Source organism: Arthrobacter ipis (genome assembly GCF_014694315.1).
In the GTDB taxonomy this organism is placed as follows: domain Bacteria; phylum Actinomycetota; class Actinomycetes; order Actinomycetales; family Micrococcaceae; genus Arthrobacter; species Arthrobacter ipis.
This window is the reverse complement of the sequence record NZ_JAAOXD010000003.1, coordinates 111,060-207,497: the sequence shown is the minus strand read 5'-3', so window position 1 is coordinate 207,497 and position 96,438 is coordinate 111,060. Positions and strand designations below refer to the sequence as shown.

Annotated in this window: 83 protein-coding genes, 1 tRNA gene and 1 pseudogene; 49 read left to right on the top strand and 36 right to left on the bottom strand. The window is 67.1% G+C overall.

The genetic code is table 11. The annotated features are described in order from the left end of the window. From G9E11_RS08000 to G9E11_RS07990, 3 genes and pseudogenes are all read right to left on the bottom strand, one after another. A pseudogene (locus G9E11_RS08000) lies at nt 1-569 on the bottom strand (glycosyl transferase family 1); the annotation flags it as partial. Further along, entirely contained in the window at nt 535-948 is a 414-nt protein-coding gene (locus G9E11_RS07995; RefSeq protein WP_190604578.1) for a 6-pyruvoyl trahydropterin synthase family protein, read from the bottom strand. The gene G9E11_RS07995 and the pseudogene G9E11_RS08000, both read right to left, overlap by 35 nt. Nucleotides 949-951: 3 nt before the next feature. Further along, nucleotides 952-2,004: a zinc-dependent alcohol dehydrogenase gene (locus G9E11_RS07990; RefSeq protein WP_190604576.1), complete on the bottom strand. Its 1,053-nt coding sequence runs from the start codon at nt 2,002-2,004 to the stop codon at nt 952-954. Between the two features lie 137 nt (nt 2,005-2,141). On the opposite strand from G9E11_RS07990, the gene G9E11_RS07985 reads away from it, so the two are divergent. Further along, nucleotides 2,142-2,231: transfer RNA gene (locus tag G9E11_RS07985), tRNA-Ser, on the top strand. Nucleotides 2,232-2,606: 375 nt separating this feature from the next. On the opposite strand, the gene G9E11_RS07980 is transcribed toward G9E11_RS07985, so the two are convergent. Further along, nucleotides 2,607-2,960 carry a hypothetical protein gene (locus G9E11_RS07980; RefSeq protein ID WP_190604574.1) on the bottom strand — a complete coding sequence of 118 codons (354 nt, stop codon included), beginning with the start codon at nt 2,958-2,960 and terminating at the stop codon, nt 2,607-2,609. Between the two features lie 114 nt (nt 2,961-3,074). On the opposite strand from G9E11_RS07980, the gene G9E11_RS07975 reads away from it, so the two are divergent. Then, nucleotides 3,075-3,656: an SRPBCC family protein gene (locus tag G9E11_RS07975; RefSeq protein ID WP_190604573.1), complete on the top strand. Its 582-nt coding sequence runs from the start codon at nt 3,075-3,077 to the stop codon at nt 3,654-3,656. On the opposite strand, the gene G9E11_RS07970 is transcribed toward G9E11_RS07975, so the two are convergent. Genes G9E11_RS07970 through G9E11_RS07960 form a run of 3 tightly spaced genes read right to left on the bottom strand, consistent with a single transcriptional unit; the run spans nt 3,653 to nt 10,399 of the window. Next, a complete protein-coding gene (locus G9E11_RS07970) occupies nt 3,653-6,790 on the bottom strand; it encodes an efflux RND transporter permease subunit (protein ID WP_190604571.1) in 3,138 nt (1,045 codons plus the stop codon). The two genes, G9E11_RS07975 and G9E11_RS07970, sit on opposite strands and share 4 nt — an antisense overlap. 1 nt (nt 6,791) lies before the next feature. After that, the gene (locus tag G9E11_RS07965) at nt 6,792-7,244 is read right to left on the bottom strand and encodes an efflux RND transporter periplasmic adaptor subunit (RefSeq protein ID WP_190604569.1); all 453 of its coding nucleotides are present in this window, start codon (nt 7,242-7,244) and stop codon (nt 6,792-6,794) included. Continuing rightward, complete coding sequence (locus G9E11_RS07960) at nt 7,241-10,399, bottom strand: efflux RND transporter permease subunit (RefSeq protein WP_190604567.1); 3,159 nt, start codon at nt 10,397-10,399, stop codon at nt 7,241-7,243. The genes G9E11_RS07965 and G9E11_RS07960 overlap by 4 nt, the downstream gene beginning before the upstream one ends. Nucleotides 10,400-10,883: 484 nt before the next feature. Between G9E11_RS07960 and G9E11_RS07955 the strand changes: the two genes are divergently transcribed. The 4 genes from G9E11_RS07955 (at nt 10,884) to G9E11_RS07940 (ending at nt 19,278) form a co-directional block, all read left to right on the top strand. Next, a complete protein-coding gene (locus G9E11_RS07955) occupies nt 10,884-11,567 on the top strand; it encodes a DUF4232 domain-containing protein (RefSeq protein WP_190604565.1) in 684 nt (227 codons plus the stop codon). Nucleotides 11,568-11,726: 159 nt separating this feature from the next. Next, entirely contained in the window at nt 11,727-13,217 is a 1,491-nt protein-coding gene (locus G9E11_RS07950; protein WP_190604563.1) for an FAD-dependent oxidoreductase, read from the top strand. A gap of 51 nt (nt 13,218-13,268) precedes the next feature. Further along, on the top strand, nt 13,269-18,383 hold the full coding sequence (locus G9E11_RS07945; protein WP_190604562.1) for an Lhr family helicase: 5,115 nt from the start codon (nt 13,269-13,271) through the stop codon (nt 18,381-18,383). Then, nucleotides 18,376-19,278 (top strand): Fpg/Nei family DNA glycosylase, encoded by a 903-nt coding sequence (locus tag G9E11_RS07940; RefSeq protein ID WP_190604560.1) that lies wholly within the window; start codon nt 18,376-18,378, stop codon nt 19,276-19,278. The genes G9E11_RS07945 and G9E11_RS07940 overlap by 8 nt, the downstream gene beginning before the upstream one ends. 26 nt (nt 19,279-19,304) lie before the next feature. Here G9E11_RS07940 and yczE read toward each other — a convergent pair whose 3' ends face one another. Further along, nucleotides 19,305-20,012, bottom strand: a complete 708-nt coding sequence (yczE, locus tag G9E11_RS07935; RefSeq protein WP_190604558.1) for a membrane protein YczE — start codon at nt 20,010-20,012, stop codon at nt 19,305-19,307. Between the two features lie 60 nt (nt 20,013-20,072). Between yczE and yczR the strand changes: the two genes are divergently transcribed. Further along, nucleotides 20,073-21,554: a MocR-like transcription factor YczR gene (gene yczR, locus G9E11_RS07930; RefSeq protein ID WP_190604556.1), complete on the top strand. Its 1,482-nt coding sequence runs from the start codon at nt 20,073-20,075 to the stop codon at nt 21,552-21,554. 118 nt (nt 21,555-21,672) lie between these two features. On the opposite strand, the gene G9E11_RS07925 is transcribed toward yczR, so the two are convergent. Both G9E11_RS07925 and G9E11_RS07920 read right to left on the bottom strand, forming a co-directional pair. Further along, nucleotides 21,673-22,365, bottom strand: a complete 693-nt coding sequence (locus tag G9E11_RS07925; RefSeq protein WP_190604555.1) for an SRPBCC family protein — start codon at nt 22,363-22,365, stop codon at nt 21,673-21,675. Beyond that, nucleotides 22,358-22,987, bottom strand: a complete 630-nt coding sequence (locus G9E11_RS07920) for a winged helix-turn-helix domain-containing protein (RefSeq protein WP_190604553.1) — start codon at nt 22,985-22,987, stop codon at nt 22,358-22,360. The genes G9E11_RS07925 and G9E11_RS07920 overlap by 8 nt, the downstream gene beginning before the upstream one ends. Before the next feature lie 170 nt (nt 22,988-23,157). On the opposite strand from G9E11_RS07920, the gene G9E11_RS07915 reads away from it, so the two are divergent. Next, a complete protein-coding gene (locus G9E11_RS07915; RefSeq protein ID WP_190605887.1) occupies nt 23,158-24,105 on the top strand; it encodes an RluA family pseudouridine synthase in 948 nt (315 codons plus the stop codon). A 34-nt stretch (nt 24,106-24,139) separates the two neighbouring features. Here G9E11_RS07915 and G9E11_RS07910 read toward each other — a convergent pair whose 3' ends face one another. Continuing rightward, nucleotides 24,140-24,679 carry an O-acetyl-ADP-ribose deacetylase gene (locus tag G9E11_RS07910; RefSeq protein ID WP_190604551.1) on the bottom strand — a complete coding sequence of 180 codons (540 nt, stop codon included), beginning with the start codon at nt 24,677-24,679 and terminating at the stop codon, nt 24,140-24,142. 132 nt (nt 24,680-24,811) lie between these two features. Here G9E11_RS07910 and G9E11_RS07905 point away from each other — a divergent pair, with 132 nt between their 5' ends. Continuing rightward, the gene (locus G9E11_RS07905; protein WP_190604549.1) at nt 24,812-25,441 is read left to right on the top strand and encodes a DedA family protein; all 630 of its coding nucleotides are present in this window, start codon (nt 24,812-24,814) and stop codon (nt 25,439-25,441) included. 35 nt (nt 25,442-25,476) lie between these two features. Here G9E11_RS07905 and G9E11_RS07900 read toward each other — a convergent pair whose 3' ends face one another. Beyond that, entirely contained in the window at nt 25,477-25,782 is a 306-nt protein-coding gene (locus tag G9E11_RS07900) for a hypothetical protein (protein ID WP_190604547.1), read from the bottom strand. 188 nt (nt 25,783-25,970) lie between these two features. On the opposite strand from G9E11_RS07900, the gene G9E11_RS07895 reads away from it, so the two are divergent. From G9E11_RS07895 to G9E11_RS07845, 12 genes are read left to right on the top strand one after another with little or no spacing between them, the layout of a single operon-like run. Continuing rightward, a complete protein-coding gene (locus G9E11_RS07895) occupies nt 25,971-26,300 on the top strand; it encodes a hydrogenase maturation nickel metallochaperone HypA/HybF (protein ID WP_190604545.1) in 330 nt (109 codons plus the stop codon). Nucleotides 26,301-26,303: 3 nt separating this feature from the next. After that, nucleotides 26,304-27,191, top strand: a complete 888-nt coding sequence (gene hypB, locus G9E11_RS07890; RefSeq protein WP_190604543.1) for a hydrogenase nickel incorporation protein HypB — start codon at nt 26,304-26,306, stop codon at nt 27,189-27,191. 30 nt (nt 27,192-27,221) lie between these two features. After that, entirely contained in the window at nt 27,222-28,280 is a 1,059-nt protein-coding gene (locus G9E11_RS07885) for an NADH-quinone oxidoreductase subunit B family protein (RefSeq protein ID WP_190604541.1), read from the top strand. 28 nt (nt 28,281-28,308) lie between these two features. Then, nucleotides 28,309-30,102, top strand: coding sequence for a nickel-dependent hydrogenase large subunit (locus G9E11_RS07880; RefSeq protein WP_190604539.1), 1,794 nt, complete (start codon nt 28,309-28,311; stop codon nt 30,100-30,102). A gap of 3 nt (nt 30,103-30,105) precedes the next feature. Next, nucleotides 30,106-31,317: a NifU family protein gene (locus G9E11_RS20850; protein WP_246468817.1), complete on the top strand. Its 1,212-nt coding sequence runs from the start codon at nt 30,106-30,108 to the stop codon at nt 31,315-31,317. A gap of 1 nt (nt 31,318) precedes the next feature. Further along, nucleotides 31,319-32,074: a DUF5947 family protein gene (locus G9E11_RS07870; protein ID WP_203219246.1), complete on the top strand. Its 756-nt coding sequence runs from the start codon at nt 31,319-31,321 to the stop codon at nt 32,072-32,074. Continuing rightward, nucleotides 32,071-32,724 (top strand): DUF6084 family protein, encoded by a 654-nt coding sequence (locus tag G9E11_RS07865; RefSeq protein WP_190604537.1) that lies wholly within the window; start codon nt 32,071-32,073, stop codon nt 32,722-32,724. The genes G9E11_RS07870 and G9E11_RS07865 overlap by 4 nt, the downstream gene beginning before the upstream one ends. Continuing rightward, nucleotides 32,721-34,118, top strand: a complete 1,398-nt coding sequence (locus G9E11_RS07860) for a phage tail assembly protein (protein ID WP_190604535.1) — start codon at nt 32,721-32,723, stop codon at nt 34,116-34,118. Before G9E11_RS07865 ends, G9E11_RS07860 begins: the two co-directional genes overlap by 4 nt. A gap of 14 nt (nt 34,119-34,132) precedes the next feature. Continuing rightward, nucleotides 34,133-34,237: a DUF6893 family small protein gene (locus G9E11_RS21625; protein ID WP_414635178.1), complete on the top strand. Its 105-nt coding sequence runs from the start codon at nt 34,133-34,135 to the stop codon at nt 34,235-34,237. Beyond that, complete coding sequence (locus tag G9E11_RS07855) at nt 34,234-34,812, top strand: hydrogenase maturation protease (protein ID WP_311764320.1); 579 nt, start codon at nt 34,234-34,236, stop codon at nt 34,810-34,812. Before G9E11_RS21625 ends, G9E11_RS07855 begins: the two co-directional genes overlap by 4 nt. A gap of 19 nt (nt 34,813-34,831) precedes the next feature. Continuing rightward, the gene (locus G9E11_RS07850; RefSeq protein WP_190604533.1) at nt 34,832-35,137 is read left to right on the top strand and encodes a HypC/HybG/HupF family hydrogenase formation chaperone; all 306 of its coding nucleotides are present in this window, start codon (nt 34,832-34,834) and stop codon (nt 35,135-35,137) included. Beyond that, nucleotides 35,115-35,507, top strand: coding sequence for a hypothetical protein (locus tag G9E11_RS07845; protein WP_190604531.1), 393 nt, complete (start codon nt 35,115-35,117; stop codon nt 35,505-35,507). Before G9E11_RS07850 ends, G9E11_RS07845 begins: the two co-directional genes overlap by 23 nt. Before the next feature lie 52 nt (nt 35,508-35,559). Here the strand turns inward: G9E11_RS07845 and G9E11_RS07840 are convergent, their stop codons facing one another. After that, complete coding sequence (locus G9E11_RS07840) at nt 35,560-36,333, bottom strand: DUF6390 family protein (RefSeq protein ID WP_190604529.1); 774 nt, start codon at nt 36,331-36,333, stop codon at nt 35,560-35,562. A 192-nt stretch (nt 36,334-36,525) separates the two neighbouring features. On the opposite strand from G9E11_RS07840, the gene G9E11_RS07835 reads away from it, so the two are divergent. The 3 genes from G9E11_RS07835 to G9E11_RS07825 all read left to right on the top strand — a co-directional run bounded on the left by G9E11_RS07835 (nt 36,526) and on the right by G9E11_RS07825 (nt 39,578). Then, a complete protein-coding gene (locus G9E11_RS07835) occupies nt 36,526-37,659 on the top strand; it encodes an ABC transporter substrate-binding protein (RefSeq protein ID WP_190604527.1) in 1,134 nt (377 codons plus the stop codon). Between the two features lie 91 nt (nt 37,660-37,750). After that, nucleotides 37,751-38,827, top strand: coding sequence for a FecCD family ABC transporter permease (locus G9E11_RS07830; protein ID WP_311764319.1), 1,077 nt, complete (start codon nt 37,751-37,753; stop codon nt 38,825-38,827). Beyond that, nucleotides 38,820-39,578, top strand: coding sequence for an ABC transporter ATP-binding protein (locus tag G9E11_RS07825; RefSeq protein ID WP_190604526.1), 759 nt, complete (start codon nt 38,820-38,822; stop codon nt 39,576-39,578). The genes G9E11_RS07830 and G9E11_RS07825 overlap by 8 nt, the downstream gene beginning before the upstream one ends. A gap of 232 nt (nt 39,579-39,810) precedes the next feature. Here the strand turns inward: G9E11_RS07825 and ppc are convergent, their stop codons facing one another. Together ppc and G9E11_RS07815 are read right to left on the bottom strand one after the other, a co-directional pair. Next, nucleotides 39,811-42,621, bottom strand: coding sequence for a phosphoenolpyruvate carboxylase (gene ppc / locus G9E11_RS07820; RefSeq protein ID WP_190604524.1), 2,811 nt, complete (start codon nt 42,619-42,621; stop codon nt 39,811-39,813). A 114-nt stretch (nt 42,622-42,735) separates the two neighbouring features. Then, entirely contained in the window at nt 42,736-43,068 is a 333-nt protein-coding gene (locus G9E11_RS07815; protein WP_190604522.1) for a hypothetical protein, read from the bottom strand. A gap of 76 nt (nt 43,069-43,144) precedes the next feature. Here G9E11_RS07815 and G9E11_RS07810 point away from each other — a divergent pair, with 76 nt between their 5' ends. Then, on the top strand, nt 43,145-43,963 hold the full coding sequence (locus G9E11_RS07810) for a DUF1684 domain-containing protein (RefSeq protein ID WP_190604521.1): 819 nt from the start codon (nt 43,145-43,147) through the stop codon (nt 43,961-43,963). 113 nt (nt 43,964-44,076) lie between these two features. On the opposite strand, the gene G9E11_RS07805 is transcribed toward G9E11_RS07810, so the two are convergent. Both G9E11_RS07805 and G9E11_RS07800 read right to left on the bottom strand, forming a co-directional pair. Then, nucleotides 44,077-45,327: an acyl-CoA dehydrogenase family protein gene (locus G9E11_RS07805; protein ID WP_190605878.1), complete on the bottom strand. Its 1,251-nt coding sequence runs from the start codon at nt 45,325-45,327 to the stop codon at nt 44,077-44,079. A gap of 11 nt (nt 45,328-45,338) precedes the next feature. Beyond that, a complete protein-coding gene (locus tag G9E11_RS07800; RefSeq protein WP_190604519.1) occupies nt 45,339-46,169 on the bottom strand; it encodes an SDR family NAD(P)-dependent oxidoreductase in 831 nt (276 codons plus the stop codon). A gap of 197 nt (nt 46,170-46,366) precedes the next feature. Here G9E11_RS07800 and G9E11_RS07795 point away from each other — a divergent pair, with 197 nt between their 5' ends. From G9E11_RS07795 to G9E11_RS07780, 4 genes are all read left to right on the top strand, one after another. Then, entirely contained in the window at nt 46,367-47,641 is a 1,275-nt protein-coding gene (locus G9E11_RS07795) for a glycoside hydrolase family 76 protein (protein ID WP_190604517.1), read from the top strand. Nucleotides 47,642-47,803: 162 nt separating this feature from the next. Then, complete coding sequence (locus tag G9E11_RS07790; RefSeq protein ID WP_190604515.1) at nt 47,804-48,850, top strand: iron ABC transporter substrate-binding protein; 1,047 nt, start codon at nt 47,804-47,806, stop codon at nt 48,848-48,850. Nucleotides 48,851-48,854: 4 nt separating this feature from the next. Further along, nucleotides 48,855-50,447, top strand: coding sequence for an ABC transporter permease (locus G9E11_RS07785; RefSeq protein ID WP_190604513.1), 1,593 nt, complete (start codon nt 48,855-48,857; stop codon nt 50,445-50,447). Continuing rightward, nucleotides 50,444-51,607 (top strand): ABC transporter ATP-binding protein, encoded by a 1,164-nt coding sequence (locus G9E11_RS07780; RefSeq protein ID WP_190604511.1) that lies wholly within the window; start codon nt 50,444-50,446, stop codon nt 51,605-51,607. The genes G9E11_RS07785 and G9E11_RS07780 overlap by 4 nt, the downstream gene beginning before the upstream one ends. Before the next feature lie 89 nt (nt 51,608-51,696). Here G9E11_RS07780 and G9E11_RS07775 read toward each other — a convergent pair whose 3' ends face one another. Together G9E11_RS07775 and G9E11_RS07770 are read right to left on the bottom strand one after the other, a co-directional pair. Further along, on the bottom strand, nt 51,697-53,361 hold the full coding sequence (locus G9E11_RS07775) for a glycoside hydrolase family 32 protein (protein ID WP_190604509.1): 1,665 nt from the start codon (nt 53,359-53,361) through the stop codon (nt 51,697-51,699). Nucleotides 53,362-53,466: 105 nt separating this feature from the next. Then, the gene (locus tag G9E11_RS07770; protein WP_190604507.1) at nt 53,467-54,075 is read right to left on the bottom strand and encodes a YdeI/OmpD-associated family protein; all 609 of its coding nucleotides are present in this window, start codon (nt 54,073-54,075) and stop codon (nt 53,467-53,469) included. A 142-nt stretch (nt 54,076-54,217) separates the two neighbouring features. Here G9E11_RS07770 and G9E11_RS07765 point away from each other — a divergent pair, with 142 nt between their 5' ends. The 6 genes from G9E11_RS07765 to G9E11_RS07740 all read left to right on the top strand — a co-directional run bounded on the left by G9E11_RS07765 (nt 54,218) and on the right by G9E11_RS07740 (nt 60,108). Then, nucleotides 54,218-54,946 (top strand): VOC family protein, encoded by a 729-nt coding sequence (locus G9E11_RS07765; RefSeq protein WP_190604505.1) that lies wholly within the window; start codon nt 54,218-54,220, stop codon nt 54,944-54,946. Nucleotides 54,947-55,081: 135 nt separating this feature from the next. Beyond that, nucleotides 55,082-55,621: an NUDIX hydrolase family protein gene (locus G9E11_RS07760; protein ID WP_111902459.1), complete on the top strand. Its 540-nt coding sequence runs from the start codon at nt 55,082-55,084 to the stop codon at nt 55,619-55,621. An 85-nt stretch (nt 55,622-55,706) separates the two neighbouring features. Next, nucleotides 55,707-56,825, top strand: coding sequence for a DUF6707 family protein (locus G9E11_RS07755; protein WP_190604503.1), 1,119 nt, complete (start codon nt 55,707-55,709; stop codon nt 56,823-56,825). A 92-nt stretch (nt 56,826-56,917) separates the two neighbouring features. Then, nucleotides 56,918-57,643, top strand: coding sequence for an SRPBCC family protein (locus G9E11_RS07750; protein ID WP_190604501.1), 726 nt, complete (start codon nt 56,918-56,920; stop codon nt 57,641-57,643). Between the two features lie 33 nt (nt 57,644-57,676). Beyond that, the gene (tgt, locus tag G9E11_RS07745) at nt 57,677-58,990 is read left to right on the top strand and encodes a tRNA guanosine(34) transglycosylase Tgt (protein WP_190604499.1); all 1,314 of its coding nucleotides are present in this window, start codon (nt 57,677-57,679) and stop codon (nt 58,988-58,990) included. Nucleotides 58,991-59,133: 143 nt separating this feature from the next. Further along, nucleotides 59,134-60,108, top strand: coding sequence for a type IV toxin-antitoxin system AbiEi family antitoxin domain-containing protein (locus tag G9E11_RS07740; RefSeq protein ID WP_190604497.1), 975 nt, complete (start codon nt 59,134-59,136; stop codon nt 60,106-60,108). Nucleotides 60,109-60,162: 54 nt separating this feature from the next. Here G9E11_RS07740 and G9E11_RS07735 read toward each other — a convergent pair whose 3' ends face one another. Both G9E11_RS07735 and G9E11_RS07730 read right to left on the bottom strand, forming a co-directional pair. Beyond that, nucleotides 60,163-60,855, bottom strand: coding sequence for a queuosine precursor transporter (locus G9E11_RS07735; protein WP_190604495.1), 693 nt, complete (start codon nt 60,853-60,855; stop codon nt 60,163-60,165). Between the two features lie 665 nt (nt 60,856-61,520). Beyond that, entirely contained in the window at nt 61,521-62,912 is a 1,392-nt protein-coding gene (locus G9E11_RS07730) for an MFS transporter (protein WP_190604493.1), read from the bottom strand. A gap of 143 nt (nt 62,913-63,055) precedes the next feature. Between G9E11_RS07730 and G9E11_RS07725 the strand changes: the two genes are divergently transcribed. Further along, nucleotides 63,056-63,949, top strand: coding sequence for a hydroxymethylpyrimidine/phosphomethylpyrimidine kinase (locus G9E11_RS07725; protein WP_246468816.1), 894 nt, complete (start codon nt 63,056-63,058; stop codon nt 63,947-63,949). A gap of 17 nt (nt 63,950-63,966) precedes the next feature. On the opposite strand, the gene G9E11_RS07720 is transcribed toward G9E11_RS07725, so the two are convergent. Together G9E11_RS07720 and G9E11_RS07715 are read right to left on the bottom strand one after the other, a co-directional pair. Further along, nucleotides 63,967-65,226, bottom strand: a complete 1,260-nt coding sequence (locus tag G9E11_RS07720; protein ID WP_246468815.1) for a serpin family protein — start codon at nt 65,224-65,226, stop codon at nt 63,967-63,969. Between the two features lie 323 nt (nt 65,227-65,549). After that, nucleotides 65,550-67,298, bottom strand: a complete 1,749-nt coding sequence (locus G9E11_RS07715; RefSeq protein WP_190604489.1) for a pyruvate dehydrogenase — start codon at nt 67,296-67,298, stop codon at nt 65,550-65,552. Between the two features lie 409 nt (nt 67,299-67,707). Between G9E11_RS07715 and G9E11_RS07710 the strand changes: the two genes are divergently transcribed. Beyond that, nucleotides 67,708-68,031: a hypothetical protein gene (locus G9E11_RS07710; protein ID WP_190604487.1), complete on the top strand. Its 324-nt coding sequence runs from the start codon at nt 67,708-67,710 to the stop codon at nt 68,029-68,031. Between the two features lie 70 nt (nt 68,032-68,101). Here the strand turns inward: G9E11_RS07710 and G9E11_RS07705 are convergent, their stop codons facing one another. Beyond that, nucleotides 68,102-69,616 (bottom strand): helix-turn-helix transcriptional regulator, encoded by a 1,515-nt coding sequence (locus G9E11_RS07705; RefSeq protein WP_190604485.1) that lies wholly within the window; start codon nt 69,614-69,616, stop codon nt 68,102-68,104. A 166-nt stretch (nt 69,617-69,782) separates the two neighbouring features. On the opposite strand from G9E11_RS07705, the gene aceA reads away from it, so the two are divergent. Both aceA and aceB read left to right on the top strand, forming a co-directional pair. Continuing rightward, complete coding sequence (gene aceA / locus G9E11_RS07700; protein ID WP_190604483.1) at nt 69,783-71,099, top strand: isocitrate lyase; 1,317 nt, start codon at nt 69,783-69,785, stop codon at nt 71,097-71,099. A 261-nt stretch (nt 71,100-71,360) separates the two neighbouring features. After that, a complete protein-coding gene (aceB, locus tag G9E11_RS07695) occupies nt 71,361-73,031 on the top strand; it encodes a malate synthase A (RefSeq protein WP_190604481.1) in 1,671 nt (556 codons plus the stop codon). A gap of 210 nt (nt 73,032-73,241) precedes the next feature. Here aceB and G9E11_RS07690 read toward each other — a convergent pair whose 3' ends face one another. The 4 genes from G9E11_RS07690 to G9E11_RS07675 form a co-directional block, all read right to left on the bottom strand. Beyond that, nucleotides 73,242-74,435, bottom strand: a complete 1,194-nt coding sequence (locus tag G9E11_RS07690; protein ID WP_190604479.1) for an MFS transporter — start codon at nt 74,433-74,435, stop codon at nt 73,242-73,244. A gap of 125 nt (nt 74,436-74,560) precedes the next feature. Beyond that, nucleotides 74,561-75,310, bottom strand: a complete 750-nt coding sequence (locus G9E11_RS07685) for a ThuA domain-containing protein (protein ID WP_190604477.1) — start codon at nt 75,308-75,310, stop codon at nt 74,561-74,563. Nucleotide 75,311: 1 nt separating this feature from the next. Then, a complete protein-coding gene (locus G9E11_RS07680) occupies nt 75,312-76,406 on the bottom strand; it encodes a Gfo/Idh/MocA family protein (RefSeq protein WP_190604475.1) in 1,095 nt (364 codons plus the stop codon). A gap of 66 nt (nt 76,407-76,472) precedes the next feature. Next, on the bottom strand, nt 76,473-77,684 hold the full coding sequence (locus G9E11_RS07675; protein ID WP_190604473.1) for an ROK family transcriptional regulator: 1,212 nt from the start codon (nt 77,682-77,684) through the stop codon (nt 76,473-76,475). A gap of 309 nt (nt 77,685-77,993) precedes the next feature. Between G9E11_RS07675 and G9E11_RS07670 the strand changes: the two genes are divergently transcribed. From G9E11_RS07670 to G9E11_RS07645, 6 genes are all read left to right on the top strand, one after another. Then, nucleotides 77,994-78,746 carry a sugar phosphate isomerase/epimerase family protein gene (locus G9E11_RS07670; RefSeq protein WP_190604471.1) on the top strand — a complete coding sequence of 251 codons (753 nt, stop codon included), beginning with the start codon at nt 77,994-77,996 and terminating at the stop codon, nt 78,744-78,746. After that, nucleotides 78,743-79,870, top strand: a complete 1,128-nt coding sequence (locus G9E11_RS07665) for a Gfo/Idh/MocA family protein (protein ID WP_190604469.1) — start codon at nt 78,743-78,745, stop codon at nt 79,868-79,870. Before G9E11_RS07670 ends, G9E11_RS07665 begins: the two co-directional genes overlap by 4 nt. Nucleotides 79,871-79,878: 8 nt before the next feature. Next, complete coding sequence (locus G9E11_RS07660; protein WP_190604467.1) at nt 79,879-81,093, top strand: Gfo/Idh/MocA family protein; 1,215 nt, start codon at nt 79,879-79,881, stop codon at nt 81,091-81,093. 1 nt (nt 81,094) lies between these two features. Beyond that, nucleotides 81,095-82,096 carry a sugar phosphate isomerase/epimerase family protein gene (locus G9E11_RS07655; RefSeq protein ID WP_190604465.1) on the top strand — a complete coding sequence of 334 codons (1,002 nt, stop codon included), beginning with the start codon at nt 81,095-81,097 and terminating at the stop codon, nt 82,094-82,096. Between the two features lie 128 nt (nt 82,097-82,224). Continuing rightward, on the top strand, nt 82,225-83,145 hold the full coding sequence (locus G9E11_RS07650; RefSeq protein ID WP_190604463.1) for a TolB family protein: 921 nt from the start codon (nt 82,225-82,227) through the stop codon (nt 83,143-83,145). 1 nt (nt 83,146) lies between these two features. Next, the gene (locus G9E11_RS07645; protein ID WP_190604461.1) at nt 83,147-84,184 is read left to right on the top strand and encodes a Gfo/Idh/MocA family protein; all 1,038 of its coding nucleotides are present in this window, start codon (nt 83,147-83,149) and stop codon (nt 84,182-84,184) included. A 69-nt stretch (nt 84,185-84,253) separates the two neighbouring features. Here the strand turns inward: G9E11_RS07645 and G9E11_RS07640 are convergent, their stop codons facing one another. Further along, nucleotides 84,254-85,297, bottom strand: a complete 1,044-nt coding sequence (locus G9E11_RS07640) for a glycosyltransferase family 4 protein (RefSeq protein ID WP_190604459.1) — start codon at nt 85,295-85,297, stop codon at nt 84,254-84,256. Between the two features lie 189 nt (nt 85,298-85,486). Between G9E11_RS07640 and G9E11_RS07635 the strand changes: the two genes are divergently transcribed. Both G9E11_RS07635 and G9E11_RS07630 read left to right on the top strand, forming a co-directional pair. After that, entirely contained in the window at nt 85,487-86,218 is a 732-nt protein-coding gene (locus G9E11_RS07635) for a DsbA family oxidoreductase (protein ID WP_190605873.1), read from the top strand. Nucleotides 86,219-86,265: 47 nt separating this feature from the next. After that, a complete protein-coding gene (locus G9E11_RS07630; protein ID WP_190604457.1) occupies nt 86,266-86,931 on the top strand; it encodes a TetR/AcrR family transcriptional regulator in 666 nt (221 codons plus the stop codon). A 33-nt stretch (nt 86,932-86,964) separates the two neighbouring features. Here G9E11_RS07630 and G9E11_RS07625 read toward each other — a convergent pair whose 3' ends face one another. Together G9E11_RS07625 and G9E11_RS07620 are read right to left on the bottom strand one after the other, a co-directional pair. Next, nucleotides 86,965-87,639, bottom strand: a complete 675-nt coding sequence (locus tag G9E11_RS07625) for a LytR C-terminal domain-containing protein (protein WP_190604455.1) — start codon at nt 87,637-87,639, stop codon at nt 86,965-86,967. After that, a complete protein-coding gene (locus G9E11_RS07620; protein ID WP_043417724.1) occupies nt 87,632-87,931 on the bottom strand; it encodes a type II toxin-antitoxin system VapB family antitoxin in 300 nt (99 codons plus the stop codon). The genes G9E11_RS07625 and G9E11_RS07620 overlap by 8 nt, the downstream gene beginning before the upstream one ends. A 148-nt stretch (nt 87,932-88,079) precedes the next feature. Between G9E11_RS07620 and G9E11_RS07615 the strand changes: the two genes are divergently transcribed. Together G9E11_RS07615 and G9E11_RS07610 are read left to right on the top strand one after the other, a co-directional pair. Next, entirely contained in the window at nt 88,080-89,009 is a 930-nt protein-coding gene (locus G9E11_RS07615) for a Cof-type HAD-IIB family hydrolase (protein WP_190604453.1), read from the top strand. 146 nt (nt 89,010-89,155) lie between these two features. Continuing rightward, nucleotides 89,156-90,727 carry a stealth conserved region 3 domain-containing protein gene (locus G9E11_RS07610; protein WP_311764357.1) on the top strand — a complete coding sequence of 524 codons (1,572 nt, stop codon included), beginning with the start codon at nt 89,156-89,158 and terminating at the stop codon, nt 90,725-90,727. 97 nt (nt 90,728-90,824) lie between these two features. Here the strand turns inward: G9E11_RS07610 and G9E11_RS07605 are convergent, their stop codons facing one another. The 5 genes from G9E11_RS07605 to G9E11_RS21035 all read right to left on the bottom strand — a co-directional run bounded on the left by G9E11_RS07605 (nt 90,825) and on the right by G9E11_RS21035 (nt 96,432). Then, nucleotides 90,825-91,736, bottom strand: a complete 912-nt coding sequence (locus tag G9E11_RS07605) for a phosphodiesterase (protein WP_190604451.1) — start codon at nt 91,734-91,736, stop codon at nt 90,825-90,827. 668 nt (nt 91,737-92,404) lie between these two features. Then, nucleotides 92,405-94,084, bottom strand: coding sequence for a M23 family metallopeptidase (locus G9E11_RS21470; protein ID WP_311764318.1), 1,680 nt, complete (start codon nt 94,082-94,084; stop codon nt 92,405-92,407). Nucleotides 94,085-94,338: 254 nt separating this feature from the next. Beyond that, on the bottom strand, nt 94,339-95,316 hold the full coding sequence (locus G9E11_RS07595; RefSeq protein ID WP_190604449.1) for an MIP/aquaporin family protein: 978 nt from the start codon (nt 95,314-95,316) through the stop codon (nt 94,339-94,341). A gap of 99 nt (nt 95,317-95,415) precedes the next feature. Then, nucleotides 95,416-95,826 carry a hypothetical protein gene (locus G9E11_RS07590; RefSeq protein WP_190604446.1) on the bottom strand — a complete coding sequence of 137 codons (411 nt, stop codon included), beginning with the start codon at nt 95,824-95,826 and terminating at the stop codon, nt 95,416-95,418. A gap of 162 nt (nt 95,827-95,988) precedes the next feature. Beyond that, a complete protein-coding gene (locus G9E11_RS21035; RefSeq protein ID WP_311764317.1) occupies nt 95,989-96,432 on the bottom strand; it encodes an FAD-dependent monooxygenase in 444 nt (147 codons plus the stop codon). Nucleotides 96,433-96,438: the final 6 nt, after the last annotated feature.

Here is a 96,438-nt window from a genome sequence, read left to right as displayed (position 1 = left end):
TCGGATCCGGCCGCCACCGGGCCGCGTTCGGTTCCGGGCAGCGCCGCGCGGACGCCGGCCAGGCCGTGCCGCCGGCTGATCTCGGCCGCGGCGGAGCCGCTGGTGCAGATCACGCCGGCGGCCGAGATCAGCGCCCGGGCTTCCAAATCCGGGTGTTCGTCCAGTGGCATGTGAAGCAGGACCCATGGCGCGTGGCCGGCCGCGGCGGCAGCCTCCATCGCTTCGGGGGCGCCGGAAGCCACCAGGCCGTCAACGATCGTGATGGTGTTGCCGGGCACCCCCGCCGGCCTCCCCGTCTGGGTGCCTGCAGTGGTTACCCAACTGAGCAAGCCGGCCAGCCGCCGTCGTTCTTCCTTGCTGCCTACCGGCCAGTTGCCGACGACCGGCTGGATGGTTACCTCGGTTCCCAGTTGCTCGAGGCCCTGCGCCAGCGCTGCGTTGTAGACGTTGCCACCGGAGTTGTGGCGGATGTTAGCGGGAACCAGGAGCCGGATGACTGGCGGCGCGGCCGGTAGTGGGGGCAGCATGGCGGCGTCAGCGGCGGCCGGGCTCGGGGGCCTGGAAGTCAAGGGCATAGCTTGCCCAGGCGTCGGGGTTTTCCCGGAGGGTGACGTCCAGGCCGGCGAGCTCCCGTCCGTCCTCATCCTCCCGCAAGCGCTCTGCGACGGCGTCGGCGATGTACTGCGCCAGTGCCTCCGTAGTGCTCAGTTTGCCGGCGAAGTCCGGGTGCTCGTCCAGGTTCCGGTAGTTGAGCCCGGCCAGCACCTCCTCGATCATGCCGCCGGCTGCGCCGATGTCCAGGACGATGGCGTCGTCGTTGAGGGCACGACGGCGGAACGTCACCTCCGCGACGAAGGTCGCCCCGTGCAGGCCCTGGGCGGGCCCGAAGGCCTCGCGGGGAAGGCTGTGGGCGATCATGAAGTGGCGGCGTACGGTCAGGCTGAACACTGGTTACCTCGCGGTTTCGGTGGGTTCGGTTTTATGGACGGGGTTTTCGGAGCCGGTGGCTTCAGTGGGCGGGTATTCAATGACGTGGCACAGCGCTTCGAGCCGGCCCTCGGCCAGGTCCTGGACCACGCCGGGCAGCCCGGTGAAGTCCGAGGCGCCGGTAAGGAAGGCGTCGAACACCGGGTCCTCCAGCAGGGAGACAGCGAGCCCAAGCCTGTCGGCGTTGGTCCGGCGGTGCCGGCGGGCGCGCGCCACGGCGCCCACCTGGCTGGCCCGGATGGACAGCCTGCGGGCGTGGAAGTCCTCACCGAGCGGGAGCGTGATTTTCCGGTCGGCGTACCAGGACATTTCGATGATGTCGCCCTCGTTCCCCACCAGCTTCAGGCTGCGTTCCAGCCCGCCTTCGGACGCGGAGCAGTGGAACACGATGTCGCAATCCGCAAGGGCATCGTCCGGAAGGGCGAAGTCGACGCCGACGGCGTCGGCGAGGTCCTTGCGGGAGGGGTCGAGGTCCACGAGCTGGAGCCGTGCGAGGGGAAACGTGCGCAGCAGCGCGGCCACCATGCCGCCCACCAGCCCGGCTCCGATCACGGCGACGCGGTCGCCCAGCCTTGGCCCCGCCTCCCAAAGGGCGTTCACGGCCGTTTCCACGGTGCCGGTGAGGACCGCGCGGCGGGGAGGAACGGCGTCGGGAACCCGGGTGAGCGAGGACACCGGGACCACGTAGCGGTCCTGGTGCGGGTGGAGGCAGAACACGGTTTGCCCCAGCCAGTCAGCGGGTCCCTGCTCCACCACGCCCACGGACAGGTAGCCGAACTTCACCGGCGACGGGAAGGAGCCCTCCTGGTGCGGGGCGCGCATTTCCTCGGCGACGCAGGGCGGAACGGCGGCCTGGTGGACCACGAGTTCGGTGCCCTTGCTGATGCCGGAGTACAGCGAGCGCACCAGTGCCTCCTCCGGGCCGGGGACAGGTAGCTCCTCGGTGCGGAGTTCACCCTGGCCGGGGCCGACGGTCCAATATGCGGTTGCTTCAGTCTGCTGCTGGGAAGTAGTCATCTTGCTTATGAATCTAGTGCCCGGCCCCGATTTCCGGGAAGATGTGGCCCGGCGTGGCCACTCCTATGGCCTACACCGCTGCGCAAAAGCATGCCGTTTTGGGGATGCGGGCCTTGCTCCGGTACCCTATTGAGGTTGGTGACGTGTCCGAGCGGCCGAAGGTGCAACACTCGAAATGTTGTTTGGTGTAAAAGCCAACGTGGGTTCAAATCCCACCGTCACCGCCACGTAGCGAGGCCCCTGCTTCCCTCTAATTACAAGGGAGGCGGGGGCCTTTTGCTTTATGCGGACGGGGCTAACCCCAGACGGGCTCGTGGCCAAGCTGCACGTCGCCCGGGGGCGGCGGCCCGCTCATTCCCCGGTTCGCAGAGCGGGCCGCCTACCGAAGCCGTAGATCCAGGAGACCCGTTACGGCGACGGTAGCGGGATAGTACCGCCGTGGGCTTGGAAAAAAGTGGCGCCGATTTGAAACCTAAGCAAGCTGTCCATTAGTTTTGACGGGAACGTTCCGTGTTCCCCCATACACGGAGCGGTTGCCTAGAAGAACCCCGCCGCACTCCTGTGCGGCGGGGTTCTTCGCTGTATGGGCCACTACCGGCCTGTTACTCCGTTCCGGACTTCTGTTCCCGGTCGAGGAGGTTCTTCCTGATCTCGTCCAGCTTCTCCTTGATAACCCGCTCTGCGTCCGAGATGGTCTTCCCGGCGCTGCTCAGCGGATCCAACTGCACGTACACCTCGTGCGCCACCGGCAGGTCGTACTCATCCTTCAGGTGGGTGCCGCCGCCGACCCCGTCCAGGGTCAGATACACCTGGGCGTCGGTCCGGGCGATCCCGGCGATTCTGCCGAACACCACGGTGAAATCGTTCGGCTGAAAGCTCACCGTCTGGCCAACGTGGCTGCGGTCAAGCTCCCCCGCCGTCACAGCCTTCTCGTACTGGCTTCCGCTGTAGTTCATCGCTACTCCTCAATTTCGGGGTGGTGACTTACGCCTGCAGTCTATGGCGGACGGGCGGCACGCGCTTGAATGGTTGCAGATCTTTTCGCGCGCAGGAGCTGGCAGGAGGCATTCGTGAACGCCAAAGGCACCAGAAGCACGGACTACGCGTTCGTCACGGAGTGGCGGGTGGCCGGGACGGCCGAGGAGGTGGCAGCGGTTCTGGGCGACGCCGCCGGACTGGCCCGGTGGTGGCCGTCCGTGTACCTCAGCGTGGACCCCATCCATCCGGGAAGCGAGAACGGCGTGGGGCGGATGGCCAGGCTGCACACCAAAGGCTGGCTCCCCTACACTCTCCGGTGGACCCTGACCGTCACGGAACCGATCACCAGCAAGGGCTTCGCGATCCACGCAACGGGTGACCTGGACGGGACCGGACGCTGGACATTCGAGCAGGACGGCCCGGAGGTCCTGATCACTTACGACTGGCGGGTCAGCGCCACGAAGCCGCTGCTGAGGCGGCTCAGCTGGCTGCTGAAACCCGGCTTCTCCGCCAACCACCGCTGGGCAATGGCCCGCGGGCAGGAAAGCCTCGCGCTGGAACTGCGGCGCCGGCGGGCGGGAACCGGTTCGCGCTCCGTCCCCGCACCACCGCCGCCCACGTTCCCGCGGGTGGCGGGGCGTGGGCGGCGGATGGACCAGCGGGTTCGTGGCTAGGCGTTAGCCAGGACGGGCTCCGGCGGTGCCTGGTGCCGCTCGGCCTTCGGCTTGGCGAACCTCAGGTACAGCGACGGGACCACGAACAGGTTGAGCAGCGTGGACGTCACCAGCCCGCCGAGGATCACCAGGGCCATGGGATGTTCAATCTCATGGCCGGGGATGTTCCCCAGGACCACCAGCGGCACCAAGGCAAGCCCCGTGGCCAAAGTGGTCATCAGGATCGGCGAGAGGCGTTCCCCGGCGCCCCGCAGCACCAGTTCCGGACCGAACTTTTCACCCTCGTACTTCTCCAGGTGCTGGCAGTGGTTGATGAGCAGGATGCCGTTTCTGGCCGCGATGCCCATAACCGTCAGGAAGCCCACAATGGACCCGAGCGACAGCACCCCTCCGCCCATGAAGGCGGCGAACACGCCACCCACCAGGGCGATCGGCAGGGTGAGGATCACCAGCGTCGCCAGCCGCCAGCTTCCGAAGGCCACCTGCAGGAGCAGGTAGATCACGGCCAGGGCCCCGATGGCGAGTGAGAGCAGGGTGTTGGTCGCCGCCTGGCGCTCCTGGAACTCACCCAGGATCTGCGTACGGAAGCCCGGGGGCAGTTCCAGTTTCTTGAGCCCTTCCTCCATGGCCGCAACCACGGTGCCCAGCGTGCCTTCCTTCACGTTGGCCTGGATGTCGATGCGCCGGGAGTGGGCATCGCGCTGGATGACGTTCGGGGTCGGCTTGACCTGGACGCTTGCCACATCGGACAGCAGGATCTTCTGCCCGTTCGGCGTATCAATGGGGAGGTTCCTGATGCTGCTGATATCGGACCGGACCTCTGGCGGGCTCCAGACCTGGACGTCGTACGCCTTGCCGCCGCGGTAAACGTCGCCCACTTCCTCGCCGGCCACCATCGTCGCCGCCGCCCGGCGGACGTCGCCCGGCTTCAGCCCGTAGCTTTGGGCCTTGGCCAGATCCACCTCGATATTGATCTGCGGAATGTCCTTCTGCAGGGCCGTCTGGACGTCAATGGCTCCTTCGGTGGCGTCAAAGATCGAATGGATCTCCGCGGCCTTCGAGCGCAGGAGCGCCAGATCGTCCCCGTAAAGCCGGACGACGACGGCGTTGCTGGCACCCGTTAGAACCTCACGGATTCTCTCCTTCAGGTAGGTCTGGACATCGCGCACGATCCCGGGATAGCCGTCCACCACTTCGTGGATTGACTTCAACGTCGTGTCATAGTCAACCGCGGGGTCGATGCTGATCCAGTTCTCACCGAAGTACACACCCACGACTTCGTCCGCGTTGAAGGCCTGCCCGATGTGCGAGCCGCAGTTCCGGACACCCTTGATGGTCAGCAGTTCCTCGCAGGCCTTCTGGCTGACGCGGTACTCCTCCGACACCGACGTGCCCGGCTGGGTCAGCCAGTGCATCAGGAAGTCGCGCTCCTTGAAGTCCGGCAGCAGCGACTGCCCGAGCAGCGGTGCCGTGATGGCACCGATGGCCGCCATGGCTCCGAAGGTCGCGTACCCCGCCACGGGCCGCCTCACCATCCGGCTGAGGACCGCGCGGTAACCCCGTTTGAGTATCCTCACCAGGGGCGGTTCCTGTTCCTTCAGCGGAACTTTCCGCATGAAGATCAAGGCCAGCGCAGGGGTAACGGTCAGCGCCACGAGCATCGACGCCAGCACCGCCAGGGTGTAGGAGATGGCCAGCGGCCTGAAGAAGGCCCCGGTCAGTCCCTGCAGGAAGAAGATCGGCACCGCAGCGGCGATGATGATCAGCGTGGCGTAGATGATCGGCCCGCGGACCTCCAGCGAGGCTTCGAGGACCACCGAGGCGGTGGATCTTGTGCCGCCCTCCGCCCGGTGCTGCCGGAGTCTTCGGATGATGTTCTCGATGTCGATGATCGCATCATCCACCACCACCCCGACGGCAATCACCAGCCCCGCGAGGACCATGGTGTTCACCGATGCTCCTGTGAGGTAGAGGACGGACGCCGCCGTCACCAGTGACAGCGGGATGGCGATCAGGCTGATCAGCGCCGTGCGCCACTGGAAGAGGAACGCACCCAGCACCAGCACCACGAGGATGCAGCCCAGCATCAGCGCGCGGCTGAGGTTGTCCAGGGACTCCTCGATGAACGTTGCCGGCCGGAAGATCTCCGTATCAACTGTGATTCCGCTAAGTCCCGGCTCCATCTGCTGCAGTGCAGCTTCAACGCCCCTCGTGACTTCCAGGGTGTTGCCCCAGGGAAGTTTCTCGACGATGAGCATCAGGCCTTCGCCTTGGTTGATCACGGCGTCGCCTATGAGCGGCTGGTGGTCTTCCACGACGTTGGCCACATCACCCAGGCGGAGCGGCTTCCCGTTCTTCTCCTCGATGGTGATCTCGGCGAGGTCCTTCGGAGTGGTGATGGGCAGCACGTGCTGGATGCCGAGCCGCTGGTTGGGCGTCTCAATGTGGCCGCCGGTACCGATGACGGAACCCGGCGAATACTGCAGCAGGCCGGCGTCAAGGGCGTTGGCGGTGACCTCCATGACCTGGTTCAGGCTGACATCGTTGGCCTTCAGCTTCTCCGGAACGGCCTGCACCTGCAACATCTGCAGCCGCTCGCCCCAGATGGCTATGTTGGCCACGCCCGGGACCCGCAGCAGGTGGGCCCGGATCTTCCAGTACGTGATCATGGACATTTCCATGAGCGACCGCTGGTCCGAAGTCAGCCCGATCTTCATGACGCGGCTGGTGGACGACAGCGGCTGCAGGATCACCGGCGGTGCCGCCCAGGTGGGCAGCGACGGAATGACGGTGGCGATCCGTTCCGAGACCAGCTGGCGGGCCTTGAGCAGGTCCGCGCCCGGGGCGAAAATCAGCACGATGGAGGAAAGCTGCTCCACGGACTTGGAGCGGATCTCATCCAGACTCTCGACGCCGTTGAGGGCGTCTTCGAGGGGAACGGAAACCAACTGCTCCACCTCGGCAGCGGTAAGGCCGATGCAGATAGTCTGAATCTCCACCTTCGGCGGCGCAAATTCGGGAAAGACGTCCACAGAGGCCGTGCTGAGCTGGACGCCGCCGAACGCCATCATCGCCACTGCGATGGCCACCACCAAGGCGCGGAATTTCAGGCTGAACCCGACAATCCGGCGCATGTCAGTGACCCTTTGTGCCGAATTCGGCGCCGAACAGTTCCGCGGCACCAACGGTGACAACATCGGTTCCTACAGGCGGACCGGACTGGAGCTGCACCTTGTTGTCGGCAATCTTCTCCACCGTCACCGCGGCCCGGATGTAGGTCCGCGGCTCGGGATTGGTGTAGACCCAGGTCTTTCCGTTGGCGTCATAGACCAGCGCGCCGTAGGGCACCTGCAGCGGACTGCCTTCGCCCTTGGTCACCTTGACCGTGGTCACGCCCAGCCTTTCCACTGCCTTGTCTGTCAGCGTCAGTTTGTTCAGGTCCGGGCCGGCCTTCTCCATGGTGGACGCTGCCTGCCCGGCGGGCGCCGCGGTGGTTTTCACTGTGGCACATCCGGAGAGGCCAATGGATGCTGCGCAAACCAGCACCAGAACAGAACGCCAGCCGCCAAAATCACTATTGCTTTTCATGACAATTCCGACCTCTCTGCCAGAACCGGTCCGTTGTTAATCACCAATGAGCTCCCCCAGTCCGTGTTGGTGCGTGGACCAACGCGGAGGAAAAGGATCGGCAGAATAAAGAGGGTCAGCAGCGCGGTGGTAATAAGCCCGCCCCACACAACCAGCGCCAGCGGAAGGAGCATGCCTCCGCCGACCGGCCCGCCGAGCAGCACCAGCGGCACCAGCGCCAGTCCAGTGATCACGGTGGTCAGAACAGTTGGCAGAAGCCGCTCTCCGGCCGCCTGCCGCATGAGATGTGCCGGCGAATCCGACGGGGCCAGGGACTGCAGGGACTGGTAGGTTCCCATCAGCAGGACCACGTCCCTGATCGCCAGGGCGAGCACCGCCGCGAGGGCCACCAGCACGTACACGGAGCCGAAACCGCCGGCCAGGCCGGCGGCGAGGATTCCGCCGGACAGGGCAACCGGAAGCAGCAGGAAGACGAGCCCTGCGAGCCGCCAGTTGCCGAGGACCGTCAGCAGCAGGACCAGGATCCCGGCTGCCGCCGCCAGGGCAAGCCACCAGATGAGCGCGCCGGCCGCCTGCTTTTCGGCGTACTGCGGCGGGATCTCAGCGTGGTACTCCACGGGGAACTGCATTCCCTTGATGGCGGCCTGGACGTCGCTGGTGACGTCACCGAGGCTGCGGCCCTGGATACTGGCCACGACGTCGATGCGCCTGGAGGTGTCGTCATGGTGGATCACGGTCTGATTCGGGCGGAGCGTGACCTTGGCCACGTCACCCAGCCGGACCTGTCCGCCTTCTGGCTTGTCGACCATCATGTCGGTAACGCTTGTCAGGCTGTTCCGGGTGTTTTCTGTACCTTTGACGATCACCTGGAACACCTTTTGCTGCTCGAACAGGTACCCCACCTCGATGCCCTGCAGGACGGTGGCAGCCGCCCGACGAACATCACCAGGCTTGACCCCCTGCTTCTGCGCCTTGGTGAGGTCAACCTCGATTTCCGCAACAGGCTGGTCTACCGTGACGTCCACCTGCGGATCAACCACACCGTCCGTACGCGACAGAATCCCGTGGATCTCGTTTGCCTTCTGCCGGAGGATGTCCAGGTCCACACCAAACACGCGCACCCGGAACTGGCGGTTGTCGATTTCGCTGGCAGCAGCAACCTGCTGCTCCGGGTAGGTGGTCACATTTGCCGTCAGGCCCGGGTAGCCTTCAACAATCTCGGTCACGTCGGAGCGCACGCTGCTGATGTCGGCGCCGTCGTCCATGGTCACCCAGAGCTCGCCGGCATTGACGTCAGAGGAGGAATCCGAGGTGATGGCACGTCCAACGTGGCCGCCCACGGAGGAGACGCCAGGGATTCCGCTCAGCTCTTCGCTGGCGTTGGTCATCACCCTGTTCATCACGTCGGCCCCTGTACTCGCCGCCGCCTCCCATTCGACGAGGAGGGTGCGGTCGGGAACTGCGGCCACAACAGGAAGTTCCTTCGTAGCGGCCGGAACGATGGCCAGTGCGGCGATGGCCAGTGCAGCCGCCGCAAGTGCGAACACTGTGGGCACCGCTCCGGTGAAGGCCCGGGCCGTGCGCTCGTAGCCGAGCCGGGCTTTGCGGATCACCGAAAGGCTGCGCCGTGGCCGCCTGTGACCCCGCAGCAGCAGGCTCGCCAATGCCGGCGTCACGGTCAGGGCAACGAGCATGGCCACAGCTGTGGCCAACAGGTAGGACAGCACCAGGGGTTTCAGGAACGCCCCCTCCACACCCGGGACAAACAGCGCCGGCGCGAGGGCAAGCAGCGCGGTAAGTCCGGCGAACAGGACAGGCACGCGGGAGCGCTGCAGCCCGCGGGCAAGCAGGGCTTCGCGCGACACCCGGTCATCGGCCGATTCCCGCCGGAAACTGTGCAGGTCGGTGATGACATCGCCGATGACCACCAGGAGCGCAAGGACCAGGCCCGCGAAGGCCATGACGTTCAGGACCGCACCCTGGAACTGAAGCACCAGCGCAGCAGCCATGGCCGCCACGGAAATGGCGACGAAGGCCAGCAGGGCGTACCGCCAGGACCGGAATGCGACGCCGATCAGCGCCGTGACCACCAGTAGGCTGACCAGCAGGGCAAGACCCAGGCTGCCAACAGCGGACTCAACAAATGAGGCAGGCCGGAACACGGTGGAGTCGACGGTGATGCCGGAAAGGCCTGGACGCAGCCCGTCCAGCACCGCCTCAACGCCCTGCGTCACGTCCGCAACACTCGTGTCCGGGAACTTCTCGATGACCAGCAGCAGGCCCGGCGTCTTGCCGGTGACAGCGTCGCCGATCAGGGGCTGGTGGTCTTCGCTCAGGGTGGTCACGTCGGACAGTGTCAGCGTCTTGTCCGATGCGCCTTCAACGCTGACCTTGCCGAGGTCTGCCGGCGTCCGGATCGGAAGCACGTGCTGGATGCCGATGCGCTGGTTGGCGGACTCGAGGAAGCCGCCTGTACCCGGGGTTGATGCTTCCAAGAAGCTCAACGGGGATACCCACACCGCATTGCCGGCGGTCTCAACCACCTGGCTAAGGGTGACATTTTTCGCGCTGAGCTGCTTCGGGTCCACCTGCACCTGAAGCTGCTGTTCGCGCTGGCCGTAGATGGAGACGTTTGCCACGCCCGGGACACCCATGAGCGCCGGTTTGACATCCCAGCGGGCCAGCACGGACATGTCGATTGGCGACACGTCCTGTGAGGACATCTGCACCATCATGACGCGGCTCGTCGAGGAGAGCGGCTGCATCAGCACCGGCGGAGATGACACGTTGGGCAGCGCGAAGGCCTGCGTCAGCCGCTCTGCAACGAGCTGCCGGGCACGGAGGATATCGGTGCCCGGCTCAAAAACCATCTCAATCGAAGAGAGGCCCGGGACTGACTTCGAACGAATTTCGTCGAGCCAGGCAACCCCGTTCAGCAGGTCGGCCTCCATAGGCGAGGTAATGAGCTGTTCGACCTCCACGGCGGACAGGCCCAGTGCCTCGGTTTGGATCTCCACATGTGGCGGAGAGAATTCTGGAAGGTTATCCACTGGCATTGACGGCAGGGTTGTCAATCCGAACCCCAGAATGCCGGCAGCAGCGGCTAAAACAATTAATCGAAACTTAAGACTCCAGCGGACAAGCCAACCGGTCATAACCTCAGCCCCCATCGTTATTGGCTTAGGCGGCGTTGCCGGAAACCAATGACTGATGCGCCTCTTCAGGAACGTCCGTAGCGGCGGCGTTGCCACGGACGAGTGCCGAGCTGTCTCCCCGCAACCCTGCGCAACCCCCGTTACCGGGAGACACTTCCAGCCACGGGAGTGATGGACCGCGGCCAGACTACGAGCGGTGTTTCCTTGCCGGAATTCCTTGCGGGGTTGGTGGATTCCTACAAGGTTAAGACAAGCGAGACCAAGATCATTTTGGCACACCGAAAACTGCAGATCAACGCAACTTCGGCTTCAGAATAGGTAATTTTGCGCTACGGAGCTGGTTTATCGTTGCATCAGCATCGGTGGGGACCCACCTGGACCGAATGTCCGGAGACCGCCCCCAGATGTCACAATCCGGGCATCAAATTAGACTCCCTGCCGCGCCTTCGTTGACTCCGGCAGGAACGCCCGCAATGTTAGAGCCATGAGGCCTCAGCGAATCAAAAACGGACTGATATGCACGACGGCGGCCGCCACCCTGGCGCTCCTGCTCACCGCTTGCGGACCAAGCCAGCCCACCACCCAGGGGACAACCGAACCGGCCACCGGCTCAACCACCCCGAGCACGCAGGCAGCCCCCGAAACTTCCGCGCCGCCGTCTTCCTCTTCTTCGACCTCCCAATCCCAGCCTGCTTCGCCAACCACAACTTCTTCGACTCCAGAGGCACCGCAGTCCACCGCCGCCGGCGCCCAGCTGTGCAAGTCCTCAGGACTGAAAGCCACCACGGATGCCACGGGCGGCGGTGCCGCCGGCAGCGTCTACATGGAGCTGATCCTCACCAACAGCGGCAACGCCTCCTGCCACCTGAAAGGGTTCGCTGGCGTGTCCCTGACCACCGGACCGAACGGGCAGCCGATCGGGGCCCCGGCCCAACGCGACACCTCCGCCCCTGTCCAGGACGTCCTGCTGGCCCCCGGAAAGTCAGGCACCGCGGTGCTGCGCTACACGCAGGCGGGGAACTACCCGGACTGCATCAAGACCGCTGCCGCCGGATTCAGGATCTACCCGCCGGAGGACACGGCATCGCTGTTCGTGGCCCGGCCCTCGGATGCCTGCAGCAACGCCTCCATCGAGCTCCTGAGCATCGGCGCATTCCAGGCCCGCTAGAGCAAAGTTTGCCCCAAGCAACCTGTCCTGTTCCAAGCCTGTTCCGGCCCCAACTTCGTAAGTACACTTACGATTACGTCGGGGTCCCCGCTGCTAGCGCCGGGCCTGCTGCGGGAACGCCCCGCGGCAAAGACGCAGGCCAAAGGCAGGTTGAGACACGTGACGTCACTCTGGTTGGACCGCACCGACACTTTCACCGGCGACCCGTTCACCCCCGGCGAGTCCTATGACACCGTGGTGGTGGGCGCCGGCCTGACCGGCCTCACCACGGCCCTGTTGCTGGCCCGCTCGGGACAGAACGTGCTTGTCCTGGAAGCGCGCGGCCTGGGCGCCGTGGCCACCGGCAACACCACTGCCAAGGTCACCCTGCTGCAGGGCACCGTGCTGTCGTCCCTCCGGCAGCAGTACCCCCAGAAGATGGTGGACGCCTACGTGTCCGGCAACCGCGAAGGGCAGGCATGGCTGCTGCGGTACCTGGAGCAGCGCGGCGTGCCGTTCCAGGTGCGCGACGCCTACACGTACGCCGCCACCCAGCAGGGCACGGAAGCAGTGCGGGCGGAGCTCACGGCGGCCCTCGCCGCCGATCTGGAGGTGGACTACGTCCGGGATGCGGGGTTGCCGTTCCCTATCCGGGGAGCCGTGCTTCTTCGCGGGCAGGCCCAGATCAACCCCATGGACGTGCTCACCGCGCTGGCAGAAGACGTCCGGAGCCACGGCGGCAGGATCGTCACAGGGGTGCGGGTCCGGAACGTCACCGGCGCGGCGCCGTCCACCCTCCATACTGACCGCGGATCCGTCCAGGCCGACTCGGTGGTGCTGGCCACGGGCAGCCCCATCCTGAACCGCGGCCTGTATTTCACCAAGCTCAAGCCGAACCGCTCCTATGCCGCAGCCCTGGAGCTCGCAGGAAACGCGACGCCACCGGAGGGCATGTACATTTCCGTGGAACAGCCTGTGCGCTCCATCAGGGACTACCCGGCGGACGGCAAGAATCTTCTGCTGGTAGGCGGCAACGGGCACCCCGTCGGAAAGGCCCGCTCAGAGAAGGAACATCTGGAGAACGTCCTGTCGTGGGCACAGCAGCACTTCCCCGGCGCCACCGTCACCCACACGTGGTCCGCGCAGGATTACCAGGCCACCAACCTCATGCCGTTCTTCGGCAAACTCCCCCGCGGCCGCGGGCGCATCTTCTTCGGCACCGGCTACAACAAGTGGGGCATGACCAACGCGGTGGCCGCGTCCCTGGGCATCGCCGCGGACATCCTCGGAGGCCAACTGCCGTGGGCCAACACCATCCACCGCAGGGTGACATCTCCTCCGGGCGCGGCCTCGGCCGTGACCCTCAACGCGGGAGTGGCCGCCACACTGGCCAAGGACTGGGGCAGACTGCAAAAGCTTCCTCCGTCGGACGGCACCGTGCCTGAAGAGGGCACCGGCACCGTGGCGATGCGCGAACGGAAGCCCGTGGCCACCTCCACCGTCAACGGAACGACGTGCAGCCTGTCCGCGGTCTGCACGCACCTGGGCGGAATCCTGCACTGGAACGACAACGAAAAGTCCTGGGACTGCCCGCTGCACGGCTCCCGGTTCAGCAGCGACGGCCAGGTCTTAGAGGGGCCGGCCACCCGCGACCTTCCTCCGGCCGGGTAGGGCAGACCTGATGCTTCTATTGGTGTCGGTGCCGTGAGGCATGATGGAGGCATGCAGTCGCAGGAGCCCGCCGGCACAGCCACCGGCACGTCCGCCGGGGACTCGATGGGCCAGTTCAGCCGGCCCACCAGGGAGTGGTTCCTCGGCGCGTTTTCCGAGCCCACCCCCGCCCAGCAGGGGGCTTGGAACGCGATTTCGTCCGGTTCGCACGCCCTTGTTGTTGCGCCCACCGGCTCAGGTAAAACCCTGGCCGCATTCCTCTGGGCCCTGGACCGGCTTCTGGTGTCCGGGTCGGCTGCACCCGCTGCCGTGCCCGACGCTGCCGTGCCCGACGCTGCCGTGCCTGATGCTGCCGTGCTGCCCGGCCTTGAAGAACCGCCAGCCGGCGCCAAGACCAGGCAGCCCCGGGCACGGAAGCCCAAGCGGAAAACCCGCGTACTGTACATCTCCCCGCTTAAGGCGCTTGGCGTCGACGTCGAACGCAACCTCCGCGCCCCGCTAATCGGCATCACGCAGACGGCCAAGCGGCTGAACCTGCCGGCTCCCCTGATCACCGTCGGCGTCCGGTCCGGCGACACCCCCGCCTCCGACCGCCGCGCCCTGCTCAGCAACCCGCCGGACATCCTGATCACCACCCCCGAGTCCCTCTTCCTGATGCTCACGTCCAGGGCCCGGGAAACACTCAGCGAGGTGGATACCGTCATCGTGGACGAAGTCCACGCCGTGGCCGGCACCAAGCGCGGGGCGCACCTGGCCGTGTCGCTGGAGCGGCTGGACGCCCTGCTGCCCGCGCCGGCGCAGCGGATCGGGCTCTCCGCCACGGTCGAGCCGCGGGAACTGGTGGCGCACTTCCTGGCCGGTTCCGCCCCGGTGGAGATCGTGGCCCCGCCCTCGCGGAAGAACTGGGACCTCACGGTGTCCGTCCCAGTGGAGGACATGTCCGATCTGCAGGGCGCCGCCGGAGCCTTCGATTCCGGGCCGGCCTCCGGCCTGCAGCCGCAGGCCTCGATCTGGCCCCATGTGGAGGAAAAGATCGTGGACCTGGTGCTGGCCAACCAGTCCACCATCGTCTTCGCCAACTCGCGCCGGCTGGCGGAACGCCTGACCGCGCGGCTCAACGAAATCCATGCGGAACGCCAGCTCCTGACAGTGGGCGGAGGCTGGGATGACCCGGCCCCACCCGCGCCCGGAGGTGTCCCGGCGTCGACCGCCACGCCTGCCCACATGATGGCGCAGGCAGGAAGTACCGCAGGGGCAGAGCCGCTGCTGGCCCGCGCCCACCACGGCTCAGTGTCCAAGGACCAGCGTGCCCTGATCGAGGACGACCTCAAATCCGGCCGGCTGCGCTGCGTCGTGGCCACGTCCTCACTGGAGCTCGGCATCGACATGGGTGCCGTGGACCTCGTGGTTCAGGTCGAGTCGCCGCCTTCGGTGGCCAGCGGGCTGCAGCGCGTGGGCCGCGCCGGGCACCAGGTGGGCGAAATCTCCCAGGGCTACCTGTTTCCCAAGCACCGAGCCGACCTCGTGCACACCGCCATCACCGTCGAACGCATGCTGGACGGCAAGATCGAGCGGCTGAGCGTGCCGGCCAATCCCCTGGATATCCTGGCCCAGCAGACCGTCGCGGCCACCGCCCTGGGCAGCATCGACGTGGAAGAGTGGTTCTCCACCGTCCGCCGCTCAGCCCCGTTCGCAACCCTCCCCCGGTCCGCATTCGAGGCCACGCTGGACCTGCTGGCCGGGCGCTACCCCTCGGATGAATTCGCCGAGCTCCGGCCCCGGATCGTCTGGGACCGCAACGCCGGGACCATCGAGGGCAGGCCGGGAGCCCAGCGGCTGGCCGTCACGTCCGGCGGCACCATCCCGGACCGTGGGCTGTTCGGCGTCTACATCATCGGCACGGAGACGGAGGGATCGGCATCCCCCGCTGGGGCGGGCGACGCCAAGGGTTCGGGCACGGCCCCGGCCAAGGGAGGCCGGCGGGTCGGCGAGCTTGACGAGGAAATGGTCTACGAATCCCGCGTGGGTGACATCTTTGCGCTGGGCGCCACCAGCTGGAAGATCGAGGACATCACGCACGACCGCGTGCTCGTCTCGCCGGCCTTCGGCCAGCCCGGCAAGCTGCCCTTCTGGAAGGGCGACTCGCTGGGACGCCCGGTGGACCTGGGCCGCGCCCTTGGCGCGTTCGTCCGCGAACTGTCAGCGTCCGACGTCGGCCCCGCCACCGAACGCTGCAAGGCCAGCGGCCTTGACGACTTCGCCGCGAACAACCTTCTGCAGTACCTGTCCGAACAAAAGCTGGCCACGGAGGTGGTCCCGAGCGACACGACGCTCGTAGTGGAACGCTTCCACGACGAACTCGGCGACTGGCGGGTCATTCTGCACAGCCCGTTCGGCATGCCCGTCCATGCGCCCTGGGCCCTTGCGGTGGGCCAGCGGCTGCATCAGCGGTACGGGCTGGACGGTTCCGCCATGGCCGCCGACGACGGCATCGTGCTCCGGGTGCCCATGATGGAGGACGAGCCTCCCGGCGCCGAACTGTTCCTGTTCGACCCCGAAGAGCTGGAGCAGATTGTCACCGCCGAGGTGGGCGGCAGTGCCCTGTTCGCCTCCCGCTTCCGCGAGTGTGCCGCGCGTGCCCTGCTGCTACCCCGGCAGACGCCCGGGAAGCGGCAGCCGCTGTGGCAGCAGCGCCAGCGGTCCGCCCAGCTGCTGGACGTCGCCCGGAAATACCCGTCGTTCCCGATCGTGCTGGAGACCGTCCGCGAATGCCTCCAGGATGTGTATGACCTGCCCGCCCTGAAGGACATCGCCGCCTCGGTGGAGCGGCGGGAACTCCGGATCGTCCAGACCACCACCCAGCAGCCGTCCCCGTTCGCCAAGTCCCTGCTTTTCGGCTACGTGGCGCAGTTCCTCTACGAAGGCGATTCCCCGCTCGCCGAACGCCGGGCGGCCGCGCTGGCGCTCGACTCCACGCTGCTCAACGAACTCCTGGGGCGCGTGGAACTGCGGGAACTCCTGGACGCCAGGGTCATCGACCAGACCGAACGCGAGCTGCAGCGTCTTGCCCTCGACCGCAAAGTCCGCGGCATGGAGGGCGTGGCCGATCTGCTCCGCCTGCTCGGCCCCCTGGACCCCGGGGAAGTCGCGGCCCGGCTCACCCCGCCGGATGCGCCTGCCGAAACCGAAGCCCCGCCGGTAGAGCCCGCCGAAACCGACGTCTCGCTGGTTGAGCCTGTCGAAACCAAGCCCGCCGAAGCCACAGTTGCCGAAGCCGCCGCCCACCTCGCCGCCCTCCAACGTGCCAACCGGGCCATCAAGGTGACCCTCGCCGGCGTCGAACGCTTCGCCGCGGTGGAAGACGCGGCCAGGCTTCGCGACGCCATCGGTGTCCCGCTGCCCATGGGCGTACCGCTTGCCTTCATCGAGCCGGTGGCGGACCCCCTTGGCGATCTGGTCTCGCGCTATGCCCGCACCCATGGTCCGTTCACCGCCACCGAAGCCGCTGCCAGGCTGGGACTCGGTGCCGCCGTCGTCGGAACTGCCCTGAAACGGCTGGCGGCCGACGGCCGCGTGGTGGAAGGCGAGTTCCGGCCGCACGCCGACGCCCCTGCCGGCGAACGCCCGGCAGCCGCCGCTTCTGATTCCGATGCCGGTCTTGACCCCGTCGCGGAAGCGGCGGCGGCGTCGGCCGTTGCCTCAGCGGCCGTGTCCCTGGCCGGCAGCGAATGGTGCGACGCCGAAGTGCTCCGCAAGCTCCGCCGCCGTTCACTCGCCGCGCTCCGGGCCGAGGTGGAGCCGGTGGACATCACCGCCTACGGCCGGTTCCTGCCCGCCTGGCAACATGTCCGCACGCCAGGCGCGGGACGGGGACAGCCGGCGCTGCGCGGACTCGACGGCATCATCACCGCGGTGGACCAGCTCTCCGGCGTGCCCATCCCCGCCTCCGCCTGGGAACCGCTGGTGCTCGCCAGCCGGGTGTCCAACTACCAGCCCGCCATGCTGGACGAACTCATGGCCGCCGGGGAGGTCCTCTGGTCAGGTGCGGGCTCGCTTCCAGGCAACGACGGCTGGATCAGCCTGCACCTCGCGGATTCGGTGGAACTGACACTGAACCCTGCCCCCGAGTTTGAACCGGGCGACGCCCAGCGGCGGCTGCTGGACCACCTGCAGACCAACGGAGGCGGCTACTTTTTCCGGCAGCTGACGGACATTGCCGGCGGCATGGACGCGGTGCTGGGCGACCAGGACGTCGTGTCCGCAATCTGGGATCTCGCCTGGGCCGGCAGGGTTACCGGGGACACGTTCGCCCCGGTCCGGTCGCTGATCGCCGGCGGACACACCGCCCACCGGCAGGTTGCGCGCGCACCGCGGGCCAGGGCGCCGCGCCTCAGCCGGCTCGGACGGTCACACGGGACCGGGCTGCTCGGCTCCCCGGGACTGTCCGGCGGACGCTACGGCTCGGCCGGCGGCGCGGTCCCCACCCCGCCGCTCGCGGCCGGGCGCTGGTCCGCGCTTCCCACACCCGAGCTCGACCCCACTATCCACGCCCGCGCCACGGCAGAGCTGCTGCTGGACAGGTACGGCGTGGTCACCCGTGGATCCGTCATGGCCGAGAACATCCTGGGCGGATTCGGGCTCATGTACAAGGTCCTGGCCCGGCTGGAGGAGGCCGGACGGTGCAGGCGGGGATACTTCATCGAACATCTGGGTGCTGCCCAGTTCGCCGTGCCCGCTACCGTAGACCGGCTGCGTTCATACACCGAGGACGCCCAGCTGGCCAAGCCGGAACCCGTGGCACTTGCCCTGGCGGCAACAGATCCGGCCAACCCCTACGGCGCGGCCCTGTCGTGGCCTGCGGGCAACGTCGAGGCCGGCAGCGGGCACCGCCCGGGGCGGAAGGCGGGTGCACTCGTGGTTCTGGTCGACGGCGCGCTGGTGCTGTACGTCGAACGCGGCGGCAAGACGCTTCTGGTGTTCACGGAGGACGAATCCGTCCTCGCCGCCGCTGCCGGCGCCCTCGTGGACGTGGTGAAACGCGGTGCCGTGGACAAGCTCGTCATGGAAAAGGTCAACGGTCACGGCATCCTCGACACCCCTGCGGCATCGGCGCTGACGGCCGCCGGGGCCTACTCAACACCGAAGGGACTGAGGATCCGTGCCTGAAGGCGACTCGGTCTGGCGCGCCGCCAGCCAGCTGCACGCTGCCCTCGCCGGCCAGAAGCTTCTCGCGTCCGACTTCCGCGTGCCCCGCTTCGCCACCCTGAACCTGGCCGGCTGGACCATGGAGGAGGTGGTTCCCCGCGGCAAGCACCTCCTGATGCGGCTGGTGGGACCGGCCGAGGAGCGGCTCACCATCCACTCGCACCTGAAGATGGAGGGCAGCTGGCAGGTCTACCCGCCCGGGGGCAGGTGGCGGAAGCCCGGATTCACCGCCCGGTGCGTGCTCCGCACGGCCGTTGCCGACGCCGTCGGATTTTCCCTCGGCCTCCTTGAGGTGATCAAGACCGGCGAGGAAGACAAGGCCGTGGGTTTCCTCGGCCCGGACCTGCTGGGCCCGGACTGGGACCCGGTCGAGGCCGAGCGCCGCGTGGCGGCCAGGCCCGACGTGCCGGTGGGGGTGGCACTGCTGGACCAGAGCAACCTCGCCGGCATCGGGAACATCTACCGCTGCGAGGTGTGCTTCCTGGCCGGCGTCCACCCGGCGTCACCGGCGGCCGCCGTGAAGGACTGGCCCGCGATGTTTGCCGACGCCAAGCAGTTGCTCGAGGCGAACCTCGGACCGGGCCGCCGAACCACCTTGCTCAACGCCCGCGGAACTCCGGTGGGCCGTGCCGCCGGCCGGCCGGGCTACTGGGTGTACCGGCGCGAGCACCAGCCGTGCCTGCGCTGCCGGACGCCCATCCAGCACGCCGTGCTGGGGAAGACCGTGCCGGGCAGAAGTGGTGCGGGAACGGGTGCGGGCGGCGGTCCCGGCAGCGCGTCCACAACCGTCACGGAAGAACGTGACATCTACTTCTGCCCGAAGTGCCAGCCGTTATTGGGTGCGCCCGAGGCATAGCGGCCCGTTCCGGGAGAAATTGCGCGTCAGGAGGCGGCCACCGGCGCCTCGGACTGGTCCTCGCGGTCGTCGGACGCGGCGCGGTCCCCGGCGGCAGCACCAGCACCGGCAGCCTGGTCAGGCCTTCCACCGGAGGCCGGAATCCCTGCCGGTTCCCGGGCAGGAACCAGGAAGTACGGCAGCAGGAGCTGGACCAGCGGGCCGATCGCCAGGGCGTAAACCACAGTTCCCACTCCGACCGAGCCGCCGAGGAGCCAGCCCGCGGCGAGCACCACCACCTCGATCAGCGTCCGGGACCAACGCACGGACCAGCCGGTGCGTTTGGCCAGGCCCGTCATGAGCCCGTCCCGGGCGCCGGGGCCGAAGCGGGCGCCGATGTAGCACGCGGAGGCGATGCCGTTGAGCACCACCGCACCGCCCAGCAGCGCGATCTGGCCGCCGAGGTGGGAGAACGCGGGGATCAGGGCGAGCCCGATGTCCGCAAAGACCCCCACGAGGACGGCATTGCAGAGCGTGCCGAAGCCCGGCCGCTGCCGCAGCGGGATCCACAGCAGCAGCACCAGGAAGCTGACAATGATGACCACCGCGCCGATGCTCAGGCCCGTCTTGCCGGCAACGCCCTGATGGAACACGTCCCAGGGGTCCAGCCCGAGCCCGGCCCGGATAAACATGGCCAGCGAAATGCCGTACATGGCGAGGCCAGTGAAGAGCTGTACAAGTCTGCGGATCATCATTGAACAATCCTGAGGCACAACTGGCCTTGTTTTCCATGGCCAGTTTGAAATACTGGCCTCATGACCGGATCTCTCACACCCACAGGCCTCGCCCGTCTCCTGGGCCAGTGGCACCGCGGACACGGACCCGCGTACCGGGAACTGGCCGACGTCGTGCGTCTTTTGGTCCTGGACGGCCGCATCCCGCTGGGCACCGCGCTGCCCAGCGAACGGACGCTGTCCGCCACCCTCTCTGTCAGCCGCACCACGGTGACGGCGGCGTACACGAGCCTGCGTGAACAGGGGTTCCTGAGCAGCGGCCAGGGCACGCGGGGCCGCACGTGCCTGCCGCGGACGGCCTACACGGCAGAACAGCAGCGGGACTCCCGCGCGGGCCTGTCGGGGGCGCCGGGCCTGGCTGTTCCGGACGGCGTCATCGACCTCGCGTACGCATCACTCCCGGCCAGCGGCGAAGCGGTCCACCAGGCCTTCGCGGCCGCCCTCACGGAACTGCCTGCCCTGCTGCCCGGCTTCGGCTACGACGCCCTGGGCGTGCCCGCGCTTCGGGAGGCGATTGCCGGCCACTATGCCGACGCCGGCGTGCCCACTACGGCCGGGCAGATCCTGGTGACGTCCGGCGCGCAGCATGCGCTGAACATCGTGCTGCGGACGCTGGTGGGCAAGCAGGACAAGGTCCTCGTGGAGCAGCCGACCTACCCGAACGCGCTCGACGCCATCCGCGCCACGGGCTGCCGCATCGTGCCGGTGCCCCTTCCGCCAACACCCGAGCGGGGCTGGGACATGGACGGGGTCGAGTCTGCCCTGACGCAGCAGCGGCCCCGCATGTTCTACACAGTCCCGGATTTCCACAACCCCACCGGCCGGCTGATGCCGGACGGGCAGCGCCGCTGGCTGGTCCGTGCCGCCGCGGCCTCGGGCACTGTCTTGGTGGTGGACGAGACGCTCCGTGAGCTGAATCTCGACGGCGGCACAACGGCGCCGCTGGCTTCCTTCAGTTCGTCCGTGGTGTCCATAGGATCGCTGAGCAAATCGCATTGGGCGGGCATGCGCACGGGCTGGATCCGCGCATCGGAGAGCCTGATTCAGCGGTTCGCGGCAGTCCGGACCACGATGGATCTTGGCGGCCCGGTGGTGGAGCAGCTTGCGGCGGCCCATCTGGTGCGCAACCTGGCTGGCCCCCTCCCGGGCCGCCTGTCCGCACTCCGGGACAACCGCTCAGCACTGCTGGAGCTACTCAAGGTCCACCTGCCGCGGTGGGAGGCGGAGAGGCCCGACGGCGGCCTGGCCGTCTGGTGCCGGCTGCCCTCGCCCAGCAGCACGGCCCTGACCGTCATCGCCCCGGAACTCGGCATCCGCCTCGCTGCCGGTCCGCGCTTCGGCGTGGGCGGGGTGTTCGAGAACTTCCTTCGCATTCCGTTCACGCTGCCGCCGGAGCAGCTGGAGACGGCAGTCCGCGCGCTGCGTGCCGCTCAGGACAGGCTCGACGCCGCCCCGCAGCTGAGGCGTTCACTCCGGGACTCCCCCGCCGCCGCCATCGCCTGACCTTGCCGCGGCCTTGGCCAGGCCGAAGAGCGGCCAGATGGAGGCCTGCGACTGGCAGGCGGTGTACTCCTCCGCGCTGGACGCGATGATCCGGGGCTGGGCGGCCTGGCCCGGCGAACTACGCGTAGACCTTCCCGAGGAACGCACCCCAGGCCTGGGCAGTGGCCACGGAATCTCCGCTGCCGCTGAAGTCGTGGGCGGTCATGCCCACGGGTGCGCCGAACGCATTGCGGCCGAAGAAGCGGTAGAGGGCGTCCCCGGTCCGGAGGCCCAGGAAGTTCGCGTTGGAGAAGTCCACCTGCCCGGTGAGCTGCCCAACGCCGTCGACCTTCACATCAAAACTGTCGCCCTGCGACGCACCGTCCAGACCGAGCACCTTCTTGAGCTGCGCAAAGCCGTCAGGCGTCTGCGAAGCGGCCGGCGCCTGGACGTCCGTGAAAACCACGGGCTGGCCGTCGAAGTGCTTCAGGTACTGCCCCAGGGTGTGGAGGTAGAACTCCGTGTGCTTGCTGGCGCCGTCGTACTGCTGCTCCCAGTCATCCGCGAAGATGCCGCTGTGGACGTAGTGGAGCCTGGCCCCGCCGCCGTCGACCGGCTCCAATACGTGCTCGAGCTGGTTGAACCAGCCGTCCGGACCCTCCATCCGCGACACCAGGTGGTGCGGATACTCCTCCACGGTTTTCACGTCCGGCCACTGGTCGGTCGGGAACATCCAGCCCGATGTGCCCTTGGTGACGGCTTCCCAGACCCGCTCCGGGGTGCCGGGCAGCTCGGTGTCAAAAACAATCTCGAATTTCCGGTCGTCAGTCATTGTCCTGCTCCTTAGCTGGGATGGTTTTGGTTGAGTCCTGTGTTTCCGGCTTGAGTGCCGGGTGAAGCGCGACGACGAGCCTGTGCTTCCGTCCGCCGGCACCACCGTGGTGGTACTTGTCCACGAGCCGGCTGACCGCCACGGCCAGATCCTCGGCGAAGGCGGCCCGGTCCGCGGCAGTGCGGAAGGTGATTTCGCCGTCGATAGCGAACGTGGCCAGTTTCTGCCGCGCGGCCGCAGCACCGGCGATAAGCTTCCCCATTTCCTGGACCATGCGGCCGGCGAGCGCCAGCAGCCAGAAGGCCGAGAACCGGTCCGTGAAACGGTGCGGGTCCGGCGCCACCGACTGCAGGGCCACCGGGGAGATGAGGTAGGAGGCGGCGGTGGCCCGCAGCACACGCTCGGTGACGTTGCCCTTGCGGCGCTCCTCCACCAGCTCCACGAGGCCGTGACGCTCGAGTGCCTTGAGGTGGTAGTTCACCTTCTGCCGCGGCAGCCCCACCTTCGCGGCGAGCTGCGTGGCCGAGCCGGGCTCCGCCAGCTCCTGGAGGATGCGGGTCCGGATGGGATCCAGCGAAGCCTCCGCCGCCGCCGGATCCTCGATCACTTCGATGTCCAACATGGTTCAACTATCGTCGCCGACAAGTTTATTTGTCAAGAAATTTTTTTTCGTCCGTAGCCCTTTCGACGGTTCCCTGCAGGTTCGACGGCGCGGGTCGTCGTGTGCGCGGGGAACCGTCGAAACGGGGCTGCACTGAGCAGGAACCGCGCACAAAGTAGAATGGACCGGTGATGCAATCCCCCCTTCCCGTGCGCGACGGCGTGAACGCGACCCGCCTGCGCCTCCCAGACGAGGGGCCCTGGGACACCGCAATGGACTACATGATGCACCGCTGGGGGCACATCGACCCCCAGGGCATCGAGGACCGGTTCGACGCCGGCGAGATCGTGGGCGAGGGCGGCATCCCCCTGCACCGCGGCACCAGGCTCGAGGACCACACCTTCATCTGGTACTACCGCACGCTCCCGCCGGAAACCCGGCTGCCTGTGGAGCTGAACATCCTGCACCAGGACGAGCACATCCTGGTGGTGGACAAACCGCATTTCCTGCCCACCACCCCAGGCGGCACGTACATCCAGGAATCGGCGCTGGTCCGGCTTCGCAACCAGCTGGACCTCCCGGACCTGATCCCGATGCACCGCCTGGACCGCATGACCGCAGGCATCCTCCTGCTCTCCACCAACCCCGAGACACGGGGTAAGTACCAGGTGCTCTTCGAGAAACGCCAGGTCCAGAAGGAGTACGAGTGCGTGTCCGCGGCCGAACCGGCTGCCGGGCACCCCGCCGTCGGCTTCCCGGTGGTGGTCCGCAACCGGATGACGAAGTCCCGCAGCTACCTTCTGGCGGAGGTCATCGACGGCGAGCCGAATGCGGAGACCCGCATCGACCTGCTGCGTACATTCGACGGCGCCGGCAGCCACACATCCGCCGGGGCAGGACGCCGTGGCCTCTACCGACTCGAACCGCACTCCGGGAAAACCCACCAGCTCCGCGTGCACATGGCTTCTCTGGGGCTGGGCATCCTGCACGATTCGTTCTACCCCGACCTGCTGGACAAAGCGCCCGACGACTACACCAAGCCGCTCCAGCTGCTGGCACGCGGCATCCGGTTCGTGGACCCGATCACGAAGGAGCCCGTCGAGTACCGCAGCCGCCTTCAACTCAGCGAGGTCCGCTAGCCAGGCCGCAATCCGCTAGGCAGAACCTGATCCGTTAGGCAGCACCTTCAAGGACGTCCCGGAAGACCGCCACGGTTTCCGGGCCGAAGAGCACGAACTCCACCAGGTCCACGCCTTGTTCACGGCCTTCGGCAGAGCGCGCGGCGTACGATCGGACGGCGTCAAACGCCACCTGCGCCACCTGTCGGGCGTCCCAGCCGTAGGCCCCCGCGCCAACCGCGGGAAAGGCCAGCGAGCGGACACCCAGGCCCCCGGCAACCCGCAGGCTCTCGGTAAAACAGGACGCGAGCAGCGCCGGATTGGTCTGCCCGCCGTGGCGGTTGGGCCCGACGGTGTGGATGACCCAGCGCGCCGGCAGCCCGAACCCCGGGGTGGCCACGGCAGCGCCCACCGGCAGACCGTCCTGCAGCGTCGTTGCCCGCAGCTCGCGGCAGGCGGCCAGCAGTTCCGGTCCGGCCGCCCGATGGATCGCCCCGTCCACGCCCCCGCCGCCCAGCAGCGAAGAGTTGGCGGCATTTACCACCGCGTCCACCGGCCGTCCGGTGATGTCACCTTCAACGATCTCTATGCGCATGCAGCCAGTGTGGCATTGTGAACCGGCCACGGCGTAGGGGTCTGCCACACATAGGAGTTCCGCCCGGTGCCGAAGTCCTGCCGTGACTGTCCACCCGGCGCGTTCCCGTTCCGGGTGCGGTACGTTGTGCAAATGGACTTCGGCAATCCGGACACGTGGAGCACGGCGATCTACTTCTGGATCATTCCGGCCGTCCTGGGCGATGCCATTTTTCCGCCCATCCCGTCCGAGATGGTCCTGATCACGGGCGGTGCCCTGTCCGCCGACGGCCGGGCAAACCTGTTCCTGGTCGGTCTCCTGTCCGCCACCGCCTCGTGGCTGGGCGACATGGTGGTGTTCCAGCTGTTCAAACGCCGTCTGAGCCATATCCTGGACCGCTGGGCATGGGGCCGGAAGGTCCACCGCGGCATCCACGAGGCCATCGCCAAGGCCGGGCGGTCCTCCGCTTACGGCACCATCATCGGAGCCCGGTTCATCCCGGGAGGGCGGCTGGCGACGTCGGCCGCCGCAGGCATCGCCGACGTCTCCACCCGGGGCTTCAGCCTGTGCGCCGGCCTGGGAGCGGTGCTGTGGGCGACGTGGCTCGTGGGCCTCGGCTTCTTCACGGGCTCAGCAACGGGGCTGCCCTTTTGGGCGAGTTCGCTAATCGGTGTGGCCGTTGGCCTGGTGATTGGCGCCGTCGTGGGTCTGATCGTCACGCGCCGGCGCGGCGACCGCTCCCCCGTGGACGAGCCGGGCGCTGCCCCCGGTCCGGGCAACTGAGGTCGGGGCAATTATGGGGTCCGGGCGCCTAAGCCTTATACGGGCGCCCAGCGGCCGCGGCTGCGGCGGAGCACCGAAAGCGAGCCTGTCAGCGCGACGCGTTCGACGGCGTCGCGCATCACGGCTGCCGACTCCCGCGCCGTGCTGTTCTCACCGCTGTACTCGGTGGGCTCCACGAGGAACCGCAGGTTCAGTTGCGGCACGCCGCCGGCCAGTTCCAGCTGGTGCGACTCCACATGGTGCCGCGACCCGAGCGACTCGACAGCGGTGTCCATCACGGTCTCGGGACGGTTGCCCGGCTTCAGCCCGGTGATCTTGAGTCTGGTCTGAAAGGACGGCATCCTCCCACCCTAGCGCCGGGCGCGAAGCACACAGCGCAAAGGACACAGCGCGAACGGACAGTTAACGCCCCAAAGCCCGGCCCCGGCAGGGCCGCAACTGTCCGTTCGAACCGGGGAGCGGCGGGCGGAAATTCCGACGGTTGCGTTTTCTCTGGCGCGAGCCTATCTTGGCAAAAAGGGGCGCGATTATGCACGAACTCTCCATCACGCAGAGCCTTGTCGACGCCGTTCTGAACCGCACAGGTGAACGGACGGTGACGGCGGTCAACCTAAGGATCGGTCCCCTTTCCGGCGTACTGGCTGATGCCGTGCGTTTTTGTTTTGACGTGGCGGCGGCCGGCACTCCGCTGGCTGGCGCGCGGCTGCAGATCGACGAACCGCGGGGCCGCGGACGGTGCCGCAGCTGCCAGGACGAATTCAACCTGAGCGATCTCATTCTGCTTTGCCCTTGCGGAAGCGCGGACGTCGAAGTCCTCAGCGGCCGCGAGCTGATGCTGATGTCCGTGGAGGTGGCATAGGGCATGTGTACAACATGCGGTTGCGGCGACGAGGCCGGCACCCGCATTTCAAACCTTGCAGGCGAACTGCAAACACCCCGGCAGGGGCACCCGCACAGTCATACCGATGAGCACGGGCGCACGTACACCCACGAGCACGGGCACGCCGACGGGCACCACCATGCGGCAGCCGGCACAGAAACCATCGTGCTCGAGCAGAACCTGCTGGCCAAGAACGACCTGCTGGCCGCCACGAACCGCGGCTGGCTTGCCGGCCGGGGGGTGCGCGCCTTCAACGTCATGAGTTCTCCGGGTGCCGGCAAGACCACCCTCCTGGTCCGCACGCTGACGGAACTCGGCGGGCGCCTGGACGCAGGTGTCATCGAAGGGGACCAGGAGACGTCGCTCGACGCGGACCGGATCCGCGCCACCGGGCGCCCCGTCATCCAGATCAACACGGGAGCCGGCTGCCATCTCGACGCCGACATGCTGCGGCACGGCCTCGATGCGCTGGCCCCGGAGCCGGGCTCCACAGTCTTCATTGAAAATGTGGGCAACCTCGTCTGCCCCGCTCTTTTTGACCTCGGCGAAACGGCCAAGGTGGTGATCGTCTCGGTAACGGAAGGTGATGACAAACCCCAGAAATACCCGCACATGTTCATGGCAGCCGACCTCGTGATCGTCAACAAGTCGGACCTGCTCCCCTACGTCGACTTCGACGTCGACGCGTGCCTGCGCCGGATCCGGCAGATCAATTCGCGGGCCGAATTCCTCACGTTGTCCGCCACCACCGGCGAAGGCCTCGCCGCCTGGTACGGCTGGCTCGACGGCGCCGCCTCCCAACCAGCGGCGCCCACCTCCAGGACAGCCCGGTCAGTTCCCTTGACCGGCTCCCTGACAGAAGCACACTGAACCCCGCGAGGGGCACTGAAAGAGGCAACGATGCCTACGGAAACTTCCCTCAAGGCCGAAGAAGCCCTCATCCACGTGCTGTGGATCAACGCAGGGCTCAGTTGTGACGGCGACTCGGTCGCCCTGACCGCGGCCACCCAGCCGAGCGTCGAGGAAATCGCCCTCGGGGCGCTGCCTGGCCTGCCGAAGATCGCCATGCACTGGCCACTGATCGACTTTGAATGCGGCCCGCAGGAAGGGGCCGACGATTTCCTGGAGTGGTTCCGCAAGGCGGACCGGGGCGAACTGGAACCGTTCGTGCTGGTGGTCGAGGGATCCATCCCCAACGAGAAACTCCATGACCCCGGCGGCTACTGGTGCGGGTTCGGCAACGACCTGGAGACCGGCCAGCCCATCACCACCAGCGAGTGGCTGGACCGCCTGGCACCCAAGGCCACCGCGATCATCGCCGCCGGAACCTGCGCAACCTATGGCGGCATCCACGCCATGGCGGGTAACCCGACCGGCGCCATGGGCGTACCGGACTACCTCGGCTACGACTGGAAGTCCAAGGCCGGCATCCCCATCGTGTGCGTGCCCGGATGCCCGATCCAGCCCGACAACCTCTCCGAAACCATGACGTACCTGCTCTACCAGGCCACCGGCCAGGCACCGATGATTCCGCTGGATGAGGCACTGCGACCGACGTGGCTGTTCGGCAAGACGGTCCACGAGGGCTGCGACCGGGCCGGCTACTACGAGCAGGGCGACTTCGCCACCGAGTACGGCTCCCCCAAGTGCATCGTTAAGCTCGGCTGCTGGGGTCCCGTGGTGAAGTGCAACGTGCCCAAGCGCGGCTGGATGAACGGCATCGGCGGCTGCCCCAACGTCGGCGGCATCTGCATCGGCTGCACCATGCCCGGCTTCCCGGACAAGTTCATGCCCTTCATGGATGAGCCTCCCGGCGGCAAGCTTTCCACCAGCACCATCCGCCCCTACGGCTCCGCCATCCGGACCCTGCGGGGCATCACGACGCACACCTTGGACCAGGAGCCCAAGTGGCGCCGGCCCGGACCCGAGCTCCTCACCGGGGCCCGGCGCACCTGGTAAACCACACAATTCCAGACAGGCGAAGACAATGACGTCCACAATTCCCATGGGTTCCGGAAGCGGAACGGGTAACAGCAACCTGGTGGAAATGAACTGGGATCCCATCACCAGGATCGTCGGCAGCCTCGGCATCTACACCAAGATCGACTTCGGGAACAACCAGGTCGTGGAATGCAAGAGCACCTCCTCGATCTTCCGCGGCTACTCCCTCTTCATGAAAGGCAAGGACCCGAGGGACGCCCACTTCATCACCAGCCGCATCTGCGGTATCTGCGGCGACAACCACGCCACCTGCTCCTGCTATACGCAAAACATGGCGTACGGCGTCAAGCCCCCGAACCTGGGCGAATGGATCGTCAACCTGGGCGAAGCGGCCGAGTACATGTTCGACCACAACATCTTCCAGGAAAACCTCGTTGGCGTGGACTACTGCGAAAAGATGGTCTCCGAAACCAACCCCGGCGTCCTCGCCAAGGCGGAAAACACCAGGGCCCCCCATGAGGCCGACCACGGCTACCGGACCATCGCCGACATCATGCGCTCGCTGAATCCCTTCACCGGTGAGTTCTACCGGGAGGCCCTGCAGGTCAGCCGGGCCACCCGCGAGATGTTCTGCCTCATGGAGGGCCGCCACGTGCACCCCTCCACGCTCTATCCGGGCGGCGTGGGGACGGTGGCCACAATCCAGCTGATGACGGACTACCTCACACGGCTCATGCGCTACGTCGAGTTCATGAAGAAGGTCGTCCCGATGCACGACGACCTGTTCGACTTCTTCTACGAGGCACTGCCGGGCTACGAGCAGGTGGGGCTGCGGCGGACGCTGCTGGGCTGCTGGGGATCGCTGCAGGACCCGGACTACTGCAACTTCGAGTACAAGGACATGACCGAGTGGGGCCGGAAGATGTTCGTCACGCCGGGCGTGGTGGTGGACGGCAAGCTGGTCACCACCGACCTGGTGCGCATCAACCTGGGCCTGCGGATCATGCTCGGCTCCTCGTACTACGAGGACTGGGAAGACCAGGAAATGTTCGTCACCCACGATCCGCTGGGCAACCCGGTGGACCGCAGGCATCCGTGGAACCAGCACACCAACCCGCGGCCGCAGAAGCGCGACCTCTCCGACAAGTACAGCTGGGTCATGTCGCCGCGCTGGTTCGACGGCCAGGACAACCTCGCCCTGGACACCGGCGGCGGCCCGCTCGCACGGCTCTGGGCCACGGCGCTCGCCGGACTCGTGGACATCGGCTACCTCAAGGCCACCGGCAGGAGCGTCCAGATCAACCTGCCCAAGACCGCTCTGAAGGGACCCGTCACATTCGAGTGGAACATCCCGCAGTGGAGCAACACGCTCGAGCGCAACCGCGCCCGCACCTACTTCCAGGCCTACGCCGCGGCTGCTGCGCTGCACTTCGCGGAAAAGGCCCTCGAAGAAATCCGGGCCGGACGCACCAAGACGTGGGAAACCTTCGAGGTCCCCGACGAAGGCATCGGCTGCGGGTTCACCGAGGCGGTCCGCGGCGTCCTGTCCCACCACATGGTGATCCGCGACGGCAAGATCGCCAACTACCACCCCTACCCGCCCACACCCTGGAATGCCAGCCCCACCGACTCCAACGGCGTTTCTGGCCCCTACGAGGACGCGGTCCAAGGGCAACCGATCTTCGAGGAGAACGACCGGGAGCACTTCAAGGGCATCGACATCATGCGCACCGTCCGCAGCTTCGACCCCTGCCTACCCTGCGGAGTCCACATGTACCTGGGCAACGGGCAGACGCTGGACATGCTCCACTCCCCCACCCAGACCCTGACCGGCGAGTAGGCCATGCTCGGCGGAGACCGGCCGGCGCTGCAGAGCGGCGACCAAATCGGCACACTTCTTGACGCCCTCGGCGCCGGCGGGGCGGTGGCCCGCGGCCGTGCCGAGGACCTGGTCCGGCAGGTGACAGACCTTTACGGTGCGGGACTGCAGCGGATCATGGAGATCCTGCAAGCTCATGGAAAGCTCGACGACGTCACTCTGGAAGCGTTGACCGCTGACAGCCTGGTGGCCGGCCTCCTGGTGATCCACGGGCTGCACCCCCATTCGCTGGAGGCCCGGGTGGCCGCGGCACTGGACAGCGTCCGGCCCTACCTTGGCTCCCACGGCGGCGACGTGGAGCTCGAAGGCATCAGTCCCGACGGCGTGGTGCGGCTCAAGCTGCTCGGCACCTGCCAAGGGTGCCCGTCGTCGTCCGTCACTCTCAAGTACGCCGTCGAGGAGGCCATCCAGAACGCCGCCCCCGAGGTGACGGCCATCGACGTCGTCGAAGCGGAAAAGCAGCCGGGCGCCCCGGCGCTGATTCCGGTGGACTCATTGCTGGTCCGGGTGAACAATCCGGCGGGCGGCACGCCCGCAGAATCCTGGCACGACATGTCCGGCGGCACGTGGGAACCGGTTCCGGAGATCGCCGGGCTCGAACCCGGCGAGGTGGCAGGCTTCCTGGTCGGCGGCTACGCGGTGCTGGCCTGCCGCACCGGGCAGGACATTTACGCCTACCGCGACTACTGCCCGCGCTGCACAGGCTCGATGGCCGGCGCCGTGCTGCAGCGTGCCCTCGCGGCACCGGTTGGCGGAGGCCTGCTCACCTGCCCCACCTGCCGCGGCCACTTTGACGTGCGGCGGGCGGGCACCTGCCTCGAGGACAAGGACCTGCACCTGGAGCCGCTTCCGCTGCTGGTCCGGAACGGAGTGATGTCCGTGGCGGTCCCGACGGTGTCCGCGCAGTCCGGGCCGTTGCCGGTTGCCCCGGCACCGGCAGCCCCGGCAGCCGTGACGCCGGTGCAGGCAATCCCGCTGGTGACACCGGCCGGGCTGGAACCCGTCCCGGCGGCGCCTGGACCGGAACCGGCGGCGGTTGGACCGAAACCGGAGGAGCCAGCCCCGGTCTCTGCGGCAGTGTCCGTGCAGTCGGCACCTGCGGCTGCCGTGCCTACGCCGGCGCCGACGCCTGGCATGGCCCCGGAACTCCAGGCAGCCGGCGGACAGGACCGCTGAGATGAACATGAAGAACGGAGGAGGTACAGGGCGCGGCCCGGGAACCGGCCAGGCCAGCGGCACCTTGCCGGTGGCCTTACTGCGGCGCATTTCCGCGAACCGGCCCGCTCCTGCCGCCGGGGAATGCTGCGAAATGTGCGGCGAACCGATTCCCGATGCACACCAGCACGTGGTGGACTTGGGGAGCCACGCAATGATGTGCACCTGCCGGCCCTGCTACCTCCTCTTCACCGATGCGACTGCCCATATGCGCTACCGCTCGGTGCCGGACCGATACCTCTCCTTCCCCGGCTTCGATCTCGGCCCTGGGCAGTGGGATGAACTGGAAATTCCGGTGGGCCTGGCGTTCTTCTTCCGCAGTTCCAAACTCGGCCGCACGGTGGCTTTCTATCCGGGCCCGGCCGGGGCCACGGAATCCGAACTGCCCCTCGACGCCTGGGACGGCGTGCTGGCCCGCAACCCGGCCCTCGGCCTCGCGGCGCCGGACACCGAGGCGCTGCTGATCCGCGGCCCGGGTCCGGGCAGGGCCGCCGCGGACTGCCACCTCGTTCCGGTGGACGCCTGCTACGAGCTGGTGGGCCGGCTGCGCCGCCTTTGGCGGGGGTTCGACGGCGGCCAGGAGGCACGCGATGAGCTCGCCTCCTTCTTCGACCGGGTCTCCCGGCGCAGCGTACCGGCGCCGGCCAATTCCGCCAGCGAAGCATCAGGCAGTACGGCGTCCGGCATCAATACGTCCGGCACGGGAGGCTTCCGGTGACTGAGCTTTCCTTCGCCGTGCTGGAGATCCGGCCGGAACCCTACGCCGCGGCCCCGCAGCTAACGGCCAGGCTGCAGCTGACGGAAAGCACCGGGGCCGTGGTGCACGCCTTGGCGCTGCGCTGCCAGGTCCGGATCCTGCCGCAGCGCCGCGGCTACACGCCGGAGGAGGAGACGGGCCTGCTGGACCTCTTCGGCGGCCGCGGACGCTGGCCCACCACGCTCAAGTCGTTCGTCTGGATGCAGTGCAGCACCATGGTCCAGGGTTTCACGGGCAGCACCGAGGCGGGCCTCCCGCTGCCCTGCACTTTTGATTTCGACGTGGCCGCCGCCAAATACCTGCATGCCCTGCACGACGGCGAGATACCGTTGGAGCTGCTGTTCTCCGGCACCGTGTTCACAAAAGGGCAGACCGGGTTCACCGTGGAACAGGTGCCGTGGGACCTCGAAGCGACGTACCGGTTGCCAGTCGCCGCCTGGCGCAGCCTGATGGACCAGTACTTCCCCAACGCCGGGTGGATCCGCCTGGACCGTGACGTCCTGGCAGCACTCGCCCGGTACAAGTCCGCCGCGGGGCTCACTTCGTGGGAAGCCGCGGTGGAGAAACTGCTGGCCCAGGCAGCCGCCGATGTGTCCGGGGACCGGCCATGAACACCAGCCTGGCCCTTGCCCGGGCCGTCGCCGACGCCGTCCTCTACGAGGGCTACCTGCTCTACCCCTACCGCGCCTCCGCCCAGAAGAACCAGGTCCGCTGGCAGTTCGGCATCCTAGGTCCGCCGGGCGCCGCCGAGGACGGCAGCGGGGAGGAACCGTCCATGTCCGCCGACTGCCTGCTTGCCCCCGGCGCCGAAGCCGGCCTTGAAATCCACTTCCGCTTCCTGCAGCTGCAGACGCGCACGGCAGAAAAAGCGGACGACGGCGGCGGGTACACTCCCGTGGACAGCCTCACCGTGGGCGGTGCGAGCTGGCTGAGCTGGGACGAGGCCGTCGAACAGGAAATGGCGTTCGGGCCGTTCTCCGTGGCCCAGCTCCGGGCCGGACAGGTCCTGCGTGTGGAGGTCTCGGAGGGACTGGACGTCGAGGAACTCAAGGACGACACGGGGAGGCCGGCCGGCCGGCTGGTGCGCCGCCGTCGTGCTCTCCGCGGTGAATTGCGGCTAAATGCCACCGAAGAGTCCGGCGGGCTGCTGCGGCTCAGCGTGAGCGCGGCCAACACGGCTCATCCACTGCCGGCCGGTCCCCCGCCGGCCGGGAACCGGCAGGACGCCACCGCGGCCTCCTTCATCGGGGCCCACGTGCTACTCGGCGTACGGGACGGGGATTTCGTATCGCTGCTGGACCCGCCGGCGTGGGCAGAGCATGCAGCCGGACCGTGTTCCCAGCACCGCTGTTGGCCTGTGCTGGCCGGCCCCGAAGGCCAGACTGACGTGCTGCTGATCTCGCCCATCATTCTTTACGACCATCCCGCCGTCGCCCCGGAAAGTTCGGTGGCACTGTACGACTCCACCGAGATCGACGAGATCCTCACGCTGCGGGTGCTGACGCTGACCGACGAGGAAAAGGCCGAGGCTCGGGCGACGGACCCGCGGGCCGCCGCCGTCATCGACCGCTGCGAGGCGATGTCACCGGAGGACCTCCAGCAGCTGCACGGCGCCCTGCGGAACCCGCACGCGTTCGCCGCGGATCCCGATGACTACGCCCCGGCTGAATCGTGGAGCACGGCCAGCCAGGACGTTCCATGGTGGAATCCGGAGGCGGAGGCCCGTGTCCGGCCGGACCAGGACGCCGTCGTGATCAACGGCGTCGCGGTGGCGCGCGGCAGCCGGGTGCGTGTGCACCCGAACCGGCGCGCCGACGCCCAGGACCTGTTCTTCGGCGGACAGACCGGGCGGGTCACCAGCGTGCATTTCGACGTCGACGGCAGCACCCACGTCGGGCTCGTCCTGGAGCAGGATCCGGCGGCCGATCTCCATGAAGGCTACGGCCGGTCCTTCTACTACGCGCCGGACGAACTGGAGCCGCTGGAGGGAAAGGAAAACCCGTAATGAAGGCAATAGGAATGGCCACTGTTTCTGTGCTGGCAGCGATGGCCCTCTGGGGCGTCTACGTCGGGATCCGCGCAGTTCCGGACATCCGGCGGTACATGAAAGTGCGGCGGATGTGACCGCCGCCAGCAGGGCCCGGACCGGCGCTGTGTCCGGCGAGCAAAGATCCGCCGCGGCAGGGGACGGCGAGCGCACCGGCGGCGTCCTCGTGGCCGGCGTAGGGAACCTGTTCCTGCACGACGACGGCTTCGGCCCCGAGGTGGCACGGCACCTCGCCGACCATCCGCAGCAGCCGCTGGCCCCCGGCGTCCGCGTGGTGGACTACGGCATCCGCGGCATGCATCTGGCCTACGATCTTCTGGCCGGCGTGGACACTCTGGTCCTCGTGGACACGGTCCCTGCGGACGGGAACTCGGCCCCGGGCAGCATCCGCGTGCTCCGGGTCAGCGCGACTGACCTGGATGGCAGGGCCATGCTCGATCCCCACGGCATGGACCCGGCGGCGGTGCTGGGCCGGCTTAGGTCCATGGGCGGCAGCCTGCCTGCCACATATGTGGTGGGTTGTGTCCCCGCAGACCTGTCCGAAGGCATTGGCCTCTCGGCGGCGGTGGCCGCCGCGGTGCCCAAGGCGGCAGCCGCCGTCGGGTCCCTGCTCGGCTGGCACTCTTCCACCCCAACCGGTTTTCCACTTTGAAATAGGGCGGTGTCCGTATATGTGCCTCGGAATACCCGGCAGGGTCGTTGAACTCCTCGAGGGGTACGGCGGCCAGCTCGCACTCGTCGATGTGGCAGGAGTGCAGCGGAAGATCAACATCGGGCTGCTGGATGAGGGGCCCCTGGAACCCGGCACCTGGGTCCTGATCCACATGGGCTTCGCGCTGGAACGCGTGGACGCCGCGGGCGCGGAACAGGCCATGGACGGACTGGAGCTGATGGGCCGCCCGGCGGACACGGGACCCGGATCCCAGCCGGCACAACCACCACAAGGAGAGCAGCATGTCACCCACGAACCAGCCTGACCCCGCCTCTGACCCCGCCGGCGAGGAAGCGGGAACGGGCGCCGCCCAGGGCACCGAAACGGGCGCCGCAGAGGGCACCGCGCCAGGGACAGCTCGGGCCTTTGGCAGCGAACCGCCGCTGAAGGAACCCGCCCAGCCGGGAGCGGACGAAACCCCTGAAGACGCGGCACCCGCTCCGGCCGACGTCGGCGTCAGCACCACCCGCCGGGGCGAGGACGTCATCAAGGAGGAGGGCACCGAACCGGGACGCGAGCACACGGGAACTGATGAATCTCCGGCCGGGCGCCCCACCGGGGAGTCGTCCGCCCGCGATGCGACGGCCGTCAAGACCCCTGAGCATCCCGACGGTGCGGCGCCGCAGTCACCGTAGGCGGCCGCCGTCGCTGTTCGCAGGGCTGCTGGCCGGGCGCTGCTGCCCGGAGCTAGTGTTCGAGCGCTATGGCTGCGCCGCGGTGTTCGACGCCGCTGTTGGCAATCCGGAGGTGCCGCGCCGTAAAGTGCTTGAGCTGCTGCAGCTGGTGGGTGGAGAGGCGGTCGCACACCCAATCCCAGTGCAGTGAGACGACGTCGCCTACGGCCAGCCCGGCCACGAATCCCGTCCCGTTCACGGCATACTTGGCTGACTCCACCACGGGTTCGCCGACGTCCAGGGCTGTGCCGTCCCATACCAGCGGCCGGGACCGAACGACGGCGTCGTCCCCGGAGATCGCAAGCACCTGCCCCCAGCGGATCCGGCACCTGTCCAACACGTTCAGCGCGGTGGCGTGCCTGCGCTCGTCGCGGAGCAGGCCCAGCCACGGGTAGATTTCGAACACGTGGAAACTGTGGTGCGGGACCCCGCCCGCCAGGACGCCCTCCACCAGATGCGGGAACTGCCGGCCGGTGCGCGCCCGGAACCTGTCCTCCATGGAATTGCCGAGGTTGGTGATGCCGACGGTATCCAGGAGGCTGTTGCCCACCCAGTAGGCCTCCACCACGCGGCCGTCCAGCGGATCGGCGATGCCGTGCGATCCGGCGATCAGTTCGAGGTAGGGCCAGGCGCCGGCAAAGCCCTTTGCAAGTTCGCGGAGCCCCTGGTCCGTGACGCCGGACTGCCCGTAGTGCAGCAGGGCGTCGCTGTCCGGCGGGCCGCAGCTGCCCCGTGAATTGGGCGGATAGGCATAGCGGACGAACAACTGGGCACCATCGATAACCATCCCGTGGCCACCTTCTGCGAGCGTCCTCTGAAAGTAGCACCGGGGCATGGCACGGACAAGGGACCGCGGGGACGGGCCGCGGGCCGGCAGGTCCGGGAAGCGAGACCGGCCCGTCATCGAACGCAGGAGAAAGCGTTGACAGCCCTGCCGCTGAAGCGGATGCTGTGAAGACCCACGCGCAGGGAGTCAACGATGACAGCTGCAGACCTGAACCGCCGCGCCGCCCTACAGGTGTTCGTTGCGGGCGGCTCCGCCGCCCTGCTGGCCGGATGCGGCGCATCCGGCACCGCCCCGCCGTCGTCCCCCGCGGGCAGCGCCAACAGCATCAGCCTCACGGACCAGCGCGGCCGGACCCTGTCCTTTGACCGGCCGGTGGCCCGGGTGGTGACCATCCCGATGCCGTCGGCGTCCCTGCTGGTCGCCGTCGACCGCAGTGCCGACCATCTCGCCGCCATGCACAACGCCTCCTGGGTGGCCATGCGCGACGGCATCATGGGCTCCATGTTTCCCGCCGCGCTGGACCTCCCGCACGACATCGCCACCCAGGACTTCACCGCCAATGTTGAAAGCATCCGGGCCCTCAACCCGGACGTGGTGGTCCAGTGGTCGGACGCGCAGCTCATCGAGCCGCTTGAGAAGGCGGGACTTCAGGTTCTGGGGCTGAAGAACTCCGGCACCCAGGAGGATGTGGACGCCTGGGTCGCCATGTTCGCCGCGATGCTCGGCAAGCCCGAACGTGCCACCGAGCTCAAGACCCGCAGCGACCGGGAGCTTGCCGAGGTCAAGTCCCTGGCGACCGGGCGCGCGTCCAAGGGCCCGAGCATCCTGTACTTCAACCGCTTCACCGGCGGGCTTAAGGTTGCCGGCGCCAACAGCTACAACGACTTCTACATCAGGCTGGTGGGCGGCTCCAACCCGCCAACAGGCAAGGACCCGCTGACCGGTTCCGGGATGGTGGGCGTGGACATCGAGCAGGTCCTGCGCTGGGACCCCGAGGTCATCCTGCTGGGCAACTTCGACGCCGCCTTGCCGCAGGACATCTACTCGGACCCCGTGTGGCAGCACGTGGCCGCGGTCCGCTCGAAGCGCGTGTACAAGGTACCGCTGGGCGGCTACCGCTGGGATCCGCCCGGGCAGGAGTCGGCGCTGATGTGGCACTGGCTGGGCGACATCGCCTTCCCGAGGCAGAGGTCGGCGGTGCGGAGCAAGGCTTCCGAGTACTTCAGGTTCCTGTACAACCACGAACTCACCGACGATGAGCTGGACAAGATTCTCCGGACCGCGGAGAACGGGCAGTCCGCCAACTACCGGCAGTTCAATGCTTGATGAGGCGGGTTCCCCGCGGCTAGGCAGGCGGCGGCCCGGCGGCCTGGGACCGGCGCAGCCGGCACTGCCACGGGCGGGCCCGGGCGGCGCTGTGAAACGGCAGGCAGGGGAACACACGCTTGGGAAACGAGAGACGGGAGAACGACGGCGGGAACCCGCCGTCGTCGTTCCCATTGCCCTCACTGCCTGCTTCCTTGCCGCAGTGGCAGTGCTGGCGCTGGCGGTGGGGCGGTACAGCGTGCCGCTGGACCACGTCGTCCAGATCCTGACCGCGCAGCTCGCCCCGGTCCCGGTTCAAGCCAGCGGCACCGAACAGAACGTGGTCCTGCTGGTGCGGGTGCCCCGGGTCCTGCTCGCGTTGCTGGTGGGCGGCGGCCTGGCGATTGGCGGGGCAGCGCTGCAGGCCATTTTCCGCAACCCCCTGGTCAGCCCCGAGATCATCGGCGTGTCTGCCGGCGCATCCTTCGGCGGAGCCCTTGCGCTGCTGCTCGGACTGGGTCCGCTCCTCCTGGTGGGCGGCTCCTTCATGTGCGGGCTGCTGGCACTCGGGACCCTGTTCCTGATCACCTCGGGCCGCGCTGGGACGCCGATGCTCATGATCGTGCTCGGCGGCGTGGTCACCGGGTCCTTCTTCTCGGCCCTGGTGGCATTGGTGACCTACATTGCGGATCCCAACACCACGCTGCCCGCCATCGTCTTCTGGCTGCTGGGCAGCGTATCCACGGCAACCTTTGCCAAAGTGGCGGTGGCCCTGATCCCTGTCCTTGGCGGGGCCGCCGTCCTCGTGGCCCTGCGCTGGCGGATCAACGTGCTGTCGCTCGGCGACGAGGACGCGGTCGCCCTGGGTGTGCGCCCGCGCCCACTCCGCTGGGTTGTGCTGGTGGCCGTAGCGCTGATCGTGGCCGGCGCGGTGGCGGTCAGCGGCGCCGTGAGCTGGGTGGGCCTGGTGATCCCGCACCTTGCCCGGATGTGGGTCGGACCGGACCACCGTGTCCTCCTGCCCGTCTCCTTCCTGCTGGGCGGCTCCTACATCGTTCTGGTGGATACCATCGCGCGCACCGCCACCGCCGGGGAGATCCCGCTCGGGGTCCTCACGGCCCTGATCGGCGCGCCCGTGTTCTTCCTGCTCCTGCGCCGGAACCGCGAGAAGGTCTGGGACAGTGCTTGAACTCGACGGCGTGGGCTTCGGCTACTCGCCCCGGGACTGGGTGTTCCGCGGCGTCAGCTTCCGGGTGCCGCCGGGGACCGCCACTGCCGTGTTGGGTCCCAACGGCAGCGGCAAGACCACCCTGGTGCGCTGTGCCGCCGGGTTGCTGGACCCGCAAGAGGGAACGGTCCGGCGCAGTGAGAGCGCCGGCTACGTCCCGCAGGCCCACGGCAGTGCCTTCGCCTACCGGGCGCTGGACATGGTCCTGATGGGGCGGGCCCGGCACGTGGGCGTGTTCCGGACACCGGGGGCATCCGACCACGAGGCAGCTCTGGAGGCGATGGAGCGGGTGGGCGCGGCCGGGCTGTGGGACCGGCGTTTCCCCACCCTCAGCGGGGGCGAGCAGCAGCTGATACTGATCGCCCGGGCCATCGCCGCCGGCTCACCCATCCTGGTGCTGGACGAGCCCGCCACCGGCCTGGACCTCAAGAACCAGGCACGTGTCCTGACTCTGCTGCGCGAACTGATGGCCGACGGCATGGCCCTGCTCCTGAGCACCCACCATCCCGACCACGCCCTGCACCTTGCCGACCGCGTGGTCCTGCTGGGCCGCTCGGGTGTGCGGACCGGCCACGCTTCGGAACTCCTGACCGACGCCGAACTCTCAGCCCTGTACGGTGTGCGCGTGAGCACCGTGGCCTATTCCGACGACGGCCACGGTGTCCCCAGCACGACGCCCCGCCGGACCATCGTGGTGCATTACGGCAGCTGACGCGTCCTCAGATCCTGTCGCTTCAATCCAAACGCGTCCTCACATCCCGTCGCCTCACCCCGAACCAGCCCTCACGTCCTGCCGCCTCAGGCCAAACCCTTCCTCAGGGGTGAGGAAGGGTTTGGAAGGAACCGACGAAAGGTGAGGACGCGTCCGGAAAAACGCGACGAAAGGTGAGGACGCGTCCGGAAAAACGCGACGAAAGGTGAGGAAGCGTCCGGGGCAGTGCGGGCTACCCGGTGTTCCGAAGGCCTGCTGCCACGCCGTTGACGGTGATGAGCATGGCCCGCTGCAGGCGCTCGTCAATCTCGCCTGCGGAAATGCTGGCACCTTCTGCCCGCACGCGGCGGAGCAGTTCCACCTGGAGGTAGCTGATCGGGTCGAGGTACTGGTCGCGGATTTCCAGGGACCGCTTGAGCGTGGGCTGGGCGTCCAGCAGTAGGTTCTCGCCGGTGAGGTTCTGGATCTCCGAGACGGTGAGCTCGTACTCTTCGCGGATGGCGCGGAAGAGGTGGTGCAGCTCAGCCGGGACCAGGGTGTCCACGTAGTATCCGGCGATCTCCATGTCCGTCTTGGCGAGGGTCATCTCCACGTTGGACAGCACCGAGCGGAAGAAGTGCCAGCCGTGCATCATCTCCACGAGCTGGGCGGAGTTCCCGGCTTCCCGTGCCGCCTTCAGCCCGGAGCCCACGCCAAACCAGCCCGGCACGATCTGCCGGGACTGGGTCCAGCCGAACACCCACGGTATGGCACGCAGGCCGCCCAGCCCGGCACCGGAATCCGGGCGCTTGGACGGGCGGGAACCGATGTTCAGCGAACCGAGCTGCTCCACCGGCGTCGAGGCCAGGAAGTACGCCGGCAGGTCCGGGTGGTCGATGAGGCTGCGGTACCGGGCGAACGCAGCCTCGGAGATGGTCTCCATGACGTGCCCGAACCGCTCGCGCTGGTCGTCCGAGGTGCGCGGCGTGCGGTGCAGCGCAGACCCCTGCAGCACCGCAGCGAGGGACAGCTCCAGGTTTTCCCGGGCAAGTTCCGGCAGGGAGTACTTGTCCGAGATGACCTCGCCCTGTTCAGTGAACTTGATTTCGCCCTCGAGGACGCCGTTCGGCTGCGCCATGATGGCGTCGTAAGTAGGTCCGCCGCCTCGGCCCACGGAACCGCCGCGGCCGTGGAACAGGCGCACGCGGACGCCGTGCTTGGAGGCGATGTCGCGGAGCTTCCTCTGCGTCTTGTGGATTTCCCACTGGCTGGTCATCACGCCGGATTCCTTGTTGGAGTCCGAGTAGCCGAGCATGACCTCCTGGACATCCCCGCGCAGCCGGACCAGCTCGCGGTAGGACGGGTCGGACAGCAGCTGGTCCACGATCTCCGCCGAGGCACGCAGCTCCTCAACGGTCTCCAGCAGCGGCGCGAAGCCAATCTTGGCGTACGGGGCGTCGCCGAAAATGCTGACGAGGCCGGCCTCGCGCGCCAGGACGGCAGCGGCCAGGACGTCGTCCGCGCCGCGGGTCATGGAGATGATGTAGGTTTCGATGACGTCCGGGCCGTACGTGCGCAGGGCGCGGCGGATCTCCCGGAAGACGTCGTACGTGCCGTCAGCGGCGCCGTCGAGCTTGATCGGGTGGCCGGACAGCGGACGCCGGGACGCGAGCTCGGCGCTCAGGACCTCGAGGCGCTCCTCGCGGGTCAGTTCGGCGTACCGGATTCCGGGACCGCCGAGGCGGTCCATGAGCTGGCCGACGGCGTCGTGGTGGTGGTCGGCGTGTTCGCGGATGTCGAGGGTGGCCAGGTGGAGGCCGAAGGAGGCGATGGCGCGGCGGACACGTGCCAGCGCGCCGTCCGCAGCAAGGGACGCCGAGTGGTTGCGCAGGGACATTTCCAGCAGTTCGAGTTCGGCGATGAGCTCCTCCGTGGAGGTGTAGTCACGCCCCGGCTGGTGCTTGGACCCCGCTGCCACCCGCTTGCCGGTGTTGATGAGCTTGGCCTTGATGCAGGTCAGCTTCAGCCGGTAGGGCTCCTGGGCATTGAGTTCCAGGATGCGGCGGTCCAGGCCGGGCAGCTTCGCGAGGTCGGCGTCGATCGAATCGAGGAGCGCCTGGTCCGCGCCGGCGAGGGCCGTGGAGTTGGACAGGACGGAGATGAGTTCGTCGATCATGGCAATGCTGATCCGGACCGCATGCTGGTTCTGCAGCTGCAGAATCTCGTGCGTGACGGCGGCGGTGACGTTGGGGTTGCCGTCTCGGTCACCGCCGATCCAGGAGCCGAACCGGATCGGGGCGTTCTGGGCCGGCAGTGTGACGCCGTGTTCGCCGAGGAGTTCCGAGAAATCCGTCAGCATCGCCGGCAGCGCGTCCGTCAGGATGCTGTCGAGGTAGTAGATGGCGTTGCGGGCCTCGTCCACCGGTGTCGGCCGGACCTGGCGCAGCTCGTCCGTCTGCCACATCTGGTCGATCATCTCCGACAGCTGCCGGTCCTGCCGGCGCCGGGCGCTGGTGCCCTCCTCGGTGGGCTGGGCCAGCACGTCCGAGAGCTTGCGGATCTTGTCGAGCACGGACCGGCGGGACGCCTCGGTGGGGTGCGCGGTGAAGATGGGGCGCACATCCAGCTCGTTGACCACCTCCTGCAGCACCGCCGGGCCGGCCTGCCCCGCGATGTCCTCGACGGCCTTGGCCAGCCAGCCGTCCTTCTCCTGCCGGGTGCGCAGCCCCCGGACCCGGTGGACCTGTTCGGCGGCGTTGGCGAGGTGGAAGTAGAAGGCGAAGGCGCGGACCAAGTCGGTCGCCTGCTCGAGCGGCAGGGAGGCGAGCAGCTCGCGGACCTGGGCAACGACGTCGTGCGCGCTCCAGGGGCCCGTGGCCTCCGCGCCGCCCCGGGCGGCCTCCTTGGATTCCTTGGTGAGCAGGCGCACCTGCTCCACCAGGTCGAGGAGTTCGGGGCCGTGCTGGCGGACCAGGGATTCGCCCAGCAGCGTGGAGACTCGGCGGACGTCGGCGCGGAGTTCGGCGGCGAGATCTGTTTCTGAATTCATTGCAGTGTCAGCCATGGAAACTATCTTTCGAGTGTTCGACTTGGCTCGTACACTGCGCTGGATACTGTGAGCCCGGTTACTGTTCCTATGGGATGTTACCCGCAGCCGGCCGGAGCCCGGGAATATGTCTCAGATGTTGTCCGGCCCTTGAACCGGAGCGGCCGGTGCCTGTAGAGGGGCCGCATGCAACCGGATCCGGCCCGAATACGGACCGTTCGCCTCCGGTCCGGGACCCGCGCTGGGCGCTTCATGCCGCTTTCGTTTCTGTTCTTCCCGCGCCGCCAGCGCCGCCGAATGGGTCGGTGTGCCGGTGGCCGGATCGAACCCCGCCAGGGCGCTGCCCAGCGTTCCCGCGGCACCCTTCGGATCGACGCCCCGCTTCTGCACAGCCATCCCCGCGAGGGTCAGCGCCGACACGATGGTAACGCAAACAAGCACCGTCAGAACAGCGTCCAAGGCCATACCCCAAGGCTACGCCTGCCGCGGCCCGGGGTTGACCCCTAAGCTGGCGAGGATGGCACACACCGTTGGAGGACACATGAGCACCGCAGCAGACGCCCAATTGGAGCGCTGGCTCCGCTTCCGCAAAGGCCGCAACACAGCACTCGCGGCCGAACACGGCTGGCTAACGCTCACATCGTTCCAGTGGCTGGAAAGCCAGCCGGCCGCCGTCGACCTCGTTCCCGGACTGTGGTCAGCGGACAGCACGACGGCGACGCTCACCGCTTCGGCGTCAGACGGGCTGACGCTCGTGGAGACCGGGAAGCCGGTGGACGGGACGGTCAGTGCGCAGCTCGCCGATGAGGAGTCGCTCATGTGGGTGCAGTTCGGCGGCGCGGACGGCCGGCAGGTCGTGGTGGAACTGGCGATGCGCGCGGACAGGTATGCGATCCGCACCCGGGATTCCGCGTCGCCGGTGTTCACCGAGTTCGACGGCGTGCCCACCTTCGATTACCGGCCCGACCTTGCCGTGGAGGCCAGGTTCGAGGCCTACCCGGAGCCCGTGGACGTGCCCATTTCCACGGCCAATCCGCTGGTGGACGGGGTGCACCGCAGCGTCGGCGAACTGGTGTTCCGGCTGCCCGGCAAGGACCACGAGTACCGGCTCCATGCCGAGGAGGAGAAGCTCGGCGCCCTGACAGTCACGTTCCACGACGAGACCAACGGCGACACGACTGACGAATGGCGCAAGGTCTCCACCGCGCGCCCGCGGCCGGACGGCTCCGTGGTTTTGGACTTCAACCGTGCCATCAACTACCCCAGCGCCTTCACGCCCTACGGCACGTGCCCGATGCCGGTGCGGAACAACAGCCTGGACGCGCGGATCGAAGCCGGGGAGAAGCAGCCCGCCTCCTAGGATTCCTCCTCAGCACCCCGTTCCCACGCGCGAACTGGCAGGTAATGCCCTCAAACCGGAGATCTGGGGTCATTAGCTGCCAGTTCGCGCTCCGCTCTGGGGCCGGAGCACCGTCAGGCGATCGCGGACACTCCGGTGACGGCACGACCCACGATCAGCGTGTTGATCTCGTACGAGCCCTCGTAGGTGTAAATGGCCTCGGCGTCGGCAAAGATCTTGGCCATCCGGTAGTCCGTGACGATGCCGTTGCCGCCCAGAATGGACCGGCCGATCGCCACTGTTTCGCGCATCCTCGCCGACGTGTACGACTTTGCCAGCGCCACCTGAGCCATGCCGGCGCCCCGCTCCTGCAGCTGCGCGGTCTCCTGCAGCTGCGCGATCCGGGCCATCATGCCCATGCTCGCGACGGCGTTGCCCAGCATGGACACCAGCTGCTGCTGGATGAGCTGGAACCTCGCCAGCGGACGGCCGAACTGCTGGCGTTCGACGGCGTACTGCCGGGCGACGTCGAACGCTGCCAGCTGCTGCCCCACGGCCTGCCACGCGACCATGATGCGGGAGCCGCGGAGCAGCTCGTTGGTGTCCTCGAAGCTGCTGATGCCCGCAAAGCGGTCGGCCTCGGCAACCCGCACGTTGTCGAAAACGATGTCGGCGTTCTGCACGGTGCGCAGCGCGATCTTGTTCTCGATCCGGCTGCGGCTCACCCCGGGCAGGCCGGCATCCACGACGAAGCCGCGGACCGCGCCGTCGGCCTCGTCCCGCGCCCACACCAGCATGTAGTCGCAGAACGTCCCGTTGCCGATCCACCGCTTGGCGCCGTTCAGCACCCAGCAGTCCCCGCTGTCGTCGGGCTCTCCAGTACGGCCCGATATCCGGCGCGCCCGCGTCTCCATGCCGCCGGCGACGTCGGAGCCGTGGTCCGGTTCGGTCAGGGCAAACGCGCCCGTGGTTCTCAGGTTCGAGGCGTCGTCGAGGTACCGGCCGCGCTGGTCCTCGGAGCCGAACCGGTAGAGCGATTCGACAAAGAGGTCGTGGTGGACCAGGAAAAACGTGGCGACCGACGTGTCCACGCGCGTCATCTCCGCAATCACCAGCCCGGCGAACAGGTGGCTGTAGCCGCGCTGGGCGGGGGTGCTCAGCTCCAGGGCGGCCAGCTTGGGCAGGATGTGCGCCGGAAATTCGGCCTTGTTCCACCAGTCCCCGGCGAACGGCGCGATCTCCGCGGCCAGGAACTCCCGCAGTTCGCCCAGCTTCCGCTGTTCGGAGGCGCTGAGCAGGGACTCGTAGCCAAAGAAGTCGGCGGTGGGCAGGGTGTCGACGGCGGGCGTCGCCTGCTTGGCCCCGTCAAGCTTGGCGGCGGTCACTTCGGTGCCGTTCACTTCGGGCCCATCCGGATGGCGCCGTCGAGGCGGATCGTTTCGCCGTTGAGCATGGCGTTCTCCACGATGTGCGCGGCGAGGTTGGCATACTCGGCGGGCCGGCCCAGGCGGGATGGGTGCGGCACCTGCCGGCCCAGTGACTCCTGCGCCTCCTGCGGCAGCCCGGCCATCATCGGGGTCTCGAAAATCCCGGGCGCGATGGTCACCACGCGGATGAGGGACCGGGCCAGTTCGCGGGCCAGGGGCAGGGTCATGGCGGCCACGCCACCCTTGGATGCAGCGTAAGCCGGCTGGCCGATCTGCCCGTCGAACGCGGCTACCGAGGCGGTGTTGATGATCACGCCGCGCTCCTCCCCGCCGAGCTCGGAGACAGCCGGCTCCGTGGCGGCCATCGCGGCGGCGGCCAGCCGGACCACGTTGAAGGTGCCCACCAGGTTGATCTGGATGACGCGTTGGAAGGTCTCCAGCGGCAGCACGCCGTCGCGGCCCAGGACCTTGCCCGGCGTGGCGATGCCGGCGCAGTTCACCACGATCCGCAGCGGTCCCAGCCCGACGGCGGCGTCCACAGCGGCCTGCACCTGATCCTCGCTGGTCACATCCGCCGGAACGAAAACCGCTTTGGGGGCTGCCACCTCGCGGCCTGAAGCGGTGCCCGCAGGGTTCCGCGGGCCGGCCGCATTCAGTTCGTCGGCGTACGCGGCGCCGGCCGAGGTGCCGAGGTCGGCAAGAACCACAGAGGCGCCGGCATCGAACAGCCGCCGGGCCGTGGCGGCGCCCAGGCCGGATGCACCGCCCGTGATGAGCGCGACGGAATCCTCGATTTCCATACATCCTCCTTGATGCGGAACAGGTCGATGCGGATCCGGTTCCGGCCGCGAACGTTAGTTAGTGCATGTTAACTGAAATGGGCGCCGGATGCACCCCGCGCCGCCCGGTTTTCGGCCGCCCGGGCCGCGCGGGTCGCCCGGCGGGCGGGTCGCCAGGCTGGCCGGTCGCCAGGTGGGCGGTTCGCTAGGCTGGCGGAATGATCCAGCCAGATGCTGACGCCACCCCGAATGCCGTCCCCGCCCCCGCAGCGGCCTGGGCAGAGCGGGCCGACGAGGCCGCACGGTCGGTAACCCATCTGTTCGGCCAGCGGCTGTTCTTCCTGCCCGGGACGCACATTGCGGCCACCGCCCGCCCCTCCGGCCACATCGAGAACCTGCGCCGCCCGTGGCACTACTGGTGGCAGGCGCATTATCTGGACTGCCTCGTGGACGCGGGCTTTCGCGAACTCGGGAGGGCGGGGCGGCCGCCGGAAAAGTACGACGGCGGCACTCGGCCCAGCGCCGGCCAGCTCGCCTCGCGGCTGGTCACCGGCATCAGGCTGCGGAATTTCCTGACGTTCGTGAACCATTATTACGACGACATGGCCTGGCTGGCACTGTCCACACTCCGCCTGGAGCGGCTGGCCGAGGAGAGCCGACAGCCCAGAACCCGGCGGCAGGAGAGGATCCGCAAGAGCCTGACCCTGCAGTTCGACTCGGCATCCACCGACGACCTGGGCGGCGGCACGTTCTGGAGCACCAAGCGGGACTTTAAGAACACCCCGGCCACGGCACCGGTAGCGCTCTACTATGCACGCACGGGCAACACCGCCAAGGCGCAGGCGCTGATCGACTGGCTGGATGCGCGGCTGTTCGACCCCACCCGGGGGCTCTACCTGGACGGCCTCCGGATCCGCAGCACCGGGGAGACCGTGCTGGAGGAGGCGATCTACACGTACAACCAGGGGCCTGTCCTGGGCGCCCTGCTGGAGCTCGGCGGCACCGCCAACTTGGAGCGCGCATCGACCGTGGTGCGGGCAGTGGCCGCGCACCTCACCCTGCCGGAGGCCGGCGGGACGAAGACCGGCAACAGCACAGAGGCCACCCCCGCGGCCAGCCCGGTCCTCCGCTGCGACAGCACCGGCGACGGCGGGCTGTTCACCGGCATCCTCAGCCGCTACCTGGCGCTGGCCGCGAACGACCAGCGGCTGCCGCAGGACGTCCGCGCCACCGCCGCCGGACTGGTCACCGGCACGGCCGGCGCCCTCTGGGCCGGCCGCCGGCTGATCGTCGCAGGCGAACCGCTGGCCCGGCACGGGCGGGCCGGCGGATCGTTGTTCTCCTTCGAACCCCGGCGGCCGGCGAGCGACACATATCCGCCGGGCGCCGCCGTCGAACTTTCCACCCAGCTTCAGGCCTGGATGGCCTTGGAGGCAGCGGCTGCAGTGGCAGCGGCGTCAGCAACAGCGGGCTCCGGACCAGGCGCCAATTAGGACACGCAACAGTGTCGTAATTGATGTGATCCTCATCACTTAAGGCCTCTGTCGCTTGGTGCTTAGGTTTGGCTAACCTACAGTTTTTCGAGTGAGCTTCACCTAACTTCCCCAGCTCACGCGGGCCTGGCCCACGAGACTTTTGCAGAAAGAAGCACCCCGATGAAGATCCGCATTAACGCGCTGGCCGGCATCGCGATCGCCGCCACCGCAGCCCTCGGCCTCTCCGCCTGTGGCTCCGGCACCTCCCCCGCTGCCTCGTCCTCCGCTGACGCCTCCAAGGGCGAGATCACGGTTTACAACGCGCAGCACGAAAGCCTCACCAAGGAATGGGCGGACGCCTTCACCGCGGAAACCGGCATCAAGGTGACGCTCCGCCAGGGTGACGACACCGAGATGTCCAACCAGATTGTCCAGGAAGGCGCAGCCTCACCGGCGGACGTCTTCCTCACGGAGAACTCCCCCGCAATGGCGCAGGTGGAGAACGCCGGCCTGTTCGCCGACGTCGACAAGGACACGGTGGCCCAGGTTCCGGCGGAGTTCCGCCCCAGCACCAACAAGTGGACCGGCATCGCCGCCCGCTCCACCGTCCTGGTTTACGACAAGAACAAGATCTCCGAGGACAAGCTGCCGAAGTCCATGCTGGACCTGGCCAAGCCGGAGTGGAAGGGCAAGTGGGCAGCCTCCCCGAGCGGCGCCGACTTCCAGGCCATCGTCTCCGCACTCGTTGAGCTCAAGGGCGAAGCCGCTGCCGAGGCATGGCTGAAGGGCATGAAGGAAAACTTCACCGCCTACAAGGGCAATAGCACCGCCATGAAGGCAGTGAACGCCGGCGAGGTTGATGCCGCGCTGATCTACCACTACTACTACTACGGCGACCAGGCGAAGACCGGCGAGAACTCCAAGAACGTCACGCCGTACTACTTCAAGAACCAGGACCCGGGCGCGTTCCTGTCCGTCTCCGGCGGCGGCGTGCTGAAGTCCTCGAAGAACGCCGAGAACGCCCAGGCCTTCCTGAAGTTCATCACCGGCAAGAAGGGCCAGGAAGTCCTGCAGAAGGGCACGTCCTTCGAGTACGCCATCGCTTCCGGCGTCCCCGCCAGCGAGAAGCTGGTTCCGATCAAGGAACTTCAGGCTCCCACCGTGGACCCCGCCAAGCTGAACTCCGAGAAGGTCACGGAACTGATGACCAAGGCAGGACTGCTCTAATTCCGTGACCACGCAAGTATCGGCACCGGAGACATCCGGAAGCACGACGACGGCGGGCCGGGGCAAGCGCCCCCGCCCGCCTTTCGGCGTTTCCGCGGTAGGCGTCATGGCGGTGCTGATCGCCCTGTTCGCACTCGTCCCCCTCGGCTACGTCGCGGTGATGACCGCAGCCACGGGCTGGGACACTGCCATTGAACTCATCGTGCGCCCGCGCGTCGGCGAGCTGCTGCTCAACACGGTGCTCCTGATCGCGCTCACGGTGCCGTTGTGCCTCATCCTGGGCGTGGGCGGCGCGTGGCTCGTGGAACGAACCACGCTGCGCGGACAGAAGGTGTGGGCGGTGCTGCTCGCGGCGCCGCTGGCCATCCCTGCCTTCGTCAACAGCTACGCGTGGGTTTCCGCTGTGCCGTCCCTGCACGGGCTGTTTTCCGGCGTGCTCATAGCCACGCTCTCCTACTTTCCGCTGGTCTACATTCCCGCAGCCGCAACGCTGAGCCGGCTGGATCCCGCCGTAGAGCAGTCGGCTGCGTCCCTCGGGCTGGGGGCCTGGCGGGCCTTTTTCCGTGTGGTCCTGCCGCAGCTCCGGATCGCGATGACCGGCGGCGGGCTGCTGGTGGCTCTGCACCTGCTGGCCGAGTACGGCGCCTTTGCGATGATCCGCTTCGACACGTTCACCACGGCCATCATGGTGCAGTACCAGTCCACGTTCAACGGCGCCGCAGGCACCATGCTGGCCAGCGTGCTGGTGTTCTTCTGCCTCCTCCTGCTCCTGGTCGAGGTGCGCAGCCGCGGCACCGCCCGGTACGCCCGCGTGGGCTCCGGCGCGCAGGCCAAGGCCCTGCGCCTGCCGCTTCACGCCTACCAGGTTCCGGCCCAGCTGGCCCTGCTCGGCCTGACCCTGCTTGCCTTCGGGCTGCCGCTGCTGTTCGTGCTGCGCTGGATCATTGCCGGCGGCGCTGACATCTGGGCGGCCGACGAATTCGTTCCGGCGCTGTGGCAGACCCTGCTGTACGGGCTGGCCGGCGCCGGAGCCACCACTGTTGTCGCCTTCCCCATGGCGTACCTGGCCGTTCGGCATGCCAGCTGGTTCAGCAAGGCCCTCGAACTTTCCAACTACGTCACCAGCTCCATGCCAGGCATCGTGGTGGCCCTGGCCTTCGTCACCGTCAGCATCCGGCTGGTCCCGGGCGTCTACCAGACGGCGGGCGTCCTGGTGGCCGCCTACATCCTGCTGTTCCTGCCGCGCGCCCTGGTCAACATCCGTGCCGGCCTGGCCCAGGCACCCAAGGAGCTGGATGAGGCGGCCCAGGCCCTGGGAACACCGCCGCTGCTGTCCTTCATCCGGGTGACGCTCCGGCTCACCGCACCCGCTGCGGCCGGCGGGGCGGCGCTCGTCTTCCTCGGCATCGCCAACGAGCTGACCGCCACACTGCTGCTCTCCCCCAACGGGACGAGGACCCTGGCCACCGAGTTCTGGAGCAAGAGCAGCGAAATCGACTACGCAGGCGCCGCGCCGTACGCCCTGCTCATGATCGTGATCTCGGCGCCCATGACCTATTTGCTCTTCCAGCAGTCCAAGAAAGTAGCGGGACAGTGACCGAACAATCCCCGTCCAGGCTTCCGGAACCGCGGATCTCACGGTCCGTGGCGCCAAGCACCAACAGCCACCTGGAGATCGACTCCGTCACCAAGAACTTCGGCTCGCAGGCCGTCCTCAAGGGCGTGAACCTGTCCGTGGCCAAGGGCGGAACCACCGCGATCGTGGGCCCGTCGGGTTCCGGCAAAACCACCCTGCTCCGGCTGATCGCCGGCTTTGAACACCCGGGCACCGGCAGCATCTCGCTGAACGGTTCCCCGGTGGCTGGCGACGGCGTGTGGAAGCCGGCACACAAGCGCCACGTCGGCTACGTGGCCCAGGACGGCGCCCTGTTCCCCCACCTGACCGTGGGGCAGAACATCGCGTTCGGACTCAATGCCGCAAAGCTCGACGGCGGCCGCCGCGCCGTTAACGCCCGGGTCAACGAACTCCTCGAGATGGTGTCGCTGGACACGGCCATGGCCAAGCGCCGGCCGCACCAGCTCTCCGGCGGCCAGCAGCAGCGCGTCGCCCTGGCCCGGGCGCTCGCCCGGGAACCCGAACTCATGCTGCTGGATGAGCCATTCTCCGCCCTGGACGCCGGACTGCGGGTGGCCACGCGGCGTGCTGTGGCCAAAGTCCTCAACGAGGCCGGGGTGACCACCATCCTGGTCACCCACGACCAGGCCGAGGCGCTGTCCTTCGCAGACCAGGTAGCGGTGATGCGGGGCGGCAAGCTGGCGCAGATCGGCAACCCTTTCGTGGTCTACACGCGGCCGGCGGACCGCGCCACGGCCGAATTCCTGGGCGACGCCGTGATCCTCGATGCCTGGATGGAGGGGTCGCTGGCCACCTGCTCGCTGGGCGGGATCCCTGTCCGGCGCCCGCCCGCACAGGGCCGCGTCCAGCTCATGCTGCGTCCCGAGCAGATTCGCATTGCCGAGGACGGGCCTATCCGCGGCGTGGTGGTGGATACCGACTACTTCGGCCCCGAGACCACCGTGCGGCTCAAGCTCGCCGTGCCGCCTAAGCTGGCCGGCGCCATGCCCGACCACCGCTACCCCGGCGGCGGTGAAGTAATTACCATCCGGCACTGGAACGCGTCCATCGCCCAGCCGGGCACGGAACTCTGCCTGCGCGTGGTGGGCGAAGCGGTGGCGTTCCCGCTCGAGTCCGCCTGACGTTCCGCTGAGTTTTCTGCTGGCGTGCCACCTTGGCGCGCCGCTCGTTCTTGCGCGCCGCTGCGCCTAATCTCTTCCGACCAGCGCGTCTAGCGTGCCGTCAGCACCGTGGCCAGCGGCGTGTACTTGAACGACTTCAGCGTCAGCTTCCCGCCGGCGGTCGCGGCGCTGACCGCCGGCTGCCCGGACCGCGGCAGCACCACCGACGTCAGGGTCTGCTCCCCGCCGTTCACGAAGACCTCCACCGAAGAGTAATCCACCCAAATGGACAGCTCCACGATGCCGTTCCGGGGCGGGCTCTGGGCGCTCCTCCGGTCGGTAAAGAGCGGGCCCAGGGCCTCAGCGCCGGGCACCACTGCCGCCCGGCTCACCCAGGCCGTGCCTGGCTCGAAGTTGTAGCCCACCGTGGCATAGTCCGCGCCGCCACTGCCAAGCTTCAGCAGGGCCTCAATGCCGTCGTCGCCCGGTGCACGTTCCAGGGTCACATCCAGCCGGTAGGCGCCGCCTGCGGGCGCGGGAAGCTCGCCTGCGCCCTCCCGGGTCAGCGCCCTGCTGCCTGCCGTCTTGGCTTCGCCGTCCAGTGCGGACAGGGCGGGAGTGGGGGTGGAGACCAGCGTAGGCCGCCCCTGCACGGCCTTCAGCCGGATGTCCCGCACGATGGAGTCAGCGCCGCCCTGCCAGTCCGTGGTGGGCAGTTGCCGGGCGTACGTCCAGTTGTTCATCCAGCCGATGGCGTGGCGGGACGCCATCCGTTCGTTTTCCGGGAGCCGGGGATCGTCCCAGGTGACGGCGGCATAGAAGTCGGAGCCGGCGTCGAGCCACTGGTGTTTGTCATCTGCGGGGGTGAACGTGGTTCCGTCAAAGGTCCCGGTCCAGTAGGCCACGCCGGTGGTCCGGCCTTCCGCGGTGCCGTTCGCGCTGGCGGCCAAGACCCAGGTGCGTTTGGCGGGGTCGCCGTCGAGGTCCAGCTGGAAGAGGTCGGGGCATTCGAGGATTCCGAGGCCCTTCCGCTCAAAGCCGGACACGTAATGCCAGTCCTTAAGGTCCTTTGAGGAGTACAGGCCGATCTTCTCCCCCTCGGCCAATGCCATGACCCACTGTCCGCGGGCCTCGTCACGGATGATTTTGGGATCGCGCCAGTGCTGGGCGCCGGGGTTCTCCATGACCGGGTTCCCGTCGGCGGCCTTGAAGGTGTAGCCCTTGTCCGTGGAGTAGAACAGGGACTGCCGCTGCACGCCTTTGTCCTGTTGGGTCAGAACGGCGACGACGGCACCCTTGCCGAAGCCGGCGGTGTTGTCCTGGTCCACCACGGCGCTGCCGGTCTCAATGTCCCCGAGGCCGTTCTTGAACTTCCCGATGGCAACGCCCTCGTCCTTCCAGTGCACCAGGTCGGTGCTGGTGACGTGGAACCATTCGGTGCCGTTCCCCTCGGGGTGGTCCGCGTTGTAGAGGTAGTAGTAGTGCCACACCCCATCCAGCAGGAATGGCCGCTGCGGGTCGTTCATCCACTCTTTGGCAGGGGTGAGGTGGTAGGAGGGCCGGAACTGCGAGGCGCCCTCCGGCCTGCTGAACGATTTTGGAGCTTCGCTCTGGGCGCCGCTGCTTTGGGGTCCCGCACCGCCGGGCGTTCCGCCGTCGCCCGAACGCCCCGCCAGGCCGATCACCGCAGCCGCGGCCAGCACCAGAGCCAGGACCACTGCCGCCGCAATCCACCGCCCGCGTGGGCTCAGCGTGCGTAGGGAATACCGCTGCATGTTCGCCGTTCGTGTTGGGAGTCGGCCTCAATTTTAGCGCGGACGGCCTTTTCGATCCGGCTACCTGGTTTCGACAGGCTCAACCAGCGGAACGAAGCACCAGGCTCAACCCGCTGCATTCTGCGCCGGGCGCTTCTTCTGCGGATAAGGCGTCTCGCCGCGAGCCAGCATCTCGACAAATCCGGCGATCTTCCGCTCCCGGGTGGAGGCCTGCTTGACCGAATTGGTCCGGTAGATCAGCGCGTAGCGGTTCACCGAGGTCAGCACATCGAACATGGCCTGCGCCTCGGGCACAGCGGCGATGGCGGCGGCCAGATCCGCCGGGACCTCCGCCGTCGCCTGTCCCGAATAGGCGGCCTCCCAGCGGCCGTCCGCTTTGGCGGCGTCGACGGCGGCGCGGCCCGGAACTGTCATCTTCCCTTCCGCCTCAAGGCGGGCCACGTGGCCGACGTTCCGTTCCGACCAGGGGCTCTTGGCACCCCGGCGGGTCATGCGCTGGAGGTAGCTGTCGCCGTCGCGCTTCTTGACTTGGCCGTCGATCCAGCCGAAGCACAGCGCCTCGTCCAGGGCGGCGTCGTAGTCCAGTTGGGTGACGTTGCCGCCCTTCTTGTGCAGGACGAGCCAGACGCCGGGGCTGTCGCTGTGGTGGGATTCCAGCCAAGTCCGCCACGCGGCGGCGTCAGGCACCAGCAGTTCCTCGAGTTCCACACCCATGCGCCTATTCTGCCTTCAGTGCCCCCGGATTCAACCCAGCGCCTCCGGATTCAACCCGGTGCCACGCGATTCAAGACGTGGCATCATGGCCATGTCGGCGCCGTTTTCGAAGATCCTGGTGTTTCGAGTTCGAGGAGAGAGCATGCTTCGTGTCCGCCCCATCCACTTCACGTCCCGGGTTGAACCCTGGGAGCGGCTCCTCACCGACCTGGGGATGATCAAGTCCACCGATGAGGGCTCCTGGCGGGAGTACGACGCCGGGGCGGGGCGGCTGGCGCTGCACCAGGCCGATCGGGGCGCGGCGGAGGACGGCGTCACGCATTTCGGCGTGGAGGTCGGTGACCTCGAGGAGTTTGCCCGGCGCACCAACCAATCCGGCGCGGAATCGGACACCTCCTCCGCCGAGCTTGTCCGGGCGGACCACGGCGACTCCTGCCGGATCACGGGTGCGGACGGCTTCAGCTTCTTCGCCGACAAAGCCGCCCACGGGGCCCTCTGCGCGGATGCGGATCCGGCGCTGGCCGTGGTGGAGGTCTGGTTCAGCGAGGATGTGACAGCCGCCGCCCAGGCGCTGCGGGACATCGGCGCGCGTTTCCGGCCGGTCCCCGACGACGACGAAACCGCCGACTTCACGGCCAAGAACGGCGGTGTCCTGATGGCCCGGCCAGGTACCGGCGCGGCGCACGCAGGACTGGGGTTCGAGTACGCCGGCGACCTAAGCGCCCTGCAGGACCGACTCACTGCCGCAGGACACGACGTTACGCTGACCGAGGAGGCCTTCGGACGCACCCTGCATGTGCCTCACCCGGACAATGACGGCGCGGCAGCCCAGCGGGCACCGCTCTGGATCTCCGTCCGGCGCCCGTCGTAGCCCCGCTCCCCTACCCGCGGCGCTCGTCGTCGGGCGGCAAATCGAGGGGTGAAATCTCGTCGCTTTGCCTGCCTCTAAACGGTGGAATCTCACGCCTCGGCGGCCGGACCTGTGGCGATGGGGTAAAAATGACTCATGAACGTGCGCACCCCTGACCCCAACCCCGGCTGGCTCTCGGACGAAGATCTCTTCGAAGCCCGAGGCAGGCTTCCGATGGTCTACGTGGAGGCGGTGCCGGTCCGGCTGGATCCACTCGGGTTCGTGAATGAGGTGGGCACGCTCCTGCAGGCAGACGAGGACGGCACCATGGTCCGGTCGCTCGTCTCCGGCCGGGTGCTCTACCGCGAGACCATCCGAGCCGCCCTGCTGCGCCACATGGAAAAGGACCTCGGCCCGCTGGCATTCCCTCAGCTCCCCATCAGCCCCGTGCCCTTCACCGTGGCCGAATACTTCCCCGCCCCCTCGCACACCGGCTTCACGGACGACCGCCAGCACGCCGTGTCGCTCGCCTACATCATCCCCGTGACCGGCGAATGCGACCCCCGCCAGGACGCGCTGGAGCTGACCTGGATGACGCCCCAGGAAGTGCTCAGCGACGGCGTGCAGCTCGAGTTCGCCGGCGGCCGCGGCGCCCTGGTGAAGCAGGCCCTGGCCTACGCCGGCGTCGGCAGCTAACGCCCGGGCGCCCGCGCCTCCCCGACTTCGCAGCCTCTCCTTTGTAGACTGTTGGGCGGACCGCAAGAGAACTTAAGGACTCCCGATGAACCACCCTGCAGCTGCCAAGACCTACCGTGAACAGCAGGCGGGCTCTCTGCGGGCGGGCGACCACCTGCTCTTGCCGGATGGCAAGCGGTCAGCGGAAATCCACTCCGTAGAAGTCGAAACCGATGATTTCGGCAGCCCCGCCATTATCCTTGCCACCCTCACCGGCGGCGGCACGCTGCGCATCGCGGCCGGCTCGTCCGTGCGGATCCCCGAACCCGCGGTTGGCGACTTCCCCGCCCCGGAAGACGCCGGCAATGACGCTGTGAAGACCGCAGGCGTCGGCGAAGGTGCCGCGCCTGCAGACGGCGCCGGAACGGCGGATGGTCCCGCCCAAACGTCGGACGCCCAGGCGTCCGACGCCGGCACCGCCCTTTCCGTAGTGGCGAACAGCGTAGTGGGGGACCAAGCACCCGCGGAGCCTGCACGGACGGCGCCCGCCGCCGTCGTCGTGCCTCCCCTGCCGTCCACCACCCCGGTGGTGATCGGCCCCAGCGTCGATGATCTTGCCCTCATCCCGGAGCCCTCCGGAACCCCTGAATCCGTGGTGGAAGCCGTGGCGGAGGCCCATCCGGACTCCGCCGGGGTGCAACTGCTGGCCGACAAGCTGGTCAAGGGCATCAACACCAAGTCCGGCAGCTGCCTGAAGGACCTGAGCGACCTCGCGCATGAGCTGTTCGTCATGCTCAAGGACGCCGAGGCCGCGCTGGCGGTCGCCGACCTGCTGAACGTGCTGCCGTTCGACGGCAACCCGGGGCGCTGGGGATCGGTGGAGGCGTCGCTCGCGCTGTCCAGCTACGTGTGCCGGCAGACAGGGCACAAAGACCGCGCCGCCGTGTATGAGAAGCTGCTCCGGGCTCCGGACAACCAGGAGACGGATCCGTTCAAGGCGCGGATGCAGGCCAGGGTGCGCCAACGCTCTCTCAACGAGCCGAACCTGTACGACAAAGAGATTTTCCGCTCCATCGACAACTCCAACCATGAGGCGGAGCGCGAGTGGCGGTTGCTGCGCCTGGAATCGCTGCTGTTCCTTCGCGCCCACGGAGGATCGCAGACCATCAGCGCATCGGAACTGGAGCGGCGGATTGCGAACGAACTGGAATCCGTGCGGGCCTAGGCAGCCCCGGGCCTGCCGCTGGGACGGCTGAACCCGTTTTCCACAGAAATTTGCTCTAGCCCGGGTTGCACCCCAAGTTGTAGATTCAGGCCATGACGAACAATCTCAGCGTTGTGATCAATTCGGACGCGCCGCAGGTTTGGACGATGCTGCGTGAACCCTCGAAAATCGCGCAGTGGCATGGCTGGGAAACCGACGAATTGGCCGAGGAAATCAATGAGATCTACTTCGGCAAGAACGTGGTCGAAGGGCCGGACCACACCACGCTGACCGTCGACGGCGGCGACGTCTTTACGCTGAAACCCGTGCCCACCGGGACAGAGGTCAGTGTCACCCGCGCCGGCGTGGACCACAACTCGGAATGGGCCGCGTGGGACGAGGACATCACCCAAGGATGGCTCATCTTCCTGCAGCAGCTGAGGTTCGCGCTGGAGCGCCATCCCCACGGCCAGCGCCGGACCTGCTATTTCTCCGTCCCCGGCAGCGGCGGGTCCGCAATCGAGAAACTCGGGCTCAAGGACATTCCCGCCCCCGGCGAAGAGTATTCGCTCACCCTCGGCACCGGCGAGGAAGTCTCGGGCAGGGTCTGGCACAAGACCAACCACCAGGTGGGCCTCACCGTGCACAGCTACGCGGAGCACGGTGAGGGCCTGCTGATCGTGGCCGACCAGCCCGTGATCCCCGAGAAAAGGCCCGACGGCGGATCGCTGGTGATCCTCTCGCTGTACGATCTCGGCGCGAACAGCATGGAAACGATCCGCTCCCTGTGGGACGACTGGCGCTCTGAGAACTACCCCACATCAGAACCCCTCCAGTAAGGGTCCGCGGCTGTTAGCTGGCACACTTGAACCGTGCCAGCCAATCCTGACCCCTCCTTCCCGCCTGCACCGGTGCCTGCCGCCCGCCAGTCGGAGTTCTCCTTCCGGGTGGGCAAGCGGCTCACTGAAACATGCAGCCCCGCCCCCGAACAGGAGAGCGCCAACGGAGGCGGGTTCCTGGGCCGGACCGGCACCATCACCACCCCGCACGGCGAGATCCAGACGCCGGCCTTCATCGCCGTCGGCACCAAAGCCACGGTGAAATCCGTGCTTCCCGAGTCCATGGCCGAACTCGGCGCCCAGGCCCTGCTGGCCAACGCCTACCACCTGTACCTGCAGCCCGGCCCCGAGATCCTGGACGAAGCCGGCGGCCTGGGCGCCTTCATGAACTGGCCCGGGCCCACCTTCACAGATTCGGGCGGCTTCCAGGTGATGAGCCTCGGGTCGGGGTTCAAGAAGGTCATCGACATGAAGACGGTGCCGGTGGCGGATACCGCCGTCCCCGACGATGCTGTGGCGCCGGGCAAGGAGCGGCTGGCCCACGTGGACGAGGACGGCGTTTGGTTCAAGAGCCACCTCAACGGCGACCGCCACCGCTTCTCGCCCGAGATCTCCATGGAGGTCCAGCATCAGATCGGCGCAGACATCATGTTCGCGTTCGACGAGCTCACCACGCTGCAGAACTCACGGGGCTACCAGGAGGAATCGCTGGAGCGCACCCGGCGCTGGGCTTTGCGGTGCATCGAGGAGCACTTCCGGCTCACTGACGAACGCCCGGGCAAGCCGTACCAGGCGCTGTTCGGCGTGATCCAGGGCGCCCAGTACGAGAACCTGCGCCGCAAGGCCTGCCGCGACCTCGGTGCCATGGCCTTCGACGGATACGGGATCGGCGGCGCCCTCGAGAAGGAGAACCTGGGCACCATCGTGCGCTGGTGCAACGAGGAACTGCCGGAGAACAAGCCGCGGCACCTGCTGGGCATCTCCGAGCCGGACGACATCTTCACGGCCATCGAGAACGGCGCCGACACCTTCGACTGCGTCTCCCCCACCCGCGTGGCCCGCAACTCGGCGTTCTACACGCCCGACGGCCGCTTCAACCTGTCCGGCGCCAAGTACAAGCGCGACTTCGGCCCGTTGCAGGACGGCTGCGACTGCTACGCCTGCCTGAACTATTCGCGCGCGTACATCCACCACCTGTTCAAGGCCAAGGAGATGCTCTCGGCCACGCTCATCTCCATCCACAACGAGCGCTTCGTGGTGAAGATGGTGGACGACGCGCGGCTGGCCATCGAGTCCGGCGACTTCTTCGAGTTCAAGGCCGAGACCCTGGGGCGGTATTACTCCTAGGGCCTGTGGCGCGCCGTTTCGACGGTTCCCTGCGCACCAGACGTCGCGGAACGTCGAAGCGGCAGGGAACCGTCGAAGCGGCGTTCTCCACATAAGAGCGGGAGTCTCTGTGGCTCCGTCACTGCCGTGGCCAAGGTGGAGAGATGAACTCACGTGTCCCTGCATTGCCCGTGACGGAGAACCTGTGGCGCACAGACCAGCTCCTGCAGCACGGCCTGAATTCGCGGGCAATCGCCCAACTGGTTGGCGAAGGCAGCCTCATCCGAGTGCGCCGCGGCTGCTATGCGCGAGGTAGCTGGTGGACGGGCCTGAACGCCGCGGGCCGCCGTCGCCAGCTTATTTTTGCCCATGCGCACGGAACACGGACGACGTCGGCCGGTGGCTTCGTTTACAGCCACACTTCAGGCGCCAGCCTGCAGAGGCTCCATCTGTGGGGCGTCGACGGTGTGGTCCATCTGACCCAGGCTGGCTGCCCGTCGGGTGTCTCGCACGGGCGCGACGTGGCGGCCCATACCCGGCGTCTGAGCAGCCGTGAGGTGACCTTTGTGGATGACCTGCCGTGCACCTCGTTGGAGCGGACTGTAGTGGACTGCTGCCTGATGTTTAACGTGCGCCAATCCCTGATTCTCGTGGACCACGCCGCCCGTCTGGGGGCCGACTTGCACCTGCTGCAGGACTACTGCACCGCGTTGGCGGGCCGTAACGGGGTTGTAGCATTGCGCCGGGCACTGGAGTTGGTGGATGCCCGCTCCGAATCTGCAGGTGAGAGCTTGACCCGGGAACTCATCCACAGGCTCAGGATTCCGCCACCCGAGCTCCAATTCGTGGTGCGGACATCCTTGGGCGAGCACCGCCTGGACTTTGCATGGCCCGAGCGAAAGGTTGCTCTGGAGTTCGATGGCAAGACAAAGTACTTTGATTTCCGGCCCACGAGCGAGGTCGTGTTCGAGGAGCGCCGGCGAGAAAAGGTGCTCATGGAGCAGGGGTGGGTTTTCGTCCGGGTGGAGTGGAAGGACCTGTTTCGGGAACAGGAGTTCAAGTACCGGCTGCTTCGGGCGCTGGAAGTGGGATCGGGTGGTACACAGCCCGCCCCGTTTCGACGGTTCCCTGCCCGTTAGACGTTGCGGAACGTCGAACGGGCAGGGAACCGTCGAAACGGGCGCAGAGCCGAACTACGCGTAGCTCGGTTCGCGCTTCTTGACCCAGCCGATGGCCAGGGTTGTCACGGGAACGAAGAGGAACTCCACGAGGGTCTTGTAAAGGAAACCCACCAGCACGTAGTTCACAAACATGCCGAAGTCACTGATGCCGATCACCGAGGCCGCGATGCTGCAGAAGATCAGCGTGTCCACAAATTCGCCTGCCACTGACGAGCCCATGATGCGCGCCCACAGGGACTTCTCCCCGGTGCGCGCCTTCATCCGGACCAGGATCCAGGAGTTGATGGTCTGCCCGGCGAAGAACGCCAGAAGCGAGGCCAGCACAATCTGCGGAACCGGGCCGATGGCGCCTTCGAGGGCGGCCTGCTTGGCGGTGCCGAAATAGTCGTCGAAGCCGGGCAGCGCAATGATCACCCAGTAGCAAAGCGAGGCGAAGACGGACAGGGCGAACGTGGTGACAATGGCTTTCCGGGCCACCCTGAAGCCGTAAACCTCACTGATGACGTCGCCCAAGATGTACGCCAGCGGGAACAGGAAAAAGCCGCCGTCCGTGACGATTGGGCCGAATGCCACGCCCTTGGAGGCACCGATGTTGGACAGGATCAGCACCACGGCCATGACGGCGAGCATGATCCCGAAGTAGGGGGAGCCGACCGAGGCGAATTTCGGCGCTGCTTTCGGCACGGAGGACTGGGCGGTGGTCATGGGGGGTTCCATTCGTAGTGGTTCGCTCGGCTGCCTGCGTCCCGACCAAGGGGTCTGGCGGCCGGCTGTATTAGCACTGGACGGGCCCCGCCGGCTGGCCGCCGAAACCGCCCTCCATTGTCCCACCCGGGAGGCCGCCCACCAGCGCCGCCACCGTAGACTGGCGGAGCATCAGCCGTCCAGGGGGACGCATGAACCAGACCAGCAGCTTGAGAAAGCACGGCCACCGTCAGCCGAGGGTGGTGCTGCCTGCACGCTCGGTGTGGCTGGGCATACTGGTGGCACAACTGACATTTTGTGTTTTGTTCGGAGCGGCAGCCGGGCTTGCCCCGGCAGCCAGACCAGCGGAGCCTTTGTTGCTGTCGTCGCCTTCCTCATAGGCGCACTTCCGGCGGTGTTCATCGGCTGGGGCTTGGGGATGCCCCTTGGTCTCCTGCTGCGGCCGGTCCGAAACCAGTGGCTGCACGTAGCAGCCTTCGGAATACTAGGGGGCGGCGGTCGGACTGCCGTTCGGAGGTCTCGAGCACCCGCCCATGTTCCTGGCTGCAGCCGGCCTGGGCGCCTCCACCGCCGTCGGCCGGCTCAGCATCCGGAACTTCGTCCGGGTATACGACGACCCCCAGCCGCCCGCCGGCGTGCGTTGTTGTGTTGACCGCCAGCGGAGGTCAGGCGTTGACGAAGTCCTCGTCGCCATCCTTGCGCCCCGCGCCTGCAGCCGTGCCGGACCAGGCGTGGCCCTGTTCGCGGTCCAGGTGCGTGGTCTTCTTGTTCTTCAGCGCGAAGATGTAGACCAGCAGGGACACACCGATCGCGACGGTGACGTACGTGAAGAACAGATCCACCTGGTTCGACTTCTGCAGCGCCGCGCCGATCAGCGGGACAGTGCCGCCGAAGAGTGAGTTGGCGATGGCGTAGCCCAGACCGACGCCCAGCGCGCGGATGGATGCCGGGAAGAGCTCGGCCTTCACCAGGGCGTTGATGGAGGTGTAGCCGCCCACGATCAGCAGGCCGCCCATCATCAGCAGGAACGCCGTGAAGGGGTCCTTGGTGCCGGCCAGGGTGGAGAGCAGCGGCCAGGTGAACAGCACACCGGTAATGCCGAACCAAAGGAGCAGCGGCTTGCGGCCCACCTTGTCGGAGATGATGCCGTAGACGGGCTGGAGCAGCATGAAGATGAACAGCGCCCAGAAGTTGATCACGGACGTGTCGGTCTTGGCGATGCCGGACGTATCGTTCATGAACTTCAGGATGAAGTTGGTGTAGGTGTAGAAGGCCACGGTGCCGCCCAGGGTCACGCCGATGCAGATCAGCAGCGGCTTCCAGTGCTCGTTGAACAGAAGCCGCAGGGTGCCCGGCTGGGCTTGGCCGGATACGGCGGGAGCCTTGGCCGCCTCGACCTGCTCCGCGGAAACCGTCTCCTCCATGGAGCGCCGCAGCCACAGGACCACCAGCGCCGCAACGCCGCCGATGGCGAACGGGATGCGCCAGCCCCATTCCTTCAGCAGGCCGTCGCCCAGGGAGTTCTGCAGGATCACCAGAACCAGCAGGGCCAGCATCTGGCCGCCGACAAGGGTCACGTACTGGAAGCTGGAGAAGAAGCCGCGGCGCTTGGACGTGGCGGCCTCGGACATGTACGTGGCGCTGGTGCCGTATTCGCCGCCCACGGAGAAGCCCTGCAGCACACGGATGAGGATCAGCAGGACCAGGGCCCAGATCCCGATGACATCCTTCGTCGGGAGGATCGCGATCGCGAAGGACCCCGCGGACATCAGGGTTACGCTGAGGGTCAGGGCCGCCTTGCGCCCGTTGCGGTCAGCGTATCGTCCGAAGAACCAGCTGCCGATGGGGCGCATGAGGAACGATGTCGAGAAGACCGCCATCGCTTCCAGCCCGGCCTGGAGCTCGTCTTTGGAATTGAAGAAGTCTGCCTGGAAGTACGCCGCGAAGACTGTGTAGACGTAGAGGTCGTACCACTCCACGAGGTTGCCGGCGGAGCCTTTGAGGATGTTGCCGACCGCCCGGCGGGTTTGTGCTGCTTCTGACAGTTGGGTGCTCATCAGTGAACCTTCCTGGATTCGGCGCGGAAAGAAAGCAACGCCGCCCGCCACCCTACGGCCTGTGACAGGGGCCACCGCCCGTTTTGGTCATATTGTTCATGAGCACAATGCGGGCGCCGCGCGGCCGGTGGCAGGATGGGGGCATGACTTCTACCGCGTTTGACTCCTCCGCTTTGGCGTCCAATACCGTGTCCGACGACGTTTCCGGCACCGCCGCCGCTCCCGCCGTCGTCCTGACCATCGCCGGCTCGGAGGCGACGGGCGGCGCCGGAGCCCAGGCTGACCTGAAGACTTTCCAGGAACTTGGCGTTTTCGGCATCGCCAACCTCACGTGCATCGTCTCCTTCGACCCAAAGAATGACTGGAACCACCGCTTCGTTCCCGTGGACCAGGAAGTCATCGCGCACCAGATTGAGGCGACGACGGCGGCCTACGGTGCCGCTTCGGGCGCACCGTCCGTGCTGGACACCGTGAAGATCGGCATGCTGGGCAGCCCGGCCACCATTTCGACCGTTGCATCCGCGCTGGCTGCGGGTGCGTTCAGCAATGTTGTCCTGGACCCGGTGCTGATCTGCAAGGGCCAGGAGCCGGGCCACGCGCTGGACACTGACCAGGCGCTCAAGGCGCAGATCCTGCCGCTCGCCACGTTCGTCACGCCCAACCACTTCGAGGCGGAATCACTGTCCGGCCTGGAGATTACCGACGTCGACTCCCTCAAGGCTGCGGCCATCCGGATCCACGAGCTGAGCGGAGCATCCGTGCTGGCCAAGGGCGGCGTGCGCCTGTCCGGGCCCGACGCCGTCGACGTCTTCTACGACGGCGAGACCCTCGAGGTCCTCACCGCTCCGAAGGTGGGCGAGGTGGCCGTCTCCGGCGCCGGCTGCTCGCTCGCCGCGGCAGTGACGGCCGAGCTGGCCAAGGGTGCATCCCCGCTGGAGGCAGCGCGGACGGCCAAGGACTTCGTCGCCGCCGGCATACGCAACCGCGTGGCCTCGGGTGCCCCGTTCGAAGCTCTCTGGCAGGGCGGCCCGCGCTAGTCAGCAGCGGGGCCGGGTCAGGATCGGGGGTCAGCCACTGTTCCCATGAACAGCGGCAGCCCGGTTTCGGCGTGCACGATCTGGTAGTGGAACGGCCGGTCGAAGTCGATGGTGTGCTCGGGCCGGGGCGGCGCGCCGGTGACCATGCCGTTGATCTGGGTTACCGCGGCAGCCACGGTTCCCTTCTCGGCCACCGTGATGTTGGCGGCCTGCGCAGCCTGCGTGATGGTCATCCGCGGCTGAATCGCGTTGAAGTCCTCAGTGGTGGTGAGCGTCTTATGCAGTCCGGCGGCTTCCAGGACCGGGCGCAGGTCGAAGCTGCATTTGTGGTCCCAGCGGGGCAGCTGAATCTGCACCGTCTCCAGAGGCGCGGTGTCCATCGCATCCGCGATTTCCCTGAGTTGAGGTGCCCTGAATAGGGCATCGGAGTCGATAGCTTCCGGCAGGACCAGACGCATCACGAATCCCTCGGCATACGGCAGGTCCACGGCCCGCCAGCCGGTGCCTGCCGCGTACTTCATCTCTAGCCGGTTATGCATGGCGGGGACGTCGATCTCCTCTCCCCCGCCCGTGGTGAAGGGCATGTCCGAGGTGTCACTCGGGTCAAACGGGGTCTGCCACGCTGCCGCAAAGTACAGGGCGTTGAGCAGGCTGAAGGTGTTCCGGGGATCGTACTTCGCCGGCACCTGCCTGATCCGGCCGCCCGTGTTGCTGTCCACCCAGGCATCGATTGCGGGCTTGGTGGCGCCCTCATCGCTGAAATCGACCGGATACACGCCGGTCCCGTAGTGCCTCGCCAGCGTGCCGAGGAATGCCTCGCCGGTTGGCACGTCCTTGTCCACGAACAATCCGTTGGCGGCATGCATGACAGGCTGCCGCGGCGGGTTGTCCTCGTCTACAGTGCCGGGGTCGCCGTCGAACTTCGCCAGGGACGCGAGCAGCGCATTCATGGCCTCATCCCTCTTCTCTGGGAAACCCACAACACTGTCCAGCTCGGCAGCCGATTCCCCGGAAGCACCAGCTCGAAGCATCGCCAGCGCAATCAGCAGGCTTCCCGGCGAGAACACCACGTTCCCGCCCGAACCGTCCCCGCCGTCCGCCAGCAGCGCCTGGCCGAGCCCAAGGGCGGAGTCCCGGAAAGCACGGAGTTCAGCGGCGTAAGCCGTGCCATCCACCGAAACCCGCTCCACGCCGCCGGCCTTCACCAGTCCCGGCACCGGCGCCGAACACGCCGTCGAAAGCGCGACTACGGCCGAGGCCGCCACTATTTTGGCCATTCGAATCCTGTCCATTGCAGTCCTCGGCTCATCCGGAGAACACCGTATGTGATCAGTCAACCAGCGGGGTCAGACAGTAACGATGCCCGCCCGGTCACGGTTTGCCGTCGCTTTGGTCTCACCCGCCCGACGCTCTCCCATTTTCCGCAACGTTTTCGGCAACGCGCTCTCATGCGGCCTTTCTGGCCCCTGAACGCCGGGTGCGGTAACCGTCGTCGGTACCGCCCGCCGTCGGCCGCGTACGACGCCGGAGGGAGACGACGGCGGGAGGGCCCGCCGTCGTTTTTTGGCACCCTCTGCCCGGCGCACCTAACGGTGAGCCACTACCTCCGCGGAATGTTCCGGAGGTTGCTGCGCGCCATGCTCACGGCCTCGCCGGCGCCACGGTTCAGGACCACCTTGGACATGGCGGTGGCGAACCCGAGGACCTGCGAGCCGGTGATTTTCGGCGGGATCGACAGTGCCTTGGGATCCGTGATGAGCTCCACCAGCGACGGCCCCGGATGGGCGAACGCCTCACGGTAAGCGTCCTCAATCCGGGCGGGATCCGTGACGCGCACCGCGTGGAAGCCGAGGGCGCGGGCCACGGCGGCGTAGTCGGCGTCGGGCACGTCCACACCGAAGTCCGGCAGGCCGTCCACCAGCATCTCCAGCTTGACCATGCCCAGGGTGGAATTATTGAAGACCACCACGTTGACCGGCAGCCGATGGGCGGCAACGGTGATGAGCTCGCCGAGCAGCATGGACAGCCCGCCGTCGCCGGACACCGAAATGACCTGGCGCCCCGGGTACGCCACCTGCGCGCCGATCGCGTGCGGCAGCGCGTTGGCCATCGAGCCGTGCAAGTACGAGCCGATCAGCCGGCGCGTGCCCAGCGGGTTGATGTAGCGGGCGGTCCAGACGTTGCACATGCCGGTGTCCGCAGTGAAAATGGCGTCCTCGGCCGCCATTTGGTCCAGGAGGGACGCCGCATATTCCGGATGGATCGGCTGCTTCTTTTCCACCTTGCGGGTGTAGGCGCCGACGGCTTTGTTCATGAGCCTGTCGTGCTTCTTTAGCATCTGGTTGAGGAAGCGGCGGCTCTTCTTCGGCGCCAGCAGGGGCATCAGCGCGTTTAGGGTAGGCAGCAGGTCGCCGTGGACGGCGATGTCGACGTCGGTCCGACGGCCCAGTCGGTGCGCGGCACGGTCCACCTGGGCCGTGCGGGTTCCGGGCAGGAACTGGTCGTAGGGGAAGTCTGTGCCCAGCAGGAGGAGCAGGTCCGCGTCCTCGATCCCCTCCGCCGCGGCGCCATAGCCCAGCAGCCCGGTCATGCCGATGTCGTATGGATTGTCGTACTGCAGGAAGTCCTTGCCCCGCAGGGTGTGCCCGACCGGCGCGCCGATCAGTTCCGCGAGCGCGATCACCTCGTCATGGGCGCCCTGCGTGCCCACCCCGGCGAAGATGGCAACCTTGCCGGCCGCATTGATGGCATCGGCGAGCTCCCTGACGCTTTCGGCGTCCGGTGTCAGGGTTGCGGGCCGGAACTTTGCGGGCAGCGGGGTTTCGCCCGTGGCCTCCAGCCCGGCGATATCACCGGGAAGGGTCACGACGGCGACGCCGCCCAAGGCGACGGCGTGCTGGATGGCGCTGTGCATCACCCGCGGCGCCTGTTCCGCCGTACTGATGAGTTCCGAGTAGACGGAGCATTCGTTGAAGATCCGGTCCGGATGGGTTTCCTGGAAGAAGCCGCTGCCGATCTGCTTGCTCGGGATGTGCGAGGCGATGGCCAGAACAGGTGCGCCGGAGCGGTTCGCATCGTACAGTCCGTTGATCAGGTGCAGGTTGCCCGGGCCGCACGAACCGGCGCACACAGCAAGTTTTCCTGTCAGCTGGGCCTCGGCCGCGGCGGCAAAGGCGGCGGCCTCTTCGTGCCGGACGTGGATCCAGTCAATGCCGCGCTGCTGTGAGCCGCCGGTCTGGCGGACGGCGTCGACAATCGGATTGAGGCTGTCCCCGACGATTCCGTAGATCCGCTGGACGCCGGCAGCCTGGAGTTGTTCGATGAGCTGGGTGGCAAGTTCCTTGGCCATGGGTGCACGCTCCCGCAATCGCGTTGGTGGGCTGACAAGGGCCAATATAGTCCGATCAGCTTGGCGGGGGATTCAGGTTGGCTGGTGGCGGTGTTCTGGCGGTGGCCCGTGCCTGCCTGTTTTCCACATACGGATGCTGACCGTTGAGGCCCTGGGTTCCGCACTCATAGCGTTGTTGGAAAGGCACTCAGCCTCTCCAACAAACCACAGTGAGGATTCGATCTTGGCCAACAAAACGCGCCGTCGCCGGCAGCCCAGACGGAAGCCCCGCAGCGGGCACCCTGCCGCGAAAACCGCCCTCAGACCAGTTTCCATGGCCTCGCGCCAACGCGATCAGGAAATGGGATCCCTGGTCGAATTCATAATTTGGCATCGGGACCACGGGATACTGCCAGACCACCGTCCCGTATTGGAGCATATGATCGAGTTCTTCCCGGTTTACGCCGACATCTCGGGCGGCGCCGCCGTGACCGCAATGGACCCGAGACTCATCGCTAAACTTGTCGTGTCGCTCAATGCGCGTAATACCGAGGTCGCAGCCTCTTTCTGTGCCGCCCTGCACGAATACATGCACTTCCTGGGGCAGACCGGGCGCTGGTCCGGCAGTCAGGAAAGCCTTCGGGTCTTGCACGGCGTCCTTTATTACGGGATGCATAACGAAGAAGTTTCCCCCGCCGGGTGGCCGCGCACGCGAGCCGCTATCGGTCGTGAGGCCTCCCCCAAAAGTGCGTGAGTGCGACGGGCAAGCCGGCGAAAACCGCGGAAGCCTTGTCAAAGACCCGGAAGAACTGCGGCGGTGTTGGTCAGCTACCCGAGTGAGCCTGCAGGAACGTGTACACCTCGGTCTCGTCCACGCCGGGGAAGGCGCCCGGGGGCATGGCCGCGAGCAGGTGGGAGTGGGCCCGGGCCGAGGGCCAGGCATTGCCTGCCCACTCGGATGTGAGCGCGGCCGGCGGCCGTTTGCAGCAGGTGGGGTCGGGGCAGTTGGAGGTGGCCCGGGCCGTGGTTTCCCGTCCGCGGAACCACTTCACGTGCTGGTACGGGACACCGATGCTCAGCGAGAATTGCCCGCTGGCGGACCGTTCCGTCCGGGCGGTGCACCAGTACGTGCCCGACGCCGTATCCGTGTACTGGCTGTAGGCGCTGAACTTGTCCGGAACATCGAACACGGCACGGGAAGTCCAGGCCTTGCACGACGGCTGACCCTCAATGGCGCCCGTGTGGTCCTGCGGAAAATTCACGCCGTCGTTCTCATACGCCTTGTAGATGATCCCGCTCTGGTGCGTCTTCTGGAAATGCGTGGTGATGCCCAGATGTTTGGTGGCCAGGTTGGTGAAACGGTGGGCTGCTGTCTCGTAGGATACGGCGAAGGCATCCCGGATGTCCTCGACCGCGATCTCCTTCGCCGCCTTGGCTTTCTGCAAAAATTCCACGGTTGCCTGCTCGGGAAGGAGGAGGGCCGCGGCGAAATAGTTCGTGGCCACCCGTTGCGCGAGGAAATCGCCGTAGTTGCGGGGCGTTTCATGGCCCAGCACGTAGTGCCCCAAGGCCTGGAGGAGCACGGAGCGGGGGTCGTGGTCCTGCCGTTCGCTCTGCGTCAGATAAATTTTGCGGTTCTTCAAATCGGTCACCGAACGCGTGGAATGCGGCAGGTCGCCCACGTGATGGAGGCTGAAACCGAGGTTCTCAGCGATGTCAGCAATGACGTGCTGGCTGAGCGGACCGGTGGTGTAGCCGACCCCCTTGAGGACCTTCTGCGCCTCCGCCTCATACTCCGGGAAATAGTTACCACGCTCACGCATCATGGCACGCAGCTCGCCGTTCGCGCGGCGGGCCTCCTCCGGCGTCGCCACCTGCTCGTTCATCTTGCGTTCGAGCTCGTGCAGCAGCCCCACCTGCGCCTCCAGGACATCCATCGGCAACCGCGAACTGATGCGGATTTTGGGCAGGTTCAGCGACCCGTAGAGCGGGCCCCGCTGGTAGCGTTCGAGCTCGATCTCCAGGCCTGCCCGGCGGCTGGGCGGTTCGGCTCCGAGCAACTGGTCAATGCTGACGTTGAGTGCCGTTGCCAGGTGCTGCAGCAGGCCGAGTTTGGGTTCCCTCTTGCCATTCTCAATGAGGCTCAACTGGCTCGGTGCGGTGCCGACGGCGGCACTCAGGTCATCCAGCGTCAGCCCCGCCTGCTTGCGCAGGTGGCGGACGCGGCGACCGAGCGAGATAACGTCCAGTTCAGCCGTCGACTGCGGTGACGACGGCTGCGATACTTCCCTGTTCCAGCTTGAAGGCGACATTTCTGAAGAATACGTGAAGAAGTGCATTTCTTTCCATCCTTTTCCCCTAGAAAGGTGTTGGAAAGTGCAGAAAAGTAGGTGTCACGGAAAGAAACACCACCGGAAAAGCCGGCCGGAGCTGCAAAGGCGCAGCGAAGGTCGGGCCGGAACCAAGAACTCCCGGAATGGCCCGGGAGCTAACAAGGAGACAAAGATGACTGCAGCATTTGAGCCCACCCAGCAGACGCCCGAACAGCAGGCCGCCGCACTGGAGCTCGAGTGGGCTGCCAACCCGCGCTGGGAAGGTGTGACCCGTGATTACAAGGCAACGGATGTCGTCCGCCTCCGCGGCCGGGTCTCCGAAGAGCACACCCTGGCCCGCCGCGGCTCCGAGAAACTGTGGAAGCAGCTCACCGAGGAGCACAAGGAAGGCAAGTACACCAACGCCCTGGGCGCCCTGACCGGAAACCAGGCCGTCCAGCAGGTCAAGGCCGGCCTGCGCGCCATCTACCTTTCCGGCTGGCAGGTCGCCGCGGATGCGAACAACTCCGGCCACACCTACCCGGACCAGTCCCTGTACCCGGCCAACTCGGTCCCCACGGTGGTCCGCCGCATCAACAACGCCCTGCTCCGCGCGGACCAGATCGAGTTCTCCGAAGGCATCCAGACGGTCGAGGACTGGATGGTCCCGATCGTCGCCGACGCCGAGGCCGGCTTCGGCGGCCCGCTGAACGCCTACGAGCTGATGAAGTCGATGATCCAGGCCGGCGCCTCGGGTGTGCACTGGGAGGACCAGCTCGCCTCGGAGAAGAAGTGCGGCCACCTCGGCGGCAAGGTGCTGATCCCCACCCAGCAGCACGTCCGGACCCTGAACGCGGCCCGCCTGGCCGCCGACGTCGCCGGCACCCCGTCCGTCGTCATCGCCCGCACCGACGCCGAGGCGGCCACCCTGATCACCTCCGACGTCGACGAACGCGACCAGGAATTCATCACCGGCGAACGCACCCCGGAGGGCTTCTACAAGGTCCGCAACGGCATCGAACCCTGCATCGCCCGCGCCAAGGCCTACGCCCCCTACTCGGACCTCATCTGGATGGAAACCGGCACCCCGGACCTGGAGCTGGCCCGCAAGTTCGCCGAGGCCGTCAAGGCCGAGTTCCCGGACCAGATGCTCTCCTACAACTGCTCGCCGTCCTTCAACTGGCGCAAGCACCTGGACGACGCCACCATCGCCAAGTTCCAGCGTGAACTCGGCGCGATGGGCTTCACCTTCCAGTTCATCACCCTGGCCGGATTCCACGCCCTGAACTACTCGATGTTCGACCTCGCCCACGGCTACGCCCGCGAAGGCATGAGCGCCTACGTCGAACTCCAGGAAAAGGAATTCGCCTCCGAGTCCCGCGGCTACACCGCAACCAAGCACCAGCGCGAAGTCGGCACCGGCTACTTCGACGACATCTCCACTGCGCTCAACCCGAACGCATCCACATTGGCCCTCGTGGGATCCACAGAAGAAGGCCAGTTCCACTAACGCTTACGCTCGACGGCGGCCGTCGCCTCCGGCCTTCGGTCCGGCCCACCTCCGGCCTTCGGACCGGCACTGCTCTGCCTGCTATCCCCATGCCCGCCCCCATGACCTCGTAGAACTCGGTCGGGGGCGGGCACAGGGCCCCTTTACGCAGGCTGCCGCAGTACCGGCCGCTTCGGCCTTGCGGGCACCGCACCTGACGCCTGGTGCATATGTCACCACCCGCCGTCTGACTTCCCTTCTTCTCTTTAAGGAGAGACTGAAATGAACAGCTTCACTGACAACTTCACGATCAATGGGATTACTTTGACCGCTCAGCCGATTTGCCGGCAGGGCGAGGTGCTTACGCCGGACGCTCTGGCTTTCGTTGCGCAGCTGCACAAGGCGACTGCGGACCGGCGGCAGGAGCTGCTCCGGGCCCGGCGGGCACGGCGTGACGACATCGCCCGGGGCCAGGATCCGCGTTTCCTGCGGGAAACCGAGTCCGTCCGGAACGATCCGCACTGGCGCGTGGCTCCCCCGGCGCCCGGCCTGGAGGACCGGCGCGTGGAGATCACCGGCCCGGTGGACAAGAAGATGACCATCAACGCCCTGAACTCGGGCGCCAAGGTCTGGCTGGCTGACATGGAAGACGCCTCCACGCCGTCGTGGCGCAACGTCATCCAGGGCCAGCTGAACCTCACGGACGCGCTGGAGCGCCGGATCGATTTCACGTCGCCGGAGGGCAAGGAATACAAGCTCAGGGCCGCCGAGGACCTGCCCACGATCGTGGTCCGCCCCCGCGGGTGGCACCTGCCCGAGAAGCACATGCTCATCAACGGCGAACCCATCGCCGGCGGCATCGTGGACTTCGGCCTGTTCTTCTTCCACAACGCCCGCCGCCTCCTGGCCCAGGGCAAGGGCCCGTACTTCTACCTGCCGAAGATCGAAAACCACCTCGAGGCCCGGCTCTGGAACGACATCTTCATCCTCGCCCAGGACCTGCTCGGCATCCCGCAGGGCACCATCCGCGCCACGGTGCTGATCGAAACCATCACCGCCGCCTTCGAGATGGAGGAGATCCTGTACGAACTCCGCGACCACGCCTCGGGCCTGAACGCCGGCCGCTGGGACTACATCTTCTCCCTGATCAAGAACTTCCGTACCCGCGGCCCGCGCTTCGTCCTCCCGGACCGCGGCCAGGTGACCATGACCCAGCCCTTCATGCGGGCCTACACCGAACAGCTCGTGCGCGCCTGCCACAAGCGCGGCGCCATGGCTATTGGGGGCATGGCCGCCGCCGTTCCCAACCGCAAGGACGAGGCAGCCAACACCAACGCCTTCGAAAAGGTCCGCGCGGACAAGACCCGCGAAGCCAACGACGGCTTCGACGGCTCCTGGGTGGCGCACCCGGACCTGGTTCCCGTGTGCCGCGAGGTGTTCGACGCCGTCCTCGGCGACCGCCCGAACCAGCTGGACCGCCTCCGCGAAGACGTCACCCCGGACGACCGCGCCCTGATCAACGTGGCCGCCACGACAGGCACCATCACCGAACAGGGCATCCGGAACAACATCGAAGTAGGCATCCGCTACATCGAGTCCTGGCTGCGCGGCAACGGCGCCGTCGCCATCCACAACCTGATGGAGGACGCCGCCACCGCCGAGATCTCCCGCTCACAGTTGTGGCAGTGGATTTACTCCCGCGCCATCACGGACCACGGCGAGATCATCAGCCGGGAATGGGTCGAGGAGATGCTGGACGAGGAATTCGCCCGGCTGGAGCGCTTCGACGGCGACCGCTTCACCGATGCCCGCGACATCTTCGAGGAGGTCACGCTGAGCGACAAGTTCCCGAGCTTCCTCACGGTTCCCGCCTACGCCCGGTACCTGCACGAGGCCCGCGAGGGCATCGACGCCACGGCCGAGGCCATCGAGGACGAGCTCGTCGCCGCCTAGTCCCCACCGGCGAGACAGGGCACAGATTTCCGCCCGCCGGGCCGCCACGCCCTTCGCAACAGGCACCCCCGAGGGCCGGGGAGGCGGCCCGGCAGCGGAACAACCCCACAGCGCGAACTGGCAGCTACTGACCCCAAAACCCCGGTCTGAGGGCGTTAGCTGCCAGTTCGCGCTATGAGGTTAAGGGAAAGTACGACGGCGGGACCGCGCCTAACGCTGGCGGGGCACCTTCCGCACGGACAGCGTTGTGGACGTGACGAACGCCAGCACGGATCCGAGGATCACCAGCAGCGGCATGGACCAGGTGCCCGAGGAGCTGTGGACGTAGCCCACCACAGTCGGAGCCAGCGCTGCGACGCCGTAGCCCACGCCCTGGACGATCGCCGACATCCGGCCCGCGGACGCCTGGTCCCGGGCGAGCTTGATGATCGCGATGAAGATGAGGGTGATGCCCCCGCCCTGCGCCACTCCGCCGAGCGAAGACCACAGCCACCACAGCTGGGGAGCGAACAGCAACCCCAGCGGAACGGTCAGCCACATGGCACCCAAGGTGACCGCAACCGCCGTCGTACTTGCGAACCGGGCCGCAAGCGGCACGCCGAGGCTGCCCGCGATGGCCATGATCTGGAAGAGCGAAGAGCCTGCCCCCGCGGCCGCCGGTGTCATGCCGAGTTCATCGGACAGCAGGGTGGGCAGCCAGGCGGTCACGCCGTAGTAGGAGATCGCCTGGCCGGCGAAACCGACCGTCAGGCCCACCGTGATCCAGCGCGACGCCGGGCGGCCGGCAGCCGGCGGGCCGCCCGTACCGTCGTCGGCTGCCGGGAGGAAGGCCCGGCGCCCGGTCGCGAAAACCCAGAATCCGACGGCCGCGATGGCGAAGGCAGCCGATCCTGCAATGGCCGCCCTCCAGCCGGCCAGCTCGGCCAGCGGTGCCGTGACCACGGAAGTTAAGAACGACCCGACGTTCAGGGCAGCAGTGTAGATGCCCATCGCGGTCCCCTGGCGCCGCGGCGAGAAGTCGCGCCGGATGATCAGCGGCACCGCGATGTTGCCCACGGTGATGGCCAGGCCCAGGATGACCGTACCTGCCATCACCATGGCCCCGCCGCCAGCCGACCGGACCGCCACGCCGGCGAGGACGCCCGCGAGCGTGAGGGTGATGGCCAGTTCCGCACCGAACCGGCGCCCGGCGAGCGAGGCAAGGGGCGCCGCGAGCGAGAAGCACAGCACCGGAATCCCGGTCAGCAGGCCCAGCTCCACGGATGTAAACCCGAGCTCCTGCTGCATCAGGCCCAGCACCGGCGCCACTGCCACGAAGGGGCCCCGCATGTTGAGGGCAATGAGGCCGATGCACGCGAGCAGGATCCAGCTGCGGGGAACCTTCGTTCCGATCGTGTCCCTCATAGGGCGCGGACGTCAGCGTGCTGGAAGCGGGTAAAGGGTTTCATCACCCTCATTGCTATCACGCGCCGCCCCCAACCGGCGGGCAGGGCGGCGGGAGCGGCGGGGCCACACGGTTCCGTTCGCGCTTAGGGGGTGTTCAGGAACCAGTCCCGCGGGGCGTTGCTGACACCAGGCTCCTCGCGGAACCGGCCCGGCTGGGCCACCCATCCCACGCCGTTGGCGATCACCTGCCGGATCTGCGGCTGGTGGTACACGGGGTACTCCTGGTCGCCCGGGCTGAAGTAGAAGATCCGGCCCTTCCCGCGCGTGAACGTCACGCCCGAGCGGAACACCTCGCCACCTTCGAAGGAGCTGATGAAGATAAGGTCGTCCGGCTCGGGAATGTCGAAGAGTTCGCCGTACATCTCCTGCTTCGGGATCACGATGGGGCTTTCCACGCCGGCGGCAATCGGATGCGACGGCTTCACGGTCCACACGAGCTCCCGTTCGCCCTCGTTCCGCCACTTCAGCGAGCACGTGGTGCCGAGCAGCCTGGTGAAGATCTTCGCGAAGTGACCGGAATGCAGGACGATCAGCCCCATGCCGCCCAGGACGTGCCTCTGCACGCGCTCCACCACGTCGTCGCTGACCTCGCCGTGGGCAACGTGTCCCCACCACAGGAGCACGTCCGTGGCGGCAAGGGTCTCCTCGGAGAGCCCGTGTTCCGGGTCCCCGAGCGTGGCGGTGGTGATGCCGGCGTCCGGGTAGAAACCCTTCAACCCGTCCGCGACGGCGCCGTGGATGCCTGCGGGGTACATCTCAGCCATGGTTTCCGGCTGGTTGTTCGCCTCGTGAACGCCTTCGTTCCAGACCAGGATGTTGAGTTTTTCAGTCATGTCAGAGCCTCACTTCGCGCTGTTCGAGGGCGGATTTGTAGCAGGCGTCGAGCACCAGGGCACGGGTCAGGGCGAGTGAGCCGTCGTGGGCTCCCCACACGGTCTCGCCGCCGCGGACGGCTTCCACAAAATCCTCCACCACGGCCTGGTGGGCGCGGCCCGGCTCCGCCACCACCACGTAGTCGGCGTTCTCGCCGTCCTTTTCCTTGAAGATTCGGACATCCGCAACGGGGACGTTGGATGCCCCGACGGCGCGGAGTTCCGCTCCGCCGTCGGTGCCGTAAACGGTGAAGTCCATCAGGTCCTCCTCGTCCCTGTAGGCTGCCCAGCCGGCTTCGAGGATCAGCGTGCCGCCGCCTTCGAGACGGATGAACGCCGAGGCGAAGTCCTCCACCTCAAACTTGTGGGAGGACTTCATGGCGGTGTAGCGGGCGTTGCCGCCGAGGCCGCGGGGTCCCAGCTCTGAATGTGTCGACGCCGAGACGGAGAGAACCCGGGGTTCGCCCAGCAGGTGCAGGGCATAGTCTAGGACGTGGACGCCGATGTCGGCGAGCGGGCCGCCGCCGGCCAGGGCAGGGTTGGTGAACCAGCTGCCGAGCATGGGGATGCCCTGCCGCCGGAGCCAGGAAGCCTTGGCGTAGTACGGGCGGCCGAGTTCGCCGTCGTCAATGATGCCTTTGAGCTTCTGGATGTCGCCGCGGCGGCGGTGGTTGAAGGCCACATCCAGGACGCGGCCGGCCTTCCGTGCGGCCTCCACCATCTGGAGCCCCTCTTCCCCGTTGCGCGCCAGGGGCTTTTCGCTCAGGACGTGCAGCCCGCGCTCCAGGGCGGCGACGGCAATCGGGGCGTGCAGGAAGGTCGGTACTGCCACGCTGACGGCGTCGAGCCCGTCGAGTTCGATCAGGTCCTCCCAGCGGGCAAACGTGTGGGGGACGCTGTGCTCGTCCTTGATCTTCCTCAGCAGGTCCTCTTCCATCGCGGCGACTGCGACGAGTTCCACACCGTCGATCTTCTTGTAGGCATCGATGTGCTGCTGGCCGGCCCAGCCGATGCCGGCGACGCCGACCTTTAGAGGTGGGTTCTTCTGGTTGCTCAATGTTCAAGGCTCCGTTTCGAGTGGGTGTGAAAGTCGGTCTGCCTGCGGCTAGCCCATTGCCTGCGGCTAGCCCGTAGCCTGCAGTGTTGCTTCGATGACCGTCGGGGAAAGGACGTGCTGGGTCACCATTTGGCTCGCGCCCAGCACGGCAGCCTGGCTGCCCGCCATGGACAGGCCGATGCGCAGGTGCGTGGTGGCAAGCGGCAGCGACCTGCGGTAGACCACTTCGCGCACGCCGGCCATAAGGTGCTCGCCCGCCTGGCCAAGGCTTCCCCCCACGACGATGACGGAGGGATTCATGAGATTCACCACGGTGGCGAGCACGTCGCCTACGTCCCGGCCGGCCTGGCGCAGCGCCTGAATCGCCTGCAGGTTGCCCTCCGCCACCAAGCGAAGGACGTCCGCGCCGCCCCCTGCCTCCACGCCCTGCGCCGCCAGTGTGCGCGCCACCGCTGGGCCTGACGCCAGCGCCTCGAGGCAGCCGTAGTTGCCACACCGGCACAGGACGTCGTCGCCCCTGGGCACGCGGACGTGCCCCAGGTCGCCGGCAGTGCCGTTGGCGCCGCGCTGCAGTTCGCCGTTGCTGATGATGCCGGCCCCGATGCCCGTGGCCACCTTGATAAACAGGAAGTTGTCGTGCTCCGGCCAATGGGCAGTGCGCTCTCCCAACGCCATGATGTTGACGTCGTTGTCCACCAGCACGGGCACCGGGAACGAGCGCTGGACGTAAGTGACTACGTCGAACCCGTCCCAGCCCGGCATGATGGGCGGTTTCACCGGCATGCCGGTGGCATGCTCTACGGGTCCCGGCAGGCCAATTCCGACCCCGGCAAGGTCCTCCGGAGTCCGTCCCGTCTCCGCCAGCGACGACGTCGCCTCGGTCATGAGCCGGTCCAGCACTGCCTCTGGCCCCGCGGCCACATCCTGGACCAGGCGCCGTTCGCTGAGGATGTTTCCGCCCAGGTCGGTGACCGCGATGATCACGTGGGTGGCACCGACGTCGACAGCCAGCACTGCCCGGGCGGCAGGCCTGAAGGCAAAGCGCGACGGCGGCCTGCCGCCGCTCGATGTCGCCTCACCAGCGGGGCCCACCAGCCCAGAGGCAATCAGTGCATCAATGCGGGAAGCCACCGTGGAGCGCGCAAGTCCGGTGGTCAGCGCCAGCTCGGCCCGGGTCCGGGCCCTGCCGTCGCGGAGCAGCTGGAACAGGTCGCCAGCGCGGGACAGGCTGCCAGTACCCTCGGCGGCAACCGACTCCGCAGTCTGGCTATCACCCATTCGTGGACTCATGGCTTCAGTGATAGCACGAATGCTTCTGAGTGTCACAGGACACAAAGAAGGGCGATAACTCTCTGACTTTTGCTTGACGTTCGTCAGAAGTGGTTCTAGGTTGGGCGGTGAGCCGCATCACCGAGTGTCACCGGTCGCGGCGGACGGAGCTTTCCGGCGATTACGAAGAAGTATGGACTTGGCGAGCCACCACCAATACTTCAGCGTCGCGGCATCAGCGGAACTCTCGCCGGCCGGTAGCCGTCCTGAACCGCAAGCCCCTCTTCGAGAACAAACCAACTGCCGCAAAGGAATGACATGTCTTACTCACTGCAGCTGTATACCCTCCGCAACGCCCTCCAGGAGGACCTGGCCGGCACCATCAAGAAGGTCGCGGAGATCGGTTTCACGCAGGTGGAGCCGTACAACTTCGTGGCCACGGCCAAGGAGCTGGGCGTTGCTCTGAAAGAGAACGGCCTGACAGCGTCCTCCGGCCACGCCCCGCTGCTCAGCCAGGACCAGGACGAAATCTTCGCCGCCGCGAAGGAACTGGGTATCGGCACGGTGATCGAACCGTACATTACGGCCGAGCACTGGCAGGACGCGGAGACCATCCAGGCCACCGCTGCCAAGCTCAACGCCGCCGCCAAGAAGGGCGCCGAATACGGCATCCGCGTGGGCTACCACAACCACGCCTGGGAGCTGGAGTCCACCATCGAGGGCCAGACCGCGCTTGAGTACTTCGAGGGGCTGCTGGACCCCGAACTGGTCCTGGAAGTGGACACCTACTGGGTTGCCGTCGGCGGCCAGGACCCGGTGGACATTCTGACCAAACTGGGTGACCGGGTGAAGTTCATTCACATCAAGGACGGCCCGCTGAACACCGACACCAAAGCCCAGCAGCCTGCCGGCCAGGGCAAGATCCCGGTATGGGACGTCATCGGCGCGGCCAAGTCGCTGGAAGTCGGTGTCGTGGAATTCGATGACTACTCCGGGGACATCTTCGCTGGCATCACCCAGTCGCTCGCCTTCCTGAACTCCGCAAAGGCCACCGAAGGAGCGCAGGCATGAGCGGCACATCCACGCAGTCTTCCCGCCGAGGACCGGTCGGTGTCGGCGTCATCGGCGCCGGCAATATCAGCAAGCAGTACCTGGACAACCTGACCGTCTTCCCGGATGTGAAAGTCCACGTCATCGCAGACCTCTTCGAGGAGGCCGCCGAGGCGCGGGCGAAGGAGTACGGCATCCCGGAGTGGGGCGGTGTTGACGCAGCGCTGAACCATCCCGACGTCGAAATCATCGTCAACCTGACCATCCCGGCCGCGCACGTTGAGGTGGCCACTGCCGCCGTCAACGCCGGCAAGCACGTCTGGACGGAAAAGCCCTTCTCCCTGGACCGCGAATCGGGCCTCGGCTTGCTGAAGACAGCCGACGCCGCCGGTATCCGCCTCGGCTGCGCCCCGGACACGTTCCTCGGCGCCGGGCTCCAGACCGCCCGCAGGCTCATCGAACGCGGTGACATCGGCACCCCGCTCACTGCCATGACGACGTTCCAGACCCCGGGCCCGGAGTCCTGGCACCCGAATCCGGCATTCCTGTTCCAATACGGCGCCGGCCCCCTCTTCGACATGGGCCCCTACTACCTCACTGCCCTGGTCCAGACATTCGGCTCCATCCGGAAGGTCGCAGCCATCGGTTCCAAAGCCAAAGAGGTCCGTGTCATCGGCTCCGGCCCCAAGCTCGGCGAAGAGTTCACCGTGGACGTCCCAACCCACGTCAGCGCCATGGCCGAGTTCGAAGGCGGACAGTCCTCGCACAGCGTCTTCTCGTTCGAGTCGCCGCGGCAGCGGATGGGCTTCGTGGAGATCACCGGCACCGAGGCAACCATTTCCCTCCCGGACCCGAACTACTTCGACGGCGATGTGCGGCTCTGGTGCGCCGGCGACGAGGACTGGACAGTTATCCCCGCCACGGGACCGTCCAACGGCCGGGGCATGGGCGTGCTGGACATGGCCCGCTCCATCCGGGCAGGGGTTCCGCACCGCGCAACGGGCAACCTGGCCTACCACGTGCTGGACACGATGGTCTCGATCTCCGAGTCCGTGGAATCCCGCACCTTTGTCAACGTCGAAAGTTCTGCCCCCACGTCGCCAGCCCTCCCCGAGGACTGGGACCCCACCGCCTCCACACTCTAGGAACAGCAATGACTTCGTCCGCATCCCCCGGCACCCCGCCCAAAACCCTCGGCGTGGCGATGATCGGCTATGCCTTCATGGGCAAGGCCCACTCGAACGCGTGGCGGAACGTCGCGTCCTTCTTCGATGTCCCGGCCTTCGAGCAGAAAGTGCTCGTCGGCCGGGACGCCGGCCAGGTCGCCGAAGCCGCGGCCAAGTATGGCTGGGCCGAGTCCGCGACGGACTGGCGCTCCATCCTGCAACGGGACGACATCGACATCGTTGATATCTGTGCCCCGGGTTGGATGCATGCGGAGATCGCCATCGCCGCCCTCGAGGCCGGGAAGCATGTGCTCGTGGAGAAGCCATTGGCCAACACCCTCGCCGAAGCCGAGGCCATGACCGCGGCGGCACAGGCGGCCCGGGCCAGGGGCGTGCAGTCCATGGTCGGATTCAACTACCGCCGCGTGCCCGCCCTGGCTTTGGCCCGCGAACTGATCGCGGAAGGCCGCCTCGGCACCATCCGGCACGTCCGCGCCGCCTACCTGCAGGACTGGCTTGCCGACGCGGAATCACCCATGACCTGGCGGCTGAACAAGGAAACCGCCGGGTCCGGCGCCCTCGGGGACATCGCCTCCCACGCGATCGACCAGGTCCTGTTCCTCCTCGGCGACACGGTCACCGAGGTCTCCGGCCGGTTGCACACCTTCACGCCGGTCCGGCCCGGCAAGAACGGGTCAGAGGACGTGACGGTCGACGACGCCGCCTGGGCCACGCTGTCCCTCGCCTCCGGGGCCATCGCCTCCGTCGAAGTCTCCCGGGTGGCCACCGGCCAGAAGAATTCCCTCAAGCTGGAGATCTACGGTGAGAAGGGCACCATCCTCTTCGACCTGGAGGACCTGAATGAACTCCGTTTTCTGGACGCCACTGTCCCGGTGCGGGAGCAGGGCTTCCGCCGGATTCTTGTCAACGAGCCCGAACATCCGTACCTGGACGCGTGGTGGCCTCAGGGGCACATAATTGGCTGGGAACACACGTTCACGCACGAGATCCGCGACTTCCTGGCCGCGATCGGCACAGGCGAGGCGCCATCGCCGTCGTTCGAGGAGGGCCTCGCCGTCCAGCGGGTGCTGGCCGCCGTTGAGGAGTCAGCGGCAGCGAAAAGCGCCAGCATCCAACTCGTCCAGCCCACCGGGGCAGCAGCCGCCACCCCGACCACCGACACCTCCACCGAAGGAGCCTGACATGCCCCGCCCGTACACCCTGTTCACCGGCCAGTGGGCCGACCTCCCCTTCGAGGAAGTCGCGCGCCTGGCCTCCGGCTGGGGCTACGACGGCCTGGAAATCGCCGTCTCCGGGGACCACCTGGACGCCTGGCGCTGGGACGAACCCGGCTACGTCGAGTCCAAACTCGCCATCCTGGACAAATACAACCTGAAGGTCTGGGCCATCTCCAACCACCTCAAGGGCCAGGCCGTCTGTGATGACCCCATCGACTTCCGCCACGAAGCCATCGTCGGGTCCAACGTCTGGGGCGACGGCGACCCTGAAGGCGTCCGGCAGCGCGCCGCCGAGGAAATGAAACACACCGCCCGCCTCGCCAAAGCACTCGGCGTGGACACTGTCGTCGGCTTCACCGGCTCCTCCATCTGGCAGTACGTCGCCATGTTCCCGCCCGTTCCGGAAAAGGTCATCGAGGCCGGCTACCAGGACTTCGCCGACCGCTGGAACCCCATCCTGGACGTCTTCGACGAATGCGGGGTCCGCTTCGCCCACGAAGTCCACCCGTCCGAGATCGCCTACGACTACTGGACCACCGTCCGGACCCTCGAAGCGATCGGCCACCGCGAAGCGTTCGGCCTAAACTGGGACCCCTCGCACTTCATGTGGCAGGGCATCGACCCCGTCTCCTTCATCTGGGACTTCAAGGACCGGATCTACCACGTCGACTGCAAGGACACCAAGCTCCGCCCCACCGGCCGGAACACCGTCCTCGGCTCCCACCTGCCCTGGGGCGACCCCCGCCGCGGCTGGGACTTCGTCTCAGCCGGACGCGGCGACGTCCCCTGGGAATCCTCCTTCCGCGCCCTCACCGCCATCGGCTACACCGGCCCCATCAGCATCGAATGGGAAGACGCCGGCATGGACCGCCTCCACGGCGCCCCCGAAGCCCTCGCGAACCTCAAAAAATACGACTTCCCCGCATCCCAGACCAGCTTCGACGCAGCCTTCAGCAGCAAGGACTGACCCGATTTCCTTGTGAAGTTTTTGTGCAGATATCGCGAGCAAGAGTGCCTTTTGGGGACGATATCTGGACAAAAACTCTGTGGAACACGCCCAGCAGCGAACTAACCCCGAATCCAGAGGAACGCGCAATGATCCGCACACTTCAGCCCGGCCAGCGGTGTGAGGTCTGGATTGCCTCCGCCACCGGCGAGCGCGGCCTTGTCTTCGCCACCGAGGACGTGCTCCTGGAGGCGCCCAACTGGACGCTCGACGGCGCGGCACTGGTCCTCAACGGCGACGGGAAGCTGTGGAGGCTCGACGTCGCCAGCCGGAGCCTCAGCAAGGTCCCGCTGGCCGGGATCCCGGACCTAAACAACGAGCATGTCCTGGACCCTGACGGCGAGCACATCTTCCTCTCGGCCAACGATGACCACATCTATCGTGCGGCCCTGGCCGGCGGCCAGGCTACGCGCATCACTGAGGACGACGGTTCCTTCCACTTCCTCCACGGCGTCAGCCCGGACGGGCAGGAACTGGCCTACGTCAATATCGAGGCCGGCGACTTCACCCGGCCGGGCAGGCTCATGACCATCCCGGCTGGCGGCGGCGCGTCCACACCCGTCAGCGTCGGCGGCCACTGCGACGGGCCCGAGTACTCGCCGGACGGCGACTGGCTGTATTTCAATACCGAGGCTTTCACCAGCCAGCCCGGCCACGCCCAGCTGGCACGAGTGCGTGTCTCCGGCGGCAGCACGCCCAACGGCGGCGGGGCTAACAACAAAGGCCCCGAGCAGCTCCTCACGAGCGACACCGTGGACTGGTTCCCGCATCTGTCCCCCGATGGCCGCTTGGCCAGCTACATCCGTTTCCCCAGCGGCACGCAAGGGCACCCGGCGGACCTGCCGGTCGACGTCGTGCTTGTCGCAACCGATGAGTGGGCAGCACCGCTGCACACGTGGCCCCTCTTCGGCGGGCAGGGAACGCTGAACGTCAACAGCTGGGCGCCCGACTCGGCCCGGCTCGCCGACGTGGCTTACCCGCTTACCCGCCCCACCATGAAGAAGGACTAACGTGACCAACCAGCCCCAAGGCACTTCCGACGGACAACTCCGCTGGGGAATCCTCGGCACCGGCTTCATCGCCGGCCTGCAAACACAGGACCTTATCGCGAACGGATTCACCGTCCAGGCCGTAGGCTCACGGACGCTGGAATCAAGCCGCCGCTTCGCCGAAAAGTTTGCAATTCCCACCGCCCACGACAGTTACGAAGCACTGGTCGCCGACCCGGACGTGGACATCGTCTATATCGCCACGCCACACCCTTTCCATCATGCGAACGCGCTGCTCGCCCTCAAGGCCGGAAAGCATGTTCTGGTGGAGAAGTCGTTCACCATCAACGCCCGCGAAGCTCAAGAGCTTGTCGCTCTGGCCGAGTCCAGGGGTCTGGTGGCGCTGGAGGCCATGTGGAGCCGGTTCCTACCCCACATGATCCGCCTCCGCGAGGTTATCCAGGAAGGCACGCTGGGCGAGGTCCGGAAGGTGGTGGCCAGCCACAACCAGAACCTTCCCAAGGATCCCGCACACAGACTCAACGATCCTGCCCTGGGCGGCGGCGCCCTGCTGGACCTCGGCGTCTACCCGGTCTCTTTCGCCTTTGACGTCCTCGGCGCTCCGGAGAGCATCCGGGCCAGCGCGGCCATGACGGCAACCGGCGTGGACCGGCAAACGGCAGCGATCTTCGAGTACCCGGACGGACAGCAGGCCATCTTGGACTGCGCACTGGACACCGCCTCAAACAACAGGGCCTCCATCATCGGGACGGAGGGATGGATCGACATCGAACCCACTTGGTACAACCCCACGCCATTCACCCGATTCGACAATGCGGGCAACGTCCTGGAGCGGTTCGACCAGCCGGTGACCGGCAGGGGGATGCAGTATCAGGCGGCCGAGATGGAACGCCTCATCCGGGCCGGCCTCACCGCGGGCACCGTTCTTCCCCCGAGCGAGAGCGTGGCCGTCATGGCCGCGATGGACGAGATTCGCCACCAGATCGGCCTCAGCTACGAGGCCGACGCCGGTACCTCGGAAGGGAGCGCCCGTGCTTGAATCCTTCTCACCCGGGATCAGCTAACCGCGGGCAGCATGAGGTTCGCGGGCAGGGGTCATCGCCGCCTCCTAGCTGGTGGTGCCGTGCCGCTCCCCCGCGATCTGTCCGCCGAGGATCTGTTCATAGAGTGCCAGGTGGTCGGCCACCATGCGGGCGGAGCTGAAGCGCTGCTCGGCGGCGGCGCGGCAGGCTTCCCTGCTGAGGCCCGCGGCCTCGGCGGCGAATCCGGCGAGCTGGTCGGTGCTGCCCAGGTAACCCGTGACGCCGTGGTCCACGATTTCCGGAGCAGCCCCGGCGGGGGTACCCACGACGGGCGTTCCGGTGGCCAGCGCCTCAATCATCACGAGGCCGAAAGGCTCCGGCCACTGGATCGGGTTCAGGAACGCGAGCGCACCACCGACGAGTTCGTATTTCTCGGCGTCGGACAGCGGCCCCATGAATTCCATATCGGGGCCCAGCGCCGGCCTGACGACGTCGTCGAAATAGGCCTGCTCCTCGGCTCCCTGGATCCGGGCGCTGATGCGCAGGGGGATGACCGCGGCACGTGCGGTCTGGATGGCTTCGAGGATGCCCTTGTCCGGGGACAGCCGTCCGACGAAACACAGATATCCGCCGTCCCCCTGGCCTACCGGAACGGAGGCCACATCCATGCCATGGTGGATCACCTTCGTCACCGGGACCGGCGAGCGGCTCACCTGGTCGCGGGAGATCGCAATGATGCCAGTGGTCTTTCCGATGGCGGTGTACAGGTCCACGGCCTGCGGAGCCAGGCGGATGTGGATGGTGGTGACCACCGGGACTCCGGTCGGCCGGCCGGCATACAGCGGCCCGCTCAACGTATGGTCGTGGATGATGTCCATGCCTTCCATGCCGTCGTAGGCCCTGATGATGTGGCTCAGCTCCGACAAGGCAAGTCCCAAGTCCGCCGGTTCCGAGGGGCGCATCCGCGGGGCCAGGGGAACCGGGCAGGTGCTGTCGGATGGGGCTGCAAGCAGGACCTCATGCCCGGCTGCGGCGAATCCGCGGGCAAGGCTGTCTACCACCCGCTCGGTGCCGCCGTATCCGGGTGGCGGCACCGGGATCCACGGTGCCGATATGAGTCCAATACGCACTTTGCCTCCCACGAATGTACGGCCTGACCGCCGGGAGTTAGTCCAAACAATATGGCCGGGCCCGCCGCCAAACAAGGGCTGCGCGAGGCCGGGTGCAGCAGCCGCCCGCCCGAACCGCCCGCAGGACCGAGTGACCAAAGCAACTGTCCGCGGAGGAATGCCCGGGTAAGCATGCGAGTTGTCGCAGGCATGAAGATTGAGATCTGGTCAGACATTGCATGCCCCTGGTGCTACATCGGCAAGCGCCGGTTCGAGGCCGCCCTCGCCGAGTTCCCGCACCGAGACCAGGTGGAGGTGCAGTGGCGCAGCTACCAGCTGGACCCCAGCGTGCCCGAACACTACGACGGCACGGAACTGGACTACCTCAGCAAGCGCAAGGGCATGGCCCCCGACCAGGTCACGCAGATGTTCGACCATGTAGCAGCCGAGGCCAAAGGTGAGGGCCTCAACTACCGGTTCGACGCCGTCGTGGTTGCCAACAGCTTCACGGCCCACCGGCTCATCCACCTGGCCGCCGCGCACGGCAAGCAGGACGTGGCCAAGGAGCGGCTGCTCAGCGACCACTTCGAACACGGCAAGGACATCGGCAGCCCCGATTACCTTGCGTCGGTTGGCGCGGACTTGGGGCTCGACGCCGCCGACGTTGCCCAGCTGTTCAGCTCGGACAAGTATGCCGACGACGTCCGCCGCGACTTCGCCGAAGCCCGCGCCCTGGGCATCAGCGGTGTGCCGTTCTTCGTGATCGACCGCAAGTACGGACTGTCCGGGGCCCGGCCCGCGGCGAGCTTCACCATGGCACTCGAACAGGCCTGGCAGGAGTCGCACCCGCTGGTGATGGTCGGCGACAAAGCCGGCGCCAACCAAGAAGGCGCGAAGGCGAAAGACGCAGAGACGTGCGGCCCGGACGGCTGCCCCGTCTGAGCCTCGGGCAGCAGCCGTTTGGTGACAGATAGCGGTAAAGTGTCCCTATGCCCCGGATTTCGGCCCCCAGCAACGCTGCGCAGCGCGCCGAGACCCAGCGCCGCATCCTGAACGCCTTCGGTGAGCTCCTCTTCTCGCACGGGCTGCCCGGGCTCACCATGACCGACGTCGCCCGGCATGCAGGGATCGGCCGCACGGCTGTCTACAACTACTACGCCGACATCGAAGAGCTCCTGATTGCCTACGCACTCGTGGAGACAGAACGGTTCATGACCGGGCTGCGGGAGTCGCTCGCCCGGCTGGACAATCCGGTGGACCGGCTGGCCCTGTACGTGCGGGCCCAGGTGGAGGATCTCAGCCGCCGGCATCTGCCGCCGGGTCCGGCCATGGGCGCCGTCCTCTCGCCTGCGTCATTCGCCAAGCTGGCCGACCACGTCGGCGGGCTCAGCGACATGCTGCAGGACATTCTTCGCGACGGCATGGACCAGGGCTACTTCCCGGTGGCCGATCCCCTCCAGCAGGCACAGCTGATCCACGGCACTCTCTCCTCCAGCGCCGCCCGGGGCGGCGACGCCTCCGCGGACCTGGAGGAAAGGATCTCCCGGACCGTCCGCTTCATCCAGTTGGGCGCCGGGGCAAGGTTCGACGACGGCGGCCGCCCCTTGCGCCTGCAGCCGCCCGCCGCAGCGGCCGGCTTAGGGACAGCCGGCTAAGGCTCAGTCTGCTAAGGCTCAGTCCGCTAAGGCTCAGGGCTTGGCGCCCTGGGTCGGCATGACTGGCAACTGCGACTCATCGGCGACGCGACGGCTTTCCCGCGGGCAGCTGAGCTGGCCCGGGGTCTGGTCAACAAGCTGCGGCTTGACCAGGCCGCGGTAGTCGCCAGTCAGGATCACGTCCACGCTGGCGTCCTTGCGCCCGTCCTGGAAGTAGTCCGAGCCGGGCAGGTTCCGCTGGACGGTGAAGGCCGCCGCCTGTCCGGCAGCACCTGAGACGATGGCCGCGACGCCCCGGTAGCCGGTTTCCGTGTTGGCCACCTTGCCGAGGACAAACTTCCTTGCCTTAAACTCATTGGCTGCCGCCTTGGCCAGGCCGTTGCGGCTTGTGGCGTTGAGGACGTTAACCGTCACTTTGGCAGGCGGCGTGTAGTCGAAGGTTGTTGCCGGGCAGACGGAGGAGTTCTCCTGGGCCTGGATAGCGGACGGAAACTTGATCTGCCCGCTCATCACACCCATTGCCCCCATGACTCCCGCGACAATGAGGCCAAGCAGCAGCACGAGCACCACACCGTGCAGGATCCTGCGGCGAAGGCGGCCGGGATTTGCCGCGTTCTCGTCGTCCTCGACGAACGTGGCCCTGAGCTCGGGGCCACTAATCACGCGGTGACCGTGGAGGACGGTCACGTCTTTGGGTTTTCTAGCCATCGATCACGAGCACCCTTGCATGTATGGCGGTGCGCTGGTGGAGTGCAGTCCTTACCGCCCGGTGCAGGCCGTCCTCCAGATAGAGGGTGCCCTGGTACTGCACCACGTGGGGAAACAGGTCCCCAAAGAAAGTGGAGTCCTCGGCAAGGAGCGCTTCAAGATCCAGGGTCCGCTTGGTGGTCACAAGTTCATCCAGCCGCACGGGACGGGGCGGAAGAGCCGCCCAGTCTTTGGGGGTACTGAAACCATGGTCGGGGTAAGGGCGTCCCTCGCCCACAGCTTTGAATATCACCCTGCAAGCTTAAGCAACTGGCCGGTTCAAGGGAATGTGGGATCAGCGCGCCGCGGGAGGTTGTAGCCAAACAGTAACTATCTGTCACATGCTGTCCGCCGGCCTCTTTCGGGACGGACCGGCCGGTGTCGGCTGACAGAATGGAGCCATGACTGCACCTACCGCGAATGCCGCCCCGGGGTTCGGCGCCCACACGCCGTCGGCACCCGCCCTGGCCCTGCTCCTGGACGTTGACGGCCCGGTTGCCAGCCCGGTGACCCGGGATGTGAAACCCGAAATCATTGCCGATTTGGTGGCGCTCGCGAACGCCGGAGTGCCGGTCATCTTCAACACCGGCCGCTCGGATGCCTTCATCCGCGAGCAGGTCATGGAGCCCATGATCGCCGCCGGAATGCCGGGCGGAACGCTGATCCACGCCATCTGCGAAAAAGGCGCTGTGTGGTTCAGCTACACCTCTGCCGGCCCCGGACCCATCCATGTGGACCACGAGCTCGCCGTGCCGGCAGCCTACGGCGACGATGTCCGGCGCATGGTGGCTGAGGACTACTCGGCCCACATGTTCTTCGACGAAACCAAGCGCGCCATGGTGTCGGTGGAGCAGCACATTGAGGTGCCCAACAGTGAATATTTCGCCGAGCAGAAGCTGTTTGATGCCGAAGCGATGGAGCTGATGGGGCGCCACGGCCTGGGCGTCGTGCGGCTGGACCACCATGCACCCAACTCCGACGACGAGATCGACTACCGCGTGGACCCCACCATCATTTCCACAGACATTGAATCGGTGCGGCTGGGCAAGGACCTCGGAGCGAGCCGCGCCGTGGAGCTGCTGGCAGCCCAGGGCATCACGCCGCAGGCGTGGCGGACGGTCGGCGATTCCCGCACGGACTACGCCATGGCCGACTGGCTGCACCACAACGACCACGCTGTGAAGCACGTCGACGTCCGGCCTGCGGACGGCGTCCCGGCCAAGCCCTATGACGTCCTCACGGCCGCCGACCTGGGCCTGCAGGAAACGGTCATACACGACGACGCCGGGGCGGCGTTCCTGTCCAGCTGGCGGCAGGCGCTCGTGGGCTAGGCCCGCTGCCGCGGCCCAGCGGGCCGGGCCAGGGCGGGCCACCGCCCGGTATGTTTTCCCGGCAGGACTATCATGCAAGTAAGACTTCACCACACCCCTAGCAGCATGGGAGCAACGCCATCACGGACGTAACGGTTCAGGACGACATCTATTACGGCGGTCAGGCAGCCGAGGACGACGTACCCGCACTCGCGGAAGCAACGTCGCCGGCGGCTGTGGCGCGCCTCAAACACCGCCCCGACGTCGTCCGCCGATCAGGCCGGTATGCGCTGATCAACGACACCCGGACGCCTTACCAGGCCATGGTGGAGGACCTGCTCTTCCTTCGGAATGTGCTGGACGGGGCCGGGCTGGATTACCTGCTGGTCCGTGGCAACAATGACCGTCCCGTGGTCGCCCTTGACTGGAAGGACCGGAAGAAGCTGCGGTCCGCCCTTGTTGAAGCCTGCCGGCACGAACCGTTCTACTCCATGACGGTGGATGCAAAGAAGAAAACGTCCGTCCTGGTCGCCGACGGCGAGCTCTCCGTCAACCGCCAGGCTCGTATCTTCCGGCTGTACCGCCCGCGGGTGGAGCCCGAGGGCGGCTTCGAATTTGGTGCGTCCGCAGGCGTCCAGGTGGAACTCTGGAGCTTCCTGGGCGACGAAGTGATCCTGCCGATCGAGAACTCGCTCACCCGCCGCACCATGATGGCCCACGAAGCCGTCCGCGGAACGGTTGAGCGTTACGGCCACACCTGGCCCACCATCGAGAACATGTTCGCTGACCACGCGAGCGACATCAGCTTCGACATCGACATGGTCTTCTCCTGGGTGGACGGCACCTCGCCGGAATACATCGCCGCCCGGCGGGCCCGGATGGCGGGGGCCGTTTTGGGTGAGGGCGACGACCACGAGGCGCGCTACCGGCAGATCAATGAGCTCAAATACGCGCTCCGGTCGGTGTACATGTTCGCACCGTGGGTCCGCCGCATTTTCATCGCCACGGACTCCCCCGCACCGGAATGGCTGAACGACCACCCGTCCGTCACCATCGTCCGGAGCGAGGAGTTCTTCGCCGACCCGTCGGTGCTGCCCACCCACAACTCGCAGGCCGTGGAGTGCCAGCTGCACCACATCGAGGGCCTCTCCGAGCACTTCCTCTACTCCAACGACGACATGTTCTTCGGGCGGCCGGTGGGCCCGGACATGTTCTTCACTCCGGGCGGAATCACCAAGTTCATCGAGGCTGAGACCCGCATCGGCCTCGGCGAAAACGACGCTGAACGCAGCGGCTTCGAGAACGCGGCCCGGGTCAACCGGAAGCTGCTCTGGAACCGCTTCGGCCGGATCACCACCCGCCACCTGGAGCACTCGGCAGCGCCGATGCGCCGGAGCCTCGTAGCCCAGATGGAGCAGGAGTTCCCGGCGGAGTTCGCGAAGACCGCCGCCAGCACCTTCAGGGCCGCGGACAACATCTCCGTCACGAATTCCTTCTATCACTACTACGCGCTGCTAACCGGCCGGGCGGTGACCCAGACGGCGGCCAAGGTGCGGTACGTGGACACCACGCTCCGGTCGGGACTGAATTACCTGCCCAAGCTGCTGACCAAGCGCAACATGGACTTCTTCTGCCTCAATGACGGCAGTTTTCCGGAGGTGCCGGCCGACGAACGTGCGGACCTTGTGACGGAGTTCCTGGAGAGGTACTACCCCATCAAGGCGCCCTGGGAAAAGTAAGCGCTGGGAACGCAAGAGCTGTACCGCAGGAAGCCCCCGCCAGAAACTGACCAGTCAGTTCCGGCGGGGGCTTATCTGTGCGAGCAGACCCTGGCTGCTACTTCCGCGTGAGCACGGGACGTTTGGCCCCTTCGGGGATGCGGATTCCGGCTGCCGCCAGGCGGCGTTCCGTCTCCTCGGGGCTGACATACTCGCCCACGGTGGGGGTGGCGCCCAGCGGCACCACGGAATGCACCACGGTGTGCTCATAAACGTGCACCAGGTTGAAGGCCTGGCCGCCGTCGCGGCCGCGGGTGCCGCCCACCGGAACATTCAGGTCCTGGGTGTAGCACGTGGCTGAGGCCACGGAGACCGGGATGCCGGCGAAGCTCGCCGTCGTGGAGTAATGCAGGTGGCCGGCCAGGATGCTGCGCACATCCGAGTTCCTGACGACGGCCGCCAGGGACGCCTGGTCGCGGAGTTCCACGAGCACGGACAGGTCCAGCACCGATGGAACCGGAGGATGGTGCAGGGCCAGGATCGTGCCGTCCGGCGCCGGAGTCTCCAGCTGCCCGGCGAGCCAGTCCAGCTGGTTCGCGCTGAGTTCGCCGTGGTGATAGCCGGGCACCGACGTGTCCATGGTGATGACCCGGAGCCCGTTGACGTAGTAGCTGTGGTCAACGGGATCGTCGTTGCCGCGCTGGTCGAAGAGGCCCGCGCGGAAGTTGGCGCGGTTGTCGTGGTTGCCCATGGCCCAGATGACCTGGGCGCCGATGTCCCGGCACGCGGGCTCCACGACTGCGCGGAGCTTGGCGTAGGCCTCAGGGTCGCCCTTGTCCGCCAGGTCGCCGGTGAAAATCACGGCTTCCGGGCGCGCGCCGGAGTCCTGAACCTCGTCGAAAAGCTGGATCAGGCGGGCTTCGCTGTCAACTGCGCCGTATAGGGGGTCCGGACCGCCCAGCAGGTGGGTGTCACTCAGGTGGAGTAGAAAATGGCGTGGCCGGGGATGCTCGGCCTCGATGAGCTCCATTGCTGCCTTCGCGGTAGTTAGGAAGCGGGGCGCCTCCTGTGTCCCTCTCAGTACCTTCCATCCAACCAGATAAAAAGCGAACTAGGGGGAAACGGGAGTTGGCATGTTGAAAAATTACAACACCGCCGCCGCTTTCGGGCTACCTTCCTCGCTTTCGTTTCCTTGCACGGCCATCACCCGATGACCGCTTCATTGATATGCCGTGCATTCTTCGATTCGCCGCATTCCACCCGTATCTGGCGGAGACTGGGCTATGCGCCCGGCAGTTTTGCCGCAGAGAAGAAGAGGGAACTTCCCCGGGTAATTCCGGGCGGAATGCTCTTCCGGAAGGTGCCCGGCTCACCATGCCTGGCGACATTTGAAAAAACGACGACGGCGTGCGCCCACGCCGGGCAGGCCAACCGCCCAGCAGATCCGGTACTGACCGTACAGCCGCAGTCGGCGGACGCATCCGCCGCTGGCACCGCATCGCCCGTGAGGCATCCGAAACCCGGGTGGGTTCCGTCGGCTGTCGGCGGAATTTGGAGGGAAGTCACATCGTGCTCTCTCGCCGGGTGCATGGCTGTCACTAATGACAACGGCGTCGGCCTCCGTTGCATTCCCTGACCTCCTGACCAGTTGATTTCACCCGGTTAGCGGACGGCCCGACGGCGGCTGCCCGTCACCGCCTACGGCGCCGCCGTGGGCTCCGCCGTCGGAACAGCTTCTGCTGCGGCCTTCGCCCCTGCCACGGCAGCATCCCCGGTTGGCACGGCACTTGGCGACGTCGCGGTTGCCGGTTCCGATGTGGGAACTGGAGCCGGTGCGGGCGGAGCCGGGGCGGGCGCAACCGGAGCGGGCGGAGCCGGAGCTGGCGCGGGCGGAACCGCGATTTCGGGGGCCGGCGGCGCGGGGACCGGATCCGGTACGGGTACCGGAGCGGGCTCGACGGGGGCAACTTCCGTTGGGGCAGGTTCGGAACCCGTGATCGGCCCGGAAGGTACCACCGGTTCGGTGGGCGGCGCGGGGTCTGCCGGGACCGCAGGCTCAGTGGGAGTGGGTTCCACCCGAGCAGGGTCAGTAGGCGGCGTGGTTGGCGTCGGAGTCGGCGTCGTGGGAGGAGGCGTCGTGGGAGGAGGCGTCGTGGGAGGAGGCGTCGTGGGAGGAGGCGTCGTGGGAGGAGGCGTCGTGGGAGCAGGGGTCGGCGTCGCAGGAGCAGGCTTCGGTGTGGGAGTCGGGGTGGGCGTTGGCTTAGGCTTGGTTGTAGCGGGAGGCTTCGGCGCCGGCGGTTTGGGACTTGCGGTAACTGTCGGATCTGTTGCCGGGCTGGAGGTCGTCGAACCCGAAGTCGACGAACCGGACGTCGGAGAACCGGACGTCGGCGAACCAGACGATGACGAGACCAGGGTGGGGCGCGCCGCTGATGTCTGGCCGGTGTGCGGGTTGGCGAGCGCGGCCGCGGTGACTGGTGTCAGGCCGTCGTCGGTGTTGCCCGGCCCGCTGTTGCCCGCGATGTTGGGGATCGCCCACCCATACGTGCTGGCAGCGCCGCCCGCGAAGCTGGTAAACACAGCTGGTGTCAGTTGGTCGGTCTGCCGGATGGGCAGCAGGGTCCACTTCAGGGGATCCTCGTGCTGTCCGTTCTTGATGACCTCGAAGTGCAGGTGGCACCCGGTAGAGGATCCGGTGGTGCCCACCTCCGCGATGATCTCGCCTACCCGGACCTGGTCGCCCTTTTCGACGGCGATGCCCTGCAGGTGGTTGTACGTGGTGATCAGGCCGTTGCCGTGGTCGATCTCCACTCTGTTGCCCCCGCCCCAAGGGTGCCATCCGGCGGCCCGGACCACGCCGGCGTCGGCTGCGTAAACACGGGTGCCGCAGGCGGCTGCGTAGTCCTGGCCCCAATGGAATTCACCTGCTTCGCCGGTGATCGGGCTGTGCCGCAGGCCGAATGGGGAGGTTGGCGTGAGGTGTTCCAAGGGCGCCATGAGGAAGCCGGCTCCGGGGCGCTTCAGCGCGGTGGAGGCCACGCCCGGAGATTTCACGGCGCCTGTCTTGGTTGCCTTGACTTTGGAGTTGGACACGGCGTGTCCGGTGGGAGCCTTCGCCGGCGCAGCGATGCCGGACCCGCTGACCGGGTACCCGGGCGGTGCGGTGTCGGGATCGAGGAGTTCCGGCCCGACAACTCCCGAGGGAGGTGCAATTGGGACGGCAGCACCCACGGGCTGCTGGATGGAAGTGGCAGGCCCCTGGAATCCAAAGGCAAAGACGGAGAAGCCGACAACCACCGCCGCGGACAGGCTCCGCAAGGCGATCCGGCCCGGGCCGATCACCCTTGGTGCTTGCTTGTGTCCCCCATGATTTGCCACAGAATTCTCCTGGATCAGTACCCGCCAAACGCGTATCTCGACGAGCGTGTCCTCCATTGTGGCCATAGGTCCCAGAGCGGCGAAACCCCTAAAACTGGGGGGTCAGTTGGTACGGTTCCATAGGCTTTCAATCGGAATTCCTCGGGCTGCACGGCAGAAAGTCCCACGGAGACGAGCTCGGTCCTCGGCTGAGGCCACTCAGTTTCCGGGACGGGGGTGCGCTGTCCTTCGTCCACCATCCAGACGGTGTGGGATTAGGCTTCGGCGGCGGTTCCTTGCTCGGCAGCCGGCGGCTTTTCGTCACCGGCCCGGCCTGGTGGTGCCGGTTCCGCTAGCCGGGCCTTGGCGTAGAGAACGTCGCCGATGAACCAGTCGTAGATCAGCACGCCGATCACTCCGCCAATCAGCGGACCCACAATCGGGACCCAGAAGTACCAGCTGAAGGCCCCGTCAACGGTGCCGGGAAGCGCCGTCTGACCCCATCCGGCGAGCCAGGCCAGCAACCTCGGGCCGAAGTCGCGGGCAGGGTTGATGGCGTATCCGGCGTTCGCACCAAAGGACATGCCAATGGCCGCCACAGCCAGCCCTATCATGAAAGGGCCCAGGTTGGCTTTCACGGCAGTGTTGCGCAAATCGATGATGGCCACGACGAACATCACCAGAAAAGCCGTACCGACAATCTGGTCGATCAGCGGTCCAGTCGGGTTCCCGTTGAAGTACGGCGCGGGGAACGTGGCAAAAATGGAATAGGTGGCCAATCCCTTGGCATCGCCCCTGCCCGTGCCCGCAGCCGTGTTGTAGGCGTCGATGGCGTCGTGGTAGGTCAGGTACACCAGAGCGGCTCCAGCAAAGGCGCCGGCTACCTGGGCGACGATGTACGGACCAACCTTGTTCCACGGAAACTTCCGGCGGACGGCAAAAGCAAGTGTCACGGCGGGGTTGATGTGGGCACCGCTGACCCCGCCGGCCACATAAACCGCAAGAGCGACGGCCAGAGCCCATCCCCAGGTGATCAGCAGCCAGTCGCCTGCCGCCGCGAAGATGGTTGTCGGTGACGCCGTCCGTCCAGAACCCGGCAGGCCGGCGACGGCCATGGCCACGACTCCGTCGCCAAAAGAAATCAATACGAACGTGCCGAGGAACTCTGCGAGCACCTCACCCCATGTGCCGCCGAGTTGTTTGAGGCCGCTGCCATTCCTGACTGCAGTTCTTAGCGGGCTGATCTCACTCATCTGAAAGGGCCTCCTTTGGCCGCAAGTTCACGATGCAGAAAATTGTGAACGGTAAAACGACCCATGGCAGGGCGTGATGCCGGCACCAGCGGGAAAACACTATGCGGTGGGTTCCTCGTCTGGCCCTGGGGTTTGTTCCGCTTTACTGGCGGCCTTGCGCGCGGGGCCAACAGTTCCGTCCCGCCCGTAGTCGCCTTCGGTGTATCGGCCTATCTCCGACTCGGCTGTTCTCGGACCGGCGGCCCCTGCTGCCTCGTAATCGCCCCGCACGAAGCGGCCAGCTTCCTTGGCTTTGCTGCCGAGCGGTTCGGGGAGACCGCCCTCCCTGCCGGCCTCGCCAAAGTCCCCCTGGCTGTACTGGCCCTCCTCGTCGTCCGCATGGCGGCCGCGTTCGACGCCGGCGGCGCCGTAGTCACCTTTCACGTACCTGCCCCGGAGCTCGGGCTCATCGGGTTTTGTCCCAGGGGCCGATTCATCCGTAGGATCTTCAAATTCGCTGCTGTCCGTCATGATCTTGCCTTTCGCTGACGAATCGCTGCACCACCAAGCCGTACTTAAATTTTATCGATGTACAGCGAGCTGCGACAGGCCGCCGGCTCCTGCGCGGAAGACAGCGTTGGGCGGGACTGCACCGCCCGGGCCACCCAGGATAGCGCCAGTCCTAAGGTGACACTATTTGGCGATGGTTCGCAGAATCTGGCGGGCCACCAGACGGTCAATCCCCGGCACGTTGGCGGCCCGGATGACCCATCGCCGCAGGAAGCGCTGGGCCCGGCCGGCGGGGAGGAACGTCGCTGCAGCGCGCCTCCCAGAGGTTTGCGCAACTTCGACCACGTGTCGCCAGCGCTGCTCGAACACATCGAGCGCGGGCGAAATCCCCTGCGGCGAGGTCACCGGACCCAGGACTTCACCAAGGAGCGTCGCCCCTGCAATAGCGAGGGACCCGCCCTGGCCCGCCAGAAGTGATACCGCGCCGCACGCATCCCCCACCAACGTCACGCGTCCTCTGTGCCAGCCAGGCATGACGATCTGGGCCACGACGTCGTCGTACGGGTCCTCCGGGCAGACCTTGAGAAGCCGGTCCATCGCCGCGCCCAGACCAGAGAATTCGCGCACGAGCCG

What these genes read in the sequence shown, in the direction of transcription:
- G9E11_RS07990 (WP_190604576.1), bottom strand. Translation starts at nt 2,004, where the DNA reads ATGACTACTTCCCAGCAGCAGACTGAAGCAACCGCATATTGGACCGTC.
- G9E11_RS07980 (WP_190604574.1), bottom strand. Translation starts at nt 2,960, where the DNA reads ATGAACTACAGCGGAAGCCAGTACGAGAAGGCTGTGACGGCGGGGGAG.
- G9E11_RS07970 (WP_190604571.1), bottom strand. Translation starts at nt 6,790, where the DNA reads ATGCGCCGGATTGTCGGGTTCAGCCTGAAATTCCGCGCCTTGGTGGTG.
- G9E11_RS07965 (WP_190604569.1), bottom strand. Translation starts at nt 7,244, where the DNA reads ATGAAAAGCAATAGTGATTTTGGCGGCTGGCGTTCTGTTCTGGTGCTG.
- G9E11_RS07960 (WP_190604567.1), bottom strand. Translation starts at nt 10,399, where the DNA reads ATGACCGGTTGGCTTGTCCGCTGGAGTCTTAAGTTTCGATTAATTGTT.
- G9E11_RS07955 (WP_190604565.1), top strand. Translation starts at nt 10,884, where the DNA reads ATGAGGCCTCAGCGAATCAAAAACGGACTGATATGCACGACGGCGGCC.
- G9E11_RS07945 (WP_190604562.1), top strand. Translation starts at nt 13,269, where the DNA reads ATGCAGTCGCAGGAGCCCGCCGGCACAGCCACCGGCACGTCCGCCGGG.
- yczE (WP_190604558.1), bottom strand. Translation starts at nt 20,012, where the DNA reads ATGATGATCCGCAGACTTGTACAGCTCTTCACTGGCCTCGCCATGTAC.
- yczR (WP_190604556.1), top strand. Translation starts at nt 20,073, where the DNA reads ATGACCGGATCTCTCACACCCACAGGCCTCGCCCGTCTCCTGGGCCAG.
- G9E11_RS07925 (WP_190604555.1), bottom strand. Translation starts at nt 22,365, where the DNA reads ATGACTGACGACCGGAAATTCGAGATTGTTTTTGACACCGAGCTGCCC.
- G9E11_RS07920 (WP_190604553.1), bottom strand. Translation starts at nt 22,987, where the DNA reads ATGTTGGACATCGAAGTGATCGAGGATCCGGCGGCGGCGGAGGCTTCG.
- G9E11_RS07915 (WP_190605887.1), top strand. Translation starts at nt 23,158, where the DNA reads ATGCAATCCCCCCTTCCCGTGCGCGACGGCGTGAACGCGACCCGCCTG.
- G9E11_RS07910 (WP_190604551.1), bottom strand. Translation starts at nt 24,679, where the DNA reads ATGCGCATAGAGATCGTTGAAGGTGACATCACCGGACGGCCGGTGGAC.
- G9E11_RS07905 (WP_190604549.1), top strand. Translation starts at nt 24,812, where the DNA reads ATGGACTTCGGCAATCCGGACACGTGGAGCACGGCGATCTACTTCTGG.
- G9E11_RS07900 (WP_190604547.1), bottom strand. Translation starts at nt 25,782, where the DNA reads ATGCCGTCCTTTCAGACCAGACTCAAGATCACCGGGCTGAAGCCGGGC.
- G9E11_RS07895 (WP_190604545.1), top strand. Translation starts at nt 25,971, where the DNA reads ATGCACGAACTCTCCATCACGCAGAGCCTTGTCGACGCCGTTCTGAAC.
- hypB (WP_190604543.1), top strand. Translation starts at nt 26,304, where the DNA reads ATGTGTACAACATGCGGTTGCGGCGACGAGGCCGGCACCCGCATTTCA.
- G9E11_RS07885 (WP_190604541.1), top strand. Translation starts at nt 27,222, where the DNA reads ATGCCTACGGAAACTTCCCTCAAGGCCGAAGAAGCCCTCATCCACGTG.
- G9E11_RS07880 (WP_190604539.1), top strand. Translation starts at nt 28,309, where the DNA reads ATGACGTCCACAATTCCCATGGGTTCCGGAAGCGGAACGGGTAACAGC.
- G9E11_RS20850 (WP_246468817.1), top strand. Translation starts at nt 30,106, where the DNA reads ATGCTCGGCGGAGACCGGCCGGCGCTGCAGAGCGGCGACCAAATCGGC.
- G9E11_RS07870 (WP_203219246.1), top strand. Translation starts at nt 31,319, where the DNA reads ATGAACATGAAGAACGGAGGAGGTACAGGGCGCGGCCCGGGAACCGGC.
- G9E11_RS07860 (WP_190604535.1), top strand. Translation starts at nt 32,721, where the DNA reads ATGAACACCAGCCTGGCCCTTGCCCGGGCCGTCGCCGACGCCGTCCTC.
- G9E11_RS21625 (WP_414635178.1), top strand. Translation starts at nt 34,133, where the DNA reads ATGGCCACTGTTTCTGTGCTGGCAGCGATGGCCCTCTGGGGCGTCTAC.
- G9E11_RS07850 (WP_190604533.1), top strand. Translation starts at nt 34,832, where the DNA reads ATGTGCCTCGGAATACCCGGCAGGGTCGTTGAACTCCTCGAGGGGTAC.
- G9E11_RS07845 (WP_190604531.1), top strand. Translation starts at nt 35,115, where the DNA reads ATGTCACCCACGAACCAGCCTGACCCCGCCTCTGACCCCGCCGGCGAG.
- G9E11_RS07840 (WP_190604529.1), bottom strand. Translation starts at nt 36,333, where the DNA reads ATGGTTATCGATGGTGCCCAGTTGTTCGTCCGCTATGCCTATCCGCCC.
- G9E11_RS07835 (WP_190604527.1), top strand. Translation starts at nt 36,526, where the DNA reads ATGACAGCTGCAGACCTGAACCGCCGCGCCGCCCTACAGGTGTTCGTT.
- ppc (WP_190604524.1), bottom strand. Translation starts at nt 42,621, where the DNA reads ATGGCTGACACTGCAATGAATTCAGAAACAGATCTCGCCGCCGAACTC.
- G9E11_RS07815 (WP_190604522.1), bottom strand. Translation starts at nt 43,068, where the DNA reads ATGGCCTTGGACGCTGTTCTGACGGTGCTTGTTTGCGTTACCATCGTG.
- G9E11_RS07810 (WP_190604521.1), top strand. Translation starts at nt 43,145, where the DNA reads ATGAGCACCGCAGCAGACGCCCAATTGGAGCGCTGGCTCCGCTTCCGC.
- G9E11_RS07800 (WP_190604519.1), bottom strand. Translation starts at nt 46,169, where the DNA reads ATGGAAATCGAGGATTCCGTCGCGCTCATCACGGGCGGTGCATCCGGC.
- G9E11_RS07795 (WP_190604517.1), top strand. Translation starts at nt 46,367, where the DNA reads ATGATCCAGCCAGATGCTGACGCCACCCCGAATGCCGTCCCCGCCCCC.
- G9E11_RS07790 (WP_190604515.1), top strand. Translation starts at nt 47,804, where the DNA reads ATGAAGATCCGCATTAACGCGCTGGCCGGCATCGCGATCGCCGCCACC.
- G9E11_RS07775 (WP_190604509.1), bottom strand. Translation starts at nt 53,361, where the DNA reads ATGCAGCGGTATTCCCTACGCACGCTGAGCCCACGCGGGCGGTGGATT.
- G9E11_RS07770 (WP_190604507.1), bottom strand. Translation starts at nt 54,075, where the DNA reads ATGGGTGTGGAACTCGAGGAACTGCTGGTGCCTGACGCCGCCGCGTGG.
- G9E11_RS07765 (WP_190604505.1), top strand. Translation starts at nt 54,218, where the DNA reads ATGCTTCGTGTCCGCCCCATCCACTTCACGTCCCGGGTTGAACCCTGG.
- G9E11_RS07760 (WP_111902459.1), top strand. Translation starts at nt 55,082, where the DNA reads ATGAACGTGCGCACCCCTGACCCCAACCCCGGCTGGCTCTCGGACGAA.
- G9E11_RS07755 (WP_190604503.1), top strand. Translation starts at nt 55,707, where the DNA reads ATGAACCACCCTGCAGCTGCCAAGACCTACCGTGAACAGCAGGCGGGC.
- G9E11_RS07750 (WP_190604501.1), top strand. Translation starts at nt 56,918, where the DNA reads ATGACGAACAATCTCAGCGTTGTGATCAATTCGGACGCGCCGCAGGTT.
- G9E11_RS07740 (WP_190604497.1), top strand. Translation starts at nt 59,134, where the DNA reads ATGAACTCACGTGTCCCTGCATTGCCCGTGACGGAGAACCTGTGGCGC.
- G9E11_RS07735 (WP_190604495.1), bottom strand. Translation starts at nt 60,855, where the DNA reads ATGACCACCGCCCAGTCCTCCGTGCCGAAAGCAGCGCCGAAATTCGCC.
- G9E11_RS07730 (WP_190604493.1), bottom strand. Translation starts at nt 62,912, where the DNA reads ATGAGCACCCAACTGTCAGAAGCAGCACAAACCCGCCGGGCGGTCGGC.
- G9E11_RS07725 (WP_246468816.1), top strand. Translation starts at nt 63,056, where the DNA reads ATGACTTCTACCGCGTTTGACTCCTCCGCTTTGGCGTCCAATACCGTG.
- G9E11_RS07720 (WP_246468815.1), bottom strand. Translation starts at nt 65,226, where the DNA reads ATGGCCAAAATAGTGGCGGCCTCGGCCGTAGTCGCGCTTTCGACGGCG.
- G9E11_RS07715 (WP_190604489.1), bottom strand. Translation starts at nt 67,298, where the DNA reads ATGGCCAAGGAACTTGCCACCCAGCTCATCGAACAACTCCAGGCTGCC.
- G9E11_RS07705 (WP_190604485.1), bottom strand. Translation starts at nt 69,616, where the DNA reads ATGCACTTCTTCACGTATTCTTCAGAAATGTCGCCTTCAAGCTGGAAC.
- aceA (WP_190604483.1), top strand. Translation starts at nt 69,783, where the DNA reads ATGACTGCAGCATTTGAGCCCACCCAGCAGACGCCCGAACAGCAGGCC.
- aceB (WP_190604481.1), top strand. Translation starts at nt 71,361, where the DNA reads ATGAACAGCTTCACTGACAACTTCACGATCAATGGGATTACTTTGACC.
- G9E11_RS07690 (WP_190604479.1), bottom strand. Translation starts at nt 74,435, where the DNA reads ATGAGGGACACGATCGGAACGAAGGTTCCCCGCAGCTGGATCCTGCTC.
- G9E11_RS07685 (WP_190604477.1), bottom strand. Translation starts at nt 75,310, where the DNA reads ATGACTGAAAAACTCAACATCCTGGTCTGGAACGAAGGCGTTCACGAG.
- G9E11_RS07675 (WP_190604473.1), bottom strand. Translation starts at nt 77,684, where the DNA reads ATGGGTGATAGCCAGACTGCGGAGTCGGTTGCCGCCGAGGGTACTGGC.
- G9E11_RS07670 (WP_190604471.1), top strand. Translation starts at nt 77,994, where the DNA reads ATGTCTTACTCACTGCAGCTGTATACCCTCCGCAACGCCCTCCAGGAG.
- G9E11_RS07665 (WP_190604469.1), top strand. Translation starts at nt 78,743, where the DNA reads ATGAGCGGCACATCCACGCAGTCTTCCCGCCGAGGACCGGTCGGTGTC.
- G9E11_RS07660 (WP_190604467.1), top strand. Translation starts at nt 79,879, where the DNA reads ATGACTTCGTCCGCATCCCCCGGCACCCCGCCCAAAACCCTCGGCGTG.
- G9E11_RS07655 (WP_190604465.1), top strand. Translation starts at nt 81,095, where the DNA reads ATGCCCCGCCCGTACACCCTGTTCACCGGCCAGTGGGCCGACCTCCCC.
- G9E11_RS07650 (WP_190604463.1), top strand. Translation starts at nt 82,225, where the DNA reads ATGATCCGCACACTTCAGCCCGGCCAGCGGTGTGAGGTCTGGATTGCC.
- G9E11_RS07635 (WP_190605873.1), top strand. Translation starts at nt 85,487, where the DNA reads ATGAAGATTGAGATCTGGTCAGACATTGCATGCCCCTGGTGCTACATC.
- G9E11_RS07630 (WP_190604457.1), top strand. Translation starts at nt 86,266, where the DNA reads ATGCCCCGGATTTCGGCCCCCAGCAACGCTGCGCAGCGCGCCGAGACC.
- G9E11_RS07625 (WP_190604455.1), bottom strand. Translation starts at nt 87,639, where the DNA reads ATGGCTAGAAAACCCAAAGACGTGACCGTCCTCCACGGTCACCGCGTG.
- G9E11_RS07615 (WP_190604453.1), top strand. Translation starts at nt 88,080, where the DNA reads ATGACTGCACCTACCGCGAATGCCGCCCCGGGGTTCGGCGCCCACACG.
- G9E11_RS07605 (WP_190604451.1), bottom strand. Translation starts at nt 91,736, where the DNA reads ATGGAGCTCATCGAGGCCGAGCATCCCCGGCCACGCCATTTTCTACTC.
- G9E11_RS07595 (WP_190604449.1), bottom strand. Translation starts at nt 95,316, where the DNA reads ATGAGTGAGATCAGCCCGCTAAGAACTGCAGTCAGGAATGGCAGCGGC.
- G9E11_RS07590 (WP_190604446.1), bottom strand. Translation starts at nt 95,826, where the DNA reads ATGACGGACAGCAGCGAATTTGAAGATCCTACGGATGAATCGGCCCCT.